At 63.3% G+C, this 112,054-nt stretch carries 111 protein-coding genes, 2 tRNA genes and 1 pseudogene (1 of these 114 cut by a window edge); 56 read left to right on the top strand and 58 right to left on the bottom strand.

Annotated features, from left to right (window positions below):
* The 14 genes from WA904_RS05575 to WA904_RS05510 form a co-directional block, all read left to right on the top strand.
* Window positions 1-208: the 3' end of a hypothetical protein gene (locus WA904_RS05575; protein WP_425196133.1), read on the top strand. 482 nt of this gene lie to the left of the window's left edge; the window shows 208 of its 690 coding nt (coding positions 483-690); its start codon lies off the left edge, out of view; the stop codon is at window positions 206-208.
* A 93-nt stretch (window positions 209-301) separates the two neighbouring features.
* Complete coding sequence (locus WA904_RS05570; protein WP_425196132.1) at window positions 302-463, top strand: hypothetical protein; 162 nt, start codon at window positions 302-304, stop codon at window positions 461-463.
* 36 nt (window positions 464-499) lie between these two features.
* On the top strand, window positions 500-1,345 hold the full coding sequence (locus WA904_RS05565; protein WP_425196131.1) for a major capsid protein P2: 846 nt from the start codon (window positions 500-502) through the stop codon (window positions 1,343-1,345).
* A 25-nt stretch (window positions 1,346-1,370) separates the two neighbouring features.
* Window positions 1,371-1,646: a hypothetical protein gene (locus WA904_RS05560; RefSeq protein WP_425196130.1), complete on the top strand. Its 276-nt coding sequence runs from the start codon at window positions 1,371-1,373 to the stop codon at window positions 1,644-1,646.
* Window positions 1,646-1,861, top strand: a complete 216-nt coding sequence (locus WA904_RS05555) for a hypothetical protein (protein WP_425196129.1) — start codon at window positions 1,646-1,648, stop codon at window positions 1,859-1,861. Before WA904_RS05560 ends, WA904_RS05555 begins: the two co-directional genes overlap by 1 nt.
* 35 nt (window positions 1,862-1,896) lie before the next feature.
* Window positions 1,897-2,244, top strand: coding sequence for a hypothetical protein (locus tag WA904_RS05550; protein ID WP_425196128.1), 348 nt, complete (start codon window positions 1,897-1,899; stop codon window positions 2,242-2,244).
* Entirely contained in the window at window positions 2,234-2,626 is a 393-nt protein-coding gene (locus WA904_RS05545) for a hypothetical protein (protein WP_425196127.1), read from the top strand. Before WA904_RS05550 ends, WA904_RS05545 begins: the two co-directional genes overlap by 11 nt.
* 53 nt (window positions 2,627-2,679) lie before the next feature.
* Window positions 2,680-3,360 (top strand): hypothetical protein, encoded by a 681-nt coding sequence (locus WA904_RS05540; RefSeq protein WP_425196126.1) that lies wholly within the window; start codon window positions 2,680-2,682, stop codon window positions 3,358-3,360.
* A gap of 3 nt (window positions 3,361-3,363) precedes the next feature.
* On the top strand, window positions 3,364-4,020 hold the full coding sequence (locus WA904_RS05535) for a glycoside hydrolase family 104 protein (RefSeq protein ID WP_425196125.1): 657 nt from the start codon (window positions 3,364-3,366) through the stop codon (window positions 4,018-4,020).
* A 3-nt stretch (window positions 4,021-4,023) separates the two neighbouring features.
* Window positions 4,024-4,449 (top strand): hypothetical protein, encoded by a 426-nt coding sequence (locus WA904_RS05530; protein WP_425196124.1) that lies wholly within the window; start codon window positions 4,024-4,026, stop codon window positions 4,447-4,449.
* Window positions 4,450-4,479: 30 nt separating this feature from the next.
* Complete coding sequence (locus tag WA904_RS05525; protein WP_425196123.1) at window positions 4,480-4,812, top strand: hypothetical protein; 333 nt, start codon at window positions 4,480-4,482, stop codon at window positions 4,810-4,812.
* Window positions 4,812-5,228 carry a 3TM-type holin gene (locus WA904_RS05520; protein WP_425196122.1) on the top strand — a complete coding sequence of 139 codons (417 nt, stop codon included), beginning with the start codon at window positions 4,812-4,814 and terminating at the stop codon, window positions 5,226-5,228. Before WA904_RS05525 ends, WA904_RS05520 begins: the two co-directional genes overlap by 1 nt.
* Complete coding sequence (locus WA904_RS05515) at window positions 5,225-5,395, top strand: hypothetical protein (protein WP_425196121.1); 171 nt, start codon at window positions 5,225-5,227, stop codon at window positions 5,393-5,395. The genes WA904_RS05520 and WA904_RS05515 overlap by 4 nt, the downstream gene beginning before the upstream one ends.
* Window positions 5,392-5,568: a hypothetical protein gene (locus WA904_RS05510; RefSeq protein ID WP_425196120.1), complete on the top strand. Its 177-nt coding sequence runs from the start codon at window positions 5,392-5,394 to the stop codon at window positions 5,566-5,568. The genes WA904_RS05515 and WA904_RS05510 overlap by 4 nt, the downstream gene beginning before the upstream one ends.
* Before the next feature lie 179 nt (window positions 5,569-5,747).
* On the opposite strand, the gene WA904_RS05505 is transcribed toward WA904_RS05510, so the two are convergent.
* From WA904_RS05505 to mltG, 7 genes are all read right to left on the bottom strand, one after another.
* Window positions 5,748-5,993 carry a hypothetical protein gene (locus WA904_RS05505; RefSeq protein WP_425196119.1) on the bottom strand — a complete coding sequence of 82 codons (246 nt, stop codon included), beginning with the start codon at window positions 5,991-5,993 and terminating at the stop codon, window positions 5,748-5,750.
* Window positions 5,994-6,273: 280 nt separating this feature from the next.
* Window positions 6,274-6,945, bottom strand: a complete 672-nt coding sequence (locus WA904_RS05500; protein WP_425196118.1) for an ankyrin repeat domain-containing protein — start codon at window positions 6,943-6,945, stop codon at window positions 6,274-6,276.
* Window positions 6,942-7,739 carry a TatD family hydrolase gene (locus WA904_RS05495; protein ID WP_425196117.1) on the bottom strand — a complete coding sequence of 266 codons (798 nt, stop codon included), beginning with the start codon at window positions 7,737-7,739 and terminating at the stop codon, window positions 6,942-6,944. Before WA904_RS05495 ends, WA904_RS05500 begins: the two co-directional genes overlap by 4 nt.
* Window positions 7,740-7,838: 99 nt before the next feature.
* Window positions 7,839-8,231 (bottom strand): PilZ domain-containing protein, encoded by a 393-nt coding sequence (locus WA904_RS05490; protein WP_425196116.1) that lies wholly within the window; start codon window positions 8,229-8,231, stop codon window positions 7,839-7,841.
* A 49-nt stretch (window positions 8,232-8,280) separates the two neighbouring features.
* A complete protein-coding gene (locus WA904_RS05485; RefSeq protein ID WP_425196115.1) occupies window positions 8,281-9,363 on the bottom strand; it encodes a DNA polymerase III subunit delta' in 1,083 nt (360 codons plus the stop codon).
* On the bottom strand, window positions 9,360-10,040 hold the full coding sequence (gene tmk, locus WA904_RS05480) for a dTMP kinase (protein ID WP_425196153.1): 681 nt from the start codon (window positions 10,038-10,040) through the stop codon (window positions 9,360-9,362). The genes WA904_RS05485 and tmk overlap by 4 nt, the downstream gene beginning before the upstream one ends.
* On the bottom strand, window positions 10,037-11,044 hold the full coding sequence (mltG, locus tag WA904_RS05475) for an endolytic transglycosylase MltG (protein ID WP_425196114.1): 1,008 nt from the start codon (window positions 11,042-11,044) through the stop codon (window positions 10,037-10,039). Before mltG ends, tmk begins: the two co-directional genes overlap by 4 nt.
* Before the next feature lie 98 nt (window positions 11,045-11,142).
* On the opposite strand from mltG, the gene WA904_RS05470 reads away from it, so the two are divergent.
* Complete coding sequence (locus WA904_RS05470; protein WP_425196113.1) at window positions 11,143-12,060, top strand: YgfZ/GcvT domain-containing protein; 918 nt, start codon at window positions 11,143-11,145, stop codon at window positions 12,058-12,060.
* A 16-nt stretch (window positions 12,061-12,076) separates the two neighbouring features.
* Complete coding sequence (locus WA904_RS05465; RefSeq protein ID WP_425196112.1) at window positions 12,077-12,937, top strand: NRDE family protein; 861 nt, start codon at window positions 12,077-12,079, stop codon at window positions 12,935-12,937.
* A 4-nt stretch (window positions 12,938-12,941) separates the two neighbouring features.
* Here the strand turns inward: WA904_RS05465 and WA904_RS05460 are convergent, their stop codons facing one another.
* A complete protein-coding gene (locus tag WA904_RS05460) occupies window positions 12,942-13,799 on the bottom strand; it encodes a YbgC/FadM family acyl-CoA thioesterase (RefSeq protein WP_425196111.1) in 858 nt (285 codons plus the stop codon).
* A gap of 3 nt (window positions 13,800-13,802) precedes the next feature.
* On the bottom strand, window positions 13,803-14,762 hold the full coding sequence (locus WA904_RS05455) for an alpha/beta hydrolase (RefSeq protein WP_425196110.1): 960 nt from the start codon (window positions 14,760-14,762) through the stop codon (window positions 13,803-13,805).
* 462 nt (window positions 14,763-15,224) lie between these two features.
* Here WA904_RS05455 and WA904_RS05450 point away from each other — a divergent pair, with 462 nt between their 5' ends.
* Together WA904_RS05450 and WA904_RS05445 are read left to right on the top strand one after the other, a co-directional pair.
* On the top strand, window positions 15,225-16,361 hold the full coding sequence (locus WA904_RS05450) for an iron-containing alcohol dehydrogenase (protein WP_425196109.1): 1,137 nt from the start codon (window positions 15,225-15,227) through the stop codon (window positions 16,359-16,361).
* A gap of 34 nt (window positions 16,362-16,395) precedes the next feature.
* Window positions 16,396-16,797 (top strand): YciI family protein, encoded by a 402-nt coding sequence (locus WA904_RS05445; protein ID WP_425196108.1) that lies wholly within the window; start codon window positions 16,396-16,398, stop codon window positions 16,795-16,797.
* A gap of 14 nt (window positions 16,798-16,811) precedes the next feature.
* Here the strand turns inward: WA904_RS05445 and WA904_RS05440 are convergent, their stop codons facing one another.
* Window positions 16,812-17,948, bottom strand: coding sequence for a phospholipase (locus WA904_RS05440; RefSeq protein ID WP_425196107.1), 1,137 nt, complete (start codon window positions 17,946-17,948; stop codon window positions 16,812-16,814).
* Window positions 17,949-18,062: 114 nt separating this feature from the next.
* Window positions 18,063-20,426 carry a Tex family protein gene (locus WA904_RS05435; protein WP_425196106.1) on the bottom strand — a complete coding sequence of 788 codons (2,364 nt, stop codon included), beginning with the start codon at window positions 20,424-20,426 and terminating at the stop codon, window positions 18,063-18,065.
* Window positions 20,427-20,548: 122 nt separating this feature from the next.
* Between WA904_RS05435 and WA904_RS05430 the strand changes: the two genes are divergently transcribed.
* The 4 genes from WA904_RS05430 (at window position 20,549) to WA904_RS05415 (ending at window position 24,388) form a co-directional block, all read left to right on the top strand.
* Window positions 20,549-22,429, top strand: a complete 1,881-nt coding sequence (locus tag WA904_RS05430; protein WP_425196105.1) for a monovalent cation:proton antiporter-2 (CPA2) family protein — start codon at window positions 20,549-20,551, stop codon at window positions 22,427-22,429.
* A gap of 105 nt (window positions 22,430-22,534) precedes the next feature.
* The gene (locus tag WA904_RS05425; RefSeq protein ID WP_425196104.1) at window positions 22,535-23,047 is read left to right on the top strand and encodes a hypothetical protein; all 513 of its coding nucleotides are present in this window, start codon (window positions 22,535-22,537) and stop codon (window positions 23,045-23,047) included.
* A 95-nt stretch (window positions 23,048-23,142) separates the two neighbouring features.
* The gene (locus WA904_RS05420; RefSeq protein ID WP_425196103.1) at window positions 23,143-23,901 is read left to right on the top strand and encodes a DUF1223 domain-containing protein; all 759 of its coding nucleotides are present in this window, start codon (window positions 23,143-23,145) and stop codon (window positions 23,899-23,901) included.
* Window positions 23,902-23,917: 16 nt separating this feature from the next.
* Complete coding sequence (locus WA904_RS05415) at window positions 23,918-24,388, top strand: DM13 domain-containing protein (RefSeq protein WP_425196102.1); 471 nt, start codon at window positions 23,918-23,920, stop codon at window positions 24,386-24,388.
* Between the two features lie 30 nt (window positions 24,389-24,418).
* On the opposite strand, the gene WA904_RS05410 is transcribed toward WA904_RS05415, so the two are convergent.
* Window positions 24,419-25,387 carry a LysR substrate-binding domain-containing protein gene (locus tag WA904_RS05410; RefSeq protein WP_425196101.1) on the bottom strand — a complete coding sequence of 323 codons (969 nt, stop codon included), beginning with the start codon at window positions 25,385-25,387 and terminating at the stop codon, window positions 24,419-24,421.
* Window positions 25,388-25,478: 91 nt separating this feature from the next.
* Between WA904_RS05410 and WA904_RS05405 the strand changes: the two genes are divergently transcribed.
* A complete protein-coding gene (locus WA904_RS05405; RefSeq protein WP_425196100.1) occupies window positions 25,479-25,793 on the top strand; it encodes a DUF2917 domain-containing protein in 315 nt (104 codons plus the stop codon).
* Here WA904_RS05405 and WA904_RS05400 read toward each other — a convergent pair.
* From WA904_RS05400 to WA904_RS05390, 3 genes are read right to left on the bottom strand one after another with little or no spacing between them, the layout of a single operon-like run.
* Window positions 25,790-26,221, bottom strand: coding sequence for an SRPBCC family protein (locus WA904_RS05400; RefSeq protein ID WP_425196099.1), 432 nt, complete (start codon window positions 26,219-26,221; stop codon window positions 25,790-25,792). The genes WA904_RS05405 and WA904_RS05400 overlap by 4 nt on opposite strands.
* A 14-nt stretch (window positions 26,222-26,235) precedes the next feature.
* Window positions 26,236-26,595 carry a VOC family protein gene (locus tag WA904_RS05395; protein WP_425196098.1) on the bottom strand — a complete coding sequence of 120 codons (360 nt, stop codon included), beginning with the start codon at window positions 26,593-26,595 and terminating at the stop codon, window positions 26,236-26,238.
* A complete protein-coding gene (locus WA904_RS05390; RefSeq protein WP_425196097.1) occupies window positions 26,574-27,491 on the bottom strand; it encodes a helix-turn-helix domain-containing protein in 918 nt (305 codons plus the stop codon). The genes WA904_RS05395 and WA904_RS05390 overlap by 22 nt, the downstream gene beginning before the upstream one ends.
* Window positions 27,492-27,628: 137 nt before the next feature.
* Here WA904_RS05390 and WA904_RS05385 point away from each other — a divergent pair, with 137 nt between their 5' ends.
* Entirely contained in the window at window positions 27,629-28,126 is a 498-nt protein-coding gene (locus tag WA904_RS05385; RefSeq protein WP_425196096.1) for a rod shape-determining protein, read from the top strand.
* A 6-nt stretch (window positions 28,127-28,132) separates the two neighbouring features.
* On the opposite strand, the gene WA904_RS05380 is transcribed toward WA904_RS05385, so the two are convergent.
* From WA904_RS05380 to WA904_RS05295, 18 genes are all read right to left on the bottom strand, one after another.
* Window positions 28,133-29,038, bottom strand: a complete 906-nt coding sequence (locus tag WA904_RS05380; RefSeq protein ID WP_425196095.1) for an SDR family oxidoreductase — start codon at window positions 29,036-29,038, stop codon at window positions 28,133-28,135.
* A gap of 3 nt (window positions 29,039-29,041) precedes the next feature.
* Entirely contained in the window at window positions 29,042-29,506 is a 465-nt protein-coding gene (locus tag WA904_RS05375) for a GNAT family N-acetyltransferase (RefSeq protein ID WP_425196094.1), read from the bottom strand.
* Window positions 29,503-30,456, bottom strand: a complete 954-nt coding sequence (locus tag WA904_RS05370) for a glutathione S-transferase family protein (RefSeq protein ID WP_425196093.1) — start codon at window positions 30,454-30,456, stop codon at window positions 29,503-29,505. The genes WA904_RS05375 and WA904_RS05370 overlap by 4 nt, the downstream gene beginning before the upstream one ends.
* Before the next feature lie 21 nt (window positions 30,457-30,477).
* Complete coding sequence (locus WA904_RS05365; RefSeq protein ID WP_425196092.1) at window positions 30,478-32,112, bottom strand: isovaleryl-CoA dehydrogenase; 1,635 nt, start codon at window positions 32,110-32,112, stop codon at window positions 30,478-30,480.
* Window positions 32,113-32,258: 146 nt separating this feature from the next.
* On the bottom strand, window positions 32,259-33,275 hold the full coding sequence (locus tag WA904_RS05360) for an NADP-dependent oxidoreductase (RefSeq protein ID WP_425196091.1): 1,017 nt from the start codon (window positions 33,273-33,275) through the stop codon (window positions 32,259-32,261).
* 84 nt (window positions 33,276-33,359) lie between these two features.
* Window positions 33,360-33,791: a PaaI family thioesterase gene (locus WA904_RS05355; RefSeq protein WP_425196090.1), complete on the bottom strand. Its 432-nt coding sequence runs from the start codon at window positions 33,789-33,791 to the stop codon at window positions 33,360-33,362.
* Between the two features lie 141 nt (window positions 33,792-33,932).
* Window positions 33,933-34,724: an SDR family oxidoreductase gene (locus WA904_RS05350; protein WP_425196089.1), complete on the bottom strand. Its 792-nt coding sequence runs from the start codon at window positions 34,722-34,724 to the stop codon at window positions 33,933-33,935.
* A gap of 97 nt (window positions 34,725-34,821) precedes the next feature.
* On the bottom strand, window positions 34,822-35,052 hold the full coding sequence (locus tag WA904_RS05345) for a hypothetical protein (RefSeq protein WP_425196088.1): 231 nt from the start codon (window positions 35,050-35,052) through the stop codon (window positions 34,822-34,824).
* Window positions 35,052-36,884 carry an acyl-CoA dehydrogenase gene (locus WA904_RS05340; RefSeq protein WP_425196087.1) on the bottom strand — a complete coding sequence of 611 codons (1,833 nt, stop codon included), beginning with the start codon at window positions 36,882-36,884 and terminating at the stop codon, window positions 35,052-35,054. The genes WA904_RS05345 and WA904_RS05340 overlap by 1 nt, the downstream gene beginning before the upstream one ends.
* Window positions 36,885-36,904: 20 nt before the next feature.
* Window positions 36,905-37,336, bottom strand: a complete 432-nt coding sequence (locus WA904_RS05335) for a PaaI family thioesterase (protein WP_425196086.1) — start codon at window positions 37,334-37,336, stop codon at window positions 36,905-36,907.
* 15 nt (window positions 37,337-37,351) lie between these two features.
* Window positions 37,352-38,527 (bottom strand): acetyl-CoA C-acyltransferase, encoded by a 1,176-nt coding sequence (locus WA904_RS05330; protein ID WP_425196085.1) that lies wholly within the window; start codon window positions 38,525-38,527, stop codon window positions 37,352-37,354.
* 15 nt (window positions 38,528-38,542) lie between these two features.
* On the bottom strand, window positions 38,543-40,642 hold the full coding sequence (locus WA904_RS05325; RefSeq protein ID WP_425196084.1) for a 3-hydroxyacyl-CoA dehydrogenase NAD-binding domain-containing protein: 2,100 nt from the start codon (window positions 40,640-40,642) through the stop codon (window positions 38,543-38,545).
* Between the two features lie 168 nt (window positions 40,643-40,810).
* Complete coding sequence (locus tag WA904_RS05320) at window positions 40,811-41,506, bottom strand: ABC transporter ATP-binding protein (RefSeq protein ID WP_425196083.1); 696 nt, start codon at window positions 41,504-41,506, stop codon at window positions 40,811-40,813.
* 88 nt (window positions 41,507-41,594) lie between these two features.
* Window positions 41,595-42,380 carry an ABC transporter ATP-binding protein gene (locus WA904_RS05315; protein WP_425196082.1) on the bottom strand — a complete coding sequence of 262 codons (786 nt, stop codon included), beginning with the start codon at window positions 42,378-42,380 and terminating at the stop codon, window positions 41,595-41,597.
* Complete coding sequence (locus WA904_RS05310) at window positions 42,377-43,687, bottom strand: branched-chain amino acid ABC transporter permease (RefSeq protein ID WP_425196081.1); 1,311 nt, start codon at window positions 43,685-43,687, stop codon at window positions 42,377-42,379. The genes WA904_RS05315 and WA904_RS05310 overlap by 4 nt, the downstream gene beginning before the upstream one ends.
* Before the next feature lie 2 nt (window positions 43,688-43,689).
* Window positions 43,690-44,637 (bottom strand): branched-chain amino acid ABC transporter permease, encoded by a 948-nt coding sequence (locus tag WA904_RS05305; protein ID WP_425196080.1) that lies wholly within the window; start codon window positions 44,635-44,637, stop codon window positions 43,690-43,692.
* 106 nt (window positions 44,638-44,743) lie between these two features.
* A complete protein-coding gene (locus WA904_RS05300; protein WP_425196079.1) occupies window positions 44,744-45,979 on the bottom strand; it encodes a branched-chain amino acid ABC transporter substrate-binding protein in 1,236 nt (411 codons plus the stop codon).
* A 185-nt stretch (window positions 45,980-46,164) separates the two neighbouring features.
* Complete coding sequence (locus tag WA904_RS05295; RefSeq protein ID WP_425196078.1) at window positions 46,165-47,790, bottom strand: 3-(methylthio)propionyl-CoA ligase; 1,626 nt, start codon at window positions 47,788-47,790, stop codon at window positions 46,165-46,167.
* A 241-nt stretch (window positions 47,791-48,031) separates the two neighbouring features.
* Between WA904_RS05295 and WA904_RS05290 the strand changes: the two genes are divergently transcribed.
* The 8 genes and pseudogenes from WA904_RS05290 to WA904_RS05255 all read left to right on the top strand — a co-directional run.
* Window positions 48,032-48,718 carry a Crp/Fnr family transcriptional regulator gene (locus WA904_RS05290; RefSeq protein ID WP_425196077.1) on the top strand — a complete coding sequence of 229 codons (687 nt, stop codon included), beginning with the start codon at window positions 48,032-48,034 and terminating at the stop codon, window positions 48,716-48,718.
* A 212-nt stretch (window positions 48,719-48,930) separates the two neighbouring features.
* On the top strand, window positions 48,931-50,409 hold the full coding sequence (locus tag WA904_RS05285) for a protein adenylyltransferase SelO (RefSeq protein ID WP_425196076.1): 1,479 nt from the start codon (window positions 48,931-48,933) through the stop codon (window positions 50,407-50,409).
* A gap of 36 nt (window positions 50,410-50,445) precedes the next feature.
* On the top strand, window positions 50,446-50,856 hold the full coding sequence (gene msrB / locus WA904_RS05280) for a peptide-methionine (R)-S-oxide reductase MsrB (protein ID WP_425196075.1): 411 nt from the start codon (window positions 50,446-50,448) through the stop codon (window positions 50,854-50,856).
* Window positions 50,857-51,028: 172 nt separating this feature from the next.
* Window positions 51,029-51,649 carry a septation protein A gene (locus tag WA904_RS05275; RefSeq protein ID WP_425196074.1) on the top strand — a complete coding sequence of 207 codons (621 nt, stop codon included), beginning with the start codon at window positions 51,029-51,031 and terminating at the stop codon, window positions 51,647-51,649.
* Window positions 51,646-51,936: a BolA family protein gene (locus WA904_RS05270; protein WP_425196073.1), complete on the top strand. Its 291-nt coding sequence runs from the start codon at window positions 51,646-51,648 to the stop codon at window positions 51,934-51,936. The genes WA904_RS05275 and WA904_RS05270 overlap by 4 nt, the downstream gene beginning before the upstream one ends.
* A 61-nt stretch (window positions 51,937-51,997) precedes the next feature.
* Window positions 51,998-52,783, top strand: coding sequence for a foldase protein PrsA (locus tag WA904_RS05265; protein ID WP_425196072.1), 786 nt, complete (start codon window positions 51,998-52,000; stop codon window positions 52,781-52,783).
* Window positions 52,784-52,968: 185 nt separating this feature from the next.
* Complete coding sequence (locus WA904_RS05260; protein WP_425196071.1) at window positions 52,969-53,811, top strand: metal-dependent hydrolase; 843 nt, start codon at window positions 52,969-52,971, stop codon at window positions 53,809-53,811.
* A gap of 38 nt (window positions 53,812-53,849) precedes the next feature.
* Window positions 53,850-53,960: pseudogene (locus tag WA904_RS05255) on the top strand (ABC transporter substrate-binding protein); the annotation flags it as partial.
* A 92-nt stretch (window positions 53,961-54,052) separates the two neighbouring features.
* On the opposite strand, the gene purL reads toward WA904_RS05255, so the two are convergent.
* Window positions 54,053-58,078: a phosphoribosylformylglycinamidine synthase gene (gene purL, locus WA904_RS05250; protein WP_425196070.1), complete on the bottom strand. Its 4,026-nt coding sequence runs from the start codon at window positions 58,076-58,078 to the stop codon at window positions 54,053-54,055.
* Window positions 58,079-58,278: 200 nt separating this feature from the next.
* Between purL and map the strand changes: the two genes are divergently transcribed.
* The 3 genes from map (at window position 58,279) to WA904_RS05235 (ending at window position 62,615) form a co-directional block, all read left to right on the top strand.
* Window positions 58,279-59,142: a type I methionyl aminopeptidase gene (map, locus tag WA904_RS05245; RefSeq protein WP_425196069.1), complete on the top strand. Its 864-nt coding sequence runs from the start codon at window positions 58,279-58,281 to the stop codon at window positions 59,140-59,142.
* Between the two features lie 30 nt (window positions 59,143-59,172).
* Window positions 59,173-61,812, top strand: coding sequence for a [protein-PII] uridylyltransferase (locus tag WA904_RS05240; RefSeq protein WP_425196068.1), 2,640 nt, complete (start codon window positions 59,173-59,175; stop codon window positions 61,810-61,812).
* Between the two features lie 272 nt (window positions 61,813-62,084).
* Window positions 62,085-62,615 carry an OmpA family protein gene (locus WA904_RS05235; protein WP_425196067.1) on the top strand — a complete coding sequence of 177 codons (531 nt, stop codon included), beginning with the start codon at window positions 62,085-62,087 and terminating at the stop codon, window positions 62,613-62,615.
* Window positions 62,616-62,618: 3 nt separating this feature from the next.
* On the opposite strand, the gene def is transcribed toward WA904_RS05235, so the two are convergent.
* A complete protein-coding gene (def, locus tag WA904_RS05230) occupies window positions 62,619-63,155 on the bottom strand; it encodes a peptide deformylase (protein WP_425196066.1) in 537 nt (178 codons plus the stop codon).
* Window positions 63,156-63,208: 53 nt separating this feature from the next.
* A complete protein-coding gene (locus WA904_RS05225; RefSeq protein ID WP_425196065.1) occupies window positions 63,209-63,400 on the bottom strand; it encodes a hypothetical protein in 192 nt (63 codons plus the stop codon).
* A 154-nt stretch (window positions 63,401-63,554) separates the two neighbouring features.
* On the opposite strand from WA904_RS05225, the gene WA904_RS05220 reads away from it, so the two are divergent.
* Window positions 63,555-64,004, top strand: coding sequence for a YbaN family protein (locus WA904_RS05220; protein ID WP_425196064.1), 450 nt, complete (start codon window positions 63,555-63,557; stop codon window positions 64,002-64,004).
* Window positions 64,005-64,009: 5 nt separating this feature from the next.
* Here the strand turns inward: WA904_RS05220 and ligA are convergent, their stop codons facing one another.
* From ligA to smc, 3 genes are all read right to left on the bottom strand, one after another.
* A complete protein-coding gene (gene ligA, locus WA904_RS05215) occupies window positions 64,010-66,100 on the bottom strand; it encodes an NAD-dependent DNA ligase LigA (protein WP_425196063.1) in 2,091 nt (696 codons plus the stop codon).
* 15 nt (window positions 66,101-66,115) lie between these two features.
* Complete coding sequence (locus WA904_RS05210; RefSeq protein WP_425196062.1) at window positions 66,116-67,183, bottom strand: cell division protein ZipA C-terminal FtsZ-binding domain-containing protein; 1,068 nt, start codon at window positions 67,181-67,183, stop codon at window positions 66,116-66,118.
* 139 nt (window positions 67,184-67,322) lie between these two features.
* Window positions 67,323-70,856 carry a chromosome segregation protein SMC gene (smc, locus tag WA904_RS05205; protein ID WP_425196061.1) on the bottom strand — a complete coding sequence of 1,178 codons (3,534 nt, stop codon included), beginning with the start codon at window positions 70,854-70,856 and terminating at the stop codon, window positions 67,323-67,325.
* A 336-nt stretch (window positions 70,857-71,192) separates the two neighbouring features.
* Between smc and dapC the strand changes: the two genes are divergently transcribed.
* The 8 genes from dapC to WA904_RS05165 all read left to right on the top strand — a co-directional run bounded on the left by dapC (window position 71,193) and on the right by WA904_RS05165 (window position 79,647).
* A complete protein-coding gene (gene dapC, locus WA904_RS05200) occupies window positions 71,193-72,392 on the top strand; it encodes a succinyldiaminopimelate transaminase (protein ID WP_425196060.1) in 1,200 nt (399 codons plus the stop codon).
* 10 nt (window positions 72,393-72,402) lie between these two features.
* Window positions 72,403-73,230: a 2,3,4,5-tetrahydropyridine-2,6-dicarboxylate N-succinyltransferase gene (gene dapD, locus WA904_RS05195; RefSeq protein WP_425196059.1), complete on the top strand. Its 828-nt coding sequence runs from the start codon at window positions 72,403-72,405 to the stop codon at window positions 73,228-73,230.
* Between the two features lie 169 nt (window positions 73,231-73,399).
* Window positions 73,400-74,584 carry a PilT/PilU family type 4a pilus ATPase gene (locus WA904_RS05190; protein ID WP_425196058.1) on the top strand — a complete coding sequence of 395 codons (1,185 nt, stop codon included), beginning with the start codon at window positions 73,400-73,402 and terminating at the stop codon, window positions 74,582-74,584.
* A gap of 20 nt (window positions 74,585-74,604) precedes the next feature.
* The gene (gene dapE, locus WA904_RS05185) at window positions 74,605-75,798 is read left to right on the top strand and encodes a succinyl-diaminopimelate desuccinylase (RefSeq protein ID WP_425196057.1); all 1,194 of its coding nucleotides are present in this window, start codon (window positions 74,605-74,607) and stop codon (window positions 75,796-75,798) included.
* Window positions 75,795-76,688, top strand: a complete 894-nt coding sequence (gene prmB, locus WA904_RS05180) for a 50S ribosomal protein L3 N(5)-glutamine methyltransferase (protein ID WP_425196056.1) — start codon at window positions 75,795-75,797, stop codon at window positions 76,686-76,688. Before dapE ends, prmB begins: the two co-directional genes overlap by 4 nt.
* Window positions 76,689-76,762: 74 nt before the next feature.
* Entirely contained in the window at window positions 76,763-78,790 is a 2,028-nt protein-coding gene (locus WA904_RS05175; RefSeq protein ID WP_425196055.1) for an ABC-F family ATP-binding cassette domain-containing protein, read from the top strand.
* A gap of 60 nt (window positions 78,791-78,850) precedes the next feature.
* Window positions 78,851-79,360, top strand: coding sequence for a hypothetical protein (locus tag WA904_RS05170; protein WP_425196054.1), 510 nt, complete (start codon window positions 78,851-78,853; stop codon window positions 79,358-79,360).
* Window positions 79,361-79,458: 98 nt separating this feature from the next.
* A complete protein-coding gene (locus WA904_RS05165; RefSeq protein ID WP_425196053.1) occupies window positions 79,459-79,647 on the top strand; it encodes a hypothetical protein in 189 nt (62 codons plus the stop codon).
* A gap of 88 nt (window positions 79,648-79,735) precedes the next feature.
* Here WA904_RS05165 and WA904_RS05160 read toward each other — a convergent pair.
* The 8 genes from WA904_RS05160 to WA904_RS05125 form a co-directional block, all read right to left on the bottom strand.
* Window positions 79,736-79,811: transfer RNA gene (locus WA904_RS05160), tRNA-Lys, on the bottom strand.
* 42 nt (window positions 79,812-79,853) lie between these two features.
* Window positions 79,854-79,929 (bottom strand) — tRNA-Lys (locus WA904_RS05155).
* A gap of 91 nt (window positions 79,930-80,020) precedes the next feature.
* Window positions 80,021-80,854, bottom strand: a complete 834-nt coding sequence (locus WA904_RS05150; RefSeq protein ID WP_425196052.1) for a tRNA threonylcarbamoyladenosine dehydratase — start codon at window positions 80,852-80,854, stop codon at window positions 80,021-80,023.
* A 198-nt stretch (window positions 80,855-81,052) separates the two neighbouring features.
* A complete protein-coding gene (locus WA904_RS05145; RefSeq protein WP_425196051.1) occupies window positions 81,053-82,162 on the bottom strand; it encodes a YeeE/YedE family protein in 1,110 nt (369 codons plus the stop codon).
* 49 nt (window positions 82,163-82,211) lie between these two features.
* Complete coding sequence (gene ybgF / locus WA904_RS05140) at window positions 82,212-82,985, bottom strand: tol-pal system protein YbgF (RefSeq protein WP_425196050.1); 774 nt, start codon at window positions 82,983-82,985, stop codon at window positions 82,212-82,214.
* 15 nt (window positions 82,986-83,000) lie between these two features.
* Window positions 83,001-83,546 carry a peptidoglycan-associated lipoprotein Pal gene (pal, locus tag WA904_RS05135; RefSeq protein ID WP_425196049.1) on the bottom strand — a complete coding sequence of 182 codons (546 nt, stop codon included), beginning with the start codon at window positions 83,544-83,546 and terminating at the stop codon, window positions 83,001-83,003.
* Window positions 83,547-83,606: 60 nt separating this feature from the next.
* Entirely contained in the window at window positions 83,607-84,833 is a 1,227-nt protein-coding gene (tolB, locus tag WA904_RS05130) for a Tol-Pal system beta propeller repeat protein TolB (RefSeq protein ID WP_425196152.1), read from the bottom strand.
* A gap of 76 nt (window positions 84,834-84,909) precedes the next feature.
* Window positions 84,910-85,677 (bottom strand): glycosyltransferase family 2 protein, encoded by a 768-nt coding sequence (locus WA904_RS05125; protein ID WP_425196048.1) that lies wholly within the window; start codon window positions 85,675-85,677, stop codon window positions 84,910-84,912.
* A 296-nt stretch (window positions 85,678-85,973) separates the two neighbouring features.
* Here WA904_RS05125 and msbA point away from each other — a divergent pair, with 296 nt between their 5' ends.
* Both msbA and WA904_RS05115 read left to right on the top strand, forming a co-directional pair.
* Window positions 85,974-87,788 carry a lipid A export permease/ATP-binding protein MsbA gene (msbA, locus tag WA904_RS05120; protein WP_425196047.1) on the top strand — a complete coding sequence of 605 codons (1,815 nt, stop codon included), beginning with the start codon at window positions 85,974-85,976 and terminating at the stop codon, window positions 87,786-87,788.
* Complete coding sequence (locus WA904_RS05115; RefSeq protein ID WP_425196046.1) at window positions 87,785-88,657, top strand: glycosyltransferase; 873 nt, start codon at window positions 87,785-87,787, stop codon at window positions 88,655-88,657. The genes msbA and WA904_RS05115 overlap by 4 nt, the downstream gene beginning before the upstream one ends.
* 9 nt (window positions 88,658-88,666) lie before the next feature.
* Here the strand turns inward: WA904_RS05115 and WA904_RS05110 are convergent, their stop codons facing one another.
* The 11 genes from WA904_RS05110 to WA904_RS05060 all read right to left on the bottom strand — a co-directional run bounded on the left by WA904_RS05110 (window position 88,667) and on the right by WA904_RS05060 (window position 98,048).
* Window positions 88,667-89,851: a glycosyltransferase family 4 protein gene (locus WA904_RS05110; protein ID WP_425196045.1), complete on the bottom strand. Its 1,185-nt coding sequence runs from the start codon at window positions 89,849-89,851 to the stop codon at window positions 88,667-88,669.
* Complete coding sequence (locus WA904_RS05105; RefSeq protein WP_425196044.1) at window positions 89,848-90,594, bottom strand: polysaccharide deacetylase family protein; 747 nt, start codon at window positions 90,592-90,594, stop codon at window positions 89,848-89,850. Before WA904_RS05105 ends, WA904_RS05110 begins: the two co-directional genes overlap by 4 nt.
* Before the next feature lie 19 nt (window positions 90,595-90,613).
* Window positions 90,614-92,095 (bottom strand): ribonuclease G, encoded by a 1,482-nt coding sequence (gene rng, locus WA904_RS05100; RefSeq protein ID WP_425196043.1) that lies wholly within the window; start codon window positions 92,093-92,095, stop codon window positions 90,614-90,616.
* Window positions 92,096-92,112: 17 nt separating this feature from the next.
* A complete protein-coding gene (locus tag WA904_RS05095; protein ID WP_425196042.1) occupies window positions 92,113-92,715 on the bottom strand; it encodes a Maf family protein in 603 nt (200 codons plus the stop codon).
* Window positions 92,716-92,845: 130 nt separating this feature from the next.
* The gene (gene rlmH / locus WA904_RS05090; protein WP_348069415.1) at window positions 92,846-93,313 is read right to left on the bottom strand and encodes a 23S rRNA (pseudouridine(1915)-N(3))-methyltransferase RlmH; all 468 of its coding nucleotides are present in this window, start codon (window positions 93,311-93,313) and stop codon (window positions 92,846-92,848) included.
* Window positions 93,310-94,080: a ribosome silencing factor gene (gene rsfS / locus WA904_RS05085; RefSeq protein WP_425196041.1), complete on the bottom strand. Its 771-nt coding sequence runs from the start codon at window positions 94,078-94,080 to the stop codon at window positions 93,310-93,312. The genes rlmH and rsfS overlap by 4 nt, the downstream gene beginning before the upstream one ends.
* Window positions 94,081-94,118: 38 nt before the next feature.
* Entirely contained in the window at window positions 94,119-94,751 is a 633-nt protein-coding gene (gene nadD, locus WA904_RS05080; RefSeq protein ID WP_425196040.1) for a nicotinate (nicotinamide) nucleotide adenylyltransferase, read from the bottom strand.
* Entirely contained in the window at window positions 94,748-95,665 is a 918-nt protein-coding gene (gene hemF, locus WA904_RS05075; protein WP_425196039.1) for an oxygen-dependent coproporphyrinogen oxidase, read from the bottom strand. The genes nadD and hemF overlap by 4 nt, the downstream gene beginning before the upstream one ends.
* 48 nt (window positions 95,666-95,713) lie before the next feature.
* Window positions 95,714-97,033: a phosphoribosylamine--glycine ligase gene (gene purD / locus WA904_RS05070; RefSeq protein WP_425196038.1), complete on the bottom strand. Its 1,320-nt coding sequence runs from the start codon at window positions 97,031-97,033 to the stop codon at window positions 95,714-95,716.
* The gene (locus WA904_RS05065) at window positions 97,030-97,320 is read right to left on the bottom strand and encodes a hypothetical protein (RefSeq protein WP_425196037.1); all 291 of its coding nucleotides are present in this window, start codon (window positions 97,318-97,320) and stop codon (window positions 97,030-97,032) included. Before WA904_RS05065 ends, purD begins: the two co-directional genes overlap by 4 nt.
* Before the next feature lie 2 nt (window positions 97,321-97,322).
* Window positions 97,323-98,048, bottom strand: coding sequence for a YebC/PmpR family DNA-binding transcriptional regulator (locus tag WA904_RS05060; protein ID WP_425196036.1), 726 nt, complete (start codon window positions 98,046-98,048; stop codon window positions 97,323-97,325).
* Between the two features lie 860 nt (window positions 98,049-98,908).
* Between WA904_RS05060 and WA904_RS05055 the strand changes: the two genes are divergently transcribed.
* The 10 genes from WA904_RS05055 to WA904_RS05010 all read left to right on the top strand — a co-directional run bounded on the left by WA904_RS05055 (window position 98,909) and on the right by WA904_RS05010 (window position 112,052).
* Window positions 98,909-101,332 (top strand): tetratricopeptide repeat protein, encoded by a 2,424-nt coding sequence (locus tag WA904_RS05055; RefSeq protein ID WP_425196035.1) that lies wholly within the window; start codon window positions 98,909-98,911, stop codon window positions 101,330-101,332.
* A gap of 18 nt (window positions 101,333-101,350) precedes the next feature.
* Window positions 101,351-102,832 carry a helicase HerA-like C-terminal domain-containing protein gene (locus WA904_RS05050; RefSeq protein WP_425196034.1) on the top strand — a complete coding sequence of 494 codons (1,482 nt, stop codon included), beginning with the start codon at window positions 101,351-101,353 and terminating at the stop codon, window positions 102,830-102,832.
* Between the two features lie 118 nt (window positions 102,833-102,950).
* On the top strand, window positions 102,951-104,267 hold the full coding sequence (locus WA904_RS05045; protein ID WP_425196033.1) for a GTP cyclohydrolase II: 1,317 nt from the start codon (window positions 102,951-102,953) through the stop codon (window positions 104,265-104,267).
* Window positions 104,260-105,552 carry a URC4/urg3 family protein gene (locus tag WA904_RS05040; RefSeq protein WP_425196032.1) on the top strand — a complete coding sequence of 431 codons (1,293 nt, stop codon included), beginning with the start codon at window positions 104,260-104,262 and terminating at the stop codon, window positions 105,550-105,552. The genes WA904_RS05045 and WA904_RS05040 overlap by 8 nt, the downstream gene beginning before the upstream one ends.
* A gap of 28 nt (window positions 105,553-105,580) precedes the next feature.
* A complete protein-coding gene (gene upp / locus WA904_RS05035; RefSeq protein ID WP_425196031.1) occupies window positions 105,581-106,234 on the top strand; it encodes a uracil phosphoribosyltransferase in 654 nt (217 codons plus the stop codon).
* A gap of 75 nt (window positions 106,235-106,309) precedes the next feature.
* A complete protein-coding gene (locus WA904_RS05030) occupies window positions 106,310-107,308 on the top strand; it encodes a BMP family protein (protein ID WP_425196030.1) in 999 nt (332 codons plus the stop codon).
* Window positions 107,305-108,228 carry a 5'-methylthioadenosine/S-adenosylhomocysteine nucleosidase gene (locus WA904_RS05025; protein WP_425196029.1) on the top strand — a complete coding sequence of 308 codons (924 nt, stop codon included), beginning with the start codon at window positions 107,305-107,307 and terminating at the stop codon, window positions 108,226-108,228. Before WA904_RS05030 ends, WA904_RS05025 begins: the two co-directional genes overlap by 4 nt.
* A 138-nt stretch (window positions 108,229-108,366) precedes the next feature.
* Window positions 108,367-109,995: an ABC transporter ATP-binding protein gene (locus WA904_RS05020; protein WP_425196028.1), complete on the top strand. Its 1,629-nt coding sequence runs from the start codon at window positions 108,367-108,369 to the stop codon at window positions 109,993-109,995.
* Complete coding sequence (locus WA904_RS05015) at window positions 109,992-111,065, top strand: ABC transporter permease (protein ID WP_425196027.1); 1,074 nt, start codon at window positions 109,992-109,994, stop codon at window positions 111,063-111,065. Before WA904_RS05020 ends, WA904_RS05015 begins: the two co-directional genes overlap by 4 nt.
* A 531-nt stretch (window positions 111,066-111,596) precedes the next feature.
* Window positions 111,597-112,052 (top strand): Spy/CpxP family protein refolding chaperone, encoded by a 456-nt coding sequence (locus tag WA904_RS05010; protein WP_425196026.1) that lies wholly within the window; start codon window positions 111,597-111,599, stop codon window positions 112,050-112,052.
* The last annotated feature ends 2 nt before the right edge of the window (window positions 112,053-112,054 follow it).

The raw sequence follows: 112,054 nt of genomic DNA, 5'->3' as shown, positions 1-112,054 counted from the left end.
CACCGGCCGGCTGACGAACCCCACCGACGCGAAAGAGCTGGCGCAGTTCTTGGGCTGTGATCCCCGCACGCTGCTGACGCTGGCCGACCTGCACTGGATCGAGCGCCGCGTCGGCCAGATGGAGCCGACCACTGGAAAACTGACTTTTTCTGGAAAAAAAGCAACACCAGCGGCACCGGCAAAGCCACCCCTTAGGAAGCGTCCCTAAGGCGGCAAATTTCTTTTTTGTGTTCCGTCCGGGCATCTTCGGGGCTGTTGATTTTTCGTCACCACCGACCAACCCCACCGAAAGGCCCGGACCATGAACATGAGCAAAGAAAAGATGATTGCAACCGGCATCGCGCTGGGCATCTGCTACGGCTTGCACAAATTTGTCGGCAACAACAGCGTCAAGGCCGCCGCCCTGGGCGTGGCCGGCGTGATCGTCGCCAAAAACATTCCCTACCTGTCCGCCGCGCTGTAATCCGCCGCGCCGCCTGACCACCTCAAGGGACACACCATGAACAAGCAAATGATCCTCGACCCGTTTCAGAACGTGGTTGCCACTGGCGTCGCAATCTGCGACATGAACAAGTTTCTCGGCACTGTGCTGGAAAAAATCATGCTCACGCTGGGCGGCGGTTCGCTGACCCGGGCCATGATCACGCTGATCCAGCTCAAAGCCAACGGCAAAGTGATCTGGGAAAGCACCGGCACCAACTTGAACCTGATCACCTGCTACGCCTCGCGCGCTGCAACTGACGTCACCATTCTGAAAATCGACTTCATGGATCGCCAGGCGCGCACCGTGAACGCCTTTCAGGCTGGATCGATTGATCTGTCCGCACAGTCCGGGATCACGTCGCTGCGCATGGAGGTGACAATTGCCGGCGCCACTACGCCGACCATCGTGGGCGTGGCTGATGTGTCGCCCCCGACCTCCGACCCAGCAGAACAGGGCATTCGCTTCCTGATCGCCCGCAAGCACCGCGCCACTGTCAGCGTGGGCGCTGCCGGCACCTTCGCGCTGCCAATCCCGCACATTGACCCAGCCGGCGGTGGCTCCAACTATCGCCGCATCGCCTTTTACTCGGCCAATATGACCGGGTTCAAAACGATGCGTGAAGGCGTCACTGAGCATGAGCTGACGAAGCTCGAGAACGAAGCCGCTCAAAAAGACAACGGCAAAACGCCCCAGACCAATCTGGTTGTGTTTGACCCTGTGCAGGACGGCCAGATGATGGGCCGCACCTGGGACACACGCCCCAGCTCTGGCGTGAAGTCGGCGCAGTTCTACGGCACGTTCAGCGGCGCTGAGACCATCACCATCGAAACCGATGAGCTGATCCCGTTCGCGGCCTACTAATTTTTTCCTCAAGGGAGGGGCACCAATGACCTACGAGGAATTGATTGCCGAGCAGGACCGGCAGCGCACCAAGCGCAGCTTTATTTCCTTTCTCGGGGGCGCCCTGGGCGTCAGTGATCAGAGCTATGCGCAAGAGGACGGCTACGCCCTGAATCGCCCAGGCCAATACACGACCATCAGCCCTTACGGCCAGTCCGTTGAGGGCCTGCCGATCAGCAACCAGCAAAACGTGCTGGGCTTGTCCCTGCCCATGCTGTTGCTCATCGGTGGCGTGATTTTTCTGGCGGTGAACTCCAAATGATGCCGCCGCTCAACCTCAACTTGAGCAACTCTGCCAAGTCTGAGGCAGAGATGTCCCAGATGGGCAACGACTTCACGCTCGGGAATTCCGGCGCGTGGAACGTGAACGTTGGCGGCACGGGCAATGCATTGCAGAGCGCGTCCAACGCCGAAATTCCTGTCTGGGTTTGGTTTGCCGTCGCTGGCCTCGCTGCGCTATGGCTGCTGAAAAAGTAAATGCGCTCTCATGGGACGCCGACCGCCTGGACGCTATGCAGCCAGCTGTGGACGTCAACCCCTGGGGGCCGCTTGCCGCACCCGACGAAGCCTTCCGCGGTGCGCACCTTTTCGAATATGAAAGCGGCGGCCAGCATGCGCTGATCGCCGTGCGTCCCGTGGTTTACCGGCACGGCCGGCGCCTGGACGTGGTGGGTTTCCGTTCGCTGGGTGATCGCGTGCAGGGCGCTGCCATTGACCGCGCCCTGATGGACCTCGGGGCCAAATTCGATGCGGACCTGCTGGCGCTGTGCACGCAAGTCCCGCATGTTGCCAAAACCCTGATCAAAAACAATTGGATGGTGACTGGCGCCGTCCTGCTGAAAGCGAAAAATGGACAGTGAATCCAGCAGCAGCACCAGCTCCGACACAAACCAAACAGACAACCGGCGCGTGCTGGGTCAGGGTGCGCTGTCGGCTGAAACCGGCGGTGATGCCGTTATCAATCTCACAACGCTGGATGCTGAAGTAGCCAATCACGCAATTTCCAACGCGGGCACTAACCTTGAGGCCGCGCTCGGCTTTGCAAAAGAATTCACCGGCAAGGCGTTCGGGTTTAGTACCGACAGCCAGAAGACCGCGCTGGATTCGCTCGACACGCAAGCAAATTTGGTGAAGGACGCCTATGCCGATGCCAAGGGCCGCGGCGCGCTCACCGACAAGATTTTGATTGGCGCCATCGCCATGGCCGGAATCGTGGCGTTCGCCGCTGTAAGAGGAAAATAAAAATGCGCACTGCTGGCCGAATCTATGACTTCGCCTTGACCGCTGGCGGCTCCATGCAGCTGCTGGTGCAGGGTGACTATCTCCGCATCATGGACTCCACCGGCGCGGTGGAGGTGATCACCGAAGGCTACCGACTCGGCCCCATCAAGGCGGGGCAGGGACAGCGTAACTCCCCATTTACCCGCGTTCAGATTGTCGACAAGTCGGGCGCGCCCAACATCGGCAATGTGTTGATCGCAGACAGCGACTTCGTTGATCAGCGCATCAATGGCGATGTGTCGGTGATCGACGGCGGAAAAAACCGGACAGTGGCCGGCGGCTCCTACATGGGCGGCGGGTTCTCGACGGCCGGCGTCGGCGTCTATGCCCAGCTTCAACTCTGGAATCCTGCCGGCACCGGCAAGCGCCTTGTTGTCAATCAAGTGCAGTGGGGTGCCACCAGCGCCACCGCGATTTTTATGAAAGAAGCCAGCGCGTCTATCGGCGGTGCCTTGCTGGTGATCGCCAACAAGATGACCGGCGGGGCCGCAGGTGTCGCCCAGGTGCGCGCCGCGACAGCCGGGGCCGCCATGGCGGGATACTTTGATTGCGCCTATGTGCAGGCTTCATCGCAGAACGTACTCGAATTCTCTGACCCCTACGTGATCGCGCCGGGGTACGGCCTGACGCTGCAATGCTCCGAATCCAACAAGGAAATCGGCGGCGTCTTTGAATTCTTCGAAGAGCTGGTGTGATGCATGCACCCAACCATTGCCGCCGCCCTGGTGATCATCGCCGCCGTGTTTCTCGGCGTGCGGCGGGCCAACGCGGCCGCCGTGCCGACTGATTACACCGACTACGCCCCCGACGAATCAACCGACCAGCTCGCCACACCATTCGAGGAAGTTTTTGTGAACCTTGACCCCAGCTCTTACACCCCGGCCGCCGTGCCTGCTGGCGTAGCTGCGCAAAACGAACGCGCCTTCCTCGACATGCTGGCCTATGCCGAGGGCACCAGCGGCCCGGACGGCTACCGCACCCGCTTCGGTGGCGCGCTGTTTGACTCCTACGCCGATCACCCCCGGATTTACACCAACTTCACCAACGGCCGCGGCGAGCAGCTGCGCTCGAGCGCCGCCGGCCGGTACCAGTTTCTGGTGAAAACATGGGACACGCTGCAACGCCGCCTGGGCTTGCCTGACTTCGGCCCGGCATCGCAGGACGCCGCCGCGCTCGAGCTGGTCCGTGAACGTGGCGCCTTGAACGATGTGCGCGCCGGCCGGCTGGCGGCCGCCATCGCCAAAGTGGCGCCGATCTGGGCCAGCATGCCCGGCGCCGGCTACGCACAACCCGAAAAGAAACTCCCCACGCTGATCGCCCAATACCAGGCGGCCGGCGGCAACCTCGAGGCTTAAACCATGGCATCAGCTTCCATCCCTCCAAGCAACATGGCCCTGCTCGCCGTTCTCGGTGTCGGCGCGTATTGGTTCGCCACGCGCACCGCCCAGGGCGCCACGCTCGGGCAGTCCGCGTCAGCGCTGTGGCGTCAAGCCGGCTTCCCCAGCTCGACGGCAATTGGCCCCGTGCCTCAGGTCTACCAGCAGAACGACAACGCGCTCTGGTCTGGCGTCGGCAAAATTCTTGGCGCCGGCTTTGATAAGCTGATGAACAGCAAGACGCCCACGGTCTACCAGCAGAAAAACGCCGAATACAACGGCGTTGGCGGCACCTATGACGGCAGCATCAGCGGCGACCCCTACAACTCGAGCATGGACGGCTTTGCCGCCAACCTCGCGCCCGGCTTCAGCTCGATCTACGACTACAGCAAAGAATTCTGGTATTGATCGATGAAGGTGGCGCCTGTCTCTGCTGACATGCTCATCAAGCTATCCCTCGCGGTGGCTGTGGTGGGCGGGCTTTGGTACGCCGGCCGCAGGATCGCAGGCGCGCTGCCTGACTTTTCCGGCTGGGAGCTGCCCAGCAGGCTGACCCCCGTTGAAATGCAGGCCGCCTATCAAGAGAATTTGACCGAAGCCCGCAACGATCCCGCGCCGGCCAGCCTGGGCAGCTTGTTTGTTTACAGCCCGTTCAATTACGACCTCGCCGACCTTGTGCCGCCGGGGATGCGCGTTAACCAGTGGGGCGGCCTCGAGCCGATCCCCACCACCACCGCCGCCTGGACTGGCGGCGCCACCGGGAGCTGGTAATGGCGCCACTGATCGCACTGCTTCCCGTCATCACGTCCGTGATCGACAAGATTTTTCCCGACAAGGCCGCCGCCGACGCTGCCAAGCTCGAGATCCTGCGCATGCAGCAAAACGGCGAGCTGGCCGCGCTGACGGCCGAAACCGATCTGCTGAAAGGGCAGCTCGAGATCAACAAGGTCGAAGCAGCCAGCACCCGGCTTTTTGTAGCCGGCTGGCGCCCCTACCTGGGCTGGATCTGCGGCAACGTGATCGCCTTCAAATACATTTTTGGCCCGCTGCTGGCGATGCTCGCCCAGGCGGCCGGCCTGACCGTCGATATTCCCGAGCTCGACGCCTCCGAGCTGTGGCCCGTGCTGGGCGCGCTGCTGGGCATCGGCACCATGCGCACCGCCGAAAAGATCAAAGGCGTGGCATGAGTGAAGCCCTGCAAATTGCCCTGTTCACTGCCGTGGCCAACGGCCTTGTTACCTGGGGCGTGGTCAGCACCAAACTGGCTTGGCTGCGCCGCGATGTTGAAAAGCTCGAGGAACGCTTGAGCGCCTGCGAATCCCGCCACTACCACCGACGCCACGACGATCCATGAAACTCAAAGCCTTCATCCCCAGCGCGCCCGAGATTGGCCGCGAAACCATCATCGTGCTGTGCGGCGCGCTGGCCGCCGCCTTCATCATCGGCCAGCTGCCCAGCGTGCGCGAGTGGATCCGCGCGCAGTGGGGTGGGGCGCCCACGCCGTCCGACATCTCGACCGAACCCTGATCACCCACCACCACGAAGGAGCTACCCATGGCAACGAAGAAGCGCAAGTCCCCGAAAAAGTCCGCCCGCCGCATGCCGCCCCGGCACACCAGCGGACCGAAAAAAGGCCAGTTCAAAAAACGCAAGTAAGGCCGCCGGATCCGGCATCGCCACAAAGCCCGCTCGAGCAGCGGGCTTTTTTACGCCCAGGCCATCCGGTGCCACCATTCGGCCGACTGCGGCTCGATCAGGCGCGGCGCTGTGAGCTGGTCAAACGTGCCGTACAGCTTCGCGTGGGCGATCTTCGCCACCACACCATAGCCGCGCACGTAATGGCCCGCCCTGGGGCCGTCTGGATCGATCCGGGGCACGGCCAGCAGCCATGCGCGCACGTCCTGTTGCGTCACGACGACTTCACCAAACAGATCGACGGGGGATTGCTGCACCTGAGCAGGATGAAACCAATAGTTACAAATCAGTACGGGGTTGCCCCGACTGTAGCGCCATAGTAACTATACGAATATCAGCAAAAAGCGGCTCCAGCCCCCGTGGTGCGGGCGTAGGCAGCTATCAATTGCATAGCATCCGGGACTTTACATAATATACATCGTAGAAGATAAAAGAAATACGCAAAAACAGCAGAAATCCCGCCGAAGCCGCGCCAGGCCTTGAATCGCCCCCAAGCTGACCCGGCACAGTCCTCGCGCCGTTCAACTCCTTTTCACGTCACCACTTGCCCGTGGCTTGCCGCTTGCGGACGGCTGCGGTGATGAGTTCTATGGCTTCGGTGCGGCTGGCGCGCTGGGCGAAGTCGATGGCGGTCAGGCCTTGCTGGTTTTTCAGCAAGGGATCGGCGCCGGCTTCCAGCAGCAGTTTGACAGCCGGTGCCGTGCCGTATTGCGCGGCCATCATCAGCGGCGTCGTGCCGTTCGGTGATTCGGCGTCGATGTAGGCATGGTTTTCCAGCAGCAGACTCATGATGGCCAGATGGCCCTTGGTGGCAGCGTAATGCAGCGGCGTCCAGCCGGTCTTGTTGACGTCAGCGTCCCTTTTGATCAGGGCGGCGGCCATTTCCAGTTCGCCCTTGATCGCCGCCATCATCAGCGGGCTTTCGTCCTTGGCGTTGAGTGCATTGACGTTGGTTTTCGGCCAGTCCAGCAAGACTTGGGCAGCCTTCAGCGAAGGCTCTTGCAACGCCAGATAGAGGCCATGCTGACCTTTGGGATCGATGGTATTGGCGTCGAAGCCGCGTCTCAGCAGTTGCTGGATGCTGGCTGCATCGTCCTGCTTGATGGCGACAAAGAAGTCTTCGTAAGATCCGGCATTGACAGTAATAAATCCTGATAAAACAAATAGATAAATGGTCTTTTTAATGTAATTTGTGAAGTATTTTTTCATACCGTGACCCCTGAAAAAAGCCGATCGAAGTTGCGGCTGGTGGCCTCGGCGATGGTCTCAACCGGCACCTGCCGGATCTCGGCCACCTGTTTGGCCACATAGGGCACATAGGAGGGATTGTTGGTTTTGCCGCGATAAGGCATGGGCGCCAGGTAGGGGCTGTCGGTTTCGATCAGGGTGCGGTCCAGCGGCACAAAACGGGCCACTTCGCGCAAGTCGGCGGCGTTCTTGAAGGTCAAAATGCCCGAAAACGAGATGTAAAAGCCCAGGTCCAGCGCGGCCCTGGCCACTTCCGCCGTTTCGGTAAAGCAGTGGAAAACGCCGCCTGCCCGCCCTGCGTTGTCTGCTGTTTCGCCCTCTTCCTTCAGGATGGCCAGGGTATCGGCGGACGCACTGCGGGTGTGAATAACCAGCGGTTTGCCGGTCTGGCGGGCCGCGCGGATGTGTGTGCGGAAGCGCTCGCGCTGCCATTCCATGTCGCCAATGCTGCGTTCGCCCAGGCGGTAGTAGTCCAGCCCGGTTTCGCCGATGGCGACCACCTTGGGCAAGGCGGCGCGCTGCACCAGGTCGTCCAGGCTGGGCTCGGTCACGCCTTCGTTGTCGGGGTGCACGCCGACGCTGCACCAGAAGTTGTCATAGGTGGTGGCCAGCGCGTGAACGTCGGCGAACTCTTCGAGCGTGGTGCAAATGCACAGCGCGCGGTCAACCTGAGCCTGCGCCATGGCTTCCCGGATCTGCGGCAACTGGGCCTGGAGCTCGGGAAAACTCAGGTGGCAATGGGAATCGGTGAACATCGGAAAGCTCAATTCGGTATCAAAAATGGCTAGCAGCCCATACTGGACGGGCGCAGACAGCTATCAAAACAGGAGTGGTTCCGGCGGGGGCCGGAAGGGCTAGATCGTCTGCGTCGGACGGTCGGAAGCCAGGTGCGCGCCGAGGATTTCCTCGATCTTGATCTTCAGCAGGCGGGACTTTTCGTCGTTGGGAAAACGCACGCCCACACCCTGGGTGCGGTTGCCGGAGGCGCGTGCCGGGGTGACCCAGGCCACCTTGCCGGCCACCGGGTAGCGCTGCGTGTCTTCGGGCAGCGTGAGCAGCACGTACACATCGTCGCCCAGCTTGTAGTCGCGGGCCGAGGGGATGAAAACGCCGCCTTCGGCAAACAGCGGAATATAGGCAGCGTACAGAGCGGCTTTTTCCCGGATCGCCAGCTGGATGACGCTGGGGCGGGCGGCGCTGGAACTGGCGGTGGCACCGGCAGCACCGGCGGGAGGCGTTGTACTCATGGTTGTAGTTTATCGGTTTGGCCGCCAGACTGTCAGCAAGAACAAGCGCTTATCTGGAACTGTTGGAATTGAGCGCCAGTTGCGCCCGGCTGACCAGCGATTCGAGCATCAGGCCCGGGTTGTAGGGGTGCTCCACCGTGCGGGCCGTGGCTGCAAGCTCCTTCGCCCAGGCACCCAAGGCGGCAAAACCGGGGCCGGGTTTGCCGGCAGGCTGCGTCGGCAGGTCTGTGCTGCGGAAGAAACGCGGTTCGGCGCCGGCGCGGGTGGCCAGCATGTCGTGGCAAAGCTTTTGCAGCGCGTCGACAGCCTGGGCCGGCCCAAAGTCGCTGAGCGCGCCCACCTCGCCCCGGGCCATGGCTTTGGGCAGGGCCTGCCAGTGCTGGGCGACGGCACTGCTGGCACCGGCTTGCGACCTTTCGAGCGCATCGGCCGGCCGGCCACCGGAGGCAGCCAGCAGGGTGTGCAGGTCGGCCGCAGCCGGCAACTTGTTGCCCTTGCCTTCCGGTCCGGCCTGTTCGGCCAGCCAGGCCAGGGCCTCGTCAAAGGCCGGCCAGTGCATGGTGTGGCCCTGGCACCGGCTGCGGATGGTGGGCAGCAACTGGTGCGCCGCCTCGGTGGCAAGGATGAACTTGACCGCCCCGGGCGGTTCTTCCAGCGTTTTCAGCAGGGTGTTGGCGGTGATCGCGTTCATGCGTTCGGCCGGATAGACCAACACCACCTTGGTGCTGCCGCGCGAACGCGTGAACTGGGTGAAACTGACGGCCTCGCGCGCCGCATCGACCTTGATTTCCTTGCTGGGCTTGCGTTTCTTGCTGTCCAGCTCGTCCTGGGTCTTTTCGTCGAGCGGCCAGCCGAGGGCCAGAGAAAGGGTTTCGGGCATGAGTGCGCACAGGTCCGCATGGGTGTGCACAGCCACCGCGTGGCAGCTGCCGCACACGCCGCAGGCGCCGTCAGCCGTCGGGTTTTCGCACAGCCAGGCCCGCGCCAGGGCCAGCGCCAGGTCGAACTGGCCCAAGCCGGACGGGCCGCTGAGCAGCCAGGCATGGCCGCGCTGGGCCAGCAGGCTGCGCAGCTGCGTCTGCAGCCAGGGCGCCAGCGGCACGGCGTTGGCGATTTCCGATTCGGCGCTCATGCCAGCCAGCCCCGGGACTGGAACACCGCATGTACCGAGGACCAGACGGCTTCACGCGGGCGGTTGGCATTGATGCGGGCAAAACGCAGCGGGTCGGCGGCCAGACGGTCGGCGTACCCTTGGGCCACGCGGCGGAAAAACTCCACCGGCTGGGCTTCGAACTTGTCCGGCACGCGGGCACCGGCCAGGCGCAGGGCGGCTTCCTCAGGCGGCAGGTCGAACCAGACCGTCAGGTCGGGCTGGACAATGGCCGGAGCCGCGCCTTTTTTGCCGAGTTCATGAACAAAATCGCGCCCCAACCCTTGTACATCCTGCGCCCACAGCTCCAGTTTTGATAGCACGTCGAGGTCGAATCCGCGTCCGCCGCCCTGGTAGGCAAAGGTTGCGTCGGTGAAACGGTCGCACAGGACCACTTCGCCGCGCGCCAGTGCCGGCGCGATCACGGTGGTCAGGTGGTCGCGCCGGGCCGCAAAAATCAGCAGGGCTTCCGTCAGCGCATCCATGGCGTCATTGAGGATCAGGGCACGCAGCTTCTCGGCCAGGGGCGTGCCGCCCGGTTCGCGGCTCAGCGTCACGGCCCTGCCCTGCGCCTTGAAAGCTTCGGCCAGCGCGGTGATGTGCGTGGACTTGCCCGCGCCGTCTATGCCCTCGAAGCTGATGAAGATGCCTGTCATCAGTTGCTTCGTTGAAACTTGTTGACCGCACGGTTGTGCTCGTCCAGCGTGCTGCTGAACTGGCTGGTGCCGTCGCCGCGCGACACAAAATACAGGGATTTGGTCGATGCCGGCTGCACGGCCGCCAGCAACGCTGCCTTGCCGGGCATGGCAATCGGCGTGGGCGGCAGCCCGCCGCGCGTGTAGGTGTTGTACGGCGTATCGGCCAGCAGGTCGCGCCTGCGCAGGTTGCCGTCAAACTGCTCGCCCATGCCGTAGATCACGGTCGGGTCGGTCTGCAGCATCATGCCGATGCGCAGCCGGTTGCTGAACACCGCACCGATTTCGGCACGGTCAGAGGGCTTGCCGGTTTCCTTTTCGACAATGCTGGCCAGGACCAGCGCTTCGTCGGGGGTCTTGAGCGGCGTGTCCGGCTGGCGCAGCGCCCAGGCCGCTTCCAGGCGTTTGTCCATCGCGCGGGCCGCGCGCTTGAGCACCGCCAGGTCGCTCGAGCCCTTGGCATAGGTGTAGGTGTCCGGAAAAAAGCGGCCTTCGGGATGAACCCCGGGCTTGCCCAGCTGCGCCATGATGGCTTCGGCGCTCAGGCCCGCGCTGTCCGGTTTGAGCGCCTCGGCTTTCAGCAGGGCGGCACGCACCTGGCGAAACGTCCAGCCTTCGACCAGCGTGACACTTTTCAGGCTTTCTTCGCCCCGCACCAGCATGCTCAAGAGGGAACGGGGCGTGATGCCTGGCGTGATCTCGTAGCTGCCGGCCTTGATCTGGCGCGCCTGGCCCGACAGGCGAAACCAGGCATAAAGCAGCACCGGCTGCACATCGACGCCGCTGGCCGCCACGACTTCGGCCACGCGCTGGGCCGGCGTGCCGGGCTCGATCTCCAGGTCCACCGCCTGGCTGCCGGGCTGCGGCTGCAGGCGCAGGGGCTCGTACAGCCACCAGCCCGCGGCACCGAAGCCCAGCAGACCGGCAAGAAATACCAGCACCAGAAAACTCATGAAGAAACGACGCACAACCCTGTTACCTTCCGGAAAACGATGGGTCTATGATAATTCAGCCCATGTTGACCTCTCCTTCTGAATCCCCTCTTGCTACCCTGCCCTTGAACAGCATGCCATCCGGCGTTGCCGAACTGGCGCATCTGGGCGTGATCCGTGTGGCCGGCGAGGAAGCCGCCAAATTTCTCCAGGGCCAGCTGACGCAGGATGTCGCGCTGCTGGGCCTGTCCGAAGCGCGCCTGGCCGCGTTCTGCAATGCCAAGGGCCGCATGCAGGCCAGCTTCATCGTCTTCAAGCGCAGCCACGAAGAAATCCTGCTGGTCTGCAGCCGCGACATCCTGGCCGCCACGCTGAAGCGCCTGTCCATGTTTGTGCTGCGCGCCAAGGCCAGATTGAGCGACGCCACGGCCGACTACGCCCTCTGGGGCCTGGCAGGAAACGCTATTGATTCCATAGCTGGTGGCGCCCGTCCGGTATGGGAGAAAGCCGACTTTGATGCTGCAAATCTGGTGTTTTTATACCCCGGCGCCGGCCAACCGCGTGCGCTCTGGTGCGCTCCCACTGGCACCCCGCCGCCCGCGGGCGCGGCCATGCCGCTGGACCGCTGGCACTGGCTCGAAGTGCAGTCCGGCATCGCCATGATCACCCAGCCCATTTTTGAAGCCTTTGTGCCGCAGATGCTCAACTACGAGTCGGTCGGCGGTGTGAATTTCAAGAAGGGTTGTTATCCGGGCCAGGAAATCGTTGCACGCAGCCAGTTTCGCGGCACGCTCAAGCGCCGGGCCTATGTGGCGCACACCGAAGGCACGGCGCATACCGGCCAGGAAGTTTTCCACGCCTCGGATGCTGAGCAGCCCTGCGGGCTGGTTGCCGCCTGTGCGCCCCACCCCACGGCGGGTTTTGATGTGATCGTGTCCATGCAGACCTCCGCAGCGGCAGACGCCGAAGCCGGGCGTTTGACCCTGGGCAGCGCCGCCGGCCCTGCCCTGGCCCTGCTGCCGCTGCCCTACCCTCTGCTTGAAGATATCTAAGTAAGGGGCCCGGTCGGTGTGCCTGATTTCCTTTGCCATTGGCGCCTCGGAGCGCTGGCCACTGGTGATTGCCGCCAACCGCGACGAGTTCCTGGACCGGCCCACCCTGCCACTTGCGCGCTGGCGCACGGAGGCGGGCACCGAAGTGATTTCCGGTCGCGACCTGCGCGCCGGTGGCACCTGGATGGGCCTGACTCCCGGCGGCCGCCTCGCCATGCTGACCAATGTGCGCGAGGTGCCGCGGGTCATCGGCGAAAGGTCGCGGGGCGAACTGGTCATGCGCTGGCTGGACAGCGGCATGGATGCCAGCCAGTTCGTCGCCGGTACTGACCCCACGGCTTACGGCACATTCAATCTGGTGCTCGGCGATTTCCAGCCCTCTTCCCGGCCGTCCCGGCCTTACTGGCACTGGCTCAGCAACCAGCCGGGGTTGGACTGGCAGGCCCGTGAACTGGGCCCGGGCCTGTATGGCTTGTCGAACGGCGCGCTGGACACGCCCTGGCCGAAAACCGTCGCGCTGAAACAAGCCTTGCAGAACGCCCTGGCGTCATCCAGCGAGGAAGAACTCCAGGCAAGCCTCTGGTCTGCGCTGCAGGACAGGCAGCGCGCCAGCGACCCGCATTTGCCGCGCACCGGTGTGCCTCTGCCGCTGGAGCGTGCGCTGTCGAGCGTGTTTGTCGATTTTCCAGAACACGGCTACGGCACGCGCAGCAGCACCGTGCTGGTGGCCCGGGCCGGTGAAGGCGCCGGTCCGGGATTGAGCTGGGACTTGTTCGTCGAGGAAACCACCCATGCTTATGCGGCTACGGCCACGCCTGCGCAGGCAGGCCGTCAGCGCTGCGAGCTGGCCTGGCAGCGAAGCCGGGCCGCAAGCTGAAATTTCAGAGCGCCTTGACCATCTCGATGTGCGGGATGTCCACCTCATCGAAAGGCTCACCGCGCGGCTGGAACCCCAGGCGGTTGTAGAAACCCTCGGCGCTGCGCTGGGCGTGCAGCAGCACTTCGGTGTCGCCACGTTCGCGGGCCGCCGCCATCAGCGCCCCCAACAGTTCGCGACCCAGGCTGGAACCCCGCAGCACCCGGTTGACGGCCATGCGGCCGATTTTTCCGCTGCCCGCTGCATGCTGCAGAAGGCGTCCGGTACCGATCGCCTGGCCCAGGCCGTTGTAGGCCACGGCGTGCACGGCAGTGGCGTCGGCTTCGTCCCATTCCATGTCCATCGGAATGCGCTGCTCCTCGACAAACACGGCCGTGCGAATGGCTGCTGCGTGGGTGCCCAGTTCGTCCCACGAGCCGAGCTTGACTGTCACCATCGGCTCGCCGGCTTCAAAACCGGTCAGGATGCGGCGCAGGCTCTCGGGTACCGGCCGCGAGGTTTGCGTTACCGGGTCGGCAAACACGTAGATCAGTTCGCTGGTGATCAGCAGCTGGTCGCCGCGGAAGATCGCGCCGGTGAATACCATGGACGAGTTGCCGATGCGCGAGCACTTCATGGCAACGTCGAGCTGGTCGTCATGGCGCGCCGAAGCATGGAACTCGACCGAGGCCTTCTTGACGTACAGCTCACCGCCCAGCCGGTGCATGGCTTCTTCATAAGGCAGGGCCAGCGCGCGCCAGTAATCGGTGACGGCGGTGTCGAAGTACATCAGGTAGTGCGCGTTGAAAACAATTTTCTGCATGTCCACCTCGGCCCAGCGCACGCGCAAACGGTGGAAAAAACGAAAGTCCTGTCGTTTCATAAGTCAGCTTCTTGTGTCAAAGGCTTGTTGAAGGGCGCGGGCGGCATCCTGGTGGGCCTGCCGCGCTTCGGGAATGATGCGGCCCATCTTGATGAACTCGTGGGTGACGCCGCGGTAAATTTCCAGGTCGACCGGCACGCCCGCCGCGCGCAGCTTATCAGCGTACATCACGCCTTCATCGACCAGGGGGTCGCATTCGGCCAAGCCCACCCAGGCCGGCGCCACGCCGTCCACGTCGGGTGTGTTCAGCGGCGCAAAACGCCAGTCCTCGCGGTCGGCGGGGCCGCGCACATAACAGCTGAAAAACCAGTTGATCTCGCGCTCTTCCAGCACAAAGCCTCGCGCAAATTTGCGGTGCGACTCTGTGTCCTGGTGGGCGCTGCAGCCGGGGTAAAAAAGCAGTTGCAGGGCCAGTGGCAGGCCGGCGTCACGCGCCAGCACCGCACACATCGCGGCCAGGGTGCCGCCGGCGCTGTCGCCACCGACGGCCAGCCGGCTGCCGTCCGGGTGTTTTTCTGCCGCATGGGCAGCCAGCCACTGCAGCGCGTCCCAGGCGTCATGCGCGGCGGTGGGAAATTTGTGCTCTGGTGCCAGCCGGTAGTCCACCGACACCACGGCGCAACCCGCCAGATGGCTGAGCTGTCGGCACAAAATGTCGTGCGAGGCGATGCTGCCAATCGTGAAACCGCCACCGTGGAAATACAGCAGCACCGGCAGCTTGCCGGCCGAGGGCGCATACAGCCGGGCCGGCAAGGCATGGCCGTCACGCGCCGGGATGCTGAAGTCTTCCACACGCGCCAGCGCGGGCTTGGGGATTTCCAGCACACCCGCACCGGCCTCGTAGGCTGCGCGGGCCTGGGTGGCAGTCAGCGTGTGAAACGCCGGGCGCCCGGCGCGCACCATGCGGCTGATCACGTCGCGCATGGCGGGCGTCAACAGGGCGTGTGCAGATTGTCCGCGCATCTAGTGTTCTGTCCTGCAAATAAAGGCGATATGAAATCGCCCAGTCAGCCACCATGCAGCGTTGCTCGTCGTTGCCATAGCTACGGCTATGTCGCCTCCTCGCGCCTTGCCTGACAGCTGACTGGACAATTTCATTTCATCACCTTATTTGCGGGACAGAACACCAGGGAAAACGGCCGTCATCGGGATCTGCATGCGCGTCATGGGTGTCTCCGGCTGTTCAGGTAAGGTGATGGGGTTAGGGAAGCGCTGAACAAGTCCCTTGCGGCGCGCGATCAGACGGGCTTGGGCGGTCTGCTGCGTTGAATTTCTTGCCAATAGCCAGCTATTGGCTGCGAAATCCGCCTTGCATCCCATCCCAATCCGCCTGCCGCGCATCCACAAGAACTTATTCAGCGCTTCCTTAGGCAAGAATACATAAAATCGACCCGCATCCTACAACGCCGAAAGAGACAGCAAGCCATGGCCTTCATCTACTACGTCACCCAGATCCAGTTCGACTACGGGGCAGTCAAGCTCCTCAAGCAGGAATGCGAACGCGTGGGCATCAGCAAGCCGCTGGTCATCACCGACCCCGGCGTCAAGGCGGCCGGTGTTCTGCAAAAAGCACTGGACGCCCTGCCCGGCATGACCGTTGCGGTGTTCGACCAGACGCCTTCGAACCCGACCGAAGCCGCCGTGCGCGCCGCCACCTCGATGTTCAAGGCCCAGGGCTGCGACGGCCTGATCGCCGTCGGTGGCGGTTCGGCGATCGATTGCGCCAAGGGTGTGGCGATTGCCGCCACCCACGAAGGCCCGCTCAAGACCTATGCCACCATCGAGGGCGGCTCGCTCAAGATCACCGACCGCGCCGTGCCGCTGATTGCCGTGCCGACCACCAGCGGTACCGGCAGCGAGGTGGCGCGCGGCGCCATCATCATCCTGGACGACCACCGCAAGCTGGGCTTTCATTCCTGGCACCTGGTACCCAAAACCGCCATTTGCGACCCTGAGCTCACGCTGGGCCTGCCCGCCAAACTGACGGCCGCCACCGGCATGGACGCGATTGCGCACTGCATGGAAACCTTCATGGCGCCCGCCTTCAACCCTCCGGCCGACGGCATTGGCCTGGACGGCCTGCAGCGCGGCTGGGCGCACATCGAACGCGCCACGCGCGACGGCAGCGACCGCGAAGCCCGCTTCAACCTCATGAGCGCCTCGATGCAGGGCGCGATGGCCTTCCAGAAAGGCCTGGGCTGCGTGCACTCCTTGAGCCACAGCCTGGGCGGCGTCGATCCGCGCCTGCACCACGGCACGCTGAACGCGATGTTCCTGCCGGCGGTGGTGCGCTTCAACGCCAGTGCCGAGTCGATTCAAAAGGAAAACCGCCTGAACCGCATGGCACAAGCCATGGGCCTGCAGTCGGGCAGCGACATTCCCGAAGCCATCAAGGACATGAACGCCCGCCTCGGTTTGCCCACAGGCCTGGCCGAGATGGGGGTGCAGCGCGGGCAGTTCGGCAAGATCATCGAAGGCGCGCTGGCCGACCACTGCCACAAGACGAATCCGCGGATTGCGACGGCCGGGGAGTATGAGGAGATGCTGGGGGCGTCGCTCTAGGACTGCACTTCCCGCCAACATGAACAGGCCGGCCATGAAAGAAAACACCCTGTCCTCCGAATACCTCGTCATTTCCCGCGGCCAGTGGGACCGGGACCTACCGCCCGAGCGGATACAAAGCGCCATCGATGATTTCTATGCCTGGCATGACCGGCTGGTCGCCGAAGGCAGGATGAAAACCGGGCAACGGCTGGCGAGGGAAGGAAAAATTGTTTCCCGTGACAAGGTGATGGACGGCCCTTTCAGCGAGGCCAAGGAATTTATCGGCGGCTACTGGTTCATCCTGGCCAGCAGTCTTGAAGAAGCTGCGGAAATTGCTTCGCAAAACCCGTGCATGGCCTGCGGCCTGGCCTACGAGGTCCGGCCCATCGAGACGGTGCGCGCCAGCGCCTTTACCGTGACCTGTGAAACCCCGGAAGGCGCGCAAACCTCATAGACGAGGCCTCCCGGTCACAGCGCCGCCACACGTCCCATATCCGGCTTCTCCAGCCACCCCTGAAACTCCTCAGCCAGCTGCCGGCTCGCCGCCACGGCCGCACCCCAGACTTTCATGCGGCCTTGCGGGTCCTTGTTGTAGCGCACGAAGTCGTTGCGGTCGGGCAGCTTGCCGTTGGGGAGGGTCTTGATCCAGGCTGGATCGGGCGCGAGCAGCACCATGTTGTCGAGGAAGCGCGTGGCGCCATGGCGCCATTTCAGGCCCTTGTCGAGCCAGCCGGGCACCACGGTTTTCTGGAAGTGCGGGTAGAGCACCAGGCCGGATGAAGCCGTATTTTTTGAGCCAAAAGTGCCTGTATCCCCCGTCCCACCTGCGCCACCAGCTATCAAATCAGAAGCATAGTTGAGGTGCAGATGGTAGTCGGTGATGCCGCCGTCCCAGTAGGCGCCCGGTGGCGCGCCGGGGATGTTGTGCACGGCCTTGAGCATGAAGGGGATGGAACAGCTGGCCTGCAGCGCGGGGTTGAAGTTGGCCTCGGTCAGCGCCAGCTGGCGCGTGCGGTAGTCGCCGGTGGCGAAGGGAAGTGCCGCGTCCTGGCTTGAAAACACCACCCGCTCCAGCCAGGCGCCCATGGCCTTGCGGTGCAAAGTGTTGGTGAGAAAAGCACCCAGGTAACCCAGCGGCGTGCCCAGCCCATGTTCACGGCGCAGCATGTGGCGCCCGCGCGAAGTGACGATGTGCAGCCGGTAACGCGGGTGCTGCAGCACCTGCTGTACCCGGCCGCCGTAAAAGTCTTTCAGGCTCTGGCCGAACTGCTCGCTGACGATCTGCGCCGGCGGCAGCTTCTTGCCGGGCGGCGCGGCGATGTGCTGCTGGATGTAGTCGTTCTCCAGGCGCTGGAAGGCGGTGACCGGATCGTCCAGGCAGGCTGTGGCCATGCGCCACGCACCGATAGAGGCGCCAACCAGATGCACCTCCTGCGTGCTGGCTGTCAACCAGTCGCCAAAAATGAAGCGGTCCAACGGACCCAGCACCAGACCCTTGGGTCCGCCGGCTGCACCCGGCACCACGCGCACGTCCTGCGGGTTCAGGCCGTGCTGTTCAATATGCCGGCGTGCCTTGGGGCCGGCGTAAATGCGGAGGGCTTGCATGGAAGTCAATGCACTTGCTATGGTTTTTGTAGCTGCTTGCGCCCGTGCGTATTGGGCAATCTGGCTATTTTCCTATGAAAAACCGGCGCATGCAGTCTTTTCGGCGGCTGGGCCCTACTTCTTCAGGGCCGCCAGCTTGCTGAAGGCGGACTCCATGGCCGTCGAAGCGGCTGGTTGCGGCGCCCTGCCCTGGCCGCCATAGTTGCCGCCGCGGTTCTGGTTCTGCCCCGGGCGTGCGCTTTCGAAGCGGTTGTCGCGCGGTCCGTCGCGGCGGGCGGGGGCGGCGTCGAGCTTCATGGTCAGCCCGATGCGTTTGCGGGCCACATCGACCTCGGTCACGCGCACTTTCACGATGTCGCCGGTTTTCACCACCTCGCGCGCATCGGTGACGAACTTGTTGGAGAGCTGGCTCACATGCACCAGGCCGTCCTGGTGCACGCCGATGTCGATGAAGGCACCGAAGGCGGCCACGTTGCTGACCGTGCCTTCCAGGGTCATGCCTTCTTTCAGGTCCTTGATGTCTTCCACGCCATCGTTGAAGCGTGCCACTTTGAAATCCGGGCGCGGGTCGCGGCCGGGTTTTTCGAGCTCGGCAATGATGTCCTTCACGGTGATCACGCCGAACTGCTCGTTGGCAAACAGCTCGGGCTTGAGTGTCTTGAGCATCTCGGCGCGGCCCATCAGCTCGGCCACCGGCTTGCCGGTGTGCGCCATGATTTTTTCGACCACCGGGTAGGTTTCGGGGTGCACACCCGTCATGTCCAGCGGGTTGCTGCCGGAGCGAAGGCGCAAAAAGCCCGCGCTTTGTTCAAAAGTCTTGGCACCCAGGCCGGTGACTTTGAGCAAATCGGCACGGCTGGCAAACGCACCGTTGGCGTCACGCCAGCGCACCACGGCCTTGGCCACGGTATTGCTCAGGCCCGAAACGCGTGCCAGAAGGGGCACGCTGGCGGTGTTCAGGTCCACGCCCACGCTGTTCACGCAGTCTTCGACCACGGTGTCCAGGCTGCGCATCAAATCGCTCTGGTTCACGTCGTGCTGGTACTGGCCCACGCCAATCGACTTGGGGTCGATCTTCACGAGTTCGGCGAGTGGGTCTTGCAGGCGGCGCGCAATGCTGGCGGCGCCGCGCAGGCTCACGTCCACGTCGGGCATTTCCTGGCTGGCAAATTCGCTGGCTGAATACACCGAGGCGCCGGCCTCGCTGACCACAACTTTTTCGATGACCTGCCCCACCTTGGCCATGCCCTTGATCAGATCGGCGGCCAGCTTGTCGGTCTCGCGGCTGGCCGTGCCGTTGCCGATGGCGATCAGGTTGACGCCGTGCTTCTCACACAGTTTGGCCAGGGTGTGCAGCGAGCCGTCCCAGTCCTTGCGCGGCTCGTGCGGGTAGACGGTGGAGGTTTCGACCAGCTTACCCGTCGCATCGACCACCGCGACCTTGACCCCGGTGCGGATGCCCGGGTCCAGACCCATCACCACACGCGGGCCGGCCGGTGCGGCCAGCAGCAGGTCGCGCAGGTTGTCGGCAAACACCTTGATGGCGACCTTCTCGGCCTCTTCGCGCAGGCGGCTGAACAGGTCGCGCTCGATGGACAGGCTCAGTTTGACGCGCCAGGTCCAGGCCACGCATTTGCGGATCAAGTCGTCTGCCGCCCTGGCCTTGTGGCTCCAGCCCAGGTGCAATGCAATTTTTCCTTCGGCGATGCTGGGTTGCCCCGCTTCCGGTGGCACAGGCAGTACCAGCTTGGCGTCCAGGATTTCGAGCCCGCGGCCGCGGAACACGGCCAGTGCGCGGTGAGAAGGCACGCGGCCAATCGGCTCGTCGTAATCGAAATAGTCGCGGAACTTGCTGTTGTCGGCGTTGTTCTCGTCCTTGCCTGCGACCAGCTTGGATGACAGCAGCCCTTCGCTCCAGAGCCACTGGCGCAGCGCCTGCAGCAGTGCTGCGTCTTCCGCCCAGCGCTCGGAAAGAATGTCGCGCACGCCGTCGAGCACGGCCTGCACGGTCGTGAAGTCGTCGCCGTTCTCGCTTTTTTCGGCTTTGACAAAGGCGGCGGCTTCATCTGCCGGCACCAATGCCGGGTTGTCAAAGAGCTTGTCGGCCAGCGGCTCTATGCCGGCTTCGCGGGCAATCTGCCCCTTGGTACGGCGCTTCTGCTTGAAAGGCAGGTACAGGTCTTCCAGCTCCTGCTTGGTTGGTGCAGCTTCAATGGCGGCGATCAGCTCGGGCGTGAGCTTGCCCTGCTCTTCGATGCTTTTGAGCACCGATTCACGCCGCTCCTGCAGCTCGCGCAGGTAACCGAGGCGAAATTCGAGTTCGCGCAGCTGGATGTCGTCGAGACCACCGGTGACTTCCTTGCGGTAACGCGCGATGAAGGGTACGGTGGCGCCGCCGTCGAGCAGCTCAACAGCGGTTTTGACCTGATGTTCCTGGACCTTGATTTCTGCCGCGATCTGGCGAATGATTTTTTGCATGTATTTCTGAAATTACCCTGGAGAAAGTGGGCGAGTGTGCCACATCGCCGGGGCGGCCCTGCCCCTGAAAAGTCCGATAACATCTCCCCCTCCCTTCTCTCAACCCGGCACGCAGGAGTCGCATGGCAGTCGAACAAGGCAGTGAGCTGGTCAAGGTGGTGATTTTGCTGGCCGCCGGTGTGCTGGCCGTGCCGCTTTTCAAGCGGTTGGGCCTGGGCTCGGTGCTGGGTTATCTGGCCGCCGGGCTGGCCATCGGCCCCTTTGGCCTGGGCCTGTTCAGCGAGGCCGGAACCATCCTGCACCTGGCCGAACTGGGCGTGGTGATGTTCCTCTTTGTCATTGGACTGGAGATGCAGCCGACCCGGCTGTGGACGCTGCGGCGCCAGATCTTCGGCCTGGGCCTGATGCAGGTGGTGGTTTGCGGCGCCCTGCTCACGGCTCTGGGCATGGGGGCCGGGCTCAAGCCGGTGGTGGCCTTTATTGCCGCCATGGGGTTTGTGCTTTCTTCCACGGCCATCGTGATGCAGCTGCTCGAAGAGCGCGGCGACACCTCGACACCGCGCGGCCAGCGCATGGTGTCCATCCTGCTGCTGGAAGACCTGGCGATTGTTCCTTTGCTGGCCATCGTGGCCTTTTTATCGCCGGAACCGGCCGATGGCACCGGCGTATCGCGCTGGGTCAGCATCGGTGTGGCACTGGCGGCCATCATTGGCCTGGTGGCGGTCAGCCGCTGGCTGCTGAACCCGCTGTTTCGCGTGCTGGCGCGGGCCAAGGCACGCGAAGTCATGACGGCCGCAGCCCTGCTGGTGGTGCTGGGCGCTGCCCTGGCCATGCAGTGGGGCGGCCTGTCGATGGCGCTGGGGGCTTTTGCCGCCGGCGTGATGTTGTCCGAATCCACCTTCCGCCATCAGCTCGAAGCCGACATCGAACCCTTCCGCGGCATTTTGCTGGGCCTGTTTTTCATGGGCGTGGGCATGTCGCTGGACCTCAAGCTGGTCCTGGCCGACTGGCCGCTGATTCTTGGCGGTGTGCTGGCCTACATGGCGCTCAAGGGCGTTGGCATTTACACGGTGGCCCGCATCACAAAATCAAACCACGGTGATGCCTTGCAACGCACGGCCATGATGGCCCAGGGCGGCGAGTTTGCCTTTGTGCTGTATTCGGCTGCGGCTGCGGCCGGCATTGTGGAAGCCAATGTCAATGCCATCCTGACGGCCGCCATCATCATCTCGATGGCGCTGACCCCGCTGGCCGTTTTGTCGCTGCGCTGGTTCCTGCCCGACAAACCCGAGCAGGACATGGACGGCGTGGAAAGCGTGGAAGAGACCGATGGCCTCAAGGGCAGCGTGCTCATCATCGGCTTCGGCCGCTTCGGCCAGATTGCCAGCCAGTCGCTTCTCGCGCGCGGCATCGACATTGCCATCATCGAAAACGACACCGACATGATTCGCGCGGCAGCGAAGTTCGGCTTCAAGGTGTATTACGGCGACGGCACACGCCTGGACGTGCTGCATGCCAGCGGTGCAAGCCATGCGCGTGCCATATTGGTCTGCGTTGATAGAAAAGAAGCCACCAGCCGCATCGTTGAGCTGGCCAAGCACGAGTTCCCGCTCACGCCGGTGCTGGCGCGTGCCTATGACCGCCAGCACGCGATCGAATTGCTTCGTAGCGGCGTGGACTACCAGCTGCGTGAAACCCTGGAGTCGGCCATGGTTTTCAGCAGCGAGGCGCTGCGCCGCCTGGGCGTGGAAGAGGCCGAGGTGGTGGAAATCGCCGAAGACATTCGCCGCAGGGATGCCGAGCGCCTGCAGTTGCAGTTGTGCGGCGACATCAGCAGCGGCATCGACCTGATGCATGGCGGGCGCTGGACCCCGACTCCGCTGACGCGGCCCAAGCAAGTTGGCAAGGCGCTCAATGAAGAAGCGGCCGAAGCCATGGAACCGGAGGCTACCGCAGCACCCGGCGCGCCGGAACCGGCAGACAGTGCAGCAAAACCTGGCTGAAGCCGGCTGATCCAGGCTCCATGCGCTCGCGCGGAGAGGCTTTTTTCCTACAGACGGCCCCGACGGCGACCACCATGATCAAAGCTTCAATTTCTGGAGCCGACCATGCGTATCCGAACCATTGTGCTGATTGTTGCCATTGTCCTCATGGCTGGTTTTGCGGCGCTGAACCTGGATGAATTCTCCCGGCCTTCCATGCTGAGCCTGGGCGTCACCACGGTGCAGGCGCCGCTGGGCATGGTGATGCTGGTTCTGCTGGTGGCGGTGCTGCTGGTGTTCCTGGCCACCACGCTGTACATCCAGAGCACCCACCTGCTCGAGATGCGCCAGTCCACCCGCGCGCTCGCCACCCAGCGCGAACTCGCCGACAGGGCCGAAGCTTCGCGTTTTACCGAGCTGCGCCACTATCTGGAAACCCAGGCGCAAACCGCCCAGCAACGCGAAGCTGCGCATGCCACGGTACTGGCCGAACGGCTGGCCCAGACGCAGGACGCGCTGGTGGCCAAAATCGACCAGTCCGGCAACACGTTGGCGGCCTACATCGGCGAGCTGGAAGACCGACTGGACAGCCGTGACGGTGTCCGGCCGGCACGTGTGGACACGCCTTCACTGCTGTGAGCCCTGCTTCACGGGGGTGACGGGCACACCAGCGCTGTAAGAAGCGGCGCTGCCGCACGACCAAGAGGGGTTACCGTTTCACAAGGACCCCGGCCATGGCTATAAACGCTTCCAAATTCATAGCTGCCTGCGCTTTACTGGCGGGCGCTACAGCCACATTTGGCATGCAAAATCAGTGCACCGCCGGTTCCGGCCCATTGGTGACGCCGGTGCTGGAGCTGTACACCTCCGAAGGCTGCAGCTCCTGCCCGCCGGCTGATAAATGGGCCTCAGCCTTCAAGGGAAAAGACGTGGTGGTGCAGGCCTTTCATGTGGGCTACTGGGACTACATCGGCTGGGTGGACCGTTTTGCGGCGCCTGCGCATACCACCCGCCAGCGCGAAGTTGCCGGCAGGAACCGGCTGCGAAACATCTACACGCCGCAGGTGGTTGTCAATGGCCGCGACTGGCCTCAATGGCGTGGTGCAGAACAACACATCAGCAGCCAGAAGGAAGCCGCCCAGGTTCGCATCGAGCTCAGGCAACTGGCCGCGGATCAGTTCGAAGCCACGGTCACGCCGGTCAACGCGGTGGCGCCCGTGCCGGCGTGGGCGGCCTACTGGACAGTCACCGAGCACGGCCATAACTCGAAGGTGAAGGCTGGCGAAAATGCCGGTGAATTCCTGAAACACGATTTTGTGGTGCGGCAATACACCCAGGCCGGCGACTACAGAAGCGCCGATGCCACTCCCAAAAAACTGGGCTTTCGCAGCCTTGCCGCCACGCCCGGCCACGAGCGCCAGGTCAATCTGGTGGTGTTTGAGCCGGCCAGCGGCAAGACCCTGCAGGCCCTGAGTCTTCAATGCGCGGGCTGAACCGGCTTTCAGGCACATGAAGAAAATCCTGGTTTTAGCCAGCACCCATGCCGCCACGCTGCTGCTTGGTTTTTTGCTGGGCATTTACCTGTTGCCGATCCTGACCGCGCCAGGAACGCCATCGCTTGAAAGCATCATGGCGATTGCGCGCAGTTCCGAGTTCAAGGGAAATTTTCGCCGTGACCTGCAGGGCAGCGACCTGTTGCACTGGGGCGAAGGTGAAGTTTCGGTGGGCAAACAAACCATTGCATTGATGGGCAAGATCTCGCCCGGCCCTGACTACAAGCTGTACCTGGTACCGGAGTTTGTTGAAAACGAGGTCCAGTTCCTCAAGCTCAAGGCGCGCTCGGTGCGTGTGGGCGACATCAAGACGTTCGAAACCTTCGTCGTGCCCGTGCCTGAGGGCGTGGACATCACTGCCTACACCACCGTGCTGGTCTGGTGCGAGACTTTTTCGGAGTTCATCTCGGCGGCGAAGTACCGCTAGGAACCTGGGCACGCCGGATCAGGGCCCGTTTCACGCGCAGACGATCTTTGCGTCTTCAGCTTCGGCCAGCAACCAGCGGACGAAATCCTGCGCATCGGCATTGCCGGCGGCACGCGGTGCCATGTTCACAAAGTAGCCCATGCGTGAGGCCACGCCGCTGAAGGGCGCGACCAGCCTGCCCTCCCGCAGCAGCTCGGCGAGCAAAGGCAGGCGCCCGATGGCTACCCCCTGCCCTGCAACCGCCGCCGCGACCACATCGGAATATTGCGAAAACCGTAGCGTGTTTTTCATTCGCACTTCAGGCAGCCCCATGACCTTGAACCAGGGCTCCCAGTCGATGGTCAGCGGCTGGCCCTGAGGCATGTCGGTGGCAAGCAGGGTGTGGTCCACCAGGTCCGCCGGCTTTTTCAGGGGCAAGGCGCGGTTCTTCAGCAGCAGCGGTGAACACACAGGGGTGACGGTTTCCTCGAACAGGGCACTTCCCACCGCATGCTCGATGGTCCTCAGGCGGACCGAGACGTCGATGCCGCTTCGTTCCAGGTCCAGCACTTCCAGCGTGGCGGAGATACGCACATCGACCCCGGGGTGTGTGGCGGTGAAGCGGGCCAGCCGCGGAATCAGCCACAGCGAGGCAAAGCCTGGCGTGGTCGTGATGGCCACCTGCCGCGCGGTGGTGGTGGCGCGTACGCTGGCGGTGGCATCGCGCAGCCGCTCCAGGCAGTCGCTGACGGCGCGCTGCATGACCTTGCCGGCGTCGGTCAACGCCAGCGCACGATGGCGCCGTTCGAACAGCGCCGTGCCCAGGTCGGCTTCAAGCTGCTGGATCTGCCGGCTGACGGCCGATTGCGTGAGGAACAACTCGGCCGCCGCGTGCGTGAAGCTCAGCGTCCGCGCGGCCGCTTCGAAGCTGTAGAGCAGCTCCAGCCGCGGCAGTTCACTGCGGCGTATGCCCTGGGGGAGCACCAGGGGAGATGTTGATTTCACATTCGGTAGCGGCATGCGAAGGATTCCAAATGACCGTTTGAACACTCTGGGGGCGGCCAGTATATTCATTTCCATACCGAATGTGAAACCGAAAGAGAGGCCTGCCATGCCGACCGATTCAAGTCCCATTGCCCTGAGCCTCGCCCACCAGGCGATGTTCAGCGTGTCCGACGCCGCCGGCGTGCAAATTCTCTGCCATGAAGGCAGCCTGTGGGTCACGCTCGATGATGATCCGCGCGACATCATGGTGGACGCGGGCGGCAGTTTTCTGACCACGGAACACCGCCGCGCGCTGATCTACGCGATGGAGCCTTCATCCCTCAGCCTGGTCGTGACGCCTTCAGTTGCCGCGGCGCGTCCTGCCGGACGAACGCAGGCGACGCCCGCCGTCAAGGTGACGTTTGCACTTCAGCCCGCCTAAGGGATGTCGTTTGATCGGCCCGAACCGGCCGGCGTCTGGGGGGACAGCGTGTGTTTCATCACCTCGATGCCCTGCGCCATCATGGCGTCAACAAAGCCGGCAAGCTCGGCTGGCAGCACATCGGTGATCCAGACAAAGCGCGTCCGGTCCTCACCTTCGGCAAATACCTGCGCCGACGCCTGGTGGTGTGTCGCCTTGCCGCCTGCCACTGAATAGCAGAGCCGGCGGGCGGACTCGTCGAGGCCGACCAGCAGTTCACGCGCCACCAGGCCGCTGGCGAAGGTCACGATGCGCGCGCCTTCTTCCAGCCGGCAGTCGGTCACAAAGCCGGGCGCCAGGCGCTGGTGCACGGCACCGAAATCACGCAACGCGTCCCAGACCTGGTTCACGCCGGCCTCGACCATGAATTCCCTGTAAACCGTGGTCATGGTATGTCTCCGGCTCAGGGGCAGACAGCTTCGACGTTGTTGCCGTCAGGGTCGATCAGGAAGGCCGCGTAATAGGTCGGGCTGTAGTCCGGGCGCGGGCCGGGCCCGCCGTTGTCACTGGCACCGGCCTTCAGGCCGGCCTTGTAAAAGGAGTCTACGGCCTTGTGGCTGGCTGCACGGAACGCAATGTGGGTACCCGGACCCTTGGCGCCTTTGGCTGCGTAAAGCCACAAGGCCGGTGCATCGGCCGGGCCGATGCCGGCGTAGCTGTCGTCGTGGGAGCCCAGCACATGGCCCAGCGGTGCCAGTGCGGCTTCATAAAAACGGATGCTGGCTGCGAGGTCCCTGACCTTTATGCCGAGGTGGTCGTACATGGTGATTTCCTGCTTGAAGAGTGAGTCAAGCGGTCATCATCGAGCAGCGCGGCCATGCGGTCTTGGAGAATCTTGCGCTCCCCTTTCAGCCCCTTCCTCGCGGCCTGGCGGAAGGCGCGCGGTGAGACGCCGGCCGCACGGTGGAAGGTGCGCACGAAGTTGCTGAGGTCGGCAAACCCGACGTCCAGCGCCACATCGGTGACGGACCGGTCGCCATCGGCCAGCAGCCGCGCCGCGTGGCGCAGCCGGGAGCGCACCAGGTACTGGTGCGGCGAGACGCCGAGTACCCGCGAGAACAGCCGCAGGAAGTGAAACGGGCTCAGCCCCGCCTGGCTGGCGGCGTGCTCAAGGGCAATGTCTTCCTGCGAATGGGTGTGGATCCACATCGCCGCGTCCACGGCACGCTGGCGGTCCTGGGCGGTGGCGCGCTGCGGCGTTGGCCGGCGGCCTGCCACCACGTCCACAAAACGGGAGGCGAACCACAGGCCGGCTTCGTCCAGGCCGACATCGCTCTGGTTCGCAGCCGCCGCCTGCGCCAGCTCGCCCAGCACCACGAGTTCGGGCAAGGGAGGCAGGCCGCCGGTGCGCCAGGTGCCGGCGTCGCCGCCGATCAGGTCGACAAAGCCCGGCGAAAGATGAAAAGCCAGGCACTCGTCGCCGCAGACATGGTGGTCATGCGTGCACATGAACTCGTCGCCCGGGTGACCCACCAGCACCGAGCCGGCCACCAGTTCATAACTCTCGCCGCGCGTACGGTAGCCAAAGCTGCCCTTGCGCACGTAGGACACCGAGTAGCCGCCGTGCACCTCGGTGAAAGGCGTGGCATCGGGACCGCTGTTGCAGCGGTAGTCCACGACCTCGATGGGGCCGGACTGCAGTGCGGTGGCGATCAACATGGCCACTCCTTCCCACGGGCTGAAAAGTGTGAAATCGTCGATGCCATGAGGCGGATTATGGAAGTTTTCGCGCAGTGGCGTTCAGGCCGGAAAGAGCGTATGGCTGCGTGCCGGGTTGTGCTTGCTATATTCGGCCCATGTCCAAACTCCTCGACTTCTTCAGCCATCCCCTTTACCTGCGCCTTTCGCCGGAGAGGTTGACGATACGCAATGTCAGGACCGGTGCCTTCATTTCCGAAGTGCCTGAAATCGCCATCCTGCGCGGGCCGAAGAAGGCGCAAATCCTGGGGGTGGGCGTCGAGGCCTCGCTGCACCGGGCCACGCCCTCTGTGGAAGTTCTCAACCCTTTTGCCCATCCCCGCACCATGGTCGGAGACTTCACTGCCGCTGAGCAGGTTGTGAAAGCCTTCATTCGCAAACTGACCGGGTCCAGCTGGTTCGCGACGATGCCGCGCATGGTGTTTCATCCGCTGGGTGATCCGGCCGGCGGCTTCACCCAGGTGGAAATCCGGGCCTTCCGGGAAATGGCACTGGGCGCCGGCGCCTCCGATGTGCTGATGTGGCAAGGCTCTGAACTGACGGACGAGCAGGTGCGCTCCAACCGCCTGCCTTCAACCGGACGCCTGCTGGATTAGATTGGCTCAGGCCTCGCGCAACGCCTTCTTGAGCTCCTCGCCGATCTCCGGCTTGTGCGCAAACGGGTTGGTCGGGTTGCGCGCCTGCAGGATGTCTTCCAGCCGGGTCTGCACCGAGCCGATGGCCTTGGGGTGGCTGTAGATGTAGAACTGGTTGGCGGCAACCGCATCGAACACTTTTTGCGCCACTTCGGCTGCCGTCACCTTGCCCGAGTTCACGGCCTTGTCGCTCATGGCCTGCCCAATCAATTGGCTTTTGGTCGGCTTGGCGGCCGGCAGTTCGTCCGGCCGGTTGCGCTGGCTCTGGCCGATGCCGGTGGGTACAAAGAAGGGGCACAGCACCGAGGCGCTGATCTGGTCGGTCACCAGCGCCAAGTCCTGGTACAGGGTTTCGCTCATGCTGACCACCGCATGTTTGCTGACGTTGTAGATGCCCATGTTGGGCGCGTTCAGCAGGCCTGCCATGCTGGCCGTGTTGACGATGTGGCCCTGCCAGGCCGGGTCTTTTTTGGCGGCTTCGAGCATCATGGGCGTGAACACGCGTACGCCGTGCGCCACGCCCATGAGGTTGACGCCTATGACCCACTCCCAGTCTTTGAGCGTGTTTTCCCAGATCAGACCCCCTGCGCCCACGCCGGCATTGTTGAAGACAAAATGCGGCGCACCGAAACGTGCCAGCACGGCGGCGCCCAGGGCTTCCACCTCGGCGGCTTTGGACACGTCGAGGCGAAAAGCCAGCACCTGCGCACCGGCGGCGGTCATCTCGGCTGCGGCTTTGTCCAGCGCGTCCTGCTGCACATCGGCCAGCACCAGGTTCATGCCGAGCCGGGCACCAATACGCGCGCACTCGAGGCCGAAGCCCGAACCGGCGCCGGTGAGAACGGCGGTTTTGCCTTTGAAATTTTTGATCATGAATTACTCCTGAAATGAAAGAGGACGCAGCATTTCGATGTGGGGAATGCCGTCTTCGATGTAGGGCTCCCCTGCTTTTGCAAATCCATGCTGCACATAAAATTTCTCGAGCCGCGCCTGTGCGCCTATGCGTATGGGCTGCGCACCCCACTGCCCGGACACGCAGGCGATGGCCTGGCGCATGAGCTCGTGGCCCATGCCGCTTCCGCGCAGGATCTGGCGGATGATGACGCGCCCTATGCTGGCTTCCGCAAACTTCACGCCGGCTGAAAAGCAGCGCGCATAAGCCACAAGCTGGCCATCACGCACGCCAAGAACATGCATCGCCTGCTGGTCCGAACCGTCCATGTCCTGGTAGATACCGGCTTGCTCCATCACGAAAACTTCCGAGCGAAGCTGCAGGGCTTCATAGAGTTCAGCGGCGGTCAGCGCCGCAAATGGAACAGACCGCCAGGCGATCCTGCTCATGCCGGGGCGACAGCTTTCAGCACGTAACCGATGCGCGGGAAATGCACGTGCAGCGTGCCGGCGCGCTCGTCCCTGCGGCTCAGGGTGTAGTGCGTGCGTGTCGCGGCAATCAGCTCGCCCTCTGTGGGCTCCGGCCCGAAACTTTCTGCCGTGACCGTGACGCGGCTGCCCAGCGGAATGCCGTGTTCGTCCTGAAAGGTGCTGTCGCGCAGCAGGCCGTGGCCCACCACCATCGGTTCTGCTTCAGCAGCAACGGCGATGGCCCCGGCAGCATCGAATTTTTCCATGCTGCCGTGGCCGATGGCGTTCATGCGGTCCATCCACTCGAGCACGGCGGGGGTGAGCTGCAGGATGTCGGCCACCACCGGTGTGCGCACGCGTGTGAACCACAGCGGGTGGTAGGCGGAAAAGTCGGCAATGCACGGCACCTGGCCGAGCAAAAAGGGCTGGTCGTCGAGCATGTCCGACAGGCGCCGCAGGTAAGACTTGTAGGCCGCGGCGGCGTCGGCCGGGCGCAGGCGCACCATGCCGGCACTCATGGCTTTGCGGTCTTCGCCAAACGCCAGGGCCGCTTCGGGCGGCCCGCCGGCAAACATGTGGGCTGCTCCCTTGGGCCCAAGGTTGTGCGCCATGGCCGCCCAGAACAGCGTGCTGTCGGCCCACTGTGCCAGGGTACGCGCCAGGCCCTTGCCTGGCTCGGGGTAGATGGAGGGCGTGGGTTGCAGGTGTTCGAGCACGTCGGAGATCAGCGCGCTGTCGCAAAAAATGTCGGCACCGACCTGCATGAACGGTGTCTTGCGGTAACCGCCGGTAAGAGCCACCACGTCGGGCTTGGGCATGAGGGCTGGAATGACGACCGACTTCCAGGCGAGCTGCTTGTAGCCCAGGATCAGCCGGATCTTTTCCGAGAAAGGTGAATTCGGGTAGTGATGAAGAATCAGGTCGGCCATGGGGGTTCTTTCGAGTTGGTGTTATCGAGGCATGGCGCGGGTGATCAGGGCATCAAAATCCACGCCCGCCCCAAGGGTGCCGAAAGCCTGGCCCCAGTTGCCGGCCAGGCGGGAATCACAGAAAGCGCTGAACACGGCGGCCGGTGCGCTTTGGTAAAGCAGCGCAGCCTGCACGGCGAGGGCCACGTCCTGCGCGAGCCGGCGTGCCTCCATTTCAGTCGCCATTTCTTCCACGCGGGTCGGCAAGGCGGCAGCGAGGCGGTCCAGCGCAGGATGGGCGCCTTTGGCCGGTGCCAGTTCCCGCGCTAGCGCGGCGCCTGCATCGGCCTTGCGCAGCGCACGCAGCAGGTCCAGCGCCATGATGTTGCCGGCGCCTTCCCAGATGGAGTTGAGCGGCATCTCGCGGTAGATGCGGGCCATGATGCCTTCGCCGCCCTCTTCCACATATCCGTTGCCGCCCAGGCATTCCATGGCCTCCTGGGCGAAGTGGCTGCCGCGTTTGCAGATCCAGAACTTGGCCACTGGCGTGAGCAGGCGCGCCATGGCCTGCTCATGCGGGTCGGTGCTGTGGTCAAAGGCGCGCGCCAGGCGGATGGACAGCGCGGTGGCGGCTTCGGATTCGAGTGCCAGGTCAGCCAGCACATTGCGCATCAGGGGCTGGTGTATCAGCGGTTTGCCGAAAGCCTGGCGCTGGGCGCAGTGATTCAGGGCAATGCTCAGGGCCTGGCGCATGAGGCCGCTGGTACCGAGGGCGCAGTCCAGCCGGGTCATGGTGCCCATCTCGAGGATTTGCGGCACGCCGCGGCCTTCCTCGCCGACCAGCCAGGCGGTGGCGTTGTCGAATTCGACCTCGGAACTGGCGTTGGCCTTGTTGCCCAGTTTGTCTTTCAGGCGCTGGATGCGGATCGCGTTGAGGCCGCCGTCAGGCAACACGCGCGGAATAAAGAAGCAGCTGAGTCCGGCCGGTGCCTGCGCCAGCACCAGGAAAGCGTCGCACATGGGCGCCGAGAAAAACCATTTGTGGCCGGTCAGACGGTAGCGCTGGCCCCAGGCGTCGCTGCCGTCCGCCGCGGCCTGTGTCGTGTTGGCGCGCACGTCGGACCCGCCCTGCTTTTCGGTCATGCCCATGCCCATGGTCACACCGGTTTTTTCCGAGAACAGCTTGAGTGCCGGATCGTAGGCACGGCTGGTGAGCCTGGGTGCCCAGTCGGCGTGGATGGCGGCGTTGTCGCGCAGCGCCGGCGTGACCGCGTAGGTCATGGAGATCGGGCAAAGGATGGATGGCTCGAGCTCGGTGAATAGCATGAATCCGGCGGCTCTGAGCACGTGTGGAGAGGAGCCCTCGCCGTTCCACGGCGTCCCGTGCAGTCCGGCCCTGGTCGCAGCATCCATGAGCACGTGATAACTCGGATGAAACTCCACTTGATCCACCCGGCGGCCGAAGCGGTCATGGCTGTGCAGTTGCGGCGTGTGGGTGTTGGCCAGACGCGCGTGGGTTTGCATGTCCGTGCTGCCTAGGCTTGCACCCAGCGCACTGAGGTCCTTCGTGGCCAGCTTGGGCGCGTTGAATTTCAGCGCATCACGCAGGCCGCGGTTGGTGTCGAACAGGTTGTAGTCGGCCAGAGGGTCTGGCTGGTTGAAGACTTCATGGGTCATATTCGCATCTCCTTTGGGCCCGCGCTGGAGGCGTAGCGAGCGGCTATCAGGCTAGGCGGACGGCGCGGAGAAACCGGAGCGTACTTCAGGTACGTGAGGATTTCGAGCACCGCCCAACAACGCATGATGGCCGCGCAGTAGCCGACTCAGATCAGTTTGACCAGTTGTTTGCCGAAGTTTCTTCCTTTGAGCAAACCCAGGAAAGCTTCCGGGGCAGCGGCGATACCCTGCGCAATCGTTTCGCGCGGCTTGAGCTTGCCGGTGCCGACCAGCGTGCCCAGTTCCTTCAGGGCCTCGGGCCAGACTTCCATGTGCTCGCTGACGATGAAGCCTTCGATTTTCAGGCGATTGGTCAGGATCAGCTGCGGGTAAGTCAGGGGCAGCGGCTGACCGTCATAACCGGCAATCATGCCGCACAGGGCAATGCGGCCGAAGGCGTTCATACGGGTCAACACGGCGTCCAGAATCATGCCGCCGACGTTTTCGAAGTAGCCGTCAATACCGTCCGGGCAGGCCTCCTTGAGCGCCTTGGACAGCGAGGCAGCGTCCTTGTGCTGCTTGTAGTCGATGCAGGCGTCAAAACCGAGCTCCTCGACCGCGTATTTGCATTTGTCGGGGCCACCCGCAATACCGACGGCGCGGCAGCCGCGCGCCTTGGCCAGCGCACCGAAGGCACTGCCCACCGCACCGGTGGCGGCGCTGATCACCACCGTCTGGCCGGCTTTGGGCTCGATGATTTTCACCAGGCCGTACCAGGCGGTGACGCCCGGCATGCCGACTGCGCCCAGGTAGTGCGACAGCGGCACATGGGTGGTGTCCACCTTGCGCAGTGCGCCGGGCTGGTTCGCATCCACCACGCTGTATTCCTGCCAGCCGCCCATGCCGACCACCTTGTCACCGACGGCGAACTTGGGGTTTTTCGACTCGACCACTTCGCCGGCCGTGCCGCCACCCATGACCTGGCCGAGCGCCTGCGGCTGGGCATAACTCTTGGCGTCGTTCATGCGGCCGCGCATGTAGGGGTCCAGGCTCATGAAGTGGTGGCGCACCAGCACCTGGCCATCTTGCAGCGCCGGGGTGTCGCTGCTGACGAGCTTGAAGTTGCTGGCGACGGCTTCGCCGGTGGGACGGTTGTCGAGAAGGATTTGCTGGTTCTTTGGCATGGAAGTCTCCTGATTTGCTATTGATTTGGGAGCTGCTTGCGCCCGTGGAATAAGGGCTGGAGCATGATTTTGTTTAAAGAATATCTAATCCGTCGAGATGACGGTGTTGAGGGGATTCACATCTTTCGGCCCAACCGGCAGGCGCTTGACGTATTTGAAGGTGCCGGTGGCATGGGCACAGGCGCGGCCTTCTTCATCGTAAATCGTGGCTTCGGTAAAAGCCATGGTGGCAGTGCGGTGCATGAGCCGGCCCTTGCCGCTGAGCTTGCCACGCGCCGGCTGCATGAAGCTGGTTTTCATCTCGATGGTGACCACGCCCATGTCCGGCAGCACACTGCGCGCCGCCGTCGCCATGGTCACGTCAAGCAGGGTCATCAGCGCCCCGCCGTGTGTCACATGAAAGGAGTTGAGGTGCTCGGGCATGGGCAGATAGTCGATCTGCGAATGCCCGCCCTCGAACAGCATCAGCTCGAAGCCGAGGTGATGAACGAAAGGAATCTCGACGCCGAAGTTCATATGTGTCCTGATATTGGTCCCGTGGGCGTAGCGAGCAGGCGTCAGGCGAGGCGGACGGAGCGCAGGAACCGGAACGTACTCAGGTACGTGAGGATTCCGAGCACCGCCCAACGAAGCATCACGCCTGCGCAGTAGCCCACACTAGCCACCGGTTACTGCGGAGACACCGCCATCTACAGCCATCCACTGCGCGGTGATGTGTTTGCCGGCGTCCGAGGCATACAGCACACACAGGCCCTTGAGGTCTTCGTCGTCGCCGAGGCGCTTCAGCGGCGCGTGGGCGGCGAGTTTTTCCTCGCCCAGTGCCTTGAGGGTGCCGACGGTCATCTTGCTCGGGAAGAAACCCGGGCAGATGGCGTTGACGGTGATGTTGTACTTGCCCCATTCGCAGCCCAGCGCACGAGTGAAGTTGATGACCGCGCCCTTGGACGTGTTGTAGGCCACGGTGGTCATCTCCGGCGGGTTGCCGCCCAGGCCGGCGATGGACGCGACGTTGATGATGCGGCCGGAACGGCGCGCGATCATGCTGTGTTTGGCGATGTGCTGGCTCAGGATGAAGTAGCCGCGGATGTTCAGGTTCATGACCTTGTCCCAGGCCTCGACCGGGTGGTCTTCGGCGGGCGCGCCCCAGGCGGCACCGGCGTTGTTGACCAGGATGTCCACATGGCCGAAACGCTTGATGGTTTCATCGGCGAGCGCGCGGATGTCCGCTTCTTTCGAGCAGTCGGCGGCGATCCAGTCCACCGCGATGCCGGCGGCCTTCAGCGTGGCGGCAGACTCCTCGAGGTCTTCGGCCTTGCGCGAACTCAGCATGATTTGGGCGCCGGCTTCGCCGAGTGCCTGCGCCAGCTGCAGGCCCAGGCCGCGCGAGCCGCCGGTGACCAGCGCGGTCTTGCCGGTGAGGTCGAACAGCTGCTGGATGGTACGGGTCATGGTCGGGCTCCTTGTTGTGGGGAAAAGATGGAAAAGAGTGTCGCGCAATGCAAGCCTTCCGGCTGTCGCGCGGTAGACGGCCGGGAGCGGAAAGGGGTCAATCGCCGGGAGTCAGGCGGGAGCGGACATAGATCAGCGAAAAGCCGATGGCTGCCACAATGCCGCCGCCCACCACCATGGACCAGCCGAGTGGGTCGTGGGTGCGCTGCACCGACAGGCCCAGCACCAGCGTGAGCAGCCCGCCATAAATGAGGACCCAGATCAGCGTCTGCAGGCGGGCAATCGACTTGTTCGACGTGGTGCCCCCCGATTCCTTGAAAAACCCCATCAGAAAGCCTCCTCCGGCAAGTCGGCACAGGTCAGGTCGCGGCTTGCAACCACCTGGAGCCAGGCGTCGATTTTAGGCAATTCGTAGTGATAAAAGTAACGCAATGCGCCCAGTTTACCTGCCGTAACAGCTATCGATTTTGTAGCATCTGCCTTTAGGGCGGCCAGCGCCACGTCGAGCCAGATCCAGGCCAGCACGGTGTGGCCGAAGCCCTGCATGTAGGGCACGGCGTTGGCCAGTGCATCGGCTGGGTTGCCGGTGGCCCAGGCCGCTTTGGTGGTCGCGCCCACCTGCTGCAGTGCTTGGCCCAGTGCGTTGGCATGGGCGGCGAGTTCGGGCACCTGGATGGCCCGCGCGATGGTTGCGTTGATGCGCGCAGCCAGCAGCTGCAGGCCCTTGCCGCCTTCCATCAGCACCTTGCGGCCCAGCAGGTCGGTGGCCTGGATGCCGTGGGTGCCCTCGTGGATCATGTTCAGGCGGTTGTCGCGCCAGTACTGCTCCACCGGAAAGTCGCGTGTGTAACCGTAACCGCCGTGGATCTGGATGGCCAATGAGTTGGCTTCCAGGCACCACTCGCTGGGCCAGCTTTTTGCAATCGGCGTGAGTACTTCCAGCAGAAGCCGCGCCTCATCGGCGGCCTGGGCTTCGGCGGTGTGCTGCTCATCCACCAGTCGGGCGCAGTACAGCTCCAGTGCCAGCGCACCTTCGCAATAGGCCTTCTGCGCGAGCAGCATGCGTTTGACGTCGGCGTGTTCGATGATGCGCACCTGGGGCTGGGCCGAGTCCTTGCCTGCGGGGCCGACCGGCCTGCCCTGCGGCCGGTTTTTTGCGTAGTCGAGCGAGGCGTAGTAACCGGCCATGCCCAGCATGACGGCAGCGGTGCCGACGCCTATGCGCGCCTCGTTCATCATGTGGAACATGCAACGCAGGCCTTCATGCGGCTTGCCGACCAGGTAGCCGACCGCACCGGCCTCCCCGCCCACCGGGTATTTGCCTTCGCCGAAATTGAGTAGCGTGTTGGTGGTGCCGCGCCAACCGAGCTTGTGGTTCAGGCCGGCCAGGGCCACATCGTTGCGCTCGCCGGTGAGCTGGCCGTCGGCACCCAGCATCTTCTTGGGCACGATGAACAGCGAGATGCCGCGTGTGCCGGCAATCAGCTTGCCGTCCGGCCCGGGGATCTTGGCCAGCACCAGGTGGATGATGTTCTCGGTCAGCTCGTGCTCGCCGGCCGAGATCCACATCTTGTTGCCCTTGAGGCGGTAACGCGGCCCGAGCGGCTCTGCCTCGAAATCGGCGCCATCTGGAACGGCGCGTGTCGTGATGTCGCTCAGCGAGGAGCCGGCCTGCGGCTCGCTCAGACACATGGTGCCGGAAAAGCGCCCGGCGAACTCGTTGCGCGCGAACACTTCTTTCTGCGCCTCGGTGCCGTGCACCAGCAGCAGGTTGGCATTACCTTTGGTCAGCAGGCTGGAGCCCATGCTGACCGAAGCCATGGCAAAAAAGCAGTTGGCCGCCGCCTCGATGGTGTAAGGCAACTGCATGCCGCCCTCTTCGTAGTCCTGCGCCGCGCTGAGCATGCCCGAGCCGGCATAGGCTTTGTGCGCCTCGTGCGTGGCTTGCGGCAGGATGACTTTCTCGCCGTCGAACTGCGGCTCCTGCGTATCGACCAGCCGGTTGAAAGGCGCGTATTTTTCGCGCGCGATGCGCTCGCAGGTGTCGAACACCGCGTCGAAAGTTTCGCGCGAATGGTCTGCAAAACGCTCGCGCTGGTTCAGCGACTCGGCGTCCAGCCACTGGTAGAGCAGGAAATCAAGGGTGGGTCTCAGGCTCATGGTGATCCGATCTGGAGGGGTCAGGTGGCGCTGGTTTTGCCTGGCAGGCGTGCAATCGTGCCCTGGGCCACGGCGCAGAGTTTTTCCTGGCCATCGACCAGGACAAACACGTCGCAACGGCAAACCGCCTGCGATTTGCCGGCGTGTATGGCTTCGGCGCGCGCAATCAGGCGTTCACCGACCGCGGGCCGCACGTAATTGATCTTGAATTCGGAGGTGACGACGGCCCAGTCCAGCGCCGTACCGCCGGCGTAGGTCAAGGCGTTGTCGGCCGCGTAACTGACCACGCCGCCATGCACAAAGCCGTTTTGCTGGAGGATTTCGGGTGTGACGGGCACGTGCAGTTCGCACTGTCCGACGGACAGGGCATGGAGCTCGGCGCCTATCAGCACGCTGAAAGGCTGAAGGGCCAGAAACGCCTGCCCTTTCTGAAGGAGCAGGGTTTCATCCATGTGCGTGAACGCCTGTTACAGGACTTCGAAAATGCCGGCCGCGCCCATGCCACCGCCAATACACATGGTCACGCAGACACGTTTGGCGCCGCGGCGCTTGCCTTCGATCAGGGCGTGGCCTGTCAGGCGCTGGCCGCTGACGCCGTAGGGGTGGCCGACCGCAATCGCGCCGCCATTGACGTTGAGCTTGTCCATCGGAATGCCCAGCTTGTCGCGGCAGTAAATCACCTGCACGGCGAAGGCTTCGTTGAGTTCCCACAGGTCGATATCGCTGACCTTCAGGCCCAGGCGCGCCAGCACCTTGGGGATGGCGAAGACGGGGCCGATACCCATTTCGTCAGGCTCGCAACCCGCCACCGCAAAGCCGAGGAAGCGGCCCAGCGGCTTCAGGCCCTTTTTCTCGGCCACTGTTTCGTTCATCACCACAACAGCGCCGCCGCCGTCGGAGAACTGGCTGGCATTGCCGGCCGAAATCACGCCGCCGGAAATGGCGGGCTTGATGCCACTGATGCCTTCCTTCGTTGTGCCCTCGCGAATGCCTTCGTCCTTGCTGACCGTGACCTGTTTGGTGGTCAGGCCCATGACGGGATCGGCCACACCCATGGTGACGGTGATGGGGGCAATTTCGGCGTCGAACAGGCCGGCAGCCAGGGCGGCCGTGGCCTTCTGCTGGCTGGCGGCACCGTATTCGTCCATCTGCTCACGCGAGATGCCGTAACGCTTGGCGACCTGCTCCGCGGTTTGCAGCATGTTCCAGTAGATCTCGGGCTTGTTCTTGACCAGCCAGGAGTCGGCCAGCATGTGGGTGTTCATTTCCTGCTGCACGCAGGAAATGCTTTCTACGCCGCCGGCCACATAGATATCGGCTTCGCCAGCGATGATGCGCTGGGCTGCCATGGCGATGGTCTGCAGTCCGGACGAGCAGAAACGGTTGACCGTCATGCCCGACACGGTGATGGGGCAGCCGGCGCGCAGCGCGATCTGGCGTGCGATGTTGGCGCCGGTCGCGCCTTCGGGGTTGGCGCAGCCCATGATCACGTCCTCAACCTCGCCCGCCTCGATGCCGGCGCGTTTGATCGCGTGTTCAACCGCGTGGCCACCGAGGGTGGCGCCGTGGGTCATGTTGAAAGAGCCCTTCCAGCTTTTGGCCAGGGGGGTGCGGGCGGTGGAAACGATTACAGCTGAAGTCATGTGAATCTCCGGAAATTAATTGAACGTCTTGCCTTCGGCAGCCAGCTTGGCCAGCAGGGGCGCCGGTTGCCAGAATTTGGCGTCGTCCAGCGGATTCTGGGCAAAACGCTTCATGCTCTGCACCACGTTGAACAGGCCCACCTGGTCGGCGTAGTTCATGGGGCCGCCGCGGTAGATCGGGAAGCCATAACCCATGAGGTAGACCATGTCGATGTCGCTGGCCCGGGAGGCAATGCCCTCTTCCAGAATATGGGCTGCCTCGTTGACGAGGGCATAGACCAGGCGCTGGACGATTTCTTCGTCGGAGATCTTGCGGGGTGTGATGCCCAGCGAGGCGCGGTGGTCTTCAATCATCTTGACCACTTCGGCGTTCGGAATGGCGTCGCGTTTTCCGGGCACGTAGTCGTACCAGCCCGCGCCGGTTTTCTGGCCAAAGCGGCCCTTCTCGCACAGCAGATCGGCGGTCTTGCTGTACTTCATATCCGGCTTTTCCTGGTAGCGGCGCTTGCGGATGGCCCAGCCGATGTCGTTGCCGGCCAGGTCGCCCATGCGGAAGGGGCCCATGGCCATGCCGAACTTCTCCATCGCCTTGTCGACCTGCGCGGGCGTGCAGCCTTCGTCGAGCAGGAAACCGCCCTGGCGGCCGTATTGCTCGATCATGCGGTTGCCGATGAAGCCGTCGCACACGCCGGACACCACTGCGGTTTTCTTGATCTTCTTGCTGACGGCCATCACCGTGGCCAACACGTCCTTGGCGGTTTTTTCACCGCGCACCACTTCGAGCAGTTTCATCACGTTGGCCGGGCTGAAGAAATGCATGCCCACCACGTCCTGCGGGCGCTTGGTGAACGAGGCGATCTTGTTGACATCCAGCGTGGAAGTGTTGGAGGCCAGGATGGCGCCGGGCTTCATCACACGGTCGAGTTCCTTGAACACTTTTTCCTTGACGCCCATTTCCTCGAACACGGCCTCGATGACCAGGTCGGCGTCTTTCAGGTCGTCGTAGCTCAGCGTGGTGCTGAGCAGGCCCATGCGCTGGTCGTATTTGTCCTGCTTGAGCTTGCCCTTCTTGAGCTGGGCTTCGTAGTTCTTGCGGATGGTGGCAATGCCTTTGTCCAGCGCTTCCTGCTTCATCTCCAGCATCTTGACGGGGATGCCAGCGTTCAGGAAGTTCATGGCAATGCCGCCGCCCATGGTGCCGGCGCCAATGACTGCAATGGACTTGATCTCGCGCTTGGGCGTGTCTTCCGGCACGTCGGGAATCTTGGAGGCAGCACGCTCGGCCGCAAAAATGTGGCGCAGCGCCTTGCTTTCCGGGGTCCACATCAGGTTGATGAAGATCTCGCGCTCGAAGGCCATGCCGTCATCGAATTTCTTCTTGGTCGCAGCTTCAACCGCATCCACGCACTTGGCCGGCGCGGGAAAGTTTTTGGCCATGCCCTTGACCATGTTGCGTGCAAACTGGAAGTAGGCGTCGCCGTTGGGGTGCTTGCAAGGCATGTTGCGCACCAGCGGCAAGGGGCGCGTGTCGGACACGGCCTGGGCAAAGGCCAGCGCTTCCTGGGCCAGTGATTCTGCGGATGCCGCCATCTTGTCGAACAGCTTCTGGCCGGGGATCTGGGCCAGCAACTCACTCTTGACCGGCTCGCCGCTGACGATCATGTTCAGCGCAGGCTCTACACCCAGGGCACGCGGCAGGCGCTGCGTGCCGCCGGCGCCGGGGATCAGGCCCAGCTTGACTTCAGGCAGGGCCACGTTGCAGCCTGGGGCAGCGATGCGGTAATGGCAGCCCAGTGAGAGTTCCAGCCCGCCGCCCATGCAGACAGAGTGAACCGCAGCCACCACCGGTTTGGACGAGTTCTCCACCGCAAGGATGACGCTCAGCAGGTTGGGCTCGGCGAGCGCTTTGGGCGAGCCGAATTCCTTGATGTCGGCGCCGCCGGAGAAGGCCTTGCCGGCACCGGTGATGACGATCGATTTGACAGCCGCATCGGCATTGGCTTTTTGCAGGCCGTCAGTGATGCCCAAGCGGGTGGCGTGACCCAGGCCGTTGACCGGCGGGTTGTCCAGGGTGATCACTGCGACGCTGCCGTGAACTTCATATTTGGCTGTCATTTGTTTTCCTTTGTTGGGTATGACCCGGCCATCTGCCTGGCCGGGACGGAATCTTCAGACGGTCAGCACCCAAAAATAGTACGACCGTTCTTTTTGTCATTGTAGAGGGCTTATGTTGCAGTGCAACCCTGGGCCCTGCCCGCCTTGTCCCAGCCGTGACAAGAAGCGTCAGACTTCCAGCCACTCCTTGCGGATGTAGGTGTCGGCGCGCAGGCTGTCCGGCGTGCCCTGGAACACGATACTCCCATGGCCCATGACCAGCGCCCGGTCGGAAATAGCCATGGCAATGGTCAGTTTCTGCTCGATCAGCAGCACCGAGATGCCCTTGGCCTTCAGGGTCTGCAGGTACTGGCCCACCAGCTCGACAATTTTCGGGGCCAGGCCCTCAGTCGGCTCGTCGATGATGATCAGGTCGGGGTCGCCCATCAGCGTACGGCACAAGGTCAGCATCTGCTGCTCGCCGCCCGACAGCACGCCCGCTTCGGTGTGCTGGCGCTCCCTGAGACGCGGGAACATCTGGTACATGTCCTCGAATGACCAGCGGCTACCCTTGCCCTTGCCTTTCTGGCCCAGCATCAGGTTCTGGTGCACTGTGAGGGTCGGGAAAATATCGCGGTTTTCCGGCACGTAGCCAATGCCCAGGTGCGCCACTTCGTAGGCCTTGTGGCCGACGATTTGCCGGCCTTTCCATTGAATGTCGCCTTCGCATTCAACGAGCCCCATGATGGCCTTGGCCGTGGTGGAGCGGCCGGAACCGTTGCGGCCCAGCAGGGCCACAATTTCACCGGGCTGCACATCAAAGTGGACGCCGTGCAGCACATGGCTCTTGCCGTAGTAGGCGTGGAGGTTTTCTATTTTCAGCATGAAAGACTCCGACGCGCCGGCCCTGGGCAACCTTTGGACCCCGCGGGGGGAAGCGTAGTACACGAAGTGACAAGCGTGGAGGTCATGTTCAGTGCCCTCCCGCCTGGGTATCCGCCACATGCGATCCCAGGTAGGCTTCCTGCACGCGCGGGTTGGCGCGTACCGCATCCGGCGTATCGAATGCCAGAACCTCCCCGTACACCACGACGGCGATCCTGTCGGCCAGGCCGAACACCACGCCCATGTCGTGCTCCACGGTCAGCAGAGTCTTGCCCACAGTCACTTCCTTGATCAGGCTGATGAAACGGCTGGTCTCGCTGCGGCTCATGCCGGCCGTCGGCTCGTCGAGCAGGATCACGCCGGCGCCGCCCGCGATAGTGATGCCGATTTCCAGCGCTCGTTGCTCTGCGTAGGTCAGGTTGATGGCCAGAACGTCACGCTTCTTGTCGAGCTTGATCATCTTCATGAGCTCATCGGCGCGGTCGTTGGCGTCGTCCAGTCCGGCGAGGAACTTGAAGCAGGTGTACTTGTAGCCCAGGCTCCACAACACACCGCAGCGCAGGTTCTCGAACACACTGAGCTTGGGGAAAATGTTGGTGATCTGGAAGCTGCGCGAAAGGCCCAGACGGTTGATCTCGAACGGGCGCAGTCCATTGATGCGTTGGCCCTGCAGCAGCACGTCGCCGCTGGTGGGCTCGAAGCGCCCGCTGATCAGGTTGAATAGCGTGGATTTTCCGGCGCCGTTGGGGCCGATGATGGCCACACGTTCGCTCGGGCGCACCGCCAGATCCACGCCACGGATGATCTCGGTCTTGCCGAAGCTCTTGCGCAGGTTTTTGAGTTCCAGTGCGTAACTGGCATCGGCGACGGTCATGGGGCCTCCCGGCGCTTGATTTCTTTTTCGATGTATTCCTGGATCACACTCCACTCCTTCAGGAACTGGCGGCGGGTGATTTCAAACAGGAACAGTCCGGTGGCCATGACAAAGCCGGCGCCAAACCAGCTGTTGATGCTCTTGGCGTTCAGGGTGGCACCCAGGAATTGCAGGTTGGAGCCCAGCACCTCGTTAAGCTGCAGGTGGTAGACCATCTCGATCATCGTCGCGGCCCCGGCCAGGGCAATCAGCGCCGTGACTGCCAGGGCCAGGTAGCTGACCCACAGCTGTTTGAGTTTGCCGAAGGCCGCCACACGCAGGTTCATCATGATCAGGCTGGCCACACCGCCGGGGGCGTACATCACCATGAACAGGAACACCAGCCCGAGGTAGAGCAGCCAGGCCTTGGTGAATTCAGACAGCAGCACAAAAGCCAGCACCATCAGGATGGCGCCAATGATGGGGCCAAAGAAAAAAGTGGCACCACCGAGGAAGGTGAACAGCAGGTAGGCGCCCGAACGCGGCCCACCCACCACTTCGGAGGTGACGATCTCGAAGTTCAAGGCCGCCAGCCCGCCCGAGACACCGGCAAAAAAGGCGGCGATGACAAAGGCGAAGTAGCGCACTTTTTGCGTGTCGTAGCCTACAAACTCCACCCGTTCCGGGTTGTCGCGCACCGCATTGAGCATGCGGCCAAGCGGCGTGCGCGTGAAGGCGTACATCAGCGCTGTGCAGACAAAGGTGTAGATGGCGATCAGGTAGTACAACTGGATCTGTGGACCAAAGGTGATGCCCAGGGCCTTGGCGATGCCGCCCGCCTCGGCACCCGTTACCCGGTTACCCGAGACGCCACCTTCGCCCCCGAAGAACTCAGGAAACATCAGCGAACTGGCCCAGACCAGTTCACCAATGCCCAGCGTGATCATGGCGAACGGGGTTGCCGCCTTTTTGGTCGTGACCCAGCCCAGCACCAGTGCGAACGCGACCGATGACAGGCCGCCCACGATTGGAATCAGGCTGACCGGAATCGGCAGACTTCCCTTGCTGACCATGTTGAGCGTATGGATCGCCAGGAATGAGCCCAGGCCCGAGTACACGGCGTGACCGAAGCTGAGCATGCCGCCCTGCCCCAGCAGGATGTTGTAGGACAGGCAGACGATGATGGCGATGCCCATCTGGCTGAGCATGGTATGCGACAGGCCGCTGGTGAACACCGCTGGCGCCAGCAGCAAAACCAGTGCAAACAGGCTCCACACGACCCAGCGGCCAACGTTGAAGGGTTTGAATTCGTAAAAGTTTTTGGACATGTTCAGCCCTCCCGTGTGCCCAGAAGCCCTTTGGGCCTGAATATCAGGATCAACACCAGGAACAGGTAAGGAAGGATGGGCGCCACCTGACTGACCTTGAGTTTCCACAACGCATAGCCAAAGGTCTGTGGCGAAATTTCCATGCCAAGCATGCGCGCGCCACCCAGCACCGATGCATCGACGCCTACAGCAAAGGTCTGGATCACTCCGATCAGGATGGACGCGAGGAATGCGCCCGACAGCGAGCCCATGCCACCCACCACCACCACCACAAAAATGACCGAGCCCACCGTGGCGGCCATACCGGGTTCGGTCACGAAAGCATTGCCGCCGATGACGCCGGCCAGACCTGCCAGCGCGGCCCCACCGCCAAACACCAGCATGAAGACGCGGGGAACGTTATGCCCCAGGGCCTCAGCGGTCTCGGGGTGGGTCAGCGCGGCCTGGATGACCAGACCGATCCGGGTGCGGGTCAGCAGCAGCCAGATGGCGACCAGCATCAGCAGGGCCACAAACATCATGAAACCGCGGTACATCGGGAACTGGGTGCCGAACATCGTGAACAGCGGGCCGTCCAGTGCGGCAGGAACCCGGTAGTCAACAGAACTCGTGCCCCATATCAGCTGGACCATTTCAAGAATGATGAAGCTCAGGCCAAAGGTGATCAGCAGCTCGGGCACATGGCCGAATTTGTGAACCCGGCGCAGGCAATATTTTTCGAACGCGGCACCCAGCAGGCCCACGATGATCGGGGCGACGAAAAGCGCGGGCCAGTAGCCCACAAGTTGGGTGGTGGCGAACGCGAAGTAGGCTCCCAGCATGTAGAAGCTGGCGTGGGCGAAGTTCAGCACGCCCATCATGCTGAAGATCAGTGTGAGGCCCGAACTCAACATGAACAGCAGCAAGCCGTAGCTGAACCCGTTCAGTAATGAAATGGTGAAAAACTCCATGCTGGATCCGCGTTAGAGGTGACTGGGGAGGAGCGGTGCAGGAACAAAAAGGCCGGGATCGCGACTGCCATCCCGGCCCAGGAGTCCGGTGTATCGAAGCGCTGGATCAGCCCGGACGCTTCATCTGGCAGCTGGTGGGTGTGCTGGCGACGTAGGGCTCCATCTGCTTGATGGGAACGAAACCGTAGCCCGTATTTTCGACGCTGTAGGGGTATTTCTTGTCAGCCTTCTGCCACTTGGTCACGAACATGGACTGCTGCAGCTGGTGGTCGGCCGCGCGCATGGTCACGTCACCCGCAAAGCTCTTGACCGTCAGGCCTTCCATCGCCTTGGCCACGGCCACCGGATCGGTCGACTTGGCCTTGGCCATGGCCCCACTCAGCAGGTTGATGCCGTTGTAGGTGGCAAAGGTGTAGTAGTCGTCATTGAACTTCTTCTTGAAGTCAGCAGCCAGCTGACCCAGTTCGCCCGACGGGTTGGCGTGGCCGTAGGCGATCACATAAACCTCGCTGTCGCCGCCAGCTGCCAAGGCCGTGGGCGTACCGGTCACGCCGGCATAGTAGGTATACATCGGCACCTTGAGGCCGGCGTCATTGATGGCCTTGACCAGCAAGGTCAGGTCAGCACCCCAGTTGCCGGTGACGATGGTGTCGGCGCCCGACTGCTTGATCTTGGCGACGTAGGGAGCAAAGTCCTTCACCTGGCCAATCGGGTGCAGGTCTTCGCCCACGATTTGCACGTCAGGACGCTTGCGGGCGATGCCTTCCTTGAAGTACCTGGCGACCTGCTGGCCGTGCGAGTAGTTCTGGTTGAGGAGGAAAACCTTCTTGACCTTGGGCTGGTCTTTCATGAAGCTGGTCAGGGCTTCCATTTTCATCGTGGTGTCGGCGTCGAGGCGGAAATGCCAGTAGTCGCACTTCTCGTTGGTCAGTGCGGGGTCCACAGCGGCATAGTTGAGGTACACCACCTCCTTGCCGGGGTTGCGTGCATTGTGCTTGGCCACGGCGTCCAGAATGGCGGCCGCAGCGCCCGAGCCGTTGCCCTGCGTCACGTAGCGGATGCCCTGGTCGATGGCGGCCTTGAGGGTGTTCAGGCTTTCCTGTGGGGAGCCCTTGTTGTCAAAGCCAACAATCTCGAATTTGACGCCGGCGGGGTTCTTGGCACCGCCCAGGCGGTCGGCCGCAAATTGCCAGCTCTTGAGCTGGTTCTGACCCACGTTCGCAAACGGACCCGACAGCGGGTCCATGAAGGCGATCTTGACGGTTTCGCCTTTTTGAGCAAATGAGGCGCCAGCCACCACCATCATGGCGGTGACGGCAACGGCTTTGATTTTAAATTTCATGGTTGTCTCCTAGGGTTGACTGACAGGGGGCAGGTTACGGTCTTTTGTGCAGTGCAGCGATCAGGGATTGCCCCTAATGGCCGGCTTTTCTATCACTCAGGCGACAACTACTCTTGGCGCAGTTCCGCATTGCAGATGCGGCCGGGCCGCTGACCACAATGGCCCATGCCTTGCCTCCATCGGGATCATGCGGGCAATTTGTAGTCCTTGAGCTGTTCGCGCAGACGGGTCTTGAGCATTTTTCCGGTGGCACCCAGCGGGATGGCATCGACAAACACCACGTCGTCAGGAATCTGCCACTTGGCGGTCTTGCCTTCGTAGAACTTGAGCAGTTCTTCACGCGTGACCTCCGCGCCCGGCTTTTTGACCACGGCGATGATGGGCCGCTCGTCCCACTTGGGATGCCGGACACCGATACAGGCGGCCATGGCCACGGCCGGGTGGGCGACCGCAATGTTTTCGATGTCGATGGAGCTGATCCATTCGCCGCCGGACTTGATCACGTCCTTGCTGCGGTCGGTGATCTGCATGTAGCCATCGGGGTCGATGGTGGCCACGTCGCCGGTCGGAAACCAGCCGTCCACCAGCGGGTTGCCACCCTCGCCTTTGAAGTACTCAGCGACGATCCACGGGCCCTTCACATGCAGGTCGCCGAAGGCCTTGCCGTCCCAGACGATTTCCTTGCCCTCGGGGTCGACAATTTTCATGTCCACGCCGTAGATGGCCCGCCCCTGCTTCAGGCGAATCTTCATCTGCTCGTCTTTCGACATGTCCAGGTGTTTGTTTTTCAGGGTACACAGCGTGCCCAGCGGCGACATCTCGGTCATGCCCCAGGCGTGCAGCACCTCGACGCCGTAGTCTTCCTGGAAGGCGTGGATCATCGCGGGCGGGCAAGCCGAGCCGCCAATGACCGTGCGCTTGAGCGTCGAAAACTTCAGGCCGGCGGGCTTCATGTGGCCCAGCATCATCTGCCAGACGGTGGGCACGCCGGCGGCGTAGGACACCTTCTCGGCTTCGATCAGTTCATAAATCGACTTGCCATCGAGCGCCGGGCCGGGAAACACCAGCTTGGCGCCGGTCAGCGCGGCCGAATACGGAATGCCCCAGGCGTTGACATGGAACATGGGGACCACGGGCAGGATGGAATCGCGTGCGCTCAGGCACATCACGTCCGGCAAGGCCGCCGCATAGGCATGCAGGATGGTCGAGCGGTGGCTGTATAGCGCAGCCTTGGGATTGCCCGTGGTGCCGCTGGTGTAACACATGCTCGACGCCGAGTTTTCGTCAAAGCTGGGCCAGACGTAGTCGGGCGAGTGCGGGGCAATCCAGGCCTCGTAGCTGCTCAGATTGGGAATGCCGCTGTCCGCAGGCAGCTTGTCCGCGTCACACAGCGCGATGTAATGCTTGATGGTGTTGCATTTCGCATGGAAGGCCTGGACCAGCGGCAGGAAGGACATGTCGAAAAACAGCACCTGGTCTTCGGCGTGGTTGGCAATCCAGGACACCAGGTCCGGATGCAGGCGCGGATTCAGCGTGTGTAATACGCGGCCGGACCCGCTGACGCCGAAATACAGCTCCAGGTGCCGGTAGCCGTTCCAGGCCAGGGTGGCAATACGGTCGCTGAACTGCAGCTTGAGCGCATCCAGTGCCCTGGCCACCTGACGCGAGCGGCGCGCCACGTCCCGGTAGGTATAGCGGTGAATATCGCCCTCCACGCGGCGCGAAACAATTTCTGCATCCCCGTGGTGGCGCTCGGCAAAATCAATCAGCGATGAAATCAGCAACGGCTGGTTTTGCATCAAACCCAACATGGCTTTGTCTCCTTTTTGCCCGGTAAAAATTCTGTTCAATCCGGCTGTGCCGGCAAGGGCATGGTAACGCCCGCAAGGTGAGGCACCGGAAATTTCCGCAGTCTTCAGGCCGGCGACACCACGGCGAACTATGGACCGGTTCCCCACCGGCGGGCAAGGGTTGTCGTTGCTACGACAGTTTGTAGGTACAAACCCGGAACCGGCGAAAAAAAACGCGGCACAGGCGAGGACAATGGCAGCCATGCCTTTTAGCGACACCGTTTTCCCCCAGCACCGCTTTCTGCGCAGCCAGCCGTGGTTTGCCGCCCTGCCTGCCGACACCCAGACCCGCCTGCTGGAACGCACCCTGACACTGTCTGGCCACAAGGGGGAAGTCATGCTGGCCGCAGGCACGCCTGTCAAGGGCTGGTATGCCGTGCTGTCAGGGCTGGTCAAGCTGCAAAGCACTTCCCCCGCAGGCAAGGTGTCGGCCTTCCTGGGCGTACCCGATGGCGAGTGGTTCGGCGAGGGCTCGGTCCTGAAGACCGAGCCGCGCCGTTATGACGTGATTGCGTTGCGCGACACCCTGTTGCTGTGCCTGCCGCGCGCCCAGTTTGACGAATTGCTGGCGCACTGCCTGCCGTTCAACCACTTCCTGGTCGCGCACTTGAACCGGCGCCTGGGACAGGCCATGACCACCATCGAAGCGGAGCGCCTGCGTTCGCCCGAACAGCGCGTGGCCCTGTACCTGAGCCGTGTGTTCTGGCAGGGCCGGCGCCGGCTGGTGCTCTCGCAGGAAGAGCTTGGGCACCTGGCGGGCCTGTCGCGGCAGACGGTCAACCGGGCCCTCAAGTCGATGGAGCAACAGGGCCTGGTGTCGCTGGAGTTTGGCCGCGTCGCCATGCTGGATGAACAGGCGCTGGCCGCTTACGCCGTCCGGCCTGAGTAGAGCCCCCACGCTTGTCGCTTCGCGTACTGCGCTGCCCCCCGAGGGGGCCGCTGCGCCTGCGGACTGGCAAAGCCAGATCCGCGGCCCCTGCTGGTAGGAAAAAGAGGCCCCTCGGTCGCTCCCTAATTTTCCGTTCGTCCTGAGCTTGTCGAAGGAAGCCGCCCTTAACCCCACCGGCACAGGGACGGCGGGCCCCATAGGACAATGGACGCATGAACCCTGTCATCGATGAACCGCCTGTTGCGATTCCCGGCCTGAAATGGGCCAACCGCTTTGCCACGCTGGGGGCGGATTTTTACACCGAGCTCCTTCCCACCCCCTTGCCTTCCCCGTATTGGGTCAGCCGCAACCGGGCGCTGGCCGGCGAACTGGGCTTGCAGGAAGAATGGCTGGCCTCAGAGGACGCCCTGGCGGTTTTCACCGGCAACCAGCTGGCGCAGGGTTTGCAGCCGCTGGCCAGTGTTTACAGCGGCCACCAGTTTGGCCAGTGGGCCGGGCAGCTCGGCGATGGCCGGGCCATCCTGCTTGGCGAGATCGACACCGCAGGCGGCCCGCAGGAAATCCAGCTCAAGGGAGCGGGCATGACGCCGTATTCGCGCATGGGGGACGGCCGCGCGGTGCTGCGCAGCTCGATTCGCGAATACCTGTGTTCGGAAGCCATGCACGGCCTGGGCATTCCGACCACACGCGCCCTGTGTGTCACCGGCTCCGACGCCAGGGTCCGCCGCGAGGAAATCGAAACGGCTGCCGTGGTGACGCGCACTTCGCCCAGTTTCATACGCTTCGGCCACTTCGAACACTTCAGCTACAGCGGGCAGCACGAACAGCTCAAAGCCCTGGCCGACTTCGTGATCGACAATTTTTACCCGGCCTGCCGCGAGAGCGCGCAGCCTTATGCCGACTTGCTGCAGGCCGTCAGCGAACGCACCGCCGGCCTGATGGCCGCCTGGCAGGCCGCCGGCTTCTGCCACGGCGTGATGAACACCGACAACATGAGCATCCTCGGCCTGACCATCGACTACGGCCCCTTCCAGTTTCTCGACGCCTTCGACCCGGGCCACATCTGCAATCACTCGGATACCCAGGGGCGTTATGCCTACAACAAGCAACCCAATATCGCCTACTGGAACCTGTTCTGCCTCGGCCAGGCGCTGTTGCCGCTGATAGCGGAGCAGGACCAGGCGCTGGCTGCGCTGGAGTCGTATAAAACCGTGTTTCCGCAGGCGCTGGAGGCCCGCATGCGTGCCAAGCTGGGCCTGCCGGATGCCCGCCCCGAGGACAAGGCCCTGATCGAAAATACCTTCAAGCTGCTGGCTGCGGACAAGGTGGACTACACCATCTTCTGGCGCCGGTTGTGCCACTTCCAGAGCCCCGAGGGGCGCGAAGCGGTGCGCGACCTGTTCCTGGACCGTGCCGGGCATGATGCCTGGGCGCTACAGTATTCGGAGCGCACTACGCCTGCCGATATTGGTCTACAGGCCGATTTGATGCTTAAAACCAACCCGAAATACGTGTTGCGCAATCACCTCGGCGAGCAAGCCATCCAGGCCGCGAAACTAAACGACTTCTCCGGGGTCCACACCTTGCTGACACTGCTTCAGGCCCCATTTGAAGAACATCCCGGCCATGACAGCCATGCCGGTTTCCCGCCCGACTGGGCCGCCGCCATTGAAATCAGCTGCAGTTCGTAAGCAGGATTAAAAATCGTCTCGAAAGGTAGAAAAACCATGCCCGCCAAAATCCAGAAAACCGATGCCGAGTGGAAAGCCCTGCTTGCCGAAAAAGGCGCCGAGCCTAGTGCGTTCGAGGTGACCCGTCACGCGGCCACCGAGCGCGCCTTCACCGGCAAGTACGACAAGAATTTTGCGCCCGGCACCTATCGCTGCATTTGCTGTGATGCCGAACTTTTTGACGCCTCGGCCAAGTTTGACGCGGGATGCGGCTGGCCCAGCTTTTCACAGGAAGTGAAAGACGGCGCGATCGAAGAACACGTGGACCGCGCCTACGGCATGGTGCGCACCGAAACCGTCTGCGCCAACTGCGGAGCCCACCTGGGCCATGTGTTTCCCGACGGCCCCTCACCCACCGGTTTGCGCTACTGCATGAATTCAGCCTCCCTGGACTTCAAAACAAAATAGGCCCCTACGGTCGCGCACTTCGAGCCTGCGGCAACTCCCTGCCCCTTGTAACGAAAAAAGGGGGCCGCTGCGCCTGCGAACTGGCAAAGCCAGATCCGCGGCCCCTGCTGGAAAAATCGGACACCACGACCTGCTCTATTTGCTCCTTGGCTTGTCCCGCGATAATTACCTTATGAAAATTCTGTTCGACTTCCTGCCCATTGTTCTTTTCTTCGGCATGTTCAAGTACGCCGAGGCCAACACCGCCTGGTCGGCGCAGACTGCCACCGAATGGCTGGGCTTCATGGTGTCCGGCGGCGTGGTGGGTACCGCCGAGGCACCGGTCCTGCTGGCCACCGTGGTGGTGATTCTGGCCACCATGGCCCAGATCCTCTGGCTGGTAGCGCGCGGCCGCAAGATCGACACCATGCTGTGGGTCAGCCTGGGGCTGGTGACCCTGCTGGGCGGGGCCACGATCTATTTCCACAGTGAAAGCTTCATCAAGTGGAAACCCACGGTGCTGTACTGGGTCATGGGCGGGGCGCTGCTGGTCGGGCAGCTGGTGTTCAGGAAAAACGGCATCCAGTCGCTGATGGGTGCGCAGATGACGCTGCCAGACCCGGTGTGGCGCAAGGTCAACTACAGCTGGATTGCGTTTTTTGCTGTCATGGGTGTGCTCAACCTCTGGGTGGCGTTCAACTTCACCACGGCCACCTGGGTGAACTTCAAGCTGTTCGGCGGCTTGGGCCTGATGCTGGTATTTGTGATGGCACAGGCTGTTTTCCTGAACAAACATGTGAACAGCGAGCCATGAACCCCACCGCCACACCCCTGCCTGTGCATGCGGCCCGCATCGAGGAACAATTGCGTGCCCGCCTGAGTCCAACCCGGCTGGAAGTGATTGATGAAAGCGCCGCGCATGCTGGACACGCGGGTGCGAATGCCCAGGGTTTCGGCAGCCACTTTCGCGTACGGATTGCCAGCCCGGCCTTTGCGGGCAAAACCCGCGTGGCCTGCCACCGGCTTGTGTATGATTCAATGCAAAATTTCATTGACCAGGGCCTGCACGCATTGGCTATCGAAATCATCGAACCCTCCTGATCTTCGGCCACCCGGCAACCGGGCCGGCCGCCTACCTTCCAACGATTACCCAAGGAAACCCATGAAAAAGCATTTTTTACTGGCCAGTGCCCTGACCGGCCTGATGGCTATGGGCGCCACCGGCGCCTTTGCCCAGAACGTCGCCATCGTCAACGGCAAGGCCGTGCCCCAAACCCGCGTTGATGCGCTGGCGCAGCAGCTGGCGCGCTCCGGCCGGCCTGTCACGCCCGAGATGCAGGGCCAGATCAAGGAAGAAGTCATTGCCCGCGAAGTATTCATGCAGGAAGCCGAAAAACTCGGCCTCTCGGTGTCTGACGACTACAAGACGCAGATGGAACTGGCGCGCCAGGCCATCCTGATCCGCGAGCTGTTTGCCGATTTCCAGAAGAAAAACCCGGTGACCGACGCCGACCTGCAGAGTGAGTACGACAAGTTTGTCGCGGCCAACGGCGGCAAGGAATACAAGGCGCGTCACATCCTGGTGGAAAAAGAATCCGAAGCCAAGGCCATCATCGCCAGCCTGAAAAAGGGCGGCAAGTTTGAAGAGATCGCCAAGAAGTCCTCCAAGGACCCCGGCTCCGGCGCCAACGGCGGCGACCTGGACTGGGCCAACCCGAGCAGCTATGTGCCCGAGTTCGCGGAAACCATGACCAAGATGAGCAAGGGCCAGCTGACCGACACACCGGTGAAGACGCAGTTTGGCTATCACGTCATCCGCGTGGACGATATCCGGACCGCTCAGTTGCCCAAGTTTGAAGAACTCAAGCCGCAGATAGCGCAGCAGATGCAGCAGCAAAGACTGGCTGCCTACCAGCAGAGCCTGCGCGAAAAAGCCAAGGTGGAATAAACGTTCCTTCAACTAAAAAAGCGGCCATCCGGCCGCTTTTTTTTGCCTGCATTCAGGGCAGACCGGTTGCGCGTTCCAGGCAGCCACCAGGCACACCGCGGCGGGCCCGGCTTGCTGGATTCCCGGTTGACGAACCGGGCCGCAGTCGTTCAAATCGCTGGCATACCAACCATCAAGGAACCGCCATGTCCATTGACGCTTTTCGCACCACGCTGCTGCGTGGCCTCCTGTCGGTCCTGGCCCTGTGCAGCACCGCGGCCCTCGCCCAGAGCGGCAAGACCGAGGTCCTCTGGCTGGGCCAGGCTGCCACACGCATCACCACGCCCGGCGGCAAGGTGATCGTCATCGACCCCTGGCTGACCTCCAACCCCAAGACGCCGGCCAGCTTCAAGGCGCTGGAGTCGCTCGGCAAGGTGGACCTGATCCTTGTCACACATGGGCATTTCGACCATTTTGCCGATGCACCGGCACTGGCCAAAATGCACAACGTACCGATGTACGGCCCGGCCGGCATGAACCAGACAGTGGCCGCGCTGGGCATCCTGCCCGTCGAGCTGGCGCCGCGTTTTGGCAAAGGCGGAACCATCACGCCCTTCGGTCCGGGCGGTGTGAAGATCACGGCGGTGCGTGCGGAGCATTCATCGGAGCTGGCCTGGAAAAATCCTGCCACCAACAAGGACGAAGTGCATGTCGGCGGCGAGCCGGTGGGCTTCATCCTCGAGATGGAAAACGGCTTCAAGATCTGGCACATGGGTGATACCGGGGTGTTTGGCGACATGCGACTGATAGGCGACATGTACCGGCCTGACGTGGTGATGATTCCCATCGGTGGCCACTTTGTCATGAACCCGGTGGACGCCGCGATGGCTGTGCGCGACATGATTCGGCCCAAATTCGCCATCCCCATCCACTACGGCACCACACCGGTGCTGCGCGGCACGCCAGCTGAGTTCAATGCAGCGCTGGGCTCGGCACCCGGCACGCCGCGCATGCTGTCGCTGGAGCCCGGACAGAAGTTTGACTTCTGATGCCTGCCCCGCTGCGCCGGCTGGCCATACTCCTGATGGCCACCCTGCTGACGGCCTTCGTTGAAGAAATGAAGTCGTCGGGCTTTGTGGCCGCCGCGCTGGCACGGCACAAGATCGAAGGCGCGGTGGTGGCGCCTGCCGCGCGCTGAGACCCCGCGTCGGGGAACTGGTGCAGTCGAAAACGCAGCCAACCGCTCCTTTTTCAATAGCTATCTTCGCCCGGCTACAAAGGGCTAGTGGCCTATTTCACCCATGCCCTGGCATTGCGCCAGAGCTGCATCCAGGCGCTGTGGGTGCTGATGTCCTGGTCCGTCCAGCTCATCTGCACGTTGCGGAAGACGCGCTCGGGGTGCGGCATCATCGCGGTGAAGCGGCCGTCGGCGGTGGTCACGGCTGTCAGGCCGCCTGCGCTGCCGTTGGGGTTGGCCGGGTAGGCTTCGGTCGGCTGACCGTGGTTGTCGGTGAAACGCATCGCTGCAATCACTTTGGAAGCGTCGCCGCGGTAAGCAAAGTTGGCATAACCCTCGCCATGCGCCACAGCAATCGGCAGGCGGCTGCCGGCCATGCCCTGCAGGAAGAGGCTCGGCGACTCGAGCACCTCCACCAGGCTCAAGCGGGCTTCGAAACGCTCGCTGCGGTTAGTGGTGAAACGCGGCCAGGCTTCGGCGCCGGGAATGATGTCGGCCAGCTCGGCAAACATCTGACAGCCGTTACACACGCCCAGGCCGAAAGTATCCTTACGGCCAAAGAATGCCGTGAACTGTTCCGACAGCACCGAGTTGAAGGTGATTGAGCGGGCCCAGCCTATGCCGGCGCCCAGGGTGTCGCCATAGCTGAAACCGCCGCAAGCCACCAGGCCCTGGAAGTCGGCCAGTTGTGCACGGCCGGCCTGCAGGTCGGTCATGTGCACGTCGCAGGCTTCGAAGCCTGCTTGGGTGAAGGCGTAAGCCATTTCCACGTGCGAGTTGACGCCCTGTTCGCGTAGCACGGCCACGCGGGGGCGTGACAGATTCAGTGCGGGAGCCTGGGGAAGTTTTGCCGCATTAAAAGTCAAATGCACGTGCAGGCCGGGGTCGGCTGGATCGCCGGCAGCCGCGTGTTCGGCGTCGGCGCAGACCGGGTTGTCGCGCTGCTGGTTGATCTTCCAGCTCACGCTGTCCCAGACCTGGTGCAGGTTCTGCAGTTTCGCGCTGAACACCGCCTTGGTGTCGCGCCAGACCTGGACCTCGCCCTTGCCCACCTCGAGCGAGGCATGTGCCGGTCGGGTCTTGCCGATGAAATGGCTGAACTTGGACAGGCCATGTTCGCGCAGGGTCTGCATGACCTCGTTGCGCACTTCGGTGCGCACCTGGATGACGGCGCCCAGCTCTTCATTGAACAGCGCCTTGAGCGTGAGTTCTTCGCGGCGCGCGCTGACCTGCGACGCCCAGTTCTTGCTGTCGCCGGTGTCCATGCGGCTGTCGGAGATGCCGTCACCTTCGACCAGCAGCATGTCGATGTTGAGCGAGACGCCCACGTGGCCGGCAAAAGCCATTTCACAGGCGGTGGCCAGCAGGCCGCCATCGCTGCGGTCGTGGTAGGCCAGCACCTGCCGTTGGCCACGCAGGGCATTGATGGCATTGACGAGGTTGACCAGGTCTTGGGGGTCGTCCAGATCCGGTACGGCGCCGTCTTCGAGATCAAGCGTCTGCGCGAGGATGGAGCCGCCCATGCGGTTCTGGCCCTTGCCCAGATCAATCAGGATCAGCGTGGTGTCGGCCTCAAGGCTGTTCAGTTGCGGCGTCAGCGTGCCGCGCACGTCGGGCAGCGTCGCAAATGCGCTGACGATCAGCGACACCGGCGAGGTGACTTTCCTGCCGCCCTCACCTTCGCTCCAGACCGTGCGCATGGACAGCGAATCCTTGCCGACGGGAATCGACACGCCCAGCGCCGGGCAGAGTTCCATGCCGACGGCCTTGACGGTTTCGTACAGCGCGGCGTCTTGCCCCGGTTCGCCGCAGGCGGCCATCCAGTTCGCCGAGAGCTTCACACGCGGAAGTTCGATAGGCGCGGCCAGCAGATTGGTGATGGCTTCGGCAACGGCCATGCGGCCCGAAGCGGCCGCATTGACGACGGCCAGCGGCGTGCGTTCGCCCATGCTCATGGCTTCGCCTGCGAAACCCTGGTAATCGGCCAGTGTCACCGCGCAATCGGCCACCGGCACCTGCCAGGGCCCGACCATCTGGTCCCGATGCGTGAGCCCGCCCACGGTGCGGTCGCCGATGGTGATCAGGAAGCGTTTGGAGGCCACCGTGGGGTGGCTCAGCACGGCGATCACGCTTTTCTGCAGGTCCGCGCCGGTCAGGTCGATGGGCTGTATGCTTTTCTGAACAGACTTCACGTCACGGTACATCTTGGGCGGCTTGCCCAAAAGCACGTTCATCGGCATGTCGACCGGCGCAGCCTGGTCGGCATCGGACAGCACCAGCTGCTTTTCTTCTGTTGCAACACCAATCACGGCAAAAGGACAGCGCTCACGTTCGCAGAATGCTTTGAAAGTCGCGAGCGATTCCGGCCCAATCGCCATCACATACCGTTCCTGGCTTTCATTGCTCCAGATCTCCTTGGGCGACAGGCCGCTTTCTTCCAGCGGCACGGCGCGCAAATCGAAGCGTGCGCCACGCCCAGCGTCGTTGACGAGTTCGGGGAAAGCATTGGACAAGCCGCCGGCGCCCACGTCGTGGATGGCCAGGATAGGGTTGGCCGCGCCGAGCTGGGCGCACTGGTTGATGACTTCCTGGGCGCGCCGCTCGATTTCGGGGTTGCCGCGCTGCACTGAGTCAAAGTCCAGGCTGGCCGCGTTGGCGCCTGAGGCCATGGAGCTGGCGGCGCTGCCGCCCATGCCGATGCGCATGCCGGGGCCGCCGAGCTGGATCAGCAGGGTGCCGGCGGGGAAGAGGATTTTTTTGGTGAGCTGAGCGTCGATGGTGCCGACGCCGCCGGCGATCATGATGGGCTTGTGGTAACCCCAGCGCTGGCCACCCGCGGTCTGCTCGTACTCGCGGAAGTAGCCGGCCAGGTTGGGTCGGCCAAACTCGTTGTTGAAGGCCGCGCCGCCCAGCGGGCCCTCCGTCATGATCTGCAGCGGGCTGGCGATGTGCTCCGGCTTGCCGTAGCTGCCGTCGAACAGCCGGGACACCGTGAAACCGGTGAGGCCAGCTTTGGGTTTGGAGCCGCGTCCGGTGGCGCCTTCGTCGCGGATTTCGCCACCGGCGCCAGTCGAGGCGCCCGGGAACGGCGAAATGGCCGTCGGGTGGTTGTGCGTTTCCACTTTCATCAGCACATGCATCAGCACATCGTCGGTCGCGCTATAAGTTTGATAGCTTCTCGCGCCCGCCGCTGCTGGGGTTGAGGCCGATTTGGCATGGAACCTCTGGACGGGGGCACCTTCCATGACAGATGCGTTGTCCGAATAAGCCACCACCGTGTGCTGTGGATTGAGCTTTTCAGTGTTGCGGATCATGCCGAACAGGCTCTTGTCCTGCGCCACGCCGTCAATTGTGAAGTCAGCGTTGAAAATCTTGTGGCGGCAATGCTCGCTGTTGGCCTGGGCGAACATCATCAGCTCGACGTCGGTCGGGTTGCGCTGGAGCTGGGTGAAAGCTGTTACCAGGTAATCGATTTCGTCGGCTGCCAGCGCCAGGCCGAACTCGGTGTTGGCGGCTTCCAGCGCGGCCTTGCCACCGGCCAGCACGTTGATGGTCTGCAGTGGCGCACCCTGCAACTCGGTGAAAAGCCCGGCCGCCTGTTCGCGGCTGGCCATCACGCTTTCCGTCATGCGGTCGTGCAGCAGCGCGGCGACTTGCTCGCGCTGGCTGTCACTCAGTGCGGTCTTGCCGAAAAAGCCGGACTTGAGGCTGAGCCGGTATTCGGTGATGCGCTCGATGCGCTTGATGGCCAGCCCGCAGTTGTGGGCAATGTCCGTCGCCTTGGAGGCCCAGGGCGAGACCGTGCCGAAACGCGGCGAGACGATGAACAACAGCGCTTCGTCGCCCTTGCCGGCACCTGCGGGGCACGGGTCACCATAGCTGAGCAGCGCCGAGAGCCGGGTTTTGAGCGCTTCCGTGGGCGGCGCCTCGGTGGCCACCAGATGGACAAAGCGGGCCTGAATGCCCGCAATCTTGCCGTCGATGGCTTGCAGGCGCGGAAGAAGTTGCTGGACGCGAAAGTCGCTCAGGGCGTTGATCCCCTGGGGTTCGCCCTCGAAAGTCGTCAGGTGCAGGGTCACGGTGGCGGTGGCCTTGTAGTGGGAGGTGAGCAGCTTACAAGCTGTTTTGGGGTTTAACCGCCTGCAGTACCAGGCTGCGGGATACGCGTTAACCCGCAATTTTATCAGCGACTGGGCCCCCGGCCCGGCGTGCAGCGGCTCCCCATGCCGCGCAAATCCACTGGAATGCAGGGGCCGCCGGGCAGTGGGATAATTGACGCATGAGTATTACGTACAAAGACGCGGCCGGCATTGAAGGCATGCGGGTCGCCTGCAAACTGGCGTCCGAGGTGCTGGACTACCTGACGCCCTTCGTGAAGGCCGGCGTCACCACCCGCGAAATCGACAGGCTGGCCAACGACTACATGGTCAACGCGCAGGGCACGGTGTCGGCCACCCTGGGCTACCAGCCGCCGGGCTACCCGCCCTACCCGGCTTCGCTGTGCACCTCGCTGAACCACGTGGTCTGCCACGGCATTCCCAATGACAAGCCCCTGAAAAAGGGCGACATCATGAACATCGACGTCACCGTGATCACCAAGGACGGCTGGTTCGGCGACAACAGCCGCATGTACATGATTGGCGACGTGTCGATTGCCGCCAAACGCCTGTGCAAGGTCACCTATGAAGCCATGTGGCACGGCATCATGCGGGTCAAACCTGGCGCCAGGCTGGGCGACATCGGGCATGCGATCCAGACCTTCGCGGAAAAGCAGGGGTTCACCATCGTGCGCGAGTTCTGCGGCCACGGCATCGGCCGCAACTTCCATGAAGAACCCCAGGTGCTGCACTACGGACGTCCCGGCACGCTCGAAGAGCTCAAGCCCGGCATGACCTTCACCATCGAGCCCATGATCAATGCGGGCAAACGCGACATCAAGGACGGGCCCGAAAAAGACGGCTGGACCATCGTGACGCGCGACCATTCCCTGTCGGCGCAGTGGGAGCACACCATCCTGGTGACCGAAACCGGTTACGAGGTGCTCACGCTCTCGGCAGGCAGCCCGGCGATTCCGGATTTTGTTCCGTCCGCAGAGCAGGCCGCGACGGTCCTGGCGCAGGCAACCGCCGATTCGGTTGCCTGAGCCGTTTCGCCAGCGCACCGCCTGCCGCTGATGCTCTCCACGCTGCCCGCTTCTTCCCCCTCCAGCGAAACCGCCCAGCTGCGCGAGCAGTACCGTGTCGGGAAAAACGCCCTGCTGGCCTCGCTGGCCGGCAGCGGCGCGTCCACACGCGGCATCCGCAGCCTGCTGCACCGCCTGGCCCGGCACACCGACGACACCTTGCGCCAGCTCTGGCAACAGGCCGGGTTTCCCGCCGGCTGCTCGCTGGTGGCGGTGGGTGGTTTTGGCCGCGGCGAGCTGTTTCCGCATTCCGACGTCGATGTGCTGCTGTTGCTGCCCGACGACGCCCGGGTGGACGGCGATGCGGCCCTGAAAACCCGGATCGAGAAATTCATAGGCAGTTGCTGGGACACCGGCCTGGAAATCGGCTCCAGCGTGCGCAGCATGACGGACTGCGTCGAGGAAGCCGCCAAGGACGTGACCGTCCAGACCTCGCTGCTGGAGGCGCGCCTGCTGGCGGGCTCCAAAACGCTTTTTTCGGCGTTGCTGGAGCAACTGGACGATGTGCTGGACCCGCAGGCCTTTTTTGTGGCCAAGACGCTGGAGCTGCGCCAGCGCCACAACAAGTTTGAAGACACGCCGTATTCGCTGGAGCCCAACTGCAAGGAATCCCCCGGCGGCCTGCGCGACCTGCAGGTCATCCTCTGGGTGGCGCGCGCGGCTGGGCTGGGCAAGTCCTGGGACGATCTGGCACGCAGCGGGCTGGCGACGGCTTTCGAGGTTCGGCAGATCAAGGCCAACGAAGCCCTGCTGAGCCTGATACGGGCGCGCCTGCACCTGCTGTCGGGCCGGCGCGAAGACCGCCTGGTGTTTGACCTGCAGACCGTGGTGGCTGAGTCCTTTGGCTACACCACCATCACCCACAGCGACACCGGCCGGGTGGTTTCACGCGCCAGCGAGGCGCTGATGAAACGTTTTTACTGGGCCGCCAAGGCGGTGACCCAGCTCAACCAGATCCTGCTGCTCAATATCGAGGAGCGGCTCAACCCCAGCGGACAGGCGCCGCAGCCGATCAACGAACGTTTCCTGAACAAGGCCGGCATGGTCGAGGTGGCCAGCGACGACCTGTACCTGAAACACCCGCACGCCATCCTCGAGACTTTTCTGGTCTACCAGACCACGGTAGGCGTCAAGGGCCTGTCCGCCCGGACGCTTCGCGCGCTGTACAACGCCCGCGGCGTGATGGATGCGAAATTCCGCAGCGACCCGGTCAACCGCAACACCTTCAGACAGATCATGCAGGAGCCGGTGGGCATCACCCACGCGATGCGCCTGATGAACCAGACCTCGGTGCTGGGCCGCTACCTCTGGGTGTTCCGCAAAATCGTCGGCCAGATGCAGCACGACCTGTTCCACGTCTACACGGTAGACCAGCACATCCTGATGGTGCTGCGCAATGTGCGGCGTTTTTTCATGGCCGAACACGCGCACGAATACCCGGCGTGTTCGCAGCTGGCCGCCGGCTGGGACAAGCCCTGGATTCTCTACGTTGCCGCCCTTTTCCATGACATTGCCAAGGGCCGCGGCGGCGACCATTCCGAGCTCGGCTGCCACGACGTGCGGGTGTTCTGCCGCCAGCACGGCATTGCCGCGGAAGATGCGAAGCTGATCGAATTCCTGGTGGGTGAACACCTGACCATGAGCCGGGTTGCCCAGAAGGAAGACCTGAGCGACCCGCAGGTGATTGCCACCTTTGCCCAACGCGTCGGCAACGAGCGCTACCTGACCGCACTTTATTTGCTCACGGTGGCCGACATTCGCGGCACCAGCCCCAAGGTGTGGAACGCCTGGAAGGGCAAGCTGCTGGAAGATCTGTACCGCTACACGCTGCGCGTGCTGGGCGGACGTGCCCCCGATGCCGATGCCGAGGTCGAGGCCCGCAAGCGCGAGGCGCTGACCATCCTGGCGCTGCATGCCGAGCCCTTCGAGGCGCACAAGGCCTTGTGGGACACGCTGGACATCAGTTATTTCATGCGCCACGAGGCCGGGGACATCGCCTGGCATGCCCGGCAGCTTTCGCGCCATGCCGGCACCGCCAGATGTATTGTGCGGGCGCGCCGCTCCGCCGCTGGTGAAGGCCTGCAGGTGCTGGTGTACACCCCCGACGCACCCGACCTGTTTGCCCGCATCTGCGGTTACTTCGAGGAAGCCGGTTTCAGCATCCTGGACGCCAAGATCCACACGGCCAAACCCGTCAAAGGTGCAAGCGGTTATGCGCTGGATACCTTCCAGGTGGTCAGCCCGACCCTGGCCGACCACTACCGCGAGCTGGTGGCCATGGTTGAAGCCGACCTGACCCGGGCAATTGAAGAAAACGGCCCGCTGCCGCCACCGGGCAAAGGCCGGGTGTCGCGCCGGGTCAAGAGCTTTCCGGTCACCCCGCGCGTGGACCTGCGGCCTGACGAGAAAGCCCAGCGCTGGCTGCTCAGCGTGTCGGCCAGCGACCGCGTCGGCCTGCTGTATTCGATTGCACGGGTGCTGGCGCGGCATCGCATCAACCTGCAGCTTGCCAAAGTCACCACCCTGGGCGAGCGCGTGGAAGACACCTTCCTGATCGACGGCCCCGAGCTCCAGCAAAACAGGGCGCAGATCGCGATCGAAACCGAGCTGCTGGAAGCGCTGGCGGCCTGAGCCCGCAGCCGGGTCTTTCGCACGCAGAGCCGGATGTTCCGGCTGTCCGGCCGCAGGCGTGTCTGGCCATCACCCCCTCTTCCGATTGTTCTCCTGCCTGCTTCACCCCCTCAGAAAGAGCCTCTTTCATTGAAATTTATTTCAATGAAATCAAATAGTTATAAAATTTTCCTAAAGTAGTGAAAGAGGATGAAACAGGCCTTCATTTGCCCGGAAATGCGGTAGACAATGGTCGAAATTGTTTTTGCACACACCCATTTCGAGGAGACATCGTGTCGCACAAAATACAGGTCCTCCTGGACCGTGAACAGGCTTTGTGTTCGTCCGGCGCCTGCGCCTGCGATGGCCGGCCGCTGGCCCATCAGGTCTTTTTCGAACCCGACAACTGGCTGGTGCCGGACAGCTATGCGCAGTTGCTGGGGTCCCATGCGGCCTACCTTGCCGACCATTCAGACCTCGCCGCCGTGGTCTCCGGCCACAGCTATGGCACGGGCAGTCACCGCTTTTTCTGGCTCATGGGAGACCGCCGTGCCATGGCAGTCCGCTCGGCGCTGATCAGGGCCGGCGCGGCGCCGGCGCAGGTGCTGGTCCAAAGCCGGGGCGCGGCACGTCCGCAAATTGAACTGGCGGGCGACGATGTGGCCCGGTACCGCCGCCGCGTGACCATCGACTACGTGCCGCTGAACAGCGCGACGGCGCCTCCGGTCCCTGCCGAAGGATCGGCCCACTGGTGGCGCTCCGTGCTTGGCGTGGACCACCATGTCAAATTGCCGGCGGACCGGCCCGCCGCCGACCACGCCTGAAGCTCAGTCGTCAGCCGCGTCCAGCCCGGGGAACAGGACCTCGGTGAACCCGAACTTTGCGAAATCCCGCACACGCATCGGGTAAAGCACGCCCATCAGGTGGTCACATTCATGCTGCGCCACCCGTGCGTGAAAACCATTGACCGTGCGGTCGATGGGATCGCCGTAGGGGTCGAAGCCCCTATAGCGGATCGCTGACCAGCGCGGTACCACGCCGCGCAGCCCGGGCACCGACAGGCAGCCTTCCCAGCCCTCTTCCTCATCGTCCGATAGCGGCGTGATGACAGGGTTGAGCAGCACCGTGCGCGGTACCAGCGGCGCATCGGGGTAACGCGGGTTCACCGCATCCGTCCCAAAAATCACCAGTTGCAGGTCGACCCCGATCTGCGGCGCGGCCAGGCCGGCGCCATTGACGGCACGCATGGTCTCGAACATGTCGGCCACCAGCAGATGCAATTCATCGGTGTCGAAGGCGGTCACGGGCTGGGCGACCTGCAGCAGGCGCGCATCGCCCATTTTGAGAATATCGCGAATGGTCATGCACCGATTATCGCGGCGCCCCGCGGTTTATGCAGCCCGCAAAACCCGGCAATTCAGCGCCGGTGGCGGTAGCCGCGGTGGTAGTAACCCGGCGCAGGCACCACAACGACGGGTGCGGGCTCGACATAAACGCCGGCCGGATAGACCGCGACCGGCCGCGGCCCTATCGGAGCCACCACGCAGCCGGACAAGATGGCTGCCAGGCCAGCTATCGCAGCACTGGTGAAGAGACGTTGGTAGTTCATGAAAAGCTCCTGTTGTTCAAGGCTTAACGTGCGGCGCGCTAGGCGTACCTGACGTCCCGAATGCAAAGCCCGGTAACGCTGTGTAAACGGGCCCGAAGCACCGTGCTGAGGTCGCCGCGTGCGGTCATGGAAGCCCGAGGCGGCAAAATGGGGAATGCCCCAGCCTTCCGAAGACCTGCTGCCTCCTGCACCCAAGCCATCCACGCCGCTGCCCGCGGTGGCACGCTGGCTGTTCCTGGCATTGGCGCTGCTCAGCCTGGTGCTGGGCGTGATCGGGATCTTTCTGCCCGTGTTGCCGACCGTGCCCTTCATCCTGCTCTCGGCCTGGGCCGCTGCCCGCAGCTCGCCGCGCCTGCTGGCCTGGCTGGAAAGCCATACATCCTTCGGGCCCATGCTGACCGAATGGCGCCGCGGCGGTGTGGTGCGCCGTCGCGCCAAATGGGCGGCCACAGCGGTCATGGGCGCGAGCGCCGCCATCATGCTCGTGGTGGTGCCGACCCGGTGGGTGGCGCTGTTCGCCATCGGCTGCATGGCCTGTGTGCTGGCCTGGCTGTGGCGCCGGCCCGAACAATTCAACAACGAAGCTGCGCCGCCGGAAACCTGAGCGATTCAGTCGGCGGGAGCGGCCAGCATGGCCAGCAGGGCCGCCTCGTCGATGACGGCCACCCCCAGCTCCTGGGCCTTGGTCAGCTTGCTGCCTGCTTCAGTCCCGGCCACCACATAGTCGGTTTTTTTGCTGACCGACCCCGCGACCTTGCCGCCCGCCGCCTCCACCCTGTCCTTGGCCTCATCCCGGCTCAGCGTGGGCAGCGTGCCGGTGATGACAAAAGTCTTGCCGGACAGCGGCTGCGGTGCGCGCGCGGCCGGTTCGCCCTCTGTCCAGTGCACGCCGCAGGCGCGCAGCTGTTCGACCACCTCGCGGTTGTGTGGCTGGTCGAAGAAGGTGCGAATGCTTTTGGCGACGATGGGGCCGACGTCGCTGACCTCGAGCAATTGCTCCTCGGTCGCTTCCATGACAGCGTCGAGTTTGCCGAAATGGCGCGCCAGTTCCTTGGCCGTGGCTTCGCCAACGTGGCGAATGCCCAGGCCGAACAGGAAACGCGGCAAGGTCGTGTTTTTGCTTTTCTCGAGCGCTTCCAGCAGGTTGTTGGCGGATTTGTCCGCCATGCGGTCCAGGCCGGCCAGCGCCGTCAGGCCGAGGCGGTACAGGTCGGGCAAGGTGCGGATCACATTGGCATCGACCAGTTGCTCGACCAGCTTGTCGCCCAGGCCTTCGATCTCGACGGCGCGCCGGTGTGCGTAATGCAGGATGGCCTCCTTGCGCTGCGCGCCGCAGAACAGGCCGCCGGTGCAGCGGTAGTCGGCCTCGCCCTCTTCCCGCACCGCGTCCGAGCCGCAGACCGGGCAGGTGCGCGGCATGGTGAATTGCGGGGCGTCTTTCACGCGCTTGTCCGCCAACACGCTGACGACCTCGGGAATCACATCGCCGGCGCGGCGCACGATCACCGTGTCGCCGATGCGCACATCCTTGCGGCGGGCTTCGTCCTCGTTGTGCAGCGTCGCATTGGTCACCGTGACGCCGCCAACAAAGACCGGTGCCAGCTTGGCCACCGGCGTCAGTTTGCCGGTGCGGCCCACCTGCACGTCAATCGCCAGCACGGTGGTCATCTGCTCCTGCGCAGGGTATTTGTGGGCCACCGCCCAGCGCGGCTCGCGCGTCACAAAACCGAGTTTTTTCTGCAGCGCCAGGCTGTTGACCTTGTAGACCACGCCGTCGATGTCATAGGGCAACTGGTCGCGTTCATGCGCGATTTTCTGATGAAACGCTATCAATTCAGAAGCACCTTGCGCAGTCTGGGTAAGGGCTGCAACCGGAAAACCCCATGATTTGAGAGTCAACAGCAACTGAAAATGGGTCTCGAAGTCGGGTCCGCCCTGCTCCTTCGGTGTGACTTCGCCCAAGCCATAGGCAAAGAAGCTCAGCGGGCGCTGGGCGGCAATGCCCGGGTCCAGCTGGCGCACTGCACCGGCCGCGGCATTGCGTGGGTTCACAAAGGTTTTTTCGCCCCTGGCACCCTGCGCGATCTTTTCGCGCTGTTTTTCATTAAGCGATTCGAAGTCGTCACGGCGCATGTAGACCTCGCCGCGCACCTCGAGCACAGGTGGCGCATCCTTGGGCAGCCGCAGCGGAATCTGCCGGATGGTGCGGATGTTCTGCGTCACGTCCTCGCCGACCTCGCCATCACCGCGCGTGGCGGCCTGCACGAGCAGTCCGCTTTCATAACGCAGGCTCATCGCCAAACCGTCAAATTTCAGCTCTGCCACGTACTCGACCGGCGGATCGGACTCGGCCAGCCCCAGCTCCTTGCGTACGCGGGTATCAAAATTCTGCGCGCCGGTCGCCTCGGTGTCGGTTTCGGTGCGAATGCTCAGCATGGGAATGGCGTGGCGTACGCTGGCGAATTGGTCCAGCACCTTGCCGCCCACCCGCACGGTCGGCGAATCCGGGCTGGCCAGTTCGGGATGCAGGGCTTCAAGCGCCTGCAACTCCTGGAACAACCGGTCGTACTCGGCGTCGGGAATCGTCGGTTCATCCAGAACGTAGTAGCGATGGGCGTGCAGATGAAGTTCTGCGCGCAGGGCCGCAATGCGGTCCGCAACCGGCGGTTCGGGCTGCGCAAACATGTCAGGGGTTGCCATGGAAAAAAAGAAAACTCAAGAAAACAAACGCCGCCCCAGCGCAGAGCCGGCCGGCATGTCGCGGCCCTCCAGCGTGTCGTAGAGCTGCTCCAGGTCGGCGTGGATGACTTCCATGGCTTCGGGCCGGATGGGCTGGCCCTGGTCGTCGATGATCACGCCGTCCATGCTGGCGGCCAGCGTGATCGCGGCCTCGCACATGCGCACAAACGGTTGCTCGGAACGCAGCACCTGCGGCACGTCCAGCGAGAGCGTCAGCTCGCGCAAGGCGGTCTGTTCAGGGTCTTCCGCCATGGCGGCCTGCGTGTCGAAGGCCAGGCCCAGGATGGGCGCATGGTGGCCCGACTCGCTGGCCGGCAACACCATGCGGCCCGGAATCGAGCCGCTGACAAAACCCAGCTTGGCGGCGCTCTGGTGCACATAGCCCGGGCTCCAGGCGGTGTTTTTTGCGCGCAGCGTGAAGCTCAGCTGCGCATCATGCGCGCTGGCAAAATTGTCCAGTTCCCTGGCACGGGCGACCTCGTCGAGCATGTCGGGAAACTCGGGCTGGCCGTCAACCGCATCGGCAAAGGCCTGCGCCTTGATGACAAATTCCGAAAACTCAATCTGGTTCAGTGCACCCGTGCGGTTGGCCAGCTGCACGCCGGCCTGAAAGGCGCTGTAGCGCTGGCCCGGCACCGGGGTTTCCCAGGCACCCGTGTCCACGCGCAGGCCTTCGATCGCAAACGGTTTGCTGCCGGCGCGGCGCGTGGCCGGCATGGCGGCCAGGGCGGCTTCGCCTGACACGGGCGTTTCCACGAGGACAGGCGCAATCACGTCGATCAGGGCATCGAGCCCTGGCTTTTTCTCCGGCACGGTCATGGCCGTCAGGACGTCGAGGCTGGAGTCGCGGTCAAACCCGGGTTCCTGGCGTTCGGGTTCTGCCTCGAAAGGCGGGTCACCGGCCGATTTCGGGGGCGGCGCAGCCACCGGATCGGGTGTGGCGCGCCGGGGCAGGTTTTTGCGGGCTGACCAGGCGCTGTGGGCCACCACAATCGCGAGGATCAAACCGCCGAGGATGGCCAAACTGATCTGGAGTGTGCTCAAAACGGAACCCCCACGGTCGCTCGCTGCGCGTAGCTCCCTGCCCCCCGAGGGGGCCGCTGCGCCTGCGGCCCGGCAAAGCCGGTTCCGCGGCCCTGGCTGGACTGAAGAGTCCTGTGGTCGTCTGCTTCACAAGCTCTCGTCATGCGGCCTCCGCGAAGCCAAGGGCCGCTTCCATGTCCACGGCCACGATGCGCGAGACGCCCTGCTCCTGCATGGTCACGCCGATCAGCTGTTCGGCCATTTCCATGGCGATCTTGTTGTGGCTGATGAACAGGAACTGGGTTTCCTTGCTCATGCTGGCCACCAGCTTGGCATAACGTTCGGTGTTGGCGTCGTCCAGCGGCGCGTCCACCTCGTCCAGCAGACAGAAAGGCGCGGGGTTGAGCTGGAAGATCGCAAACACCAGCGCAATCGCCGTCAGCGCTTTTTCGCCGCCCGACAGCAGGTGGATGGTCTGGTTTTTCTTGCCCGGCGGCTGGGCCAGCACCTGCACGCCGGCGTCCAGGATTTCCTCGCCGGTCATCATCAGTTTGGCGTTGCCGCCGCCGAACAGGCGCGGGAACATCTCGCCGAAATGACGGTTCACCGTGTCGAAGGTGGCGGACAGCAGGTCGCGCGTTTCGGTATCGATCTTCTTGATCGCATCTTCCAGCGTGTTCATGGCTTCGTTCAGGTCGGCCGATTGCGCGTCGAGGAACTGCTTGCGTTCGCGCGCACTGCTGAGTTCGTCCAGCGCAGCCAGGTTGACGGCACCGAGGGACTGGATCTCGCGGTTGATACGGTCGATTTCGCCTTGCAGGCCGGTCAGGCGCACATTGCCGCTCTGGATGGACAACTCGACTGCGGCCAGGTCGGCCTGTGCATCGGCCAGCAACTGGGCATACTGCTCGAAGCCCAGGCGCGCCGCCTGCTCTTTCAGCTGGAATTCGGTGATGCGCTGGCGCAGCGGCTCGAGCTCGCGCTCCAGCTGCAGGCGGCGCTCGTCGCTGGCGCGCAGCTTGGTGGTCAGGTCATCGTACTGGCTGCGTTTGGCGCCGAGATCGGCCTCGCGCTCCAGCTTCACATTGAGCGCGTCCTGCAGGCCGGCCTGCGCCGCTGCATCGCTCAGGCGCGAGAGCTCCTCTTTGGCGCGCTCTTCCTCGCCGGCAATCGACGCAGCCTGCTGCGCTGCGATGTCAATGGAACGCGTCAGTTCGTCGCGGCGCGAAGCCAGGCTGCGCAGCGAAAACTGGGCTTCCTGCGACTGGCGCTCCAGCGCGCGCTGCTGCTCGCGTGACTCATTGAGTTTACGTTCGGCCTCGATGACACGGTCGTCGAGCTGGGCATGGCGCTCCTGGCTGTCGGCCAGCTGCATGTCGAGTTCTTCGAAACGCGCCTCGGCCGTGACCTTGCGCTCCTGCAGATCGGCCATCTGCGCGTCAATCTCGGCCAGGTCGCCGGCAATCTGCTCGCTGCGTGCGCGCGTCTGTTCGGCCAGCTGCGTCAGGCGCAGTACCTCGACCTGCAGCTCGTGGGTGCGACTCTGCCCTTCGGCAGTTTCACGGCGGGCCGTCGCCAGGCGCTGGGCGGCGTCGGCATAAGCAGCCTCGGCGCGTATCAACGCGCTGCGCGCTTCGTCGCTGATCAATGCCTGGCCGCGCAGCTGTTTCTCGAGGTTTTCGATTTCCTGGGCGCGGGCCAGCAGGCCGGCCTGCTCGGAGTCCTGCGCGTAAAAACTGACGCTGTGCTGGGTCACGGCATGGCCGGTTTTCACGTAAATCACTTCACCGGCCTGCAACTGCTGGCGCGCGGCCAGCGCTTCGTCCAGGCTGGCGGCGGTGAGGCAACCATGCAGCCAGTCGCCGAGCAGCGCAGCCTGGCCGGCATCGCCCAGACGCAGCAGATCGGCCAGGGGTTTCAGATTCGTTGCGGAAGCTTTGGCGGGTGCTGCAGCCGATGGCGGGGAATAAAACGAGAGTTTGGCGGGTGGCGTGTCGCGGCCATCGGTGCCGGCAAAACCGCGCACCATGTCCAGCCGGCTGACTTCCAGCGCACCCAAGCGCTCGCGCAAGGCAGCTTCGAGGGCATTTTCCCAGCTCTGCTCGATGTGGATGCGGCTCCACAGGCCCTGCAACCCATCCAGGCCATGCTTGGACAGCCAGGGCTTGAGCTTGCCGTCGGTCTTGACCTTTTCCTGCAGCGCCTTGAGCGCTTCCATGCGCGCGGACAGGTCGGCCTGCTTGGCCGATTCGGTGTTGACGGCCTGCTGCTTGTTGCGGCGGTCTTCGTCAAGCAGGGGCACGCTGTCGGTCAGCTCGTGCAGGCGGGCCTCGGCTTCTTCCTGTGCTTCCTTGGCGGCGGTGAACTGGGTGTTGAGGTTGGCGAGGCGGGTTTCGTCGGGTGCGTTGAGGGCGTTTTTGTCGGCCGTCAGGCGCTCGTGGCGCAGGCTCAGGCTGCGCGATTGTTCCTCGATGTTGCGCTGGTCGGCGGCCAGCACCTGGATCTGCTGCTGCACCTGGCCCACGCCGGTGCGCTGCTCGTTGGCTTTGGACTGCGCCGCGCGCAAGGCCTCTTCAAGCGCCGGCAACTGGCCGGCCTGGTCTTCGCTCTGCGCAGCCAGCAGCTCGGCCTGCTCTTCGGCCTGCACGGCCTGGGCGGCCAGGTTTTCGGTCTCGATAGCCGCGTCATCCTTGCGCGCGGCCCACTGGGCCGTTTGTTCCTTCAGCTGAGTCAGCCGCTGCTCGACGCGCTGCCGGCCTTCGACCACAAAACGGATTTCGGCTTCAAGCCGGCCGACTTCGGCGCTGGCTTCATACAGCTTGCCCTGTGCCTGGTTGACGTGGTCGCCGGCGGCGTAGTGGGCCTGGCGAATGGTTTCCAGGTCGGCTTCGATGTGGCGCAGATCGGCGATGCGGCTTTCCAGGTCGTTGACCGATTTCTCGGCGTCCGCCTTGACCTTGGCCTGGTCGGCCTCGCTCTCGGCGCGCTTCAGAAACCAGAGCTGGTGCTGCTTGAGCGAGGCGTCGGCGTGCAGGGTGTTGTAGCGCAACGCAACCTCGGCCTGCTTCTCGAGCTTTTCGAGATTGGCATTGAGCTCGCGCAGGATGTCCTCGACGCGGGTCAGGTTCTCGCGGGTGTCGCTCAGGCGGTTGGCGGTTTCGCGCCGGCGTTCCTTGTACTTGGAGACACCGGCCGCTTCCTCGAGAAACAGGCGCAGTTCTTCGGGCTTGGATTCAATGATGCGGCTGATCGTGCCCTGGCCGATGATGGCGTAGGCGCGCGGGCCCAGGCCGGTGCCGAGGAACACGTCCTGCACGTCGCGCCGGCGCACCGGCTGGTTGTTGATGTAGTAGCTGCTGGTGCCGTCGCGCGTCAGCACGCGCTTGACGGCGATTTCGGCAAACTGGCCCCACTGGCCGCCGGCGCGGTGGTCGGCGTTGTCGAACACCAGCTCGACGCTGGAGCGGCTGGCCGGTTTGCGGATGTTGGTGCCGTTGAAGATGACGTCCTGCATGGACTCGCCGCGCAGCTCGGAGGCGCGGCTTTCGCCGAGCACCCAGCGCACGGCGTCCATGATGTTGGACTTGCCGCAACCGTTGGGGCCAACCACACCGACGAGCTGGCCTGGCAAAACGAAATTGGTCGGTTCGGCAAACGATTTGAACCCGGATAACTTGATCGAATTGAGACGCACGGCGGACCCTGTTTTTTTCTTCGCGCTTTGAAGCTAACTCGTTGATTTGTATAGCGCTTTTGCGTAACACCGGGCTGGCTTGCAGCAAACCCGTAGCCCGCAATGTTACCCGAGCCCGCCCCCCTGGCCGCTGTAAGAAAGCGTGTCTGCGACCGAGCCCGCAAGCTTGGCCGGCCGGCCCACTGCCCGCCACACCGGGTTTTCGCCGGAACCACGCATGAAATCTGGCGCTGGCCCTTGTGTGGCGGGCGCAGACGGCTATATTTTCGATAGCGTTTCACGCACAGGCTGATGGCCGCACCGTGCGCCCTTGGGCCAGGCGGGATAATCCGGGCCATGAATCCTTTGTTGAAACGCCTGCAGCCCTATCCTTTCGAGCGGCTGCGTCAGTTGCATGCCGGCGTTACGCCCAACCCTGCCTACCGCCCGATCAGCCTGGGCATCGGCGAGCCCAAACATGCCACGCCGGAATTGATCAAAACCGCCCTGAGCGGCAGCCTGGCCAGCCTGGCCGGCTATCCGGCCACGGCCGGCGATCCGAAACTGCGCCAGGCCATGGCCGACTGGCTGCAGCGGCGCTACGGCCTGGCGCTGGACGCGGCCACCCAGATCCTGCCGGTCAACGGCTCGCGTGAAGCCCTGTTTGCGCTGGCACAGACCGTGATCGACCCGACCCGGCCTGGGGCCACCGTAGTGTCCCCCAATCCCTTCTACCAGATCTATGAAGGCGCGGCCCTGCTGGCTGGCGCCGATACCTGGTTCGCGCCCAGTGATCCGGCGCGCAACTTCGCCATCGACTGGGCCGGCGTGCCCGCCGAAGTGTGGGCCAAAACGCAGCTGCTGTTTGTCTGCTCGCCGGGCAACCCGACCGGCGCCGTGATGGGCCTGGACGAGTGGAAGCTGATTTTCGATTTGAGCGACCGCCATGGCTTTGTCATTGCTTCGGACGAGTGTTACAGCGAGATCTACTTCCGTGACGAGCCGCCGCTGGGCGGCCTGCAGGCCGCTGCGCAACTGGGCAGGCACGACTTCAGGAACCTGATCGCGCTGACCAGCCTGTCCAAACGCAGCAATGTGCCGGGCCTGCGCAGCGGTTTTGTTGCCGGTGATGCGGCGCTGATCAAACCCTTTCTGCTCTACCGCACCTACCACGGCAGTGCCATGAGCCCCATCGTGCAGGCCGCCAGCATCGCCGCCTGGAACGACGAGAAACATGTGGTCGAAAACCGCGCCATGTACCGGGAGAAGTTTGCCCAGGTCACGCCCATGCTTTCCGCAGTGATGGACGTGGCCCTGCCCGACGCCGGGTTTTACCTGTGGGCGCAAATCCCCGGCCGTTTCAACAACGACGACCCTGCGTTTTCGCGTGAATTGCTCGCTCTTTACAATGTGGTGGTGTTACCGGGCAGTTACCTGGCCCGCGAAGCCCGCGGCCACAATCCGGGCACCGGGCGGATCCGCATGGCACTGGTGGCCGAAACCGCTGAATGTGTGGAAGCTGCCGGACGAATCGTTCAATTTATTCAATCCAACTGATTTCTTCAAAATGACCCAAGACCAACTCGAAAGCATCGTCAACGCCGCCTGGGAAGACCGCGCGAACCTGTCCCCTCAAGCGGCGCCCAAGGAGGTGCAGGATGCTGTCGAGCACACCATCGCCGAACTCAACGCCGGCCGCCTGCGTGTGGCCACGCGCCAGGGTGTGGGCCAGTGGACAACCCACCAGTGGATCAAGAAGGCCGTGCTGCTGAGCTTTCGCCTGAAGGACAACGTGCTGATGCGCGCCGGCGACCTCGGGTTTTATGACAAGGTGCCCACCAAGTTTTCGCATCTGAGCGAGCAGGAAATGAAGGCCAGCGGCGTGCGCGTGGTGCCGCCCGCCGTGGCGCGCCGCGGCAGCTACATCGCCAAGGGCGCGATCCTCATGCCCAGCTACGTGAACATCGGCGCCTATGTGGACGAAGGCACCATGGTGGACACCTGGGCCACCGTCGGCAGCTGCGCGCAGATCGGCAAGGGCGTGCACCTCTCGGGTGGCGTCGGCATCGGCGGTGTGCTGGAGCCCCTGCAGGCCGGCCCCACCATCATCGAGGACAACTGCTTCATCGGTGCGCGCTCCGAAGTGGTGGAAGGCGTGATCGTCGAGGAAAACTCCGTGATTTCGATGGGCGTTTACATCGGCCAGAGCACGCCGATTTATGACCGCGAAGCCGACACCGTGATTTATGGCCGCATTCCGGCTGGTTCTGTCGTGGTGTCGGGCAACATGCCCAAGCCTGGCGGAAAATACAGCCTGTATTGCGCGGTGATTGTCAAAAAGGTAAACGCGAAAACCCGCGCCACCACCAGCCTGAACGATCTGCTGCGTGATTGAAGTGCCCCCACGGTCGCTCACTGCGTGTAGCTCCCTGCCCCCCGAGGGGGCCGCTGCGCCTGCGGGCCGGCAGAGCCGGACCCGCGGCCCTTGCTTGCGCAGAGAATGCATCAACGCTGCTTGCGGCGCGTCGCTGGAAATTTGAGTTTTAGAGCATGAGGTTGGAACTATGAGCACGATGGAACGAATTCTGCGTTTGATGGCCGACAAAAAAGCCTCGGACGTCTACCTGTCGGCTCACTCCCCTGCGCTGATCAAGATCAACGGCGAAGCCATCCCCATCAACAGCCAGATCCTGCCGCCCGACGCGCCGCGCAACCTGCTGGCCGAAGTGTTGCCGCCCGAGCGCATCGAAGAGCTCGAAGAGCTCGGCGAGCTCAACATGGGCTTTCCGCTGGCCGGCGTCGGCAACTTCCGCATCAGCGGTTTCAGGCAGCGCAGCACCTACGCCGCGGTGATTCGTTACGTTCCCGGTGACATACCCTCGCTCGAGAGCCTGAACGTGCCGCCCATTCTGGCCAGCCTGATCATGGAAAAACGCGGCCTGCTGCTGATGGTAGGTTCCACCGGCGCCGGCAAAAGCACCACGCTGGCGGCCATGATGGACCACCGCAATGCCACCATGCCGGGCCACATCCTGACGATCGAGGACCCGGTCGAATTCCTGTTCACCAACAAAAAATCGGTGGTGAACCAGCGCGAGGTCGGCAGCGACACGCAGTCGCTGCAGGTGGCGCTGAAAAACGCGCTGCGCCAGGCGCCCGATGTGATCCTGATCGGCGAGATCCGCGACCGCGAAACCATGTCGGCCGCGATTGCCTATGCCCAGTCGGGCCATTTGTGTCTGGCCACCATGCACGCCAACAACAGCTACCAGGCTCTCAACCGTATCCTGAGCTTTTACCCGGTCGAGGTGCGCACCACCATGCTGGGCGACTTGGGCGCGGCGATGAAAGCCATCGTCTCGCAGCGCCTGCTGCGCACGCAGGCCGGCAGCCGGGCGCCGGCGGTCGAGGTCATGCTCAACACCAAGCTGATTTCCGAGCTGATCGAAAAAGGCGACTTTTCCGGCGTCAAGGAAGCGATGGAGAAATCCATGGCCGAAGGCTCGCAAACCTTCGAACAGGACATTGCCAAACTGATCGTCAACGGCACCGTCACGCGCAAGGAAGGCCTGCTGTATGCCGACTCGCCGACCAACCTGATGTGGCGCCTGGAAAACGACTTTGCGATGGCGGCCAAAGCTGCCGAGGAACCTGAAGAAGACCAGGAAGAGGAAGCATCCTTCACGGAAATCACCCTCGACGTTCGCCACGACGCCAAACCCGGCACCACCGGTTATGGCAATCTGTAAACGGGCGGGCCTGCGTTTTCATGTCTTCCACGCTTAGACTCGCCGAACAGCTGATCTCCCGCCCTTCGATCACGCCCGATGACGCCGGCTGCCAGGCCATTCTTGCCGCCCGGCTGGCGCCGTTGGGTTTCGACTGCGAAACCATCATCAGCGGGCCGGAGAACTTCCGGGTCACCAACCTGTGGGCAACATTCAAGGGTTTTGTGCCTGGAGCCCAGGCAGCCCGGGCGCAGGAAGCTCCTGATTCGATAGCACCTCGAACCCTGGTCTTCGCCGGCCACACCGATGTGGTACCGACCGGCCCGCTGGACCAGTGGCGCAGTCCGCCCTTCACGCCCAGCCACCGCGACGGCGTGTTGTACGGCCGCGGCGCCGCCGACATGAAAACCTCGATTGCCGCCATGGTGGTGGCGGTCGAGGAATTCCTGGCCACCAACCCGCAACCCAACCTGTCCATCGCCTTCCTGATCACCAGCGACGAGGAAGGTCCGTCCGTGGACGGCACAGCCGTCGTCGTGCAGCAGCTGAAAGAGCGCGGCGAGGTGCTGGACTACTGCATCGTCGGTGAGCCCACCTCGGTCAACCAGCTCGGCGACATGATCAAGAACGGCCGCCGCGGCACGCTGAGCGGCAAGCTCACGGTCAAGGGCGTGCAGGGCCACATCGCCTACCCGCACCTGGCCGACAATCCGATTCACCGCTTCGCGCCGGCCCTGGCCGAGCTGGTGGAAACCGAATGGGACAAGGGCAATACGTTTTTCCCGGCGACCAGCTGGCAGATCTCCAACGTGCACGGCGGCACCGGTGCCTCCAACATCATCCCGGGCGAGCTGGTGGTGGACTTCAACTTCCGCTTTTCCACCGAATCGACGGCCGACAGCCTGAAGACGCGGCTGGAGGCCATCCTCCAGAAACACAAGCTCGACTACACGCTGAAATGGACGCTGGGCGGCCAGCCCTTCCTGACCACGCCGGGCGAGCTGGTCCAGGCGGTCAGCCAGTCCATCCAGGCCGAGACCGGCTTGGCAACCGAGCTGTCCACCACCGGCGGTACCAGCGACGGGCGTTTTATCGCCAGCATCTGCCCGCAACTCATCGAGTTCGGCCCGATCAACGCGTCCATCCACAAGATTGACGAACACGTGCTGGTCAGCTCGCTGGACCCGTTGAAAAACATCTACAAAGGCGTTCTGGAGCGCCTGGCTGCCCTGTGAGCGCCGCGCCTGCACCGACAACCGTCATCGCCCTGGTCGAGCACTGGGCCGACAGGCTCGAGGCGGCCGGCCTCACGCAGGCGGACGGTTTCGGCCAGGGTACCCTCACCGCTTTTGACGAAGCCGCCTGGCTGGTGCTGTGGCGTCTTGGCTTGCCGCTGGATGAGCTCGATGAAGTGGAGAATCAGCCGGTAACCCCCGCCGATGCTGCGCAGGTAGCTACACTTCTGGAAGCACGCATCAGCACGCGCAAGCCTGCCGCCTACCTGACACGGGAGGCCTGGCTGCAGGGTGTGCCCTTCTATGTCGATGAACGGGTGATCATTCCGCGCTCTCTGATTGCCGAGCTGCTGGTCGATGAAAGCATAGACCCCTGGCTCAGCGAATCCACGCATCGCGTGCTGGACCTGTGCACCGGCAACGGCAGCCTGGCCATCCTCGCGGCCATGACGTACCCGGACGTTGTGGTCGACGCCTCGGATATCAGTCCCGACGCGCTGGCGGTGGCCCGGATCAATGTCGATATCCATGAGTTGCAGGCACGCATCACGCTGATTGAATCCGACGGCCTGGCCGCCTGTCCCGGCCCGTACGACCTGATTCTGTGCAACCCGCCCTATGTGAATGCCGCCACCATGGCTACCCTGCCCGCCGAGTTTCGGGCCGAGCCGGCCCTGGCGCTGGCCGGTGGCGAGGACGGCATGGACTTCATCAGAAGCCTTTTTCTAAACGCAGCCCGCCATATGAGCGAAAATGCTGTTCTGGTGCTGGAAATCGGCAACGAGCGCGAGAATTTTGAACGCGCCTTCCCGCACCTGGAACCGCTCTGGTTTGAAACCAGCGCCGGCCCCGACCAGGTTTTGCTCCTCACGCGCCAACAGCTGGCTTGAGACTTGCGTCTCGGGCCCACCCTGTGGCGCAACGCGCCGCCTGACTGATTTTCTCTAGTGTCTGCTTGGTTTAAATGATTACCCTTAAAAACGTGGTGCTGCGTCGCGGCTCCAAAGTGATTCTCGACAGCGCATCTGTCACCCTCAACCCCGGTGAAAAAATCGGCTTGGTGGGGCGCAATGGCGCGGGCAAGTCCTCGCTGTTTGCGATGCTCAACGGCACGCTGCACGAAGACGGCGGCGAGTTCTACATTCCCGCCCAGTGGCGCATGGCACAGGTGGCCCAGGACATGCCCGAAACCGAGCAAAGCGCCACCGACTATGTGATCGAGGGCGACGTGGTGCTGCTGGCGGCGCAGGCCGAGGTGACGGCCGCCGAAGACAGCGGCGACGGCGACCGCATGGCCCATGCCTACATGGACCTCTATGATTCCGGCGCACACGACGCACAGGCACGCGCGCAGGCGCTGATCCTCGGCCTGGGTTTCAAGGTCAGCGAACTCGACAACCCGGTCAACAGCTTTTCCGGCGGCTGGCGCATGCGCCTGCAGCTCGCGCGCGCGCTGATGTGCCCGTCCGACCTGCTGCTGCTCGACGAGCCGACCAATCACCTGGACCTGGACGCGCTCGTCTGGCTGGAAGCCTGGCTGCAGCGCTACCAGGGCACCATGCTGGTCATCAGCCATGACCGCGAATTCCTCGACGCCGTGACCGACGTCACCGTGCACATCGAACGCGCCAAGCTCACGCGTTACGGCGGCAACTACAGCAAGTTCGAAGACCTGCGCGCCGAGCAGATGGCGTTGCAGCAAGGCGCATTCAACAAGCAGCAGGACAAGATTGCCCACCTGCAGAAATTCATTGCGCGCTTCAAGGCCAAGGCCAGCAAGGCCAAACAGGCGCAAAGCCGGGTCAAGGCGCTGGACCGCATGGAGAAAATCGCGCCGCTGCTGGCCGAAGCCGACTTCACCTTCGAGTTCAAGGAACCGGCGAATCTGCCCAACCCCATGCTGTCGATGCAGAACGCGTACTTCGGCTACCCGCCGCCGGAAGATGCGCACGCAGGCACGCCACCTACCGTCATCGTGCAGAACGTCAGCAAGTCGGTGCTGGCTGGCCAGCGTATCGGCATTCTGGGTGCGAACGGCCAGGGCAAATCGACACTGGTCAAAACCATTGCGCGCACACTGGCTCCCATCAGTGGCGACATGACCGAAGGCAAGGGCCTGAACATCGGCTACTTCGCGCAGCAGGAACTCGACGTACTGCGCCCGGCCGACAACCCGCTGGAACACATGATCCGCCTGGTCAAGGAAGTCACCGCCGCTGGCAAGATGGGCAACCAGCCCACACGCGAGCAGGACCTGCGCAGCTTCCTGGGCAACTTCAATTTCGGCGGCGACATGGTCAAGCAGGCCGTGGGCAGCATGAGCGGCGGCGAGAAAGCCCGCCTGGTGCTGTGCATGATCGTCTGGCAACGCCCCAACCTGCTGCTGCTCGATGAGCCGACCAACCACCTGGATCTGGCCACGCGTGAGGCGCTGTCGATGGCGCTCAACGAGTTTGAAGGCACGGTCATGCTGGTCAGCCACGACCGCGCCTTGCTGCGCGCCGTCTGCGACGAGTTCTGGATGGTGTCGCAGGGCGGCGTGGCGCCGTTTGACGGCGACCTGGACGACTACCAGAAGTATTTGCTGGACTATGCCAAGCGCCAGCGCGAAGAAGCCAAAAAGTCCGGCAGCGGTGCCGCTGCGGCGCCCGCCGCGTCCGCTACCAAATCAGTAGCTGCCGGCGCACAGCCGGCGGGGGCTTCAACCACTTCTAATGTAAAGAAACCGGCCAGCAAGAAAGACGATGCCCAGCGCCGCCAGCAACAGTCCGACAGCACCAAACCGCTGCGCAAGGAACTGGAAAAAATCGACCAGCAGATGCAGGCGCTGAACACCGAGCGCGACACGCTACAGGCCAAGCTGGCCGGTACCACCGCGCCCGCAGAAATGGCCCAGACCGGCAAGCGCCTCAAAGCCATTGAGGGCGAGATCGGCACGCTGGAAGAACGCTGGCTGGAACTCACCGAGCAGATCGAAACCTCCCTGGCCTAAGCGTGGGGGCTTGGGGCCGCGGCTCTAACCCTGCCTGGCATTTGGGGCTAAAGTGCCTTCATGCCTACCGCCCTTCAAATGGCTTCCGACGATGCAGCCCTCCAGGCCGCTGTCATGCGTGGCCGCAAGCTGCTGAACAAACGCGCCATGGTCGCTGCCGCAGCCAGCGCCGTTCCGCTGCCCGGCCTGGACTGGGCGGTCGATGCAGCCATGCTGTCCAGACTGATCCCCGAGATCAACAAGGAATTCGGCCTCACGCCGCAACAGCTCGACCAGCTTGATCCGACGAAACGCGAGCAGGTCCAGAAAGCCGTTGCCCTGGTCGGCTCCGTGCTGATCGGAAAACTCATCAGCCGCGAACTGGTCCTCAAGGCCGCCGCCAAAATCGGCATGCGCCTGACGACAAAACAGCTCGCCAAGTACGTGCCTTTCGCGGGCCAGATCGTTGCCGCCACCGTTGGGTATGCGGCGATCCGTTACTTGGGTGAAGAGCACATGAAAGATTGCATTCGTGTCGCGCGACACGCGCATCTGGAAGTCCCCTTGCTGGGGCATTCTTCCGTCCCCTGATCGGCATGTTCTCTCCGACACAGCCATCAATGAACGCCTCAGGCCCGCGGACCCGGGCAATGGCTTTGAAATGGATGGCATGGATACTTCGGTGCGCCATGGCAATCATCGCAATCATTCTCGCGCTCGACCTGGTGTATTTCGTTCAAGGCTCTCTGGAAATGCTTCCTACCGAGGAAAAGCAATCCGGAATCAGGGAAGTCACCGGCCTTGCTGCAGTGATGCTTTGTCTGGTGGAGGCAGTCCTTTGGCTGCTTCTGCGGCGTGTCAGGCGGGCATCCTCGTAACGCCCGTCTTGGCTCACTCAATTCTTCACCCTCGAATTCAAGCCGCCATAAAAAAAGCGCCTGACTTTTCAGTCAGGCGCTTGAAGCTTGGTGGGTTCTGCGAGATTCGAACTCGCGACCTACGGATTAAGAGTCCGCTGCTCTACCAGCTGAGCTAAGAACCCAAATAAAAAGCACCTGGCTGTTTCAAGCCAGGTGCTCCAATCTGGTGGGGCCTGCGGGGGTCGAACCCACGACAAACGGATTAAAAGTCCGCTGCTCTACCAACTGAGCTAAGGCCCCAAGGCGGTATCTTTCGATACTTCCTGGGCTTTGCTGCATCGTATGCAGCAAAGCCTTGAATTATAGCGTCATTTTTTTGCGCATCGCAAACTCACGCAGCAATTTTGCCGAGCACCCATCCCGCCGCGCACAGCCCGAAGGTGGAGGTCACGCTGACGACCGAACCATAGCCGTGGCAATTGAGGCTGCCATCGCTTTGTGCATCGTCTTGAACCTCGCATGCCTCGAGCACAACGTCTTCAGCCGAAGCGTCCGCGGCCATTGCGGCTGGCTGCAGCACCGCCTCGCGGCTGAACACACACGCCACACCGATCTTTCCCTTGCGCGCTGCGCCGTGTTCCCTGCGCAGGCGGTAACGCAGTTGCGCGAGCAAGGGGTCGTGCGTGACCAGGGACAGGTCTTCAATGTCAACCTTGTGCGCATGACGCTTGCCGCCGGCCGCACCGACGCTGATGAAGTTGACCTTGTTTCGCAAGGCCCATGCGGCCATGGCGGCTTTAGCCCTGACCTGGTCGCACGCGTCAATCACCGATACCGCGCCGTCGCCGCGTGCATCAAGCCCGGCAATCGCCGGCCAGTTGGCTGCATCAACGAACTCTTCCACACAGCGCACGTCACAGCCGGGATGAATCTCGGTGATACGGTCGCGCATCGCCTGGACCTTGGCTTGGCCCAGCGTGCTGCTGAGGGCATGGACCTGGCGGTTGATGTTGGACTCGGCGACATGGTCCAGATCAATCAGGGTCAGCCGGGCCACCCCGCTGCGCGCAAGTGCCTCCGCCGCCCATGAACCAACCCCTCCCAGGCCCACAACGACAACATGGGCGGCGCGTATTTTTCCGGCGCCTGCCGCGCCATACAGGCGTGCCAAACCACCGAAGCGCCGCTCCAGGTCGGCAGGGAGTTCGGAGGAGATTTCAGCCATTAGCAATTTTCCACCGGGTTGCCCCAAGGGGAATGAACCTCCTCGGCGGTGCAGCACGCGAGGCGACAAGCGTGAGGACCTCTCCTCCAGCAGGGGCCGCGGAACCGGCCCTGCCGGACCGCAGGCGTAGCGCCCCTCTTCTTCGTGCAAGGGGCAGCGCACCGCCGTAGGCACGCGAAGCGACAAGCATGGGGGCCATCACCTCTCCAGCCGCCAGACCTGGTAGCGAACACCAGCCACGCAACCGGCCAGGATGGCCGCGACAGCGACGATGCTGGTGGCACTCAAGGTCGAGAGGCCCGACAGCCCCTGGCCTATCGTGCAACCCATGGCAGTCACGCCGCCCACCCCCATCAACACGGCGCCCACCAGGTGGTTGCCGGTGTCTTCGGCATCGCGAAAACCCTCCCAGCGGAAACTGCGCGACAGCAGCGAATACGCCGCCGAACCGGCGACCACACCGAACACCGACACGATGCCTATCGTCAGCAGCTTGGTCTTGTCGCTGAAAAACATGAACCAGTCGACCGTGTAGGCCACCGGAGAAACAAAGCTCAGCGCCTCCATGCGGCCGGAATTGGTTGCCAGAAAGGTTTCCTCCAGCGTTTCCGGGTGTTCTGCAACGTAAGCGAGATGACCGCTGACCCACCACATGCCGACAATCACCGCGCCAATGCCAAAGCCGGCCAGCAGGTTGTCGAAGCGGCGGAATTCTGAGCCCGCCAGGGCCCACACAATCAGGCTGCCACCCAGCGCGAGCGCGAGCACCAGCCCGGCCTGGACTGGCGTGACACCGGCCAGACCGGCGGCCCAATTGGGCAAGGCTGCATTGCCGGAAAAATCAATGGCCACACGATCCACCGTGGCAACGCGCACCACGGCGGTGATGCCCTTGAGCGTGGCAAATGCGGCCACCGCCATGACCACAAACACCACCAGCGACTTGAGATTGCCACCCCCTATGCGCACCAGCGTCTTGCTGCCGCAGCCCGATGCCAGCACCATGCCGAAGCCGAACATCAGCCCACCGACCAACGCCGACAGCCAGATGAAACGGTTCGATGCATACAGTGTTTTGGACGGATCGATCAGCCCGGCAGCGGCCATGCCGTAAAACCCGATCATGGCCACACCGATGGCCAGGCCCCACATGCGCATGCGCGTCCAGTCACCCATGTTGACGATGTCGCTGACCGCGCCCATGGTGCAAAAGTGGGTGCGCTGGGCAATGGCGCCGAACAGGGCGGCCAGAACGAAAGCCGCCCAGAGAACCTGGGCGGTGAGTGTGTTGAGTTGGGAGATATCCATCCCCCGATTTTAGGGGCTGGCTGTGAAATGCAAGCGCGGCCCCTCAGCCCTACCTGAGTTTGGCCACACGTTCCTTGGCGACCGAAGCGGCCTCCGACTGCGGATAGGCCTTGAGCAGGTCTTCCAGTGTCTTGCGGGCGCCCTTGACGTCCTTGAGTTCGACCTGGCAGTTGGCCACCGCCAGCACGGCCTCCGGGGCACGCAGGTGCTCGGGGTCAGCCGCCACCAGCGCGCGGAAATTCACCATGGCATCACGGTAATTGCGCAAGGCATACTGGGCGTTACCCAGCCAGAACAGTGCCGGCGCCTTGTAGCCACTTTGCGGATAACGCTTGAGAAAATTGGAGAAGGCGGTCTGCGCCGGCGCAAACTCACCCTTGCGGAGCACCGCCAGCGCCGCTTCATATTCCTGCTTTTCCGCTGGGTCTGCCGTGAACTCGCGGCCATCGACGCTCACCTTGGAAGGCTCGAACCGGCTGAGCCTGTCGTTCACCCCCTGCGACATGTCCTTCTGCGCACGCTGGACCTCGGCCAGTTCGCGGGCGAATTGCTCGTCCTGTCCGCGCATTCTTGCCAGTTCGCTGCGCAGCTGCTCGATCTGGCCGGACAGCTCGAGCAGGCTGCGGCGCAGCTGCGCGTTTTCCTCACCGGACCTGCGCAACTCTTCGGTCAGGCGCTGCTGCGACGCATCCAGCCGCTGGCGTACTTCAAGAATGGCCCGGCGGGCCTCATCGTCTTCAAACAGGGCCGCATGGGCATTGAACGTCAGTGCACAGGCCAACACACAACCCAGCGCGCCCAGCGCAGTCCGAAAATTCTTCAAGATCGATGCTCCGGCTTAGCGGTAGTTGAATTCAGCGCGGCGGTTTTTCGAATACGCCTCTTCACCGGCACCCGTCACGGCAGGCTTTTCTTCGCCAAAGCTCACTGCCTCGATCTGTGCGTCGGTGGCACCCAGCAGGCCCATCGCGCGGCGCACGGCCTCGGCACGCTTTTGACCGAGTGCCAGGTTGTATTCGCGGCCGCCGCGCTCGTCAGTGTTGCCTTCAATCACCAGCTTGCGGTCCTTGTTGGCGCTCAGGAAACGGGCATGGGCTTCAACCGTTCCCTGGAATTCCGGCTTGATGACAAAGCTGTCGTAGTCGAAGTAAATCACCTTGGCCACACCGGGAGGGCCGGCAAGCGACGGATCGGTGGCGCCGATCAGCACCGGTGCCACATCGCGGCCGGGAACGCCGGAGGCCCCGCCCGTTCCGGACTGGTCGGCAGGCGTGCCAGTCTTGTTTTCAACAGGAACGTCGCTGAGTTTGACACCTGAGCTGCAGCCGACCAGGGCGGCGGTCAGGGCAATGATGGAGGCCAGTGAAATCAGAATGCGCTTCATGGAGAGTACTTTCTTAAAAAATTGAGGAAATGGGATCAGGCTGAAAGGACTACGGAAGAATTACCTCTGGAAAGGTCCCCAGTCGGGCTCGCGTATGTCGCCGGTGGATCCGGTCAGGCGGGCTTTGATCTTGCCGTCCAGCGTGGTGGTGAGCAGGGCTTCCCTGCCTTGCTGCTGGGTGGCGTAGACGATGAGCCGGCTGTTCGGCGCAAAACTCGGGCTTTCATCGGCGTTGGTGTCGGTCAACGCGATCGCGGTTCCCTTGCCCAGCTCCATCAGGTAAAGCTTGAAGGCTCCGCCTACGCGTGAAATATAGGCCAGCCAGCGACCATCCGGGCTCACGGCCGGCGATATGTTGTAACTCCCCGTAAAGGTGACCCGCTCCACATTGCCGCCGCCGGCGCCCATGCGGTAGATCTGCGGGGAACCGCCCCGGTCACTCACGAAGTAGACGAATTTTCCGTCCGGGGAAAACGCCGGCTCGGTATCGATGCTGGCCGATTGGGTCAGGCGGCGCGGCTCGCCACCCGCAGCCGAAATGGCATACAGCTGCGAGCCGCCGTCACGGCTCAGCGTCGCCACCAGCTGGTTGCCGTCGGGCGCCCAGGCGGGTGCGCTGTTGGAACCGCGGAAATTGGCCAGCAGGCGGCGTTTGCCGGAGGCCACGTCGTGTGCATAAATGACCGGCTTGCGCGATTCGAACGACACATAAGCCAGCTGCGAGCCGTTTGGTGACCAGGAGGGGGAAATGATGGGCTCAGGGCTGGTCAGCGCCGACTGGGCACCCTCGCCGTCCGAGTCAGCCACCCACAGGTTGTAGCGCGGTCCGACCTTGGTCACGTAGGCAATGCGGGTGGAGAAAACTCCTTTTTCGCCGGTCAGTTTTTCATAGACAAAATCGGCAATGCGGTGGGCCGACAGGCGCAAGTCGCCCTGCGTCACCTGGTAGCCTTGCCCGCCCAGGTCCTGCCCGCGCACCACATCCCAGAGCCGGCAGCGCACGTCGTAGCGGCCGTCGGCCAGGCGGGTCACACTGCCGGTCAGCAGGGAGTCGGCGGCGCGCTGGCGCCATACGGACAGGTCGGGCCTGGCGCTTTCGTCAAGGTTCTGGCCGCTGGCGTCCACTGGGCGAAACTGGCCGCTTCGTTCCAGGTCGGCCTGCACAATGGCGGCGATTTTTTGCGGGGACTGGGCGTCGCCGCGGAAGCTGGCGATGGCGATCGGCAACTGGGTCAGCCCGACCCCCGAGACTTCGACCCGGAACTGCGCCCAGGCCGGCAGCACCATCAGGGAACCCAGGCCGCCGCTCAGGCCGGCAATAAAGGTACGGCGACCAGACAACAGGCCTGCCGTGGAAGAAGAATCAGGATTTTTTGGATGCATTTTTTTGCTGGTTCAAACAATACAAGGTGAAGTACTTGCCGAATGCGGCCTGGGCCTGCATGGCACACACGGCGAACCCCATGCTGCCGTCAAGGATGCCCAGACGAAAAAAATAACTTTTCACGAAGGCCATCAGACCCGATGTTACCGCTCTGGGCATGGAGCTGGTCTTGCCGCGCGCATGCGCCTGCTCGGCCCAGGCCAGGCTGTACTGCTCCAGTTTGCGCCAGTAATGCGCGGGCGAAGGGTAGCTGTAGTGCAGCAGCCGGTTGGACAGGCGGGAAGGTGAACCCCCCTTCAGGATCACACGCTCGTGCACCAGGTCGTCGCTGAATCCGGCATGGCCGCGCCGGAACAGGCGCAGCACAGGGTCCGGCGTCCAGCCGCAGTGGTGGATCCACTGCCCGCAAAACTGCGTGAGCCGGGGAATTTCGAAAGCATGGGCCGATGGGTCCTGCATGGCTTGCCGTATTTCGGCGGCCAGCTCCGGCGTGACACGTTCGTCCGCGTCAAGCGACAGCACCCATTCCTGCGTTGCCAGACCCAGGGCCATGTTTTTTTGCGGACCGAAGCCGGGCCAGACCGCAGTTTGCGTGACTTCTGCGCCAAAAGCACTGGCAATGGCGCGTGTGTTGTCGGTGCTGGCGTTGTCCACCACAACCCACTGGTCAGCGAACCGCACGGACTCCAGGCATGCCTGCAAATTGGCCTCTTCGTTTTTGGTGATGATGATGACGGAAAGGGTCATGGAAGTCGGGTGTTGGTGAATTTTGCAAGCCAGCCACCACAATTCAAACTTCCGCAGACAAGCCAGTCATTCTGGGCGATGTCCGCAGTTGCGCTTGTAGGAATTGGCCGCCAATTGTTCCACGATAATGCAGGCTTGCTTACTCCACCGTCCCCTAGCGCGGCGCCCATGCCAAAAACTGCCGTTCCTTCATGCACTGTCCCCGGTGAGCCGTTCCCCATTTTCGGCGCGGCACCTGCGTCCGGCCATCGCCTGCGCCGGGCGCCTATCCTCCTTTCTGGCCATGGGGTTCCGGTTTGACGACAGGTGAATTGCCAGTGGCCGGCGATGTGGCTGCTGCCGCCTCGCCCGCGCCCATCGGCCAGCGCCTGCGCCGCATCTGGCCCTACTTCAGCCAGTCCCCCAGCGCCTGGGCCATTGCGATCGTTGCCACGGTGGTCGCTTCTGCGACCGAACCGCTGGTGCCCGCCCTGCTGCAGCCCCTGCTGGACAAGGGTTTTCGCAAGGGCGGCATCGACATCTGGATGGTTCCCGTGGCGCTGCTGCTGCTCTTCGGCGTTCGGGGTTTTGCCGGGTTTGTGGCGCAAATTGCGCTGGCCAAGGTCACCAACCTCGGCTTGCTGGCCGTGCGCAAGGCCATGTTCCAGAAGTTGCTGACAGCTCGGCTGGACCTGTTTGCCAGCCAGTCGGCCAGCACGCTGGCCAATACCGTCGTTTACGAGGTACAGAACGGCTCGGCCATGCTGGTGAACTCGGTGATGGGACTGACGCGGGATTCGCTGACCCTGTTGGCCCTGTCCAGCTACCTGCTTTACCTGAACTGGAAGCTGACGCTGATTGTTGCGTTGCTGATTCCGGCCGTGGCCTGGGTCATGCGTGTGCTCTCCAGCCGCCTGTACCGCCTGACCAAGGCCAGCCAGGGTGCCACCGACTCGCTGGCCTACGTTGTCGAGGAAAACGTCCTGGCGCACCGCGACATCCGCCTGCATGCAGCCCAGGCCGGGCAAGCCCAGCGCTTTGCGCAGCTGAGCGATGCCCTGCGCCGCCTGTCGATGAAATCCGTTGCCGCATCGGCGGCCATGACGCCCACCACCCAGATGCTGGCGGCCGTGGCCCTGTCGGCGGTGATATCAGTGGCCCTGCTGCAAAGTTCCAGTGACGGCACCTCGGTCGGTTCGTTTGTGGCGTTCGTCACCGCCATGCTGATGCTGGTGGCGCCGATCAAGCACCTCTCTGAAGTCGCCAGTCCCATCACGCGCGGCCTGGCTGCGCTGGAACGCGGGCTGGACCTGATAGAACACACCCCCGACGAGTCGGGCGGCAATTTTTCGAAACCCAGGGCGCTTGGGGAAATCCGTTTCACGGACGCCCGGGTCGCCTACAGTGACGACAGTGCGCCGGCCATTGACGCGCTGAACCTGACCGTGCTGCCGGGAGAAACCGTGGCCCTGGTGGGAGCGTCGGGTGCCGGCAAAACCACGCTGGTCAACCTGTTGCCACGGTTTGTTGAGCCCACGTCCGGCACCATAGAACTCGACGGACACGAACTGCGCGAATGGCAGATCGACGCGCTGCGCAGCCAGTTCGCGCTGGTCAGCCAGCACGTGGTGATGATCAACGACACGGTGGCCGCCAATGTGGCCCTCGGCCAGGCGGTGGACAGCGACAGGGTGCAGGCCAGCCTGAAAGCTGCCAATCTCGATCGGTTTGTTGCCGATCTGCCGCAGGGCATGGACACCTTGGTGGGGCACAATGCCACGCAGTTGTCGGGGGGGCAGCGGCAGCGCCTGGCGATTGCGCGGGCCCTGTACAAGGACGCGCCGGTGCTGATCCTGGACGAAGCGACTTCCGCCCTGGACACCGAATCCGAACGTGCGGTGCAGGAAGCCCTGCAGCGCCTGATGCGCAACCGGACCACGCTGGTCATTGCGCACCGCCTGTCCACCGTGCAGCATGCCAGCCGCATTGTCGTGATGGATGCCGGCCGCATTGTCGAAACCGGCACACACATGGAACTGCTGGAACGCGACGGCCCCTACTCCCGCCTGTACAAACTGGGTTTGTACGACGCCGATCTATCGCAAAGCCCGCCAGTCGCGCAGCTCTCATGACAATTTCCATCAGTGGTTTCACCTTTATCCGCAATGGCGTCGAGCTGGGCTTTCCGTTCGAAGCCTCGATCCGCTCCCTGCTTCCGCTGGTCGACGAGTTCGTCGTGGCGGTGGGGCGCGGCAGCGACGAGACGCTGGCCCGGGTGCTGGCCATTGGCGACCCCAAAATCCGCGTGATCGAAACCCTCTGGAACGAGCGCATGGCCGACCGCGGCTTTGTCTATGCGCAGCAGAAAATGATCGCGCAGTACTCCTGCACCGGCGACTGGGCCTTCTATCTCGAGGGTGACGAGGTGGTCCATGAAGAGGACCTGGCCGCGATCCGCGCCAGCGTCGAGAAGCACCACAACAACCCCGCGGTGGAAGCACTGGTCTTCGACTACCACCACTTTTATGGTTCGGCGCAGTGGGTCTCCATCAGCCCCGGCTGGTACCGCCGCGAGTGCCGGCTGATCCGGAACACCATACGCTCCTATGCGCCCGACGGCCAGTACTGGCTGGTGACCACCGAACACAAACGCCCGCGCAATCCGCAGGCGGCGCTGGCCAACGCCCACATTTACCACTACGGCTGGATTCGCCGCAACGAGGACATGCAGAAAAAGCTGGACCAGGTCAGCAAGTACTGGGCCGACTCAACGACCATGCAGATCAAGTACAGCCAGTTCGATGCGCGCGCGCTGGAGGCTTTCAAGGGAACCCACCCGAAAGCCGTGCAGGAATGGCTGCTCACGGGCGCCGAGCAGGACCTGCAGATCGACCCGGCCTACCAGCCCACCCGCAAGGAAAACAAATACCACCTGATGCGGAAAATCGAGCTGCTGACCGGCCTGGACTTCAGCCGCAAACACTTCAAGTTGGTGGCCTGAGCGCCGTTCTCAGCCCCGCTCCGCGGCCAGCGACTCAAAATACACAGCCTCCTGCCGGCGCGCAATGTCCGGCCATTGGTAGCGGCCTGCAAACGCCCTCGCTTCGCTGCCCAGCTGCTGTCGCAGCGTCTCGTCGCCGAGTACCTGCTGGAGGGTGCCGGCGAGTTTCGCGGCATCCTGCGGATCGTCCAGCAGCAGCGCATCTGCACCGTGGCTGAGCAGACTGGAGATGCCGCAGTAAGCCGCGCTGCTGACCACCACCGGCAGGCCATGCGCCATGGCCTCCAGAACCACCATGGCAAACGTGTCCTCCAGTGTCGGGTGCACCAGGCAGTCCGCCGCGCGATAGGCAGGTGCCACGTCCTGCAGCGAACCGAGAAAAAACACGCGCTCCGCCACGCCTTCGGCTTGCGCCTGGCGTTCAAACACGGGTATCTGCCCCGGGTTGCCCACCACAGCCAACACCACATCGGCCGGCAGGTCGCGCAGCACGCGCAGCAACGTTCCCAGGCCTTTCTTGCGGTAATCATTTCCCACGAGCAGCAGACAGCGCGCCTCTGGCGGCAGGCCGAGCTGCAAGCGGGCAGCATGTTGCTCCGCCGCACTGGCGGGTGCCCCGGGCAACACAACGCCGGGCGTGATGACGGTGGTCATCGTCGCCGTGCCCGGGTAGGTGATGGTCAGGGTGTCCCCCAGGCTGGCCGAGGTGACCACCACGTGCCGCCCTTTGCGGGCCATGAAACGCAGGCGCTCCAGCCCCAGGTAGGTCAGCAGGCGCGGGCTGGTCCAGACCTTGACCCAGGCCAGCACACGGCGCAAGCCCGTCCGGCCATGAAACAGGTTGTACTTGACCGGCAGCACGTGCACGGTCTGCACCTGCCCGTGCCAGGTGTTCTCATGCGAATGAACCATGTCAAACCCGCGGCGCGTGGCCCACCAGGTGGCGGTGGCATACCAGAGCTGGTTCAGCCAGCGCGGCTTGCGCAAGGGCATCGAAACGAGGTGGTAAGTCACGCCCGTGGCGTGGTGCCTGATCTGCTGGGCGAACACGTGAATCTCGTGGTGCTGCGCGAGCTGCTCGACAAGTGCAATCGAGTATCGCTCGGCCCCGCCGCCCGCCGGGTCAAAAATGCGGTTCAGGACGGCAATACGCAGCCTGCGACTGGCTACCGGCTGATGAAGCGATGCATTCACCCGCGGTCCCGGTCTTCGTACGCCGTCGCAATCTTGAGCCAGAACACCGGCAAGCTGGTCGAACGAACGACAGGCACCCGCGGCAACTCCATGAGCTTGTTCATGGCGGAACTGCGGCCGCGGTGCGTGGTGGTCACCGTCTGGAATCCCGCCTGGCGGGCCATCACCACATGCTCCGGGCCGTACTCACCGAAGGGATAACAGAAGTGCCGGATCGGCGTGGCCAGCAAACCTTCGAGCGCAGCTTTGTCCCCGGTCATTTCCGCGAGCGCCGCGGCCGCGTCGATCTGCAGCAGACGGGCGTGGTTTTGCGTATGGGACCCCACCTCCTGGCCGCCGGCCACCCAGAGACGCAACTCGTCGGCGTTCATCAGCGGCACCTGCGCAACACCGATGTCCTTGTCCCAGACATTGGTCTTGCCCAGCAGCTTGCTGACCGCATAACAGGTCGAGGAAAAGCCATGGCGCTGCAGCACAGGCAGCGCATGGGTCAGGTTGTTCTGGTAACCGTCGTCAAAGGTGATGCCCACCACCTTGCCGGTTTTTTCCCCGCGCAGATAAGGCAGCAGCCCGCTCATCGACAGGCCCTGGTAGCCCAGCAGCTTGAGCAAGGCCATCTGCCGGGCGAACGAGGCTGGCGCCACGCAAAGACTGCGAAACGGCGCCGGTTTGGGCGGAGCCTCGCTGATCTGGTGGTACACCAGAATCGGTATCGGGCGCAGGGGGCTGGCGGTATCGGGCATGCAGGGCGACGGCGGTGCGTCAGAGCAGGACGATGTCGTACTGTTCCTGCGCCATGGCGGTTTCGGACTGCAGCGAAATCGGCTTGCCGATGAAGTCGCTCAGGCCCGCCAGGTGCTGGCTTTCCTCGTCGAGAAACAGCTCGATCACCTTCGGCGACGCAATCACCCGGAATTCTTTCGGATTGAACTGCCGGGCCTCGCGCAGGATTTCACGCAGGATATCGTAGCCGATGCTGCGTGCGGTCTTGACCACGCCCTTGCCCATGCAGGCGCTGCAGGGTTCGCACAGCTGGTGCGCCAGCGATTCGCGCGTGCGCTTTCGGGTCATTTCCAGCAGGCCCAGCGCCGAGAAGCCGTTCACATTGGTCTTGATGCGGTCACGCGCGAGCTGTTTCTGGAACTCCGCGAGCACGGCATCGCGGTGGCTGGCCTGCATCATGTCGATGAAGTCGACAATCACAATGCCGCCCAGGTTGCGCAGTCGCAGCTGCCGGGCTATCGCCTGCGACGCTTCGAGGTTGGTCTTGAAAATGGTGTCGTCAAAATTGCGCGCGCCGACAAACCCGCCGGTGTTGACGTCCACCGTGGTCAGCGCCTCAGTCTGGTCGATGATGAGGTAGCCGCCCGACTTGAGGTCCACCCGGCGGCCCAGCGCCTTGGCGATTTCCTCATCGATGTTGAAGAGGTCGAAAATCGGACGCTCGCCCGAATGCAGCTGCAGCCGCTGCAGGGTGGCGGGCATGAACTCGGTGGCAAAACGCCTGAGTTCTTCATGCTGCTCGCGCGAGTCGATGCGTATGCTCTGGGTGGTTTCGACCACCAGGTCACGCAGCACCCGCTGCAGCAGGCTCAGGTCCTGGTGCAGCACCGAGGTGGGCGGCAGGCGCAGTGCGGCTTCCTTGATGCGTGTCCATGTCTTGCGCAGGTAGGCGATGTCTTCGCCCAGTTCCGCGTCGCTGGCCTCTTCACCGTTGGTCCGCAGGATAAAGCCGCCGCCCATGTCCGAGGTCAGGGCTTGCAACCGCTTGCGCAGGTCCTCGCGCTGCGCGGCCGGTATTTTTTGCGACACGCCGATGTGGTTGTCCTGCGGCAGGAACACCAGCAGGCGGCCTGCAATGCTGATTTGCGCGGTCAGCCTGGCGCCCTTGGTCCCTATCGGGTCCTTGAGCACCTGCACCATCAGCGCCTGGCCTTCGAACAGCTGCTTTTCGATCGGCTGCAATGGCGCCGCTGAAGAAGCTCCGTTGTCCGCGTCGGCGTGCCGGCTGTTGATGCTGCTCATCAGGTCGGCCACATGCAGAAAAGCGGCACGGTCCAGCCCGATGTCGATAAACGCCGACTGCATGCCCGGCAACACCCTGACCACCTTGCCCAGGTAAACATTGCCGACCAGGCCGCGTTCCAGCGTGCGCTCCACATGCAGCTCCTGCACCGCGCCGTACTCGACCACTGCGACGCGGGTTTCCTGGGGCGACCAGTTGATCAGGATGTCTTGTTGCATGTTTTGTCTCAGGGAAATTATATTTTCAGACCAGCAGCTTTCAGCAGCAATGCGGTTTCATGCAGGGGCAGGCCCATGATGCCGGAATAACTTCCACTCATGTGCGCGATGTGCATCGCCACCCTGCCCTGAATGGCATAGGCGCCGGCCTTGCCGAGCGGCTCGCCGGTGGCCACATAGGCGCGAATCTCGGCCTGGCTCATGGGTGCAAACGTCACCCGCGACACACTCAGCGCCTGCACCCGCTTGCGGCCGTTCTGCACCGCCACCGCGGTCAGGACACGGTGTGTATGCCCTGCCAGTTCGGCCAGCATGCGCCCGGCATGGGCCGCATCGTCAGGTTTGCCATAAATGCGGCGCCCCAGCGCCACCGTGGTGTCCGAGCACAACACCGGAGCCGCAGGCAAGCCGCGCCGCTTGAGCCGCGCCATTGCGACGTCCAGCTTCAGTTGCGTCACACGCTGCACATAGGCGGTGGGCGACTCGCCAGAAAGCACCACTTCCAGCGCTTCGCTGTCTTCGCCGGGATCAGCCAACAACAGCTCACATGAAACGCCCAGTTGCTCCAGCAACTGCCGACGACGCGGGCTTTGCGACGCAAGATAAATAAAGTCGGTCATATCTATCAGTGGTGGTGGCCACGTCCCCGATTGATCAAGCAGGGGCCGCGGGTCCGGCTTTGCCGGCCCGCAGGCGCAGCGGCCCCCTCGGGGGGCAGCGCAGTACGCGAAGCGACAAGCGTGGGGGCCATTACTCTCTGTGATAGGGGTGGTTCACCGTGATGCTCCAGGCGCGGTAGAGCTGCTCGATCAGCAACACACGCACCATGGCATGCGGCAAGGTCAGGTCGGACAGGCGCAGGCGTTCGTGCGCAGCCTGCTTGAAGGCGGGGTCCAGCCCGTCCGGCCCGCCGATGATGATGGCGACGTCGTCACCTTCGCGTTGCCAGGCCTTGAGCTTGTCGGACAGCGCCACCGTGGTCACCGCTGTGCCGCGTTCGTCCAGCGCCACGATGCGGGTGCCCTTGGGCAGCACGGCCTCGATGCGCTGGCGCTCGGCAGCCAGCAGGTTCTCGAGTGTTTTGGAAGCGCGCGGTTCGGTCTTGACAGCCTTGAGCTCGACACGCAGCTCGGGCGGAAAACGCTTGGCGTAGTCGTCGTAGGCGGTTTGTGCCCAGTCGGGCACCTTCTGACCGACCGCGACAATCGTCAGCCTCATTTGCTCCGGGTCGGAGTTTTCTTCGCGGCAGGTTTTTTGGCTGCGGGTTTTGCAGCTGTTTTCTTCGCAGCCACCTTTTTGGCAGCCGGAATCTTGACGATCGGTGTTTTGGCCGGCGCCTTTTTCACAGCGGTTTTGGTGGCCGCCCGGGCCGGTTTGGCCGCGGGTTCCGCAGCCGGTGCGGCGGCATTGCGCTTGGCGGTCCAGTCGGTCATCTTGCCGACCCGGCCCACATAAGTGCCGTCGTCGGTTCTGGCAACGACTTTTCTGGCGGCAGGCTTCGCTGCAGGTTTGCCGGAAGACTTGGCGCCGGCGCGCGGCCTGGCCGGCTTGGGCGCTTCCTCGACCTCGGGTTTGGCGGCCTTGACCAGCGGTGCAGGCGCGCCGAGCTTGAGCTTGACGGGTTTGTCGCCCCACAACTCTTCGAGGTGGTAGTACTGGCGGATCGTCGGCTGCATGATGTGCGCCACGGCTGCGCCGCAATCCACAATGATCCATTCCCCGTTTTCTTCGCCTTCGATGCGCGGTTTGGCAAAGCCGGCATCGCGCACGGCGTCGCGCACGCTGGCGGCCAATGCCTTGGTCTGCCGGTTGGAGCTGCCCGAAGCAATGATCACGCGTTCGAACAGCGACGTGATGTGCTCCGTGTCAAACACCTGGATGTCTGCCGCCTTCACATCTTCCAGCCCATCGATGATGGCTCGCTGCAGTTTCTGGACGTCTTTTTTGGCAGCAGTGCTGGGGGTGTTGGCAGGGGTGGAAGTCATGCAGTGGTTTGCTTCAATGAAAGGGAGTTAACTGGAAATTACGGGGAAATGTAGAGACTATGGCGCTCAATATAACGCGCAACAGGCTCGGGAACCATGGGGGTCCAGTCCTGCGGGCTGGCGTTGCCTGAGCTGATTTTCCGCCGTATGGCGGTGGCGCTGACCGGCATCAGTGGCAACTGCAGGGTCAAAACCGCGTGCCTGGCCTGGGTTTCAAGGTCAAAACCGGCCTCTGTCCTTCTTGGATCTGCGCGGTTTGCTATACAAATTATAGCTATTTTCAGAATGGCCTCCCAGCGGTGCCATATCTTCAGGGCAGCGAACTGGTCGTTCCCGATGATCAGGTGGAGCTGGGCGCGCGGGTTTTCAGCCTGCAGGGCCTCCAGCGTGTCGATGGTAAAGCTGGGCCCGGCCCGCTGGATTTCGCGTTCATCGACCACCGTGCGATCCAGCCCGGCAAATGCCAGTCGCGCCATGGCCAGGCGGTGTTCCGCCGCGCTCAGGGTCCTGGCCTTGTGCCAGGCCTGGCCGGTCGGGATGATGTACAGGGTATCGAGCTTGAGCTGTGCCACGGCGGCCTGCGCCAGTGCCACATGGGCCAGGTGAGGCGGGTCAAACGAGCCGCCGAACATGCCAATGCGTCGTCCCCCGGGAGGCGGTGCGGCACTCAAAGCCAGTCCCGCCTCACCAGAAATTCCGTGGTCAGCCGCTCTTCCGCCGAACCGGCCTCAACCTGCCGCTGGTAGGACCAGCTCGCCAGCGGCGGCATCGACATCAGGATGGACTCGGTGCGGCCGCCCGACTGCAGGCCAAAGTGGGTGCCGCGGTCCCAGACCAGGTTGAACTCCACATACCGCCCGCGCCGGTAAAGCTGGAAGTCGCGCTCGCGCTCGCCATATGCCATGTCCTTGCGGCGCCCGACGATGGGCAGGTAGGCGGCCAGGAAGGCATCGCCGACCGCGCGCAACATGCCAAAACTGCCTTCAAAACCCAGTTCCTGGAAGTCGTCGAAAAACACCCCGCCTATGCCGCGCTGCTCGTTGCGGTGCTTGAGGTGGAAGTATTCGTCGCACCAGGCCTTGAAGCGCGGGTATTTGTCCTCGCCAAACGGCGCGAGCGCATCCTTGCAGGTCTGGTGGAAATGCACCGCATCTTCCTCAAAGCCGTAATACGGCGTCAGGTCCATGCCGCCGCCGAACCAGTACGCCGGCGGGCCCGAGGCCGGGGTGGCCGCCAGCATGCGCACATTCATGTGCACCGTCGGCACATAGGGGTTGCGCGGGTGGAAGACCAGCGAAACACCCATGGCCTCAAACGGCGCGCCGGCCAGCTCGGGCCGGTGTTGTGTTGCCGAGGGCGGAAGTTTCGGGCCGCGCACATGTGAAAACCCGCAGCCGGCGCGTTCAAACACCTGGCCCTGTTCCAGAATTCGGGTGACGCCTTGGCCCTGCAAGGTTTCCCCGGGCTCTTTTTGCCAGGGGTCGGCCGCAAAAGGCAGGCCGTCCATTGCGGCTGCCGCGTCGATGATGCGCTCCTGCAGGCCCAGCAGGAAATCGCGGACGCCGGAAATATCTGGGCTGTTCATGGGGAAATGGTGTGGGTCCGGAGCAGGCGCGCCAAAGGAGCGCCCGCCTTAGGACTTGATGGCCCGAAAGCCGATGTCCTTGCGGTACTGCGCACCGTCAAAATGAATGGCCTGCGCCACCTCGTAAGCCCGGTGCTGTGCTTCCTTGACCGAGCCGGCCAGCGCCGTGACACACAACACGCGGCCGCCGCTGGTCACTACGCTGCCCTTGGCACCTCCCGGGGCAGTGGCCGTTCCGGCATGAAACACCACTGCATCTTCGGCGGCTGCCGACGGGCTGATCGTTGGCAGGCCTGTGATCGCATCCCCCTTGCGGGGCTTTAGCGGGTAACCGTGCGCGGCCATCACCACGCCCAGCGCCACGCGACGGTCCCATTCGAGCTCCACTTCATCGAGCTTGCCCGAGGTGGCGGCCATCATCACGTCAAAAAGGTCGGACTTGAGCCGCATCATGATGGGCTGGGTTTCCGGGTCGCCCATGCGGCAGTTGAATTCCAGCGTCTTGACCTTGCCATCGGGAGTGATCATGAGGCCGGCATAAAGAAAACCGGTGAAGGGAATACCGTCTTTTTCCATGCCCTTGATGGTGGGCAGGATGATTTCGCGCATGGCCCGCGCATGCACCGTGGGTGTGACCACCGGTGCCGGCGAATAAGCGCCCATGCCACCGGTGTTGGGGCCCTGATCGCCGTCGAGCAGGCGCTTGTGGTCCTGGCTGGTCGCCAGTGCGGCAACGTTCTTGCCATCGCACATCACGATGAAACTGGCTTCCTCGCCCTGCAAAAACTCCTCGATCACCACACGCGCACCGCCGGCGTTGTGTGTCACGCCCAGCGGGTTGAAGCTGGGGTCCGGGGCCAGCATGAACTCGATGGCTTCGTGCGCTTCGTGCAGGCTCATCGCCACCACCACCCCCTTGCCGGCCGCCAGGCCGTCGGCCTTGACGACGATGGGCACGCCTTTTTCGTCCACATAGGCGTGGGCCTCCGCAGCATCGGTGAAGGTGTCGTACTCGGCCGTCGGAATGCCATGGCGTTTCATGAAGGCCTTGGAGAAAGCCTTGGAGCTTTCCAGTTGTGCGGCGGCTTTTGTCGGGCCGAACACCCGCAGGCCATGGGCGCGGAACTCGTCGACAACCCCGGCGGCCAGTGGCTGCTCCGGGCCGACGACCGTCAGCGCTATCTTTTCAGTAGCTGCCCACGCCCGCAGTTCATGGATATCCGTGATATTGACGTTCTCAAGCCGGGGGTCGAGCGCGGTGCCGCCGTTGCCCGGCGCCACATACACCGCCTGCACCTTGGGCGACTGGGCCAGTTTCCAGGCGAGCGCGTGTTCACGGCCGCCGCCACCAATGACAAGAACTTTCACGGGAGATTCAATCTAAAAAACAGCAAATAGCTGAGGTAAATCACAAGAACAAAAACAATACCGAGAATGACCTTCTGGGCGTTTTTACCGCGCCGCTGCAATTCCAGTGCCTGGTCATTGACGGTACTGGCCTTCACGATGTTGGCACGGGTTTCATCGACCAGCGACTTCTGCACAGCCAGCGCCTCCTGCTGCAAGGCAATGGCCTGGCTGCGCAGGCGATTGCCCTCCTCCAGCAGTTGTTCGATGCGGGCCAGCCGCGCTGAAGTGTCCGGGCCTGCGTCCATGGTCAGGTCTCCAGCGCCGCGTTGTGGAACACGTCCTGCGTGTCGTCCAGGTCTTCCAGCACGTCCAGCAGCCGCTGCATCTTCTGGGCATCTTCGCCCGTGAGCTCGATGGTGTTGTCCGCACGCATGGTGACTTCGGCCACTTCCGCCGTGAGGCCGGCCGCCTCCAACGCGAGTTTGACTTTTTCGAATCCGGTGTACGGCGTCAGCACTTCAATCGAGCCATCGTCATGGGAAATCACGTCGTCGGCACCCGACTCCAGGGCCACTTCCATCACCTTGTCTTCGCTGGTACCGGGTGCAAAAATCAGCTGGCCGCAATGCTTGAACTGGAAGGCCACCGAGCCTTCCGTGCCCATGTTGCCGCCGTGTTTGGAAAACGCGTGGCGCACTTCAGCCACGGTACGCACCTTGTTGTCCGTCATGCAGTCGACGATGATGGCCGCGCCGCCAATGCCGTAGCCCTCGTAGCGGACTTCCTCGTAATGCACGCCTTCCAGGCTGCCGGTGGCCTTGGCAATGCCGTATTTGACGTTTTCGTTGGGCATGTTGGCCGCCTTGGCCTTGTCCACCGCCAGCCGCAGGCGCGGGTTGGTGCCCAGGTCGCCGCCGCCCATGCGCGCCGCCACCATGATTTCGCGCATCACACGGGTCCAGATGCGCTGGCGCTTTTCGTCCTGGCGACCCTTGCGGTGCTGAATATTCGCCCATTTACTGTGACCAGCCACGGAAATCCTTTGGAATTGATTTAATCTCAAGCTTGATTTTACTTTTTCGCGCCTTGGGTCAATAGCTAGCGAAAATTTAGGTTTCCTCAACCCCCCGCCCTTGGCAAGAGGAGCAGAACGCCATATGGTGAACTGGAAACGGCGTTTCATCATGATTTGCGTTGCGACAGGTCTGATGTCAGGCACAGTCGTTGGCGCACAGGAGTCCCGCCGCAACATCGAGCAAATTGCCTGGTTATGGGACAAGTCCGCTTTGCCCGGGTGGTCGCAACAGCACGCGGCGGTGCTTGTTGAACATATTCACCTCACCGGGGACGATGTGAGATCACGCCCACGGTTGGACGGCGCCCCCCTGCTTACGTTCACACGGGTAACGCCAGTCGTTCATGTGGAGGTGAGTACCGTGAGGCCGCCGGTCGGCATTGAGCGGTCGCGCGCGCGCATACTGAAATCAATGCATCGCGCGGCTGACCTCAGCACCTCTGGGTGGGTTCAACTCGATATGGAAGTGAGACCCTCCCAGCGGTTTTTTTATCATTCCCTGGTCAGAGACATCAAGGCCGACCTGCCGCCAACTGTCCAACTTAGCGTAACTGCGTTGGCATGGTGGTGTCGTTCGCCCGCATGGATTGACGAGCTAGCGGCAGATGAAGTAGTTCCAATGGTTTTTCGTATGGGCAAGGACGCAGAGTCACTGCGCCGGATATGGTCCACCACCCCCGGAAAGCTCCACCCGAGGTGCCGCCATGGTGCTGTCGGTCAGGCAATGCAGGAACCGCTTTCGGAGGCCGCGTCTGGGCGGTACAGCAAGATATATTCATTCGACGCGAAACACTGGCGTCGCTAGCGAGGCATAAAACATGAGTGCAGTTAAGGGCTGGAGCATGGCATTAATGGCAATAATGACCATCAATCCATGTAACGCATGGGCGAGCGGCTCGGAGGAAAGCTCGGACATGTTTGTAGACCGACGCGCCACGGACATTGAGCTGAGCCGTTACGACAAGGGCAGCCTGGGAGTCATTCTCCCGAGCTATCCGCGCGCTTACCTTTATCCCGCCTGGCGCGCGATCGTCCTGGGTTCCGATGGCCTGAAGGCCCATCCACCCGCCCAAAATGGTCTCCGGGAGGCCATCGGTATCCATGAAGGCAACTGGGTTGACGAGAAACATCCTCTCAAACAATGGCAGGACGAAAGCACGAAGGTGTTGCAACAGCAAATCCGACTAGACGCGACAGTTTTTCGCAGCGTTAGCAAAGGGTATAGCTATTATCTGAACTGCCCGCGCCCCGCATTCCTGTTTGCAATCAAAAATCTCGCGACACTTAAAACCCGCCCTGACGCCACATCTGGGCGACTGCAACAATGGGTTTCGGCCCAAAATTCGGTTTTCGACTTTTGCGACTATGACGTGCGGGCCATGTCCTATGGCGCACGCCCCAACCGGTTGGCGCCGGAGATGCCGAAACCGCTTGCCGCAACCGAACCTCGCTACTGGCGGCAGATGCGGGACTACCAGATTGCGACAGCACTGTTTTACAACGAGTCCTATACAGAAAGCAGACGCGCTTTCAATGTGATCGCCATCACCCATGACCATCCGATGCAGCGCTGGGGAGCGTATCTGGCCCTGCGCTCGAGTATTCGCATCATCACGATGGAGGCCGAAGGTGATTGGGACATCCAATTGAAATCGCTTCCCGAAGGTACTGCCGGAAACAAGCGCATGGGTACAGCGGTATTCGGGGAACGGCGGGTCGTCGGTACGCCACCCGATATCCTTGCCCCCGTCATCGCGCAAGCCCGGCGCATTCTGGCGGACCCATCACTTCAACATGTGCATGACGCAACGCGTGCTTCCGTTCGTACCGCACAGTACCGGCTGACTCCGCTTGACCGCCTGTATGAACTCAGTGAACGGCTGGACGATACGGCGCAGGATCCCCACCGGGAAAGCACGCTCGGCGACTGGCGCAGGCTGATGAATGATCTGTTTAACGGAGTGGACGCGCAACGCGGGGAGAAGGTTGGTTCCGACTTGCGCCAGCGTTTTGCATATTTCGACTGGATCCGATCGCTCCAGGACTGTGGTCTGGCCACGGAAAATGTCCGCGCCGCTTGCGCTGCAGCCAGCGCCCGCGTGCTAAAGCGTCTGGAGGAGGCGCCAGGTCCGGCTCAACGACCCGGCGAACGGCGGGCATGGATGCTGGCCGCGTTGATGCTTTCGGACAAAGCCAGCCCGCAACTGGAGCGATTTGCCCTTGATGTCCCGCCCACAGCGCCCGAGTACCTCACCGCGAGGTATCACCTTGCGAGGCTCTATCGCATCGCCGGACAGCCTGCCCAAGCGCGGGAGGTCAGCCAGGCTGCACTTGAAAGCCCGCAGTTTGCCTTGGCACAATCGAACAGCGCCGCTATCTTGTTTCAGCAAGAGCGGTTGGCCTCGGCCAGGTCATTGAGTGATGCCGCCTCCTATCTGACCAGAAAAAGCGAATGGGTCACCGATCTGGACACTGGCGAGACTCTGCCGGCCAAGGACACGCCGTATTCCACAAGGCTGGCCGCAGACGGGCTCGTCTGGCTCAATACCAGGCTGAGTGTGTCCGACCTGTTCACACTTGCAAGAAGCCGGGGTTTGCCGGAAAGCACGAAAGGTGCGGTCGTTACATCGGCCTGGATGCGGGCCGACTTCCTCGGGCAAACGGATATCGCGAACCAGAGTGCGGAGCTGGCCAAACAATGGCCTGGCTTGCGCGACACTGCCATCGCGTATCTTGCGGCACCCAACGCGGGGGACAAACGTCACATCCTGATACTAAACAGCTTGCGCCACGGGCTTTCTCCCTCGCTGAATACATACGTACCGGACTACACGCAATCCTTGACGCCGCTCTCTCCGGAGATGCAAATAAATACCGTCGCCAGCATGTGGTGCGCTGTCAGCATCCCGAAACCCGCGCCACCCGACCCGTGGAACCCGTGGATCGAGCAAGTGCCTCCCCCACCGGATCTCTCGGCCGATGCCGGAGCGCGTGACCGCGAAATCTCCGAGCTGGCGAAAATCGGGACGGCCACGGGATTTGTAGGTGCACACGTGCTTAACCGTGCCAAAACCCATCCATCCGACCCAGACCTGCCATGGCTGCTCTACGTGGTGGTTCAATCAACACGCGGAGGCTGCGTCGATGCTGGCAACAGCAAGCTGTCGCGGACGGCTTACACCATATTGCACACACGTTTCAAAAACTCGCCCTGGACTCTCAGGACGTCCAGTTGGTACTGAAAACAAGGAGAAATGAACATGTCTGAACCCTTTCTGATTGCCAAAAACGCCTCCACCCATTGTGAGCTGCTCCCCGGCCTGGCCAATCGCCATGGCCTGATCACCGGGGCCACCGGCACCGGCAAAACAGTCACGCTGCAGACCTTGGCTGAAAATTTCTCCAGAATCGGCGTCCCGGTCTTCATGGCCGACGTCAAGGGCGACCTGGCCGGCATCAGCCAAGCCGGTAGCATGGGCGAAAAAATGGCGGCTGTGCTGAAGGAACGCGGCATCGACCAGCCCGAACCCTTGGCCTGCCCGACCACCCTGTGGGACGTTTTCGGCGAACAGGGCCATCCGGTGCGGGCCACCGTGTCCGACATGGGCCCGCTGCTGCTGGCCCGCATGTTGGGCCTGAACGACACCCAGGCCGGCGTGCTGAACCTGGTGTTCAAGATTGCCGACGACAACGGCATGCTGCTGCTGGACCTGAAAGACCTGCGCGCCATGCTGCAGCATGTGGGCGACAACGCCAGCCAGTTCACCACCGAATACGGCAACATCAGCGCCGCCAGCGTGGGTGCCATCCAGCGCGGCCTGATGCAGATCGAAACGCAGGGCGGCGACAAGTTCTTTGGCGAGCCCATGCTCAACATCAGCGACTTCATGCAAACGGACAACGGCAAGGGTGTGATCAACATCCTGGCCGCCGACAAGCTCATGAACTCGCCGCGCCTGTACGCCACCTTTTTGCTGTGGATGCTCTCCGAGCTGTTCGAGCAGTTGCCCGAGATCGGCGACCCTGACCAGCCCAAGCTGGTGTTTTTCTTCGATGAGGCGCATCTGCTCTTCAACGAAGCGCCCAAGGCGCTGATCGAACGCATCGAACTCGTGGTGCGGCTGGTGCGTTCCAAGGGCGTCGGCGTCTATTTCGTCACGCAGAACCCGCTGGACATTCCCGACTCGGTGCTGGCCCAGCTGGGCAACCGCGTGCAGCATGCGCTGCGCGCCTTCACACCGCGCGACCAGAAAGCCGTCAAGGCCACGGCCCAGACCATGCGGCAGAAACCCGGCCTGGACATCGAAACCGCCATCACCGAGCTGGCTGTCGGCGAGGCGCTGGTGAGCTTTCTCGACAGCAAGGGCCGGCCCAGCGTCACCGAGCGCGCCTATGTGCTGCCGCCGGGCAGCCAGATCGGCCCCATCACACCGCAGCAGCGCCACGCGCTGGTGGCCCATTCCCTGGTGACGGGTGTTTATGAAAAAGAAACCGACCGCGAGTCGGCCTACGAGATGCTGAAGGCGCGCACAGCCGCCGTACAAGCCGAGGCGGCAAAAGCCGCGGAAGCCTCCGGTGGACTGATGGGCGGCATCAGCGATGTGCTCTTCGGCTCCAAAGGCCCACGCGGCGGCCAGCGCGATGGCCTGGTGCAGTCGGTGCTGAAGTCTGAAGCCCGCGCTCTGGGGCGGCAGGTGCTGCGCGGTGCGCTCGGCACCATCTTCGGCGGCAAAAAACGCTGAACCTGCACCGGGACAGGGCCCACCGCAACGCCCTGTCGCATATTAACGACCCGGTAAAAACGCCGGGCTTGTCAATCGCAGCACGCATCGGTACATTGGATTTTTTGAAGGATCCGCAATGTCTGCTGAAGTTGCCGCCAAGCCTCTCGATCCGGCACCGGTACCCGCCTCGCCCGCCGCTGCCATCAATTCCCCTGCTTCCTCCCAACACATCCGCCTGACGTCCCACGCCGGCGGGTTCGGCGCGCTGCCTATCCGTTGGGCTGCGGCTACCGCTGCTGAACGCGGCCCCGTAGTCGGCACCACAACCAAACGAAGCCACCGCAACGTCATCGGCACGCACAGCGGCTCCTACAGCGTTTACCGCGCACTCGCCATCGCCTCCGGCGCGCTTTCGGCCAAACACAAGGCCGACCTCACCAACACCTCGCCTACCGACATCATTGGCCCCTACCCGCAGTGGAGCGAGCCGGGCCGCATTGTGGCCATGGACCCCTGGGGCGCCACGGTGGCAGACGTGTTTGCCAACGAACTGGCCGCCGGCTACGACATCCGTCCGACGATTGCCGTGACGCAGGCGCACGTCATCCTTCCGGAAGTGATTGAAGCCCTGCAATCCGGCCGCCTGAAGGCCGACGGCAAGTACCTCACCGCTGGCGGCGCCGCCATGGTGACCAAGGTGGCGGTCGAGCCCGTCTGGTACCTGCCTGAAGTCGCGAAACGTTTTGGTTGCAGTGAAACCGATTTGCGCCGCGTGCTGTTTGAGGAAACCGGCGGCATGTACCCCGAACTCGTCACCCGCAGCGACCTGGAAGTGTTTCTGCCGCCCATCGGCGGCCTGACCGCCTACATCTTCGGCAAGCCGCGCGACCTGGCCAACCCCGACATTGAACTCACCGCCCGCGTGCATGACGAATGCAACGGCTCGGACGTTTTTGGTTCTGACATCTGCACCTGCCGGCCCTACCTGACGCACGCCATTGAAGAGTGCATCCAGGGCGCGCAGCGCGGCGGTGTGGGCCTGGTCTCCTACTTCCGCAAGGAAGGCCGGGCACTCGGCGAAGTCACCAAATTCCTGGTCTACAACGCACGCAAGCGCCAGGTCGGCGGCGACACCGCCGACCAGTATTTCAACCGCACCGAATGTGTGGCCGGTGTGCAGGACATGCGCTTCCAGGAACTCATGCCCGACGTGCTGAACTGGCTGGGCATACGCAAGATCCACCGGCTCGTTTCCATGAGCAACATGAAATACGACGCCATCACGCGCGCCGGCATCGAGGTGGTCGAACGTGTGAACATTCCCGAACACATGATTCCCGCGGATGCCCAGGTGGAGATGGACGCCAAGATGGCGGCCGGCTATTTCACCCCCGGCGCGGTGCCCACGGCCGAAGAGCTGAAGAAAGCCAAGGGCCGGGGGCTGGATGCCTGAGTCTGCAAAACCAACCAAATCCGCTATCAAAAAAGAAGCTGCCGGCGCACAGCTGACAAGGGCTGTCGCCGAATTACGCTCTACAAACACGATCCGCAGGCGTGCCGCGGCCCTGCTGGAGCGGGCGCGCCGCGGTGAGTCAGCCTGGTTCACCGTCAACGACGGCGCAATGATGACCACCGCCACCCTGGTGGCCGAGCTGACGCAGGTGCGTTACCCCAGCCTGAAAATACCGTACCACAGCCGCTGGCGGCATTTCGAGGCCGGCGGCGTGGACAGGTTGGCGCAACTGAACCAGGTGCTGGGCGATGCCTCTCCCGCCGAAAGAGCGCGCGCACAGATCGACCTGGCGCTGGTCAGCGTGCTGCTCGACGCCGGTGCCGGTCCCGACTGGACCTACCGGGAGGCCGCCCAGGGTGAACGTCCCGACCACAGCTACAGCCGTTCCGAAGGCCTGGGCGTGGCGAGTTTTCACGCCTTCATGAGCGGGCTTTTTTCCAGCGACCCGACGCGGCCTCTGCAAGCCGACGCCCAGGGCCTGCTGGCCGTCACGGCCGAACGGCTGGGCGCAGCCTTCCAGGTGGCGCCGGGCAATCCGCTGCTCGGCCTCGACGGCCGCGCTGCCCTCCTGTGCCGCCTGGGCCAGGCGCTGCAGGACCAGCCCGCGCTGTTCGGCCAGCCAGGCCGGCCCGGCCATCTGTTTGACCTGCTGACCCGGCAGGGCCAGGGCGCCATCCAGGCGCATGACCTGCTGAACGTGCTGCTCACCGGCCTGGCTCCCGTCTGGCCGGCGCAGAACGCCATTGGCAAGGTTGCGCTGGGCGACTGCTGGCAGCATCCAGCGGCAGGCAGCGAAGAAGCCGGCCCCAGCAGCGGCTGGATGCCTTTTCACAAGCTCTCACAGTGGCTTACCTACTCGCTGCTCGAGCCCTTTGAGTGGGCCGGTGTGCAGGTCCAGGGGCTGGACGCGCTGACCGGCCTACCGGAGTACCGCAACGGCGGTCTGTTCCTGGATGCCGGCGTGCTGCAGTTCAAGGACCCGGCCCAGGCCGAACGGCTGCATGCCGCGGGCGACGAGCTGATTGTCGAGTGGCGCGCGCTCACGGTGGCCCTGCTGGACGAACTCGCGCCGCTGGTGCGCGAGCAGTTAGGATTGAGCGCCGAACAGATGCCGCTGGCCTGTGTTCTCGAAGGCGGCACCTGGGCAGCAGGGCGCGCACTGGCACAGCAATTGCATGGAGGCAACCCGCCTCTGAACATCCAAAGCGACGGCACCGTTTTTTGAAATCCGACTCCCAGAGGCACCCTCACCCATGACCACCCCCAGCGCCCCAGCCACCAGCAAAGTCCACCTGATCGACCACCCGCTGGTGCAGCACAAACTCACCCTGATGCGCCGCAAGGACGCATCGACCAACACCTTCCGCACCCTGCTGAACGAACTCAGCATGCTGATGGCCTATGAAGTCACGCGCGACATGCCGACGCAGGACATCGAGATCGAAACCCCGCTGGAGAAAACCACCTCCAAAGTCATCGACGGCAAGAAGCTGGTGTTTGTTTCCATCCTGCGCGCCGGCAACGGCATTCTTGAAGGCATGCTCAGCGTGGTGCCGGGCGCACGCGTCGGCCACGTCGGCCTGTACCGCGACCCGAAAACCCTGACGGCGGTGGAGTACTACTTCAAGATGCCGCACGACATGGAAGAGCGCGACATCGTTGTGGTCGACCCGATGCTGGCCACCGGCAACTCGGCCATTGCCGCGGTTGAACGCCTCAAGGAGCTCAACCCCAAGTCGATCAAGTTCGTCTGCCTGCTGACCTGCCCCGAAGGCATTGCGGCACTGCAAAAAGCCCACCCAGACGTGCCCATCTACACTGCCGCGATCGACCGCGAGCTCAACGATCACGGCTACATCCTGCCAGGCCTAGGCGACGCCGGCGACCGCATCTTCGGAACCAAATAGGCCTCCAGCCCTTATTGCGCGGGCGCAAGCAGCTTCTGAATTCATAGCATCTTCAACCAGCCCAACGGAGAAATCATGTCTTCAACCCTCAAGCGCCGACAACTCGTCGCCCTGGCTGCCGCGCTGGCAGTCGCCCTGCCCGGCTTCGCCCTGGCGCAAGCCAAAACCAAGGTCGCAGCCGTCTACACCGTGCCCTTCGAGCAGCAATGGGTCAGCCGCATCCACAAGGCGCTCAAGGCCGCCGAAGCCCGCGGCGAGATCGAATACAAGGCCACGGAGAACGTCTCCAATGCCGACTACGAACGCGTGATGCGTGAATACGCCACCGCCGGCAACCAGCTCGTCATCGGCGAGGCCTTTGCGGTCGAAGCGGCCGCGCGCAAGGTCGCGAAGGACTTCCCGAAAACCTCTTTTCTGATGGGTTCGTCGGGCAAGCCGCAGGCGCCCAATTTCTCGGTGTTCGACAACTACATCCAGGAGCCGGCCTACCTGAGCGGCATGGTGGCCGGCGGCATGACCAAGAGCAACAAGATCGGCCTGGTCGGCGGCTTCCCGATTCCCGAGGTGAACCGCCTGATGAATGCCTTCATGGCCGGCGCGAAGGAAACCAACCCCAAGGTCGAGTTCAGCGTGAGTTTCATCAACAGCTGGTTTGACCCGCCCAAGGCCAAGGAAGCCGCCTTCGCGATGATCGACAAGGGCGCCGACGTGATGTACGCCGAGCGTTTCGGCGTGAGCGATGCCGCCAAGGAAAAAGGCAAGCTTGCCATCGGCAACGTGATCAACACCCAGGACAAGTACCCCGACACCGTGGTCGCCTCGGCCCTGTGGCACATGGAGCCCAGCATCGACCGCGCGCTCAAGCTGGTGAAAGACGGCAAGTTCACCGCCGAAGATTACGGCCCCTACTCGATGATGAAACACAAGGGTTCCGAGCTCGCGCCGCTGGGCACCTTCGAGAAAAAAGTGCCGGCCGACATCGTCGCCAAAGTCAAGACCAAGGAAAAAGCCATCCTCGACGGCAAGTTCAGCGTCAAGGTCGAAGACGGCCAACCGAAGTCGACAGCCAAATGAAGAACTGGCGCACCTTGCTGGCCGGCTGCGCGCTGGCTGCCACCCTGGCCGGCTGTGCCGGCCTGCCCTCCGGCACGGCACAGCGGCTGGACGAGACACCGCGCATCGCGGTGATTTCGGCCTTTCAGCCCGAGCTGACACTGCTGTCGGCGCAGATGCAGAACCCGCGCCGGCAAAGCGTGAACGGCGTGGAGTTCACCACCGGAACGCTGCAGGGCAAACCCGTCGTGATGTTCCTCTCGGGCATCAGCATGGTCAACGCGTCCATGAACACGCAGCTCGCCCTGGACAGGTTCAAGGTCAGCCACATCGTGTACAGCGGCATCGCAGGCGGCGTGAATCCGCAACTCAATGTGGGCGACGTGACGGTGCCGGCGCAGTGGGGCCAGTACCTTGAAGTGCTGATCGCCCGCGAGACGGCGCCGGGCCGCTACACCGCACCGCCTTTCATCAAGGACGCCACCCTGCCCAACTACGGCATGCTGCACCCGCGCCCGGTGGAAGTGCGCACGGCCGCCCAGCCGCAGGTTGCCCGCAAGTTCTGGTTCGAAACCGACCCGCACATGCTGGAAGTGGCGCGCAGCATCCGCAGCGTGGAGCTGGAGCATTGCAAGGCCGGCAAGTGCCTGACGCATAAACCGAAGCTGGTCATAGGCGGCAACGGCGTGTCGGGCCAGGCCTTCATGGACAACAAGGCCTTCCGCGAATACACGTTCAAGACCTTCCAGGCCAATGTGCTGGACATGGAAACCGCCGCTGTCGGGCATGTGGCCTACAGCAACGCCGTACCCTACATCGCCTTCCGCTCGCTCAGCGACCTGGCAGGCGGTGGCGAGGGTGAGAACGAGATGGGCACCTTCATGGGCATAGCGGCCGACAATTCAGCCAAGGTGCTGCTGGCTTTTTTAGCCGCCTGGTGAAATGTTCACCCCTGTCGGATGCTCACTGCGTGTAGCACCTTCTCCCCTTCCAGGGGACGAGCACCTGCGGGCCGGCAGAGCCGGACCCGCGGCCCTCGCTGACCTGAAAACCGGATTCCCGGGCTCCCCTCCCTTCGGATGAGCACTCCCGTCCTGCGCCTGGCCGGCATCACCAAACGCTTCGGCACGCTGGTCGCGAACGACAACATCTCCCTGGAGCTGCACGGCGGCGAAATTCTTGCCCTGCTGGGTGAAAACGGTGCCGGCAAGTCCACCCTGGTGTCCATCCTGTTTGGCCACTACACCGCCGACGAAGGTCGGATCGAAGTTTTCGGCCAACCCCTGCAACCCGGCAACCCCAAAGCGGCGCTGGCTGCCGGCATAGGCATGGTGCACCAGCACTTCACGCTGGCCGACAACCTGAGCGTGCTCGACAACGTGATGCTGGGCAGCGAAGCGCTGTGGCAGCCTTTCTCGCGCCGCGGTGCCGCGTGGGGCAAGCTGCTGGAAGTCGCCAGGCGTTTCGGCCTGCCGGTGGCGCCGGATGCCAAAGTGGGCAGCCTGTCCGTCGGCGAACGCCAGCGTGTGGAAATTCTGAAAGCGCTTTACCGCGGTGCACGCATCCTGATCCTCGACGAGCCGACCGCCGTGCTGACGCCGCAGGAAAGCGAAGCGCTGTTCGAGACCCTGGGCCAGATGGTGGCCGAGGGCCTGTCCATCATTTTCATCAGCCACAAGCTCGACGAGGTGCTGCGTGTGTCGAAACGCGTGGCCGTGCTGCGCGGCGGCAAGCTGGTGGCCGAGGCGCCGGCGGCCGGCACCACGCAGGCGCAACTGGCGCAGTGGATGGTCGGCCATGCGGTGAATGCGCCCCAGCGCCGGCCGGCGCCGTCGGTGGGCGAAGCCGTCTGCACCTTGAAGGACGTCAGCACGGCCGGCAGCGGGCGCGACCGGCTTCATGGCGTGTCGCTCACGCTGAAAGCCGGAGAAATGGTGGCGATTGCCGGTGTCTCGGGCAACGGCCAGCTCGCCCTGGCCGAGCTGCTTTGCGGCACGCGTGCGGCCAGTCAGGGCACCGTGTCCTTCCTGGGCCAGCCCATGCAGGCTTCACCCGCCCGGCTGGTGACGCAGGGCGTGGCGCGCATTCCGGAAGACCGGCATGCGGTCGGCGTGATCGGAGACCTCAGCGTCTGGGAAAACGCCGTCTCGGAACGCCTGCGCAGCCCGGCGTTTTCCAGAGCGCTATGGATCAGGCGCCGCGCTGCGCAAGCCCATGCGGCACACATTGTCCGTGCGTTTGACGTGCGCGGCGGCGGGCCGCAGTCGCCTGCCCGTTCGCTGTCGGGCGGCAACATGCAGAAGCTGATTCTTGGCCGAGCCCTCGTCGCCCCGGCCGGAGCAGCAACAGCACAAACACCCAAACTCATCATTGCCCACCAGCCGACCTGGGGCCTGGACATTGGCGCCGTGGCTTATGTGCAGCAACAGCTCATCGCTGCGCGCGATGCCGGCGCCGCCGTGCTGGTGATCTCCGACGACCTGGACGAAGTGCTGGCGCTGGGCGACCGCGTCGCCGTCATGCATGCCGGTCAACTGACCGAAGCGCTTCCCGCGGCAGCCTGGACGCGTGAAGCCATTGGCCTGGCGATGGCTGGTATCCCCTCCGTTCGGGCTGAGCTTGTCGAAGCCTTGGCAGACCCTTCGACAAGCTCAGGGCGAACGGCAGAAACAGACGGATCGCGAGCGGGGGAAAGCGACCCGCCATGAGACTCGAAAAGCGGACCCAAACCTCGAAGCTGGCCCTGATGCTCGCTCCCATCGGTGCAGTTGTCTTCACCCTGCTCGTCAGCTCGCTGCTGGTGCTCTGGGCCGGGGCGCCGCTGGGGCAGACGTACGGCCTGCTGTTCAAGGGCGGCTTCGGCTCGGTGTTTGCGCTGAGCGAAACATTGACCCGCGCCATCCCGCTCATCCTCACCGGGCTGGCCGCCACCGTGGCTTTCAGGGCGCGGCTGTTCAACATCGGCGCCGAAGGCCAGTTGTATGCGGGCGCCCTCGCGGCCGTGGCGGTGGGCGGCCTGCACGGCGGCGAAGCCTTTGCGCTTGCGCCGGCTCTGCTGTTTGTGCTCATGCTGCTGGCCGCTGCGCTGGCCGGTGCCCTGCTGCTGCTCGGTCCGGCGCTGCTGAAGGCACGGCTGGGGGTGGATGAAGTGGTCACCACCCTGCTGCTCAATTTCATCATGCTGCTGTTCGTCTCGCTCATGCTCGACGGCCCCATGAAAGACCCGACCGCCATGGGCTGGCCGCAAAGCGTGGCGCTGCTGGGCGAGCTGGAGCTGTCCAAGCTGGTACCGCAAACCCGCATCCACACCGGCCTGCTCTGGGCTATTGGCCTCTCGGTAGCCCTGTGGGCCCTGCTCAAGTACACCGTGCCGGGTTTCGACATTCGCGCCACCGGCGCCAATGCCGGTGCCGCAGCCTTCGCCGGCGTGCCGGTCACACGCACCGTTGTGCTGGTGGCCCTGCTCTCCGGCGGCCTGGCCGGGTTCGCCGGCGCCATCGAGGTGGCGGGCCGCACCAGCTACGTCACGCTGGACATGTCGCCCGGCTACGGCTACACCGGCATCGTCATTGCCATGCTGGCAGCGCTGAACCCGCTGGGTGTGCTGGCGGCGGGTGTGTTTGTGGCGGGAGTGCTGGTGGGGGCCGACAGCATGAGCCGGGCTGTCGGGGTGCCTACCTACATTGCGGATGTGATTGTTGCGGCTTCGCTGATTTCGGTGTTGGTGGCTACGTTGTTGACGCAATACCGGGTCGTGTTGCGTGGGAAAGCGGCATGAGGCTGATGTCTACACCTGTTTCACGGCTTGTCATCCCGGGCTTGATCCGGGATCCATGCTTGCTGACTGCTGGTTTTGTTTGGAGCTTTGAGGTGCGCCAGCAAGCCGGGGGTAGCCCGGCGGCTACTCACTTTCTTTTGCGTCGCCAAAAGAAAGTAAGCAAAGAAAAGGCGACCCTGCTGTCTGCGTCCCTCCGCTTCGCTGCGGGCAACCTGCGGTGCTCGGTCCAGCCGGGGTCGAGCTCGAACTCGGCTGCGCCTCAAACAATCGCTCGCCCTGATCCGGCTGGACCTCCGCGCCTCGGCGCATACAGAAGGGTGAGGATGAAAGCGGGAGCGAATACGGGTTCGGGCACGGGGGACATGACGCGCTTTGCGCGTCATGTCAGAGCAGGCCGTAAGCGCAGCGTGATGCTGCATTGACTCCCTCCATCGAAACAAAGCGAAACACACCGCAACCGCCATGAAAACATCTGCGTGCCATGCATCGGCACCATACAAGTCTTCATCCACCCATTTGCAAGGACCTCTCATGAAACGCTTTATCAAGAAAACCCTCCTCGGCCTCTTTGGGGGCGCACTCATTGTTGGCAGCCTCGGTGCCTGTTCACATCGTGGGCCCGGCGGCTGGAATGAGTCTTCGCCGGAATCGCGTGCGCGCATCGTCGAGAAGATTGGTTCGCGGCTGGACCTGGACGCTGCGCAGAAACAGAAGCTCTCGGTGCTGGCCGACAAGCTGCAGGCCCAGCGTGCCGCGCTGCGTGGCGCAACCGACCCGCGTGCGGCCATGATGGGGCTGTTTGCCGGCAGCAAGCTGGACCAGGCGGGCGCCAAAAAACTGATCGACGAGAAAACCACCGCCATTCAGGCGGGCAGCCCGGAAGTGATTGCCGCTGCCGCCGACTTCTTTGACAACCTGCGCCCCGAGCAGCAGCAGAAAGTGCGCGAGTTCATGGAGCGCGGCCGCCGCTGGGGCCGCCATGGCTAAGG

This window comes from Polaromonas sp. (assembly GCF_049790275.1).
In the GTDB taxonomy this organism is placed as follows: domain Bacteria; phylum Pseudomonadota; class Gammaproteobacteria; order Burkholderiales; family Burkholderiaceae_C; genus Polaromonas.
Note: the sequence above shows the minus strand (reverse complement) of the source record. Positions and strands in the feature narration are given on the sequence as shown.

Coding starts and splice junctions, on each gene's coding strand:
- WA904_RS05570 (WP_425196132.1), top strand. CDS start 302: ATGAACATGAGCAAAGAAAAGATGATTGCAACCGGCATCGCGCTGGGC.
- WA904_RS05565 (WP_425196131.1), top strand. CDS start 500: ATGAACAAGCAAATGATCCTCGACCCGTTTCAGAACGTGGTTGCCACT.
- WA904_RS05560 (WP_425196130.1), top strand. CDS start 1,371: ATGACCTACGAGGAATTGATTGCCGAGCAGGACCGGCAGCGCACCAAG.
- WA904_RS05555 (WP_425196129.1), top strand. CDS start 1,646: ATGCCGCCGCTCAACCTCAACTTGAGCAACTCTGCCAAGTCTGAGGCA.
- WA904_RS05550 (WP_425196128.1), top strand. CDS start 1,897: ATGCAGCCAGCTGTGGACGTCAACCCCTGGGGGCCGCTTGCCGCACCC.
- WA904_RS05545 (WP_425196127.1), top strand. CDS start 2,234: ATGGACAGTGAATCCAGCAGCAGCACCAGCTCCGACACAAACCAAACA.
- WA904_RS05540 (WP_425196126.1), top strand. CDS start 2,680: ATGCAGCTGCTGGTGCAGGGTGACTATCTCCGCATCATGGACTCCACC.
- WA904_RS05535 (WP_425196125.1), top strand. CDS start 3,364: ATGCACCCAACCATTGCCGCCGCCCTGGTGATCATCGCCGCCGTGTTT.
- WA904_RS05530 (WP_425196124.1), top strand. CDS start 4,024: ATGGCATCAGCTTCCATCCCTCCAAGCAACATGGCCCTGCTCGCCGTT.
- WA904_RS05525 (WP_425196123.1), top strand. CDS start 4,480: ATGCTCATCAAGCTATCCCTCGCGGTGGCTGTGGTGGGCGGGCTTTGG.
- WA904_RS05520 (WP_425196122.1), top strand. CDS start 4,812: ATGGCGCCACTGATCGCACTGCTTCCCGTCATCACGTCCGTGATCGAC.
- WA904_RS05515 (WP_425196121.1), top strand. CDS start 5,225: ATGAGTGAAGCCCTGCAAATTGCCCTGTTCACTGCCGTGGCCAACGGC.
- WA904_RS05510 (WP_425196120.1), top strand. CDS start 5,392: ATGAAACTCAAAGCCTTCATCCCCAGCGCGCCCGAGATTGGCCGCGAA.
- WA904_RS05500 (WP_425196118.1), bottom strand. CDS start 6,945: ATGAAAAAATACTTCACAAATTACATTAAAAAGACCATTTATCTATTT.
- WA904_RS05495 (WP_425196117.1), bottom strand. CDS start 7,739: ATGTTCACCGATTCCCATTGCCACCTGAGTTTTCCCGAGCTCCAGGCC.
- WA904_RS05490 (WP_425196116.1), bottom strand. CDS start 8,231: ATGAGTACAACGCCTCCCGCCGGTGCTGCCGGTGCCACCGCCAGTTCC.
- WA904_RS05485 (WP_425196115.1), bottom strand. CDS start 9,363: ATGAGCGCCGAATCGGAAATCGCCAACGCCGTGCCGCTGGCGCCCTGG.
- WA904_RS05470 (WP_425196113.1), top strand. CDS start 11,143: ATGCCATCCGGCGTTGCCGAACTGGCGCATCTGGGCGTGATCCGTGTG.
- WA904_RS05460 (WP_425196111.1), bottom strand. CDS start 13,799: ATGAAACGACAGGACTTTCGTTTTTTCCACCGTTTGCGCGTGCGCTGG.
- WA904_RS05455 (WP_425196110.1), bottom strand. CDS start 14,762: ATGCGCGGACAATCTGCACACGCCCTGTTGACGCCCGCCATGCGCGAC.
- WA904_RS05450 (WP_425196109.1), top strand. CDS start 15,225: ATGGCCTTCATCTACTACGTCACCCAGATCCAGTTCGACTACGGGGCA.
- WA904_RS05445 (WP_425196108.1), top strand. CDS start 16,396: ATGAAAGAAAACACCCTGTCCTCCGAATACCTCGTCATTTCCCGCGGC.
- WA904_RS05440 (WP_425196107.1), bottom strand. CDS start 17,948: ATGCAAGCCCTCCGCATTTACGCCGGCCCCAAGGCACGCCGGCATATT.
- WA904_RS05435 (WP_425196106.1), bottom strand. CDS start 20,426: ATGCAAAAAATCATTCGCCAGATCGCGGCAGAAATCAAGGTCCAGGAA.
- WA904_RS05430 (WP_425196105.1), top strand. CDS start 20,549: ATGGCAGTCGAACAAGGCAGTGAGCTGGTCAAGGTGGTGATTTTGCTG.
- WA904_RS05425 (WP_425196104.1), top strand. CDS start 22,535: ATGCGTATCCGAACCATTGTGCTGATTGTTGCCATTGTCCTCATGGCT.
- WA904_RS05420 (WP_425196103.1), top strand. CDS start 23,143: ATGGCTATAAACGCTTCCAAATTCATAGCTGCCTGCGCTTTACTGGCG.
- WA904_RS05415 (WP_425196102.1), top strand. CDS start 23,918: ATGAAGAAAATCCTGGTTTTAGCCAGCACCCATGCCGCCACGCTGCTG.
- WA904_RS05410 (WP_425196101.1), bottom strand. CDS start 25,387: ATGCCGCTACCGAATGTGAAATCAACATCTCCCCTGGTGCTCCCCCAG.
- WA904_RS05405 (WP_425196100.1), top strand. CDS start 25,479: ATGCCGACCGATTCAAGTCCCATTGCCCTGAGCCTCGCCCACCAGGCG.
- WA904_RS05400 (WP_425196099.1), bottom strand. CDS start 26,221: ATGACCACGGTTTACAGGGAATTCATGGTCGAGGCCGGCGTGAACCAG.
- WA904_RS05395 (WP_425196098.1), bottom strand. CDS start 26,595: ATGTACGACCACCTCGGCATAAAGGTCAGGGACCTCGCAGCCAGCATC.
- WA904_RS05390 (WP_425196097.1), bottom strand. CDS start 27,491: ATGTTGATCGCCACCGCACTGCAGTCCGGCCCCATCGAGGTCGTGGAC.
- WA904_RS05385 (WP_425196096.1), top strand. CDS start 27,629: ATGTCCAAACTCCTCGACTTCTTCAGCCATCCCCTTTACCTGCGCCTT.
- WA904_RS05380 (WP_425196095.1), bottom strand. CDS start 29,038: ATGATCAAAAATTTCAAAGGCAAAACCGCCGTTCTCACCGGCGCCGGT.
- WA904_RS05375 (WP_425196094.1), bottom strand. CDS start 29,506: ATGAGCAGGATCGCCTGGCGGTCTGTTCCATTTGCGGCGCTGACCGCC.
- WA904_RS05370 (WP_425196093.1), bottom strand. CDS start 30,456: ATGGCCGACCTGATTCTTCATCACTACCCGAATTCACCTTTCTCGGAA.
- WA904_RS05365 (WP_425196092.1), bottom strand. CDS start 32,112: ATGACCCATGAAGTCTTCAACCAGCCAGACCCTCTGGCCGACTACAAC.
- WA904_RS05360 (WP_425196091.1), bottom strand. CDS start 33,275: ATGCCAAAGAACCAGCAAATCCTTCTCGACAACCGTCCCACCGGCGAA.
- WA904_RS05355 (WP_425196090.1), bottom strand. CDS start 33,791: ATGAACTTCGGCGTCGAGATTCCTTTCGTTCATCACCTCGGCTTCGAG.
- WA904_RS05350 (WP_425196089.1), bottom strand. CDS start 34,724: ATGACCCGTACCATCCAGCAGCTGTTCGACCTCACCGGCAAGACCGCG.
- WA904_RS05345 (WP_425196088.1), bottom strand. CDS start 35,052: ATGGGGTTTTTCAAGGAATCGGGGGGCACCACGTCGAACAAGTCGATT.
- WA904_RS05340 (WP_425196087.1), bottom strand. CDS start 36,884: ATGAGCCTGAGACCCACCCTTGATTTCCTGCTCTACCAGTGGCTGGAC.
- WA904_RS05335 (WP_425196086.1), bottom strand. CDS start 37,336: ATGGATGAAACCCTGCTCCTTCAGAAAGGGCAGGCGTTTCTGGCCCTT.
- WA904_RS05330 (WP_425196085.1), bottom strand. CDS start 38,527: ATGACTTCAGCTGTAATCGTTTCCACCGCCCGCACCCCCCTGGCCAAA.
- WA904_RS05325 (WP_425196084.1), bottom strand. CDS start 40,642: ATGACAGCCAAATATGAAGTTCACGGCAGCGTCGCAGTGATCACCCTG.
- WA904_RS05320 (WP_425196083.1), bottom strand. CDS start 41,506: ATGCTGAAAATAGAAAACCTCCACGCCTACTACGGCAAGAGCCATGTG.
- WA904_RS05315 (WP_425196082.1), bottom strand. CDS start 42,380: ATGACCGTCGCCGATGCCAGTTACGCACTGGAACTCAAAAACCTGCGC.
- WA904_RS05310 (WP_425196081.1), bottom strand. CDS start 43,687: ATGTCCAAAAACTTTTACGAATTCAAACCCTTCAACGTTGGCCGCTGG.
- WA904_RS05305 (WP_425196080.1), bottom strand. CDS start 44,637: ATGGAGTTTTTCACCATTTCATTACTGAACGGGTTCAGCTACGGCTTG.
- WA904_RS05300 (WP_425196079.1), bottom strand. CDS start 45,979: ATGAAATTTAAAATCAAAGCCGTTGCCGTCACCGCCATGATGGTGGTG.
- WA904_RS05295 (WP_425196078.1), bottom strand. CDS start 47,790: ATGTTGGGTTTGATGCAAAACCAGCCGTTGCTGATTTCATCGCTGATT.
- WA904_RS05290 (WP_425196077.1), top strand. CDS start 48,032: ATGCCTTTTAGCGACACCGTTTTCCCCCAGCACCGCTTTCTGCGCAGC.
- WA904_RS05285 (WP_425196076.1), top strand. CDS start 48,931: ATGAACCCTGTCATCGATGAACCGCCTGTTGCGATTCCCGGCCTGAAA.
- msrB (WP_425196075.1), top strand. CDS start 50,446: ATGCCCGCCAAAATCCAGAAAACCGATGCCGAGTGGAAAGCCCTGCTT.
- WA904_RS05275 (WP_425196074.1), top strand. CDS start 51,029: ATGAAAATTCTGTTCGACTTCCTGCCCATTGTTCTTTTCTTCGGCATG.
- WA904_RS05270 (WP_425196073.1), top strand. CDS start 51,646: ATGAACCCCACCGCCACACCCCTGCCTGTGCATGCGGCCCGCATCGAG.
- WA904_RS05265 (WP_425196072.1), top strand. CDS start 51,998: ATGAAAAAGCATTTTTTACTGGCCAGTGCCCTGACCGGCCTGATGGCT.
- WA904_RS05260 (WP_425196071.1), top strand. CDS start 52,969: ATGTCCATTGACGCTTTTCGCACCACGCTGCTGCGTGGCCTCCTGTCG.
- map (WP_425196069.1), top strand. CDS start 58,279: ATGAGTATTACGTACAAAGACGCGGCCGGCATTGAAGGCATGCGGGTC.
- WA904_RS05240 (WP_425196068.1), top strand. CDS start 59,173: ATGCTCTCCACGCTGCCCGCTTCTTCCCCCTCCAGCGAAACCGCCCAG.
- def (WP_425196066.1), bottom strand. CDS start 63,155: ATGACCATTCGCGATATTCTCAAAATGGGCGATGCGCGCCTGCTGCAG.
- WA904_RS05225 (WP_425196065.1), bottom strand. CDS start 63,400: ATGAACTACCAACGTCTCTTCACCAGTGCTGCGATAGCTGGCCTGGCA.
- WA904_RS05220 (WP_425196064.1), top strand. CDS start 63,555: ATGCCCCAGCCTTCCGAAGACCTGCTGCCTCCTGCACCCAAGCCATCC.
- ligA (WP_425196063.1), bottom strand. CDS start 66,100: ATGGCAACCCCTGACATGTTTGCGCAGCCCGAACCGCCGGTTGCGGAC.
- dapC (WP_425196060.1), top strand. CDS start 71,193: ATGAATCCTTTGTTGAAACGCCTGCAGCCCTATCCTTTCGAGCGGCTG.
- dapD (WP_425196059.1), top strand. CDS start 72,403: ATGACCCAAGACCAACTCGAAAGCATCGTCAACGCCGCCTGGGAAGAC.
- WA904_RS05190 (WP_425196058.1), top strand. CDS start 73,400: ATGAGCACGATGGAACGAATTCTGCGTTTGATGGCCGACAAAAAAGCC.
- dapE (WP_425196057.1), top strand. CDS start 74,605: ATGTCTTCCACGCTTAGACTCGCCGAACAGCTGATCTCCCGCCCTTCG.
- WA904_RS05175 (WP_425196055.1), top strand. CDS start 76,763: ATGATTACCCTTAAAAACGTGGTGCTGCGTCGCGGCTCCAAAGTGATT.
- WA904_RS05170 (WP_425196054.1), top strand. CDS start 78,851: ATGCCTACCGCCCTTCAAATGGCTTCCGACGATGCAGCCCTCCAGGCC.
- WA904_RS05165 (WP_425196053.1), top strand. CDS start 79,459: ATGGCAATCATCGCAATCATTCTCGCGCTCGACCTGGTGTATTTCGTT.
- WA904_RS05150 (WP_425196052.1), bottom strand. CDS start 80,854: ATGGCTGAAATCTCCTCCGAACTCCCTGCCGACCTGGAGCGGCGCTTC.
- WA904_RS05145 (WP_425196051.1), bottom strand. CDS start 82,162: ATGGATATCTCCCAACTCAACACACTCACCGCCCAGGTTCTCTGGGCG.
- pal (WP_425196049.1), bottom strand. CDS start 83,546: ATGAAGCGCATTCTGATTTCACTGGCCTCCATCATTGCCCTGACCGCC.
- tolB (WP_425196152.1), bottom strand. CDS start 84,833: ATGGTGCTGCCGGCCTGGGCGCAGTTCCGGGTCGAAGTCTCGGGGGTC.
- WA904_RS05125 (WP_425196048.1), bottom strand. CDS start 85,677: ATGACCCTTTCCGTCATCATCATCACCAAAAACGAAGAGGCCAATTTG.
- WA904_RS05115 (WP_425196046.1), top strand. CDS start 87,785: ATGACAATTTCCATCAGTGGTTTCACCTTTATCCGCAATGGCGTCGAG.
- WA904_RS05105 (WP_425196044.1), bottom strand. CDS start 90,594: ATGCCCGATACCGCCAGCCCCCTGCGCCCGATACCGATTCTGGTGTAC.
- rng (WP_425196043.1), bottom strand. CDS start 92,095: ATGCAACAAGACATCCTGATCAACTGGTCGCCCCAGGAAACCCGCGTC.
- WA904_RS05095 (WP_425196042.1), bottom strand. CDS start 92,715: ATGACCGACTTTATTTATCTTGCGTCGCAAAGCCCGCGTCGTCGGCAG.
- rlmH (WP_348069415.1), bottom strand. CDS start 93,313: ATGAGGCTGACGATTGTCGCGGTCGGTCAGAAGGTGCCCGACTGGGCA.
- rsfS (WP_425196041.1), bottom strand. CDS start 94,080: ATGACTTCCACCCCTGCCAACACCCCCAGCACTGCTGCCAAAAAAGAC.
- hemF (WP_425196039.1), bottom strand. CDS start 95,665: ATGAACAGCCCAGATATTTCCGGCGTCCGCGATTTCCTGCTGGGCCTG.
- WA904_RS05065 (WP_425196037.1), bottom strand. CDS start 97,320: ATGGACGCAGGCCCGGACACTTCAGCGCGGCTGGCCCGCATCGAACAA.
- WA904_RS05055 (WP_425196035.1), top strand. CDS start 98,909: ATGAGTGCAGTTAAGGGCTGGAGCATGGCATTAATGGCAATAATGACC.
- WA904_RS05050 (WP_425196034.1), top strand. CDS start 101,351: ATGTCTGAACCCTTTCTGATTGCCAAAAACGCCTCCACCCATTGTGAG.
- WA904_RS05045 (WP_425196033.1), top strand. CDS start 102,951: ATGTCTGCTGAAGTTGCCGCCAAGCCTCTCGATCCGGCACCGGTACCC.
- WA904_RS05040 (WP_425196032.1), top strand. CDS start 104,260: ATGCCTGAGTCTGCAAAACCAACCAAATCCGCTATCAAAAAAGAAGCT.
- upp (WP_425196031.1), top strand. CDS start 105,581: ATGACCACCCCCAGCGCCCCAGCCACCAGCAAAGTCCACCTGATCGAC.
- WA904_RS05030 (WP_425196030.1), top strand. CDS start 106,310: ATGTCTTCAACCCTCAAGCGCCGACAACTCGTCGCCCTGGCTGCCGCG.
- WA904_RS05025 (WP_425196029.1), top strand. CDS start 107,305: ATGAAGAACTGGCGCACCTTGCTGGCCGGCTGCGCGCTGGCTGCCACC.
- WA904_RS05020 (WP_425196028.1), top strand. CDS start 108,367: ATGAGCACTCCCGTCCTGCGCCTGGCCGGCATCACCAAACGCTTCGGC.
- WA904_RS05015 (WP_425196027.1), top strand. CDS start 109,992: ATGAGACTCGAAAAGCGGACCCAAACCTCGAAGCTGGCCCTGATGCTC.
- WA904_RS05010 (WP_425196026.1), top strand. CDS start 111,597: ATGAAACGCTTTATCAAGAAAACCCTCCTCGGCCTCTTTGGGGGCGCA.